109 protein-coding genes (1 of these 109 running past the window's edge) are annotated in these 114,165 nt (G+C 60.1%); 52 read left to right on the top strand and 57 right to left on the bottom strand.

All coding sequences use genetic code 11. The features are described from left to right. The first annotated feature begins 381 nt into the window (after positions 1–381). Positions 382–1,275, top strand: a complete 894-nt coding sequence (locus tag AC07XZ_RS11955; protein ID WP_085744948.1) for a sensor histidine kinase — start codon at positions 382–384, stop codon at positions 1,273–1,275. Next, positions 1,272–1,931, top strand: a complete 660-nt coding sequence (locus AC07XZ_RS11950; RefSeq protein WP_102686450.1) for a response regulator — start codon at positions 1,272–1,274, stop codon at positions 1,929–1,931. The genes AC07XZ_RS11955 and AC07XZ_RS11950 overlap by 4 nt, the downstream gene beginning before the upstream one ends. On the opposite strand, the gene yegS is transcribed toward AC07XZ_RS11950, so the two are convergent. Next, entirely contained in the window at positions 1,915–2,832 is a 918-nt protein-coding gene (gene yegS, locus AC07XZ_RS11945; protein WP_102686451.1) for a lipid kinase YegS, read from the bottom strand. The two genes, AC07XZ_RS11950 and yegS, sit on opposite strands and share 17 nt — an antisense overlap. Before the next feature lie 314 nt (positions 2,833–3,146). Between yegS and AC07XZ_RS11940 the strand changes: the two genes are divergently transcribed. Then, positions 3,147–3,455, top strand: coding sequence for a hypothetical protein (locus AC07XZ_RS11940; RefSeq protein ID WP_173892738.1), 309 nt, complete (start codon positions 3,147–3,149; stop codon positions 3,453–3,455). 56 nt (positions 3,456–3,511) lie between these two features. Here AC07XZ_RS11940 and AC07XZ_RS11935 read toward each other — a convergent pair whose 3' ends face one another. Together AC07XZ_RS11935 and moaB are read right to left on the bottom strand one after the other, a co-directional pair. Then, positions 3,512–4,738, bottom strand: a complete 1,227-nt coding sequence (locus AC07XZ_RS11935; protein WP_102686452.1) for a molybdopterin molybdotransferase MoeA — start codon at positions 4,736–4,738, stop codon at positions 3,512–3,514. Continuing rightward, positions 4,722–5,261 (bottom strand): molybdenum cofactor biosynthesis protein B, encoded by a 540-nt coding sequence (moaB, locus tag AC07XZ_RS11930; protein WP_085744951.1) that lies wholly within the window; start codon positions 5,259–5,261, stop codon positions 4,722–4,724. The genes AC07XZ_RS11935 and moaB overlap by 17 nt, the downstream gene beginning before the upstream one ends. Positions 5,262–5,342: 81 nt before the next feature. Between moaB and mobA the strand changes: the two genes are divergently transcribed. Together mobA and AC07XZ_RS11920 are read left to right on the top strand one after the other, a co-directional pair. After that, positions 5,343–5,945, top strand: a complete 603-nt coding sequence (gene mobA, locus AC07XZ_RS11925) for a molybdenum cofactor guanylyltransferase MobA (RefSeq protein ID WP_085744952.1) — start codon at positions 5,343–5,345, stop codon at positions 5,943–5,945. A gap of 78 nt (positions 5,946–6,023) precedes the next feature. Beyond that, positions 6,024–6,245 (top strand): YgdI/YgdR family lipoprotein, encoded by a 222-nt coding sequence (locus AC07XZ_RS11920; RefSeq protein ID WP_039770418.1) that lies wholly within the window; start codon positions 6,024–6,026, stop codon positions 6,243–6,245. 83 nt (positions 6,246–6,328) lie between these two features. On the opposite strand, the gene AC07XZ_RS11915 is transcribed toward AC07XZ_RS11920, so the two are convergent. The 3 genes from AC07XZ_RS11915 to AC07XZ_RS11905 all read right to left on the bottom strand — a co-directional run bounded on the left by AC07XZ_RS11915 (position 6,329) and on the right by AC07XZ_RS11905 (position 8,009). Beyond that, positions 6,329–7,222 carry a pseudouridine synthase gene (locus tag AC07XZ_RS11915; RefSeq protein ID WP_102686453.1) on the bottom strand — a complete coding sequence of 298 codons (894 nt, stop codon included), beginning with the start codon at positions 7,220–7,222 and terminating at the stop codon, positions 6,329–6,331. A gap of 68 nt (positions 7,223–7,290) precedes the next feature. Then, positions 7,291–7,608, bottom strand: a complete 318-nt coding sequence (locus AC07XZ_RS11910) for a hypothetical protein (protein WP_064598282.1) — start codon at positions 7,606–7,608, stop codon at positions 7,291–7,293. A gap of 164 nt (positions 7,609–7,772) precedes the next feature. After that, positions 7,773–8,009, bottom strand: coding sequence for a glutaredoxin family protein (locus AC07XZ_RS11905; protein ID WP_007955734.1), 237 nt, complete (start codon positions 8,007–8,009; stop codon positions 7,773–7,775). A gap of 190 nt (positions 8,010–8,199) precedes the next feature. Between AC07XZ_RS11905 and AC07XZ_RS11900 the strand changes: the two genes are divergently transcribed. Further along, on the top strand, positions 8,200–9,912 hold the full coding sequence (locus AC07XZ_RS11900) for a cation:proton antiporter (RefSeq protein WP_102686454.1): 1,713 nt from the start codon (positions 8,200–8,202) through the stop codon (positions 9,910–9,912). On the opposite strand, the gene AC07XZ_RS11895 is transcribed toward AC07XZ_RS11900, so the two are convergent. After that, positions 9,909–11,117 (bottom strand): ammonium transporter, encoded by a 1,209-nt coding sequence (locus AC07XZ_RS11895; protein WP_102686455.1) that lies wholly within the window; start codon positions 11,115–11,117, stop codon positions 9,909–9,911. The two genes, AC07XZ_RS11900 and AC07XZ_RS11895, sit on opposite strands and share 4 nt — an antisense overlap. A gap of 318 nt (positions 11,118–11,435) precedes the next feature. Between AC07XZ_RS11895 and AC07XZ_RS11890 the strand changes: the two genes are divergently transcribed. The 8 genes from AC07XZ_RS11890 (at position 11,436) to AC07XZ_RS11855 (ending at position 22,738) form a co-directional block, all read left to right on the top strand. Further along, complete coding sequence (locus AC07XZ_RS11890) at positions 11,436–11,750, top strand: ElaB/YgaM/YqjD family protein (protein ID WP_085744956.1); 315 nt, start codon at positions 11,436–11,438, stop codon at positions 11,748–11,750. Between the two features lie 2 nt (positions 11,751–11,752). Further along, positions 11,753–12,139 carry a phage holin family protein gene (locus AC07XZ_RS11885; protein ID WP_085744957.1) on the top strand — a complete coding sequence of 129 codons (387 nt, stop codon included), beginning with the start codon at positions 11,753–11,755 and terminating at the stop codon, positions 12,137–12,139. Next, entirely contained in the window at positions 12,136–12,474 is a 339-nt protein-coding gene (locus AC07XZ_RS11880; protein ID WP_085744958.1) for a hypothetical protein, read from the top strand. Before AC07XZ_RS11885 ends, AC07XZ_RS11880 begins: the two co-directional genes overlap by 4 nt. A 124-nt stretch (positions 12,475–12,598) precedes the next feature. Beyond that, positions 12,599–13,762 carry an EAL domain-containing protein gene (locus tag AC07XZ_RS11875; RefSeq protein ID WP_085744959.1) on the top strand — a complete coding sequence of 388 codons (1,164 nt, stop codon included), beginning with the start codon at positions 12,599–12,601 and terminating at the stop codon, positions 13,760–13,762. Between the two features lie 68 nt (positions 13,763–13,830). After that, positions 13,831–15,159 (top strand): deoxyguanosinetriphosphate triphosphohydrolase, encoded by a 1,329-nt coding sequence (locus AC07XZ_RS11870; RefSeq protein WP_085744960.1) that lies wholly within the window; start codon positions 13,831–13,833, stop codon positions 15,157–15,159. A 308-nt stretch (positions 15,160–15,467) separates the two neighbouring features. Further along, positions 15,468–16,094, top strand: a complete 627-nt coding sequence (locus AC07XZ_RS11865; RefSeq protein ID WP_007955724.1) for a response regulator transcription factor — start codon at positions 15,468–15,470, stop codon at positions 16,092–16,094. A gap of 8 nt (positions 16,095–16,102) precedes the next feature. Then, positions 16,103–19,747, top strand: a complete 3,645-nt coding sequence (locus AC07XZ_RS11860; protein WP_085744961.1) for a transporter substrate-binding domain-containing protein — start codon at positions 16,103–16,105, stop codon at positions 19,745–19,747. 48 nt (positions 19,748–19,795) lie between these two features. After that, positions 19,796–22,738 (top strand): HD domain-containing phosphohydrolase, encoded by a 2,943-nt coding sequence (locus AC07XZ_RS11855; protein ID WP_102686456.1) that lies wholly within the window; start codon positions 19,796–19,798, stop codon positions 22,736–22,738. Here AC07XZ_RS11855 and AC07XZ_RS11850 read toward each other — a convergent pair whose 3' ends face one another. Continuing rightward, positions 22,739–23,221, bottom strand: coding sequence for a GAF domain-containing protein (locus tag AC07XZ_RS11850; RefSeq protein ID WP_011335287.1), 483 nt, complete (start codon positions 23,219–23,221; stop codon positions 22,739–22,741). Then, positions 23,218–24,108 (bottom strand): ATP-binding protein, encoded by an 891-nt coding sequence (locus tag AC07XZ_RS11845; RefSeq protein ID WP_007955716.1) that lies wholly within the window; start codon positions 24,106–24,108, stop codon positions 23,218–23,220. The genes AC07XZ_RS11850 and AC07XZ_RS11845 overlap by 4 nt, the downstream gene beginning before the upstream one ends. Before the next feature lie 124 nt (positions 24,109–24,232). Between AC07XZ_RS11845 and AC07XZ_RS11840 the strand changes: the two genes are divergently transcribed. Further along, positions 24,233–26,596 carry a hybrid sensor histidine kinase/response regulator gene (locus AC07XZ_RS11840; RefSeq protein ID WP_371857315.1) on the top strand — a complete coding sequence of 788 codons (2,364 nt, stop codon included), beginning with the start codon at positions 24,233–24,235 and terminating at the stop codon, positions 26,594–26,596. Here the strand turns inward: AC07XZ_RS11840 and AC07XZ_RS11835 are convergent. From AC07XZ_RS11835 to msrB, 3 genes are all read right to left on the bottom strand, one after another. Next, the gene (locus tag AC07XZ_RS11835; protein ID WP_085744964.1) at positions 26,580–27,041 is read right to left on the bottom strand and encodes a MarR family winged helix-turn-helix transcriptional regulator; all 462 of its coding nucleotides are present in this window, start codon (positions 27,039–27,041) and stop codon (positions 26,580–26,582) included. The genes AC07XZ_RS11840 and AC07XZ_RS11835 overlap by 17 nt on opposite strands. Then, positions 27,038–27,523: a glutathione peroxidase gene (locus AC07XZ_RS11830; protein ID WP_085607138.1), complete on the bottom strand. Its 486-nt coding sequence runs from the start codon at positions 27,521–27,523 to the stop codon at positions 27,038–27,040. Before AC07XZ_RS11830 ends, AC07XZ_RS11835 begins: the two co-directional genes overlap by 4 nt. A 102-nt stretch (positions 27,524–27,625) precedes the next feature. Continuing rightward, entirely contained in the window at positions 27,626–28,021 is a 396-nt protein-coding gene (gene msrB / locus AC07XZ_RS11825; protein ID WP_064383288.1) for a peptide-methionine (R)-S-oxide reductase MsrB, read from the bottom strand. 225 nt (positions 28,022–28,246) lie between these two features. Between msrB and AC07XZ_RS11820 the strand changes: the two genes are divergently transcribed. Then, the gene (locus AC07XZ_RS11820; RefSeq protein WP_007955711.1) at positions 28,247–29,458 is read left to right on the top strand and encodes a pyridoxal phosphate-dependent aminotransferase; all 1,212 of its coding nucleotides are present in this window, start codon (positions 28,247–28,249) and stop codon (positions 29,456–29,458) included. A 303-nt stretch (positions 29,459–29,761) separates the two neighbouring features. Beyond that, positions 29,762–30,649, top strand: a complete 888-nt coding sequence (gene htpX / locus AC07XZ_RS11815; RefSeq protein ID WP_007955710.1) for a protease HtpX — start codon at positions 29,762–29,764, stop codon at positions 30,647–30,649. Positions 30,650–30,708: 59 nt separating this feature from the next. Here htpX and AC07XZ_RS11810 read toward each other — a convergent pair whose 3' ends face one another. Beyond that, positions 30,709–31,362, bottom strand: a complete 654-nt coding sequence (locus AC07XZ_RS11810; protein ID WP_085744965.1) for a thiopurine S-methyltransferase — start codon at positions 31,360–31,362, stop codon at positions 30,709–30,711. Positions 31,363–31,464: 102 nt separating this feature from the next. Here AC07XZ_RS11810 and AC07XZ_RS11805 point away from each other — a divergent pair, with 102 nt between their 5' ends. Next, the gene (locus AC07XZ_RS11805) at positions 31,465–32,232 is read left to right on the top strand and encodes a DODA-type extradiol aromatic ring-opening family dioxygenase (protein WP_085744966.1); all 768 of its coding nucleotides are present in this window, start codon (positions 31,465–31,467) and stop codon (positions 32,230–32,232) included. 77 nt (positions 32,233–32,309) lie between these two features. On the opposite strand, the gene AC07XZ_RS11800 is transcribed toward AC07XZ_RS11805, so the two are convergent. Next, the gene (locus tag AC07XZ_RS11800; RefSeq protein WP_085744967.1) at positions 32,310–33,983 is read right to left on the bottom strand and encodes a DEAD/DEAH box helicase; all 1,674 of its coding nucleotides are present in this window, start codon (positions 33,981–33,983) and stop codon (positions 32,310–32,312) included. 422 nt (positions 33,984–34,405) lie between these two features. On the opposite strand from AC07XZ_RS11800, the gene AC07XZ_RS11795 reads away from it, so the two are divergent. Beyond that, on the top strand, positions 34,406–35,197 hold the full coding sequence (locus tag AC07XZ_RS11795; RefSeq protein ID WP_085744968.1) for a crotonase/enoyl-CoA hydratase family protein: 792 nt from the start codon (positions 34,406–34,408) through the stop codon (positions 35,195–35,197). A gap of 3 nt (positions 35,198–35,200) precedes the next feature. Here AC07XZ_RS11795 and AC07XZ_RS11790 read toward each other — a convergent pair whose 3' ends face one another. Next, a complete protein-coding gene (locus tag AC07XZ_RS11790) occupies positions 35,201–35,956 on the bottom strand; it encodes a spermidine synthase (protein WP_007955705.1) in 756 nt (251 codons plus the stop codon). Between the two features lie 150 nt (positions 35,957–36,106). On the opposite strand from AC07XZ_RS11790, the gene AC07XZ_RS11785 reads away from it, so the two are divergent. Then, entirely contained in the window at positions 36,107–37,453 is a 1,347-nt protein-coding gene (locus AC07XZ_RS11785; protein ID WP_007955704.1) for a class II 3-deoxy-7-phosphoheptulonate synthase, read from the top strand. Here AC07XZ_RS11785 and AC07XZ_RS11780 read toward each other — a convergent pair. Both AC07XZ_RS11780 and AC07XZ_RS11775 read right to left on the bottom strand, forming a co-directional pair. Continuing rightward, complete coding sequence (locus AC07XZ_RS11780; RefSeq protein ID WP_102686457.1) at positions 37,450–38,697, bottom strand: winged helix-turn-helix domain-containing protein; 1,248 nt, start codon at positions 38,695–38,697, stop codon at positions 37,450–37,452. The genes AC07XZ_RS11785 and AC07XZ_RS11780 overlap by 4 nt on opposite strands. A gap of 64 nt (positions 38,698–38,761) precedes the next feature. After that, a complete protein-coding gene (locus AC07XZ_RS11775) occupies positions 38,762–38,977 on the bottom strand; it encodes a DUF1127 domain-containing protein (RefSeq protein ID WP_085744970.1) in 216 nt (71 codons plus the stop codon). Positions 38,978–39,074: 97 nt separating this feature from the next. Between AC07XZ_RS11775 and AC07XZ_RS11770 the strand changes: the two genes are divergently transcribed. Then, positions 39,075–39,929, top strand: a complete 855-nt coding sequence (locus AC07XZ_RS11770; RefSeq protein WP_007955701.1) for a LysR substrate-binding domain-containing protein — start codon at positions 39,075–39,077, stop codon at positions 39,927–39,929. Here AC07XZ_RS11770 and AC07XZ_RS11765 read toward each other — a convergent pair. Further along, a complete protein-coding gene (locus AC07XZ_RS11765) occupies positions 39,919–40,668 on the bottom strand; it encodes a sulfite exporter TauE/SafE family protein (RefSeq protein WP_102686458.1) in 750 nt (249 codons plus the stop codon). The genes AC07XZ_RS11770 and AC07XZ_RS11765 overlap by 11 nt on opposite strands. Positions 40,669–40,780: 112 nt before the next feature. On the opposite strand from AC07XZ_RS11765, the gene AC07XZ_RS11760 reads away from it, so the two are divergent. The 4 genes from AC07XZ_RS11760 to AC07XZ_RS11745 all read left to right on the top strand — a co-directional run bounded on the left by AC07XZ_RS11760 (position 40,781) and on the right by AC07XZ_RS11745 (position 44,025). Further along, the gene (locus AC07XZ_RS11760; RefSeq protein ID WP_011335300.1) at positions 40,781–41,737 is read left to right on the top strand and encodes a LysR family transcriptional regulator; all 957 of its coding nucleotides are present in this window, start codon (positions 40,781–40,783) and stop codon (positions 41,735–41,737) included. Positions 41,738–41,820: 83 nt separating this feature from the next. Continuing rightward, positions 41,821–42,285, top strand: a complete 465-nt coding sequence (locus AC07XZ_RS11755; RefSeq protein WP_085744972.1) for a MarR family winged helix-turn-helix transcriptional regulator — start codon at positions 41,821–41,823, stop codon at positions 42,283–42,285. A gap of 273 nt (positions 42,286–42,558) precedes the next feature. Then, a complete protein-coding gene (locus AC07XZ_RS11750; protein WP_034155242.1) occupies positions 42,559–42,978 on the top strand; it encodes an organic hydroperoxide resistance protein in 420 nt (139 codons plus the stop codon). 33 nt (positions 42,979–43,011) lie between these two features. Next, a complete protein-coding gene (locus tag AC07XZ_RS11745; RefSeq protein WP_085647565.1) occupies positions 43,012–44,025 on the top strand; it encodes an alpha/beta hydrolase in 1,014 nt (337 codons plus the stop codon). A 65-nt stretch (positions 44,026–44,090) separates the two neighbouring features. On the opposite strand, the gene AC07XZ_RS11740 is transcribed toward AC07XZ_RS11745, so the two are convergent. Both AC07XZ_RS11740 and earP read right to left on the bottom strand, forming a co-directional pair. Next, the gene (locus AC07XZ_RS11740) at positions 44,091–44,660 is read right to left on the bottom strand and encodes an elongation factor P (RefSeq protein WP_007955690.1); all 570 of its coding nucleotides are present in this window, start codon (positions 44,658–44,660) and stop codon (positions 44,091–44,093) included. Between the two features lie 48 nt (positions 44,661–44,708). Next, complete coding sequence (earP, locus tag AC07XZ_RS11735) at positions 44,709–45,851, bottom strand: elongation factor P maturation arginine rhamnosyltransferase EarP (protein WP_102686459.1); 1,143 nt, start codon at positions 45,849–45,851, stop codon at positions 44,709–44,711. Between the two features lie 124 nt (positions 45,852–45,975). On the opposite strand from earP, the gene AC07XZ_RS11730 reads away from it, so the two are divergent. Both AC07XZ_RS11730 and AC07XZ_RS11725 read left to right on the top strand, forming a co-directional pair. Continuing rightward, positions 45,976–46,383 (top strand): hypothetical protein, encoded by a 408-nt coding sequence (locus AC07XZ_RS11730; protein ID WP_039770468.1) that lies wholly within the window; start codon positions 45,976–45,978, stop codon positions 46,381–46,383. 2 nt (positions 46,384–46,385) lie between these two features. After that, positions 46,386–46,868, top strand: a complete 483-nt coding sequence (locus tag AC07XZ_RS11725) for a GreA/GreB family elongation factor (protein ID WP_085744974.1) — start codon at positions 46,386–46,388, stop codon at positions 46,866–46,868. Between the two features lie 8 nt (positions 46,869–46,876). On the opposite strand, the gene cysB is transcribed toward AC07XZ_RS11725, so the two are convergent. The 5 genes from cysB to AC07XZ_RS11700 form a co-directional block, all read right to left on the bottom strand. Next, on the bottom strand, positions 46,877–47,851 hold the full coding sequence (cysB, locus tag AC07XZ_RS11720; protein WP_007955684.1) for an HTH-type transcriptional regulator CysB: 975 nt from the start codon (positions 47,849–47,851) through the stop codon (positions 46,877–46,879). Between the two features lie 113 nt (positions 47,852–47,964). Next, on the bottom strand, positions 47,965–48,468 hold the full coding sequence (locus AC07XZ_RS11715) for a universal stress protein (protein ID WP_007955683.1): 504 nt from the start codon (positions 48,466–48,468) through the stop codon (positions 47,965–47,967). 98 nt (positions 48,469–48,566) lie between these two features. Next, positions 48,567–49,472: a 5'-nucleotidase gene (locus AC07XZ_RS11710; protein WP_007955682.1), complete on the bottom strand. Its 906-nt coding sequence runs from the start codon at positions 49,470–49,472 to the stop codon at positions 48,567–48,569. A 23-nt stretch (positions 49,473–49,495) separates the two neighbouring features. Continuing rightward, positions 49,496–50,452 (bottom strand): putative 2-dehydropantoate 2-reductase, encoded by a 957-nt coding sequence (locus tag AC07XZ_RS11705; RefSeq protein WP_173892740.1) that lies wholly within the window; start codon positions 50,450–50,452, stop codon positions 49,496–49,498. Further along, positions 50,449–50,835: a thioredoxin family protein gene (locus AC07XZ_RS11700; protein ID WP_085744977.1), complete on the bottom strand. Its 387-nt coding sequence runs from the start codon at positions 50,833–50,835 to the stop codon at positions 50,449–50,451. Before AC07XZ_RS11700 ends, AC07XZ_RS11705 begins: the two co-directional genes overlap by 4 nt. On the opposite strand from AC07XZ_RS11700, the gene AC07XZ_RS11695 reads away from it, so the two are divergent. Together AC07XZ_RS11695 and AC07XZ_RS11690 are read left to right on the top strand one after the other, a co-directional pair. Beyond that, positions 50,834–51,262, top strand: coding sequence for a PilZ domain-containing protein (locus tag AC07XZ_RS11695; protein WP_007955677.1), 429 nt, complete (start codon positions 50,834–50,836; stop codon positions 51,260–51,262). The two genes, AC07XZ_RS11700 and AC07XZ_RS11695, sit on opposite strands and share 2 nt — an antisense overlap. 145 nt (positions 51,263–51,407) lie before the next feature. Then, a complete protein-coding gene (locus AC07XZ_RS11690) occupies positions 51,408–52,484 on the top strand; it encodes a 3-deoxy-7-phosphoheptulonate synthase (protein WP_011335309.1) in 1,077 nt (358 codons plus the stop codon). A 67-nt stretch (positions 52,485–52,551) separates the two neighbouring features. Here AC07XZ_RS11690 and AC07XZ_RS11685 read toward each other — a convergent pair whose 3' ends face one another. Further along, positions 52,552–52,833 carry a GNAT family N-acetyltransferase gene (locus tag AC07XZ_RS11685; RefSeq protein ID WP_007955658.1) on the bottom strand — a complete coding sequence of 94 codons (282 nt, stop codon included), beginning with the start codon at positions 52,831–52,833 and terminating at the stop codon, positions 52,552–52,554. Positions 52,834–53,472: 639 nt separating this feature from the next. Here AC07XZ_RS11685 and oprI point away from each other — a divergent pair. Beyond that, entirely contained in the window at positions 53,473–53,724 is a 252-nt protein-coding gene (gene oprI, locus AC07XZ_RS11680; protein ID WP_003183784.1) for an outer membrane lipoprotei OprI, read from the top strand. A 123-nt stretch (positions 53,725–53,847) separates the two neighbouring features. On the opposite strand, the gene AC07XZ_RS11675 is transcribed toward oprI, so the two are convergent. The 3 genes from AC07XZ_RS11675 to AC07XZ_RS11665 all read right to left on the bottom strand — a co-directional run bounded on the left by AC07XZ_RS11675 (position 53,848) and on the right by AC07XZ_RS11665 (position 55,926). Continuing rightward, positions 53,848–54,819 carry a L,D-transpeptidase family protein gene (locus AC07XZ_RS11675; RefSeq protein WP_102686461.1) on the bottom strand — a complete coding sequence of 324 codons (972 nt, stop codon included), beginning with the start codon at positions 54,817–54,819 and terminating at the stop codon, positions 53,848–53,850. A 150-nt stretch (positions 54,820–54,969) separates the two neighbouring features. Further along, positions 54,970–55,263: a hypothetical protein gene (locus tag AC07XZ_RS11670; RefSeq protein ID WP_007955656.1), complete on the bottom strand. Its 294-nt coding sequence runs from the start codon at positions 55,261–55,263 to the stop codon at positions 54,970–54,972. A 57-nt stretch (positions 55,264–55,320) separates the two neighbouring features. Further along, positions 55,321–55,926 carry an arylesterase gene (locus AC07XZ_RS11665; protein WP_007955652.1) on the bottom strand — a complete coding sequence of 202 codons (606 nt, stop codon included), beginning with the start codon at positions 55,924–55,926 and terminating at the stop codon, positions 55,321–55,323. A gap of 10 nt (positions 55,927–55,936) precedes the next feature. Here AC07XZ_RS11665 and AC07XZ_RS11660 point away from each other — a divergent pair, with 10 nt between their 5' ends. From AC07XZ_RS11660 to greB, 3 genes are read left to right on the top strand one after another with little or no spacing between them, the layout of a single operon-like run. Further along, complete coding sequence (locus AC07XZ_RS11660) at positions 55,937–56,620, top strand: ABC transporter ATP-binding protein (RefSeq protein WP_102686462.1); 684 nt, start codon at positions 55,937–55,939, stop codon at positions 56,618–56,620. Next, positions 56,620–59,124: an ABC transporter permease gene (locus AC07XZ_RS11655; RefSeq protein WP_102686463.1), complete on the top strand. Its 2,505-nt coding sequence runs from the start codon at positions 56,620–56,622 to the stop codon at positions 59,122–59,124. Before AC07XZ_RS11660 ends, AC07XZ_RS11655 begins: the two co-directional genes overlap by 1 nt. A 34-nt stretch (positions 59,125–59,158) precedes the next feature. Continuing rightward, entirely contained in the window at positions 59,159–59,656 is a 498-nt protein-coding gene (gene greB / locus AC07XZ_RS11650; protein ID WP_039770483.1) for a transcription elongation factor GreB, read from the top strand. 3 nt (positions 59,657–59,659) lie between these two features. Here greB and AC07XZ_RS11645 read toward each other — a convergent pair whose 3' ends face one another. The 3 genes from AC07XZ_RS11645 to AC07XZ_RS11635 form a co-directional block, all read right to left on the bottom strand. Then, entirely contained in the window at positions 59,660–59,968 is a 309-nt protein-coding gene (locus AC07XZ_RS11645) for a hypothetical protein (protein ID WP_085607170.1), read from the bottom strand. 250 nt (positions 59,969–60,218) lie between these two features. Further along, on the bottom strand, positions 60,219–60,653 hold the full coding sequence (locus tag AC07XZ_RS11640) for a DoxX family protein (RefSeq protein WP_007950955.1): 435 nt from the start codon (positions 60,651–60,653) through the stop codon (positions 60,219–60,221). Between the two features lie 107 nt (positions 60,654–60,760). Continuing rightward, positions 60,761–62,182, bottom strand: coding sequence for an MltF family protein (locus AC07XZ_RS11635; RefSeq protein ID WP_102686464.1), 1,422 nt, complete (start codon positions 62,180–62,182; stop codon positions 60,761–60,763). Positions 62,183–62,418: 236 nt separating this feature from the next. On the opposite strand from AC07XZ_RS11635, the gene AC07XZ_RS11630 reads away from it, so the two are divergent. From AC07XZ_RS11630 to AC07XZ_RS11620, 3 genes are all read left to right on the top strand, one after another. Next, a complete protein-coding gene (locus AC07XZ_RS11630) occupies positions 62,419–63,225 on the top strand; it encodes a TatD family hydrolase (RefSeq protein ID WP_102686465.1) in 807 nt (268 codons plus the stop codon). A 108-nt stretch (positions 63,226–63,333) separates the two neighbouring features. Further along, positions 63,334–64,815, top strand: coding sequence for a methyl-accepting chemotaxis protein (locus AC07XZ_RS11625; protein WP_102686466.1), 1,482 nt, complete (start codon positions 63,334–63,336; stop codon positions 64,813–64,815). Positions 64,816–65,026: 211 nt separating this feature from the next. Then, entirely contained in the window at positions 65,027–65,392 is a 366-nt protein-coding gene (locus tag AC07XZ_RS11620; RefSeq protein WP_085612198.1) for an Mpo1-like protein, read from the top strand. Between the two features lies 1 nt (position 65,393). On the opposite strand, the gene AC07XZ_RS11615 is transcribed toward AC07XZ_RS11620, so the two are convergent. The 3 genes from AC07XZ_RS11615 to AC07XZ_RS11605 all read right to left on the bottom strand — a co-directional run bounded on the left by AC07XZ_RS11615 (position 65,394) and on the right by AC07XZ_RS11605 (position 67,433). Beyond that, entirely contained in the window at positions 65,394–66,188 is a 795-nt protein-coding gene (locus AC07XZ_RS11615; protein WP_102686467.1) for an acyl-CoA thioesterase, read from the bottom strand. A gap of 121 nt (positions 66,189–66,309) precedes the next feature. Further along, on the bottom strand, positions 66,310–67,077 hold the full coding sequence (locus AC07XZ_RS11610) for a CHAD domain-containing protein (protein ID WP_102686468.1): 768 nt from the start codon (positions 67,075–67,077) through the stop codon (positions 66,310–66,312). A 77-nt stretch (positions 67,078–67,154) separates the two neighbouring features. Continuing rightward, on the bottom strand, positions 67,155–67,433 hold the full coding sequence (locus tag AC07XZ_RS11605) for a hypothetical protein (RefSeq protein WP_007950948.1): 279 nt from the start codon (positions 67,431–67,433) through the stop codon (positions 67,155–67,157). A 217-nt stretch (positions 67,434–67,650) separates the two neighbouring features. Between AC07XZ_RS11605 and AC07XZ_RS11600 the strand changes: the two genes are divergently transcribed. Then, positions 67,651–68,688, top strand: coding sequence for a patatin-like phospholipase family protein (locus tag AC07XZ_RS11600; RefSeq protein ID WP_085607182.1), 1,038 nt, complete (start codon positions 67,651–67,653; stop codon positions 68,686–68,688). Here the strand turns inward: AC07XZ_RS11600 and AC07XZ_RS11595 are convergent. From AC07XZ_RS11595 to kdpF, 6 genes are read right to left on the bottom strand one after another with little or no spacing between them, the layout of a single operon-like run. Next, positions 68,685–69,383, bottom strand: coding sequence for a response regulator (locus AC07XZ_RS11595; RefSeq protein WP_039770498.1), 699 nt, complete (start codon positions 69,381–69,383; stop codon positions 68,685–68,687). The genes AC07XZ_RS11600 and AC07XZ_RS11595 overlap by 4 nt on opposite strands. Positions 69,384–69,431: 48 nt before the next feature. Beyond that, the gene (locus tag AC07XZ_RS11590; RefSeq protein ID WP_102686469.1) at positions 69,432–72,083 is read right to left on the bottom strand and encodes a DUF4118 domain-containing protein; all 2,652 of its coding nucleotides are present in this window, start codon (positions 72,081–72,083) and stop codon (positions 69,432–69,434) included. A 34-nt stretch (positions 72,084–72,117) separates the two neighbouring features. Continuing rightward, positions 72,118–72,663 (bottom strand): potassium-transporting ATPase subunit KdpC, encoded by a 546-nt coding sequence (kdpC, locus tag AC07XZ_RS11585; protein ID WP_085744987.1) that lies wholly within the window; start codon positions 72,661–72,663, stop codon positions 72,118–72,120. Between the two features lie 57 nt (positions 72,664–72,720). After that, positions 72,721–74,787 carry a potassium-transporting ATPase subunit KdpB gene (gene kdpB, locus AC07XZ_RS11580; protein ID WP_102686470.1) on the bottom strand — a complete coding sequence of 689 codons (2,067 nt, stop codon included), beginning with the start codon at positions 74,785–74,787 and terminating at the stop codon, positions 72,721–72,723. 10 nt (positions 74,788–74,797) lie between these two features. Continuing rightward, the gene (gene kdpA, locus AC07XZ_RS11575; RefSeq protein WP_039770510.1) at positions 74,798–76,492 is read right to left on the bottom strand and encodes a potassium-transporting ATPase subunit KdpA; all 1,695 of its coding nucleotides are present in this window, start codon (positions 76,490–76,492) and stop codon (positions 74,798–74,800) included. Between the two features lie 8 nt (positions 76,493–76,500). Continuing rightward, complete coding sequence (gene kdpF, locus AC07XZ_RS11570; protein WP_007950940.1) at positions 76,501–76,590, bottom strand: K(+)-transporting ATPase subunit F; 90 nt, start codon at positions 76,588–76,590, stop codon at positions 76,501–76,503. Between the two features lie 417 nt (positions 76,591–77,007). Between kdpF and eat the strand changes: the two genes are divergently transcribed. Together eat and AC07XZ_RS11560 are read left to right on the top strand one after the other, a co-directional pair. Further along, a complete protein-coding gene (gene eat / locus AC07XZ_RS11565; protein WP_085607188.1) occupies positions 77,008–78,372 on the top strand; it encodes an ethanolamine permease in 1,365 nt (454 codons plus the stop codon). A 119-nt stretch (positions 78,373–78,491) separates the two neighbouring features. Beyond that, positions 78,492–78,659 carry a DUF2897 family protein gene (locus tag AC07XZ_RS11560; RefSeq protein WP_007950938.1) on the top strand — a complete coding sequence of 56 codons (168 nt, stop codon included), beginning with the start codon at positions 78,492–78,494 and terminating at the stop codon, positions 78,657–78,659. A gap of 45 nt (positions 78,660–78,704) precedes the next feature. Here the strand turns inward: AC07XZ_RS11560 and AC07XZ_RS11555 are convergent, their stop codons facing one another. Next, positions 78,705–79,556 carry an urea carboxylase-associated family protein gene (locus AC07XZ_RS11555; RefSeq protein WP_102686471.1) on the bottom strand — a complete coding sequence of 284 codons (852 nt, stop codon included), beginning with the start codon at positions 79,554–79,556 and terminating at the stop codon, positions 78,705–78,707. Between the two features lie 176 nt (positions 79,557–79,732). Between AC07XZ_RS11555 and AC07XZ_RS11550 the strand changes: the two genes are divergently transcribed. Beyond that, positions 79,733–80,290 (top strand): TetR/AcrR family transcriptional regulator, encoded by a 558-nt coding sequence (locus AC07XZ_RS11550; RefSeq protein WP_102686472.1) that lies wholly within the window; start codon positions 79,733–79,735, stop codon positions 80,288–80,290. On the opposite strand, the gene fabF is transcribed toward AC07XZ_RS11550, so the two are convergent. The 4 genes from fabF to AC07XZ_RS11530 form a co-directional block, all read right to left on the bottom strand. Continuing rightward, positions 80,287–81,561 carry a beta-ketoacyl-ACP synthase II gene (fabF, locus tag AC07XZ_RS11545; protein ID WP_102719537.1) on the bottom strand — a complete coding sequence of 425 codons (1,275 nt, stop codon included), beginning with the start codon at positions 81,559–81,561 and terminating at the stop codon, positions 80,287–80,289. The two genes, AC07XZ_RS11550 and fabF, sit on opposite strands and share 4 nt — an antisense overlap. Before the next feature lie 32 nt (positions 81,562–81,593). Next, positions 81,594–82,388, bottom strand: a complete 795-nt coding sequence (locus tag AC07XZ_RS11540; RefSeq protein ID WP_085744991.1) for an SDR family NAD(P)-dependent oxidoreductase — start codon at positions 82,386–82,388, stop codon at positions 81,594–81,596. A 217-nt stretch (positions 82,389–82,605) separates the two neighbouring features. Next, positions 82,606–82,941: a ComEA family DNA-binding protein gene (locus tag AC07XZ_RS11535; protein ID WP_102686474.1), complete on the bottom strand. Its 336-nt coding sequence runs from the start codon at positions 82,939–82,941 to the stop codon at positions 82,606–82,608. 113 nt (positions 82,942–83,054) lie between these two features. Further along, positions 83,055–85,049, bottom strand: coding sequence for a polysaccharide biosynthesis protein (locus AC07XZ_RS11530; RefSeq protein WP_085744993.1), 1,995 nt, complete (start codon positions 85,047–85,049; stop codon positions 83,055–83,057). 1,079 nt (positions 85,050–86,128) lie between these two features. On the opposite strand from AC07XZ_RS11530, the gene wecB reads away from it, so the two are divergent. From wecB to AC07XZ_RS11480, 10 genes are all read left to right on the top strand, one after another. Beyond that, positions 86,129–87,256 carry a non-hydrolyzing UDP-N-acetylglucosamine 2-epimerase gene (gene wecB / locus AC07XZ_RS11525; RefSeq protein WP_102686476.1) on the top strand — a complete coding sequence of 376 codons (1,128 nt, stop codon included), beginning with the start codon at positions 86,129–86,131 and terminating at the stop codon, positions 87,254–87,256. 9 nt (positions 87,257–87,265) lie between these two features. Continuing rightward, positions 87,266–88,531, top strand: a complete 1,266-nt coding sequence (gene wecC / locus AC07XZ_RS11520) for a UDP-N-acetyl-D-mannosamine dehydrogenase (RefSeq protein WP_085744996.1) — start codon at positions 87,266–87,268, stop codon at positions 88,529–88,531. Between the two features lie 133 nt (positions 88,532–88,664). Further along, positions 88,665–89,909 (top strand): hypothetical protein, encoded by a 1,245-nt coding sequence (locus AC07XZ_RS11515; protein WP_085744997.1) that lies wholly within the window; start codon positions 88,665–88,667, stop codon positions 89,907–89,909. A 2-nt stretch (positions 89,910–89,911) separates the two neighbouring features. After that, positions 89,912–90,391, top strand: coding sequence for a serine O-acetyltransferase (locus AC07XZ_RS11510; protein WP_085744998.1), 480 nt, complete (start codon positions 89,912–89,914; stop codon positions 90,389–90,391). A gap of 2 nt (positions 90,392–90,393) precedes the next feature. Continuing rightward, positions 90,394–92,016 carry an O-antigen ligase family protein gene (locus AC07XZ_RS11505; protein WP_102686477.1) on the top strand — a complete coding sequence of 541 codons (1,623 nt, stop codon included), beginning with the start codon at positions 90,394–90,396 and terminating at the stop codon, positions 92,014–92,016. After that, positions 92,016–93,854, top strand: coding sequence for an asparagine synthase (glutamine-hydrolyzing) (gene asnB, locus AC07XZ_RS11500; RefSeq protein WP_102686478.1), 1,839 nt, complete (start codon positions 92,016–92,018; stop codon positions 93,852–93,854). The genes AC07XZ_RS11505 and asnB overlap by 1 nt, the downstream gene beginning before the upstream one ends. A gap of 51 nt (positions 93,855–93,905) precedes the next feature. Beyond that, entirely contained in the window at positions 93,906–95,555 is a 1,650-nt protein-coding gene (locus tag AC07XZ_RS11495; RefSeq protein WP_102686479.1) for a heparinase II/III family protein, read from the top strand. A 7-nt stretch (positions 95,556–95,562) separates the two neighbouring features. After that, positions 95,563–96,741, top strand: a complete 1,179-nt coding sequence (locus tag AC07XZ_RS11490) for a glycosyltransferase family 4 protein (RefSeq protein ID WP_085745002.1) — start codon at positions 95,563–95,565, stop codon at positions 96,739–96,741. A gap of 2 nt (positions 96,742–96,743) precedes the next feature. After that, positions 96,744–97,703, top strand: a complete 960-nt coding sequence (locus AC07XZ_RS11485) for a UDP-glucose 4-epimerase family protein (RefSeq protein WP_085745003.1) — start codon at positions 96,744–96,746, stop codon at positions 97,701–97,703. Beyond that, a complete protein-coding gene (locus tag AC07XZ_RS11480) occupies positions 97,700–98,710 on the top strand; it encodes an MraY family glycosyltransferase (RefSeq protein WP_085745004.1) in 1,011 nt (336 codons plus the stop codon). Before AC07XZ_RS11485 ends, AC07XZ_RS11480 begins: the two co-directional genes overlap by 4 nt. Before the next feature lie 89 nt (positions 98,711–98,799). On the opposite strand, the gene AC07XZ_RS11475 is transcribed toward AC07XZ_RS11480, so the two are convergent. From AC07XZ_RS11475 to mtnA, 11 genes are all read right to left on the bottom strand, one after another. Then, complete coding sequence (locus tag AC07XZ_RS11475; RefSeq protein ID WP_085745005.1) at positions 98,800–99,039, bottom strand: LapA family protein; 240 nt, start codon at positions 99,037–99,039, stop codon at positions 98,800–98,802. 24 nt (positions 99,040–99,063) lie between these two features. Beyond that, positions 99,064–99,354, bottom strand: a complete 291-nt coding sequence (ihfB, locus tag AC07XZ_RS11470; protein WP_085745006.1) for an integration host factor subunit beta — start codon at positions 99,352–99,354, stop codon at positions 99,064–99,066. A gap of 151 nt (positions 99,355–99,505) precedes the next feature. Next, positions 99,506–99,784 carry a hypothetical protein gene (locus AC07XZ_RS11465; protein ID WP_085745007.1) on the bottom strand — a complete coding sequence of 93 codons (279 nt, stop codon included), beginning with the start codon at positions 99,782–99,784 and terminating at the stop codon, positions 99,506–99,508. Positions 99,785–99,987: 203 nt separating this feature from the next. Further along, entirely contained in the window at positions 99,988–101,673 is a 1,686-nt protein-coding gene (gene rpsA / locus AC07XZ_RS11460) for a 30S ribosomal protein S1 (RefSeq protein WP_007950918.1), read from the bottom strand. A gap of 120 nt (positions 101,674–101,793) precedes the next feature. Continuing rightward, positions 101,794–102,483 carry a (d)CMP kinase gene (gene cmk, locus AC07XZ_RS11455; protein ID WP_085647507.1) on the bottom strand — a complete coding sequence of 230 codons (690 nt, stop codon included), beginning with the start codon at positions 102,481–102,483 and terminating at the stop codon, positions 101,794–101,796. Continuing rightward, positions 102,480–104,687 (bottom strand): bifunctional prephenate dehydrogenase/3-phosphoshikimate 1-carboxyvinyltransferase, encoded by a 2,208-nt coding sequence (locus tag AC07XZ_RS11450; RefSeq protein ID WP_240868636.1) that lies wholly within the window; start codon positions 104,685–104,687, stop codon positions 102,480–102,482. The genes cmk and AC07XZ_RS11450 overlap by 4 nt, the downstream gene beginning before the upstream one ends. Before the next feature lie 28 nt (positions 104,688–104,715). Continuing rightward, positions 104,716–105,828 carry a histidinol-phosphate transaminase gene (gene hisC, locus AC07XZ_RS11445; RefSeq protein WP_102686481.1) on the bottom strand — a complete coding sequence of 371 codons (1,113 nt, stop codon included), beginning with the start codon at positions 105,826–105,828 and terminating at the stop codon, positions 104,716–104,718. A gap of 12 nt (positions 105,829–105,840) precedes the next feature. Next, a complete protein-coding gene (pheA, locus tag AC07XZ_RS11440; RefSeq protein ID WP_007950913.1) occupies positions 105,841–106,935 on the bottom strand; it encodes a prephenate dehydratase in 1,095 nt (364 codons plus the stop codon). Continuing rightward, positions 106,935–108,020: a 3-phosphoserine/phosphohydroxythreonine transaminase gene (gene serC, locus AC07XZ_RS11435; protein WP_085745010.1), complete on the bottom strand. Its 1,086-nt coding sequence runs from the start codon at positions 108,018–108,020 to the stop codon at positions 106,935–106,937. The genes pheA and serC overlap by 1 nt, the downstream gene beginning before the upstream one ends. Before the next feature lie 64 nt (positions 108,021–108,084). After that, on the bottom strand, positions 108,085–110,748 hold the full coding sequence (gene gyrA, locus AC07XZ_RS11430) for a DNA gyrase subunit A (RefSeq protein WP_085745011.1): 2,664 nt from the start codon (positions 110,746–110,748) through the stop codon (positions 108,085–108,087). Between the two features lie 423 nt (positions 110,749–111,171). Further along, positions 111,172–112,248: an S-methyl-5-thioribose-1-phosphate isomerase gene (mtnA, locus tag AC07XZ_RS11425; RefSeq protein WP_007950910.1), complete on the bottom strand. Its 1,077-nt coding sequence runs from the start codon at positions 112,246–112,248 to the stop codon at positions 111,172–111,174. A 108-nt stretch (positions 112,249–112,356) separates the two neighbouring features. On the opposite strand from mtnA, the gene AC07XZ_RS11420 reads away from it, so the two are divergent. Together AC07XZ_RS11420 and ubiG are read left to right on the top strand one after the other, a co-directional pair. After that, positions 112,357–113,691 carry a TRZ/ATZ family hydrolase gene (locus tag AC07XZ_RS11420; protein ID WP_007950908.1) on the top strand — a complete coding sequence of 445 codons (1,335 nt, stop codon included), beginning with the start codon at positions 112,357–112,359 and terminating at the stop codon, positions 113,689–113,691. Positions 113,692–113,749: 58 nt separating this feature from the next. Next, on the top strand, positions 113,750–114,165 hold the 5' portion of the coding sequence (gene ubiG / locus AC07XZ_RS11415; RefSeq protein ID WP_007950906.1) for a bifunctional 2-polyprenyl-6-hydroxyphenol methylase/3-demethylubiquinol 3-O-methyltransferase UbiG. 283 nt of this gene lie beyond the right edge of the window; the window shows 416 of its 699 coding nt (coding positions 1–416); the start codon lies at positions 113,750–113,752; its stop codon lies off the right edge, out of view.

Genomic DNA, 114,165 nt, shown 5'->3' with positions numbered 1-114,165 from the left:
TTACGTGCGATGAATGCAGACTATCCTCTGCGGATGTCAGGGTTTTCCTGTGTAAAAGAAAACTTGTGGTGCATCGATATCGAGTCGGGTACTTCAACTTTTCCATTATGGAACCCTCGTCCAACATGGCCTGTTTCCTGACTCTTTGGACATATAGCGCAAACGCGACCAACGGTATGTTAAGTGGTATTATGCCGCCCGTTAGTTGTTTCAGTTAATGGCATTGTGACTTCTATGAGCAGTCTCCACCGAAGTTGGCGCTCAATTATCGATCACTGAACCGTTTTGAAATCAACAACCTGAATGACAGTTTTCCAGACAGAGACCGCCAGCCCTTCTGACCGGTCTGCCCGCAGCGAACATCCATTGGCTCCATCCGCTATGTACGCCAGCCTCAAGTCAATCACCACATGGCCTCCCTCCCGAGAAAATGCCCGCAGGTTCACACTCCTGCTGTGCACGGCTTCGGCCTTGGGCAGTCTGTTGAGCTATGGCATCTCTGCGCCGTTGTCGCTCGGCCTGCTGCTGATCAACGTGGCGGCTGCCGGTTGCGTCTGGACCCAACATCGTCTGTCGCGCAAATCCATCAAGTTCCAGCCTCAGGAACTCGCCGACCGTTTGCTGGAAGTCCAGGAAAACGAGCGCCATCGCCTGAGCCGTGAACTGCATGACGATATCGGCCAACTGCTGACCGCCGCCAAGCTGCAAAGCGAATGGCTCAAGCGTCGCTTGCCCGCGGACATGCAGGAACACTGTTCAGTACTTTGCGAGACGCTCGAAGAAACCCTTAACAAGGTTCGCGACGTTTCGGCCATTCTCAACCCGCGGCAACTGACCAGCCTTGGTCTGGAAGCGAGCTTGCGTGCGCACCTGCTCAAGGTACTGGCCAATACTTCGGTGCACTGGAGTCTGGACTGCCAGCAGCGCCTGAACGGAATCCCCGAAGAAATGGCCGTGGCCGCCTTTCGTATCACTCAGGAAGCGGTGACCAACATCCTTCGCCATGCGCAGGCCAAAAACCTGTTGATCCGCGTGCAACGCCTGCCGCAGGGCCTGACCCTGCTGATCAGCGATGATGGCCTGGGCTTTTCCCCGGCAGCGAATCCGGGTCGCGAAGGACAGCGGGGCATGGCCGGGATGGCCGAACGGATCGAGCAACTGGGCGGCACACTGAGCGTGACCAGCGAGCCGGGCAAAGGTACTCAAATCGAAGCACTATTCCCCTGGGCGCCCCGTGCACTCGAGCGGGCCAGTACGAATAAGGTTATGCGTTGACTTGTAACTTACTTCTGGTGGATGACCACTCGCTGATCAGGGCCGGCGTGCGCGCCCTGGTGCTGGATCTTCCCGGTTATGCGGTCATCGGCGAGGCCAATGATGGCTCGCAGCTGCTCGAGATGGTCGAGCTGCTGTCTCCCGATATCGTATTGCTGGACATTTCCATGAAGGAAACCGGCGGCCTGGAAGCCTTGCAGCGGCTCAGACGGGTACGCCCGCACGCCAAAGTGCTGATCCTGTCGATGCACACCGACCCCGCGCTCATCATGCAGGCGCTGGAGTCCGGTGCGCACGGTTACCTGCTCAAGGACACCACGGCCACCGAGCTCGAACATGCACTGGAAGCACTGCGCAACAACGAGCGCTACCTGAGTCCTGCCATCGCCCATACCGTGATCAATCAGGCGCTGACCCGCAATCTGAAGCAGCAGCCGGAAGTCGCCGAGTCGCACAACCTGACGGCACGCCAGCTGGAAATCCTGCGTTTGATCGTGCGCGGCAAGTCCACGCGAGAAATCGCCAATGGCCTGGGCTTGAGCATCAAGACGGTCGAAACCCACCGGTCGCAGATCATGAAACGCCTGCAGATCTACGATGTGGCGGGCCTGGTGCTGTTCGCCGTGCGAGAACAGATCATCAGTCTGGACGACTGACCCGGGGCGTTGCGCCCAACAGCGGCGAGTCCTTGGGCAAATGCAAACGCAACGCCCCCGGGCGCGCCGCAAACCGCAGGCTGTCGCCCTCCAGCGGCTCACCGTCGAGATTGATGCAAAGCCCTTCGGCAACCTTGATTTCAACCCACGGCAAACGGGTACGCACGAACATGTTATCGATGCCAAATCCGTCGCTGAGCAGATTTTTCAGCGTGCCGACCAGCTCCTGTGGCGCTGGCAGAATGCTGATATCCAGAAGACCGTCGTCCACCAACGCTTCCGGGCACAACACATGCCCGCCGCCCGCCTGACGACCGTTGCCGATCCCCAGCGCCAGCAGCTCGCCACGCCAGTGAAAATCCGGACCCTGCAATTCGCCATAAGCGGCATGCAACTCACTGAACCGCGATAAACCGGTGAACAGATAGGCCGCGCCGCCCAGCACTTTTTTCAGATCTTCCGACGTGTTGGCGGTCACCTGGCTGCCGAACCCGCCGGTGGCCATGTTCAGGAAAATCTGCCCGCCGACCTCGCCCAGATCAATGTCATGGGCGGGTGCCTCAAGCAATTCGAGCGCCTCGGCCGGCTCCAGCGGAATGGCCGCCGCGCGGGAAAAATCGTTGGCGGTTCCCAGCGGCAACAGCACCAGGCTGGCCTTGCCCGGCTGCGCCGCCATTGCTTCGGCGATATCGCGCAGGGTGCCATCTCCGCCACCGGCAATGATCTGACTGTATCCCGCCGCCAGCGCCTCCTCCACCAGTCGCTGGGCATCGCCGGCCTCCCAGGTCAGGCGCACAGCCAGTTCCCAGCCCTGCTTGCGTTTGTTCTCGACAGCGGCACGAACCGCCTCGTTGAGTGCCTGCTTGCCATGCAGAATCAACAATGCCTTGCGTTCACTCATTGCTGTTACTCCCGGAATTGAATCAGTACGGGACATCTTGACCACCAACGCAGGTAAAAAAGTCACACGCCTTCTGATTAATTCCTGAGGCTCACACTGATCGTCCTACATGCCGGTACATTTTCGTACAGAACGTAAGGAATCGGCTCAATTGACCCAGCCCGGTCCTTGGTACAACGTGTGTCGGCGTCAGCAATCTTCAATTCAATTACACAAGGATGTGCATGTAATGAGTGCATACAGTTTCAGGTCTTACGAAAATTTGCATTCCGGCATTTGCCGACAGAACCCCATCGCATCAGGCGGGTGTTTCCATGCAAAGCCATGAAGCAAGATTATCCGTGAGTCCGGTTGCCTCTCTCTCCGAAAGTCGCGCCAGTCTTAAAGACGAATTCAAATGCAGCGCCAGAAGTACTGGAGAAAACGAAATGGAACCGCGCGTCACCGAGCTGGAAACTCACCTCAAGTACATTCGACGTGACATGGACGAAGTCAGAGGAGACGTCAAAGCCATCAAACATCGTCTTGCCTATTCGGCAGGCGCGACAGCGATGGTGCTCGGACTGTTGGGCTGGATTGCCAACAGCCGGTTCGATCAGCTCGTCACACTGCTCAGCCGTTGAACGGCTGAAAGGCACGCATCGTTTTGCGACGATGCCTGCCTTTCAAATGCCTGCAATCAACCGAGAAGCTCGCTGAGTGGAATGAATGGCACCTGGTCACCCTTGGCCAGGACTCGGCCTTCCTGCACCTCCACCAGACCCTCGGCCCAGGCAGCGCTGCGCAGAACGCCCGAACTCTGGTTGCGGTAGATAATCGCTTGCCCCTGCTCCAGACGTCCGCGCAGAAATTCACGGCGGTTACCGGCCTGAGGCCAGACAAATCCTGCGGGCACCGAAAACTTCAGCGGCTCGACATCCTGCACGCCCTGGCGACGCAACAGATAAGGTCGGGTCAACAAAGCAAAGGTCACCAGTGTCGAGGCCGGATTACCCGGTAACCCAATCACCGGGACACCGCGAAAATGCCCGACCGTCAGCGGCTTGCCGGGTTTGATCGCCAGCTTCCAGAGTGTCAGTTCGCCCTCTTCCCTCAATGCGATTCCGAGGAAATCCGCTTCCCCTACCGATACGCCACCGGTCGACAGGATCAGGTCTACATCCTGGAGCTCCCCAAGTCGCGTACGGGTGGTGGGCAAGTCATCAGGAAGAATACCGGCATCCACCACTTCACATCCCAGGCGCTGCAACCAGCTGCACAACAACACCCGGTTACTGTTGTAGATCTGTCCCGGCCCCAGTGTCGTGCCCGGCTCGACCAACTCGTCCCCCGTGGACAGCACCGCCACACGGACCTGGCGAATCACCTCGAGCCCAGCGCAACCCAGTGACGCGGCCAACCCCTGCTCGATCGGACCGAGCCGGGTTCCGGCAGGCAAGACCAGCTCGCCAACAGTCGTTTCCTGGCCTCGCGGGCGAATGTTTTGCCCGGTCACCATCGTCTCGATGAAACTCACACGTTCGTCGGCATGAATCTCGGCGTTTTCCTGCATCTCGACACAGTCGGCACCGGCAGGCACCGGCGCGCCGGTAAAGATCCGCGCACAGGTGCCTGGTTCCAAAGGCTTGGGCGCCTGTCCGGCGAAGATCTTCTGACTGACCGGCAACGGTTCGCCGGTCCAGTCGGCCAGATTCAACGCGTAACCGTCCATGGCGCTGTTCGGCCACGGCGGCAGATCCAGTGTCGAAATCAGATCCTGCGCCAGCACCCGCCCCTGAACATGCGCCAGTGGCAAAAACTCACTCTCGACAATCCGCGAGCTCTCGGCCATTTCCAGCAATCGCGCGAATGCCTCTTCGACGGGCATCAGGCTGCCGGTCTTGCCCGGCTTACCCACGGGATTCACAAGGCGCCGCCTGTTTCAAATGAGTGACGAAATTGCACGGGCGGTGGCGTGAGTCCAGTTGCTCGGCGAGGATGCCATCCCAACCGGTGCGCACTGCGTTGGTCGAACCTGGCAGGCAGCAGACCAGCGTGCCATTGGCCAGTCCCGCCAAAGCCCGGGATTGCACGGTGGAGGTGCCGATGTCGGCCACCGAGATCTGGCGGAACAGCTCACCAAAGCCATCGACCTGTTTGTCCAGCAGGCAAGCGACCGCTTCCGGAGTGCTGTCACGGCCAGTAAAACCGGTGCCTCCGGTGATCAGCACGACTTGCACGACGTCTTCGGCAATCCAGTGGGCGACTTGCGCACGGATCTTGTACAGGTCATCTTTGAGCAGCACTCGCTGCGCCAGATAATGGCCGGCGGCCGTCAGCCGGTCGACGAAGACCTGGCCGGAGGTATCGGTTTCCAGGGTTCGGGTATCGCTGACCGTCAACACCGCGATATTAAGCGGCACGAAAGGTACATCAGCCTTGGCTTTCATAGGCTCGTCCAGTTGTAGAAGAAACAGCCCGGTGTTATATCACAGCGCCCCCTTTTTTCGCCGCCCCTGCAGAGAGCTGCCATGACTTCGAACTCGCCACTACCACCCTGCTCCATTCTGTTGCTGGCAGGTGGACGCGGCCAGCGGATGGGCGGCCAGGACAAGGGACTTGTGGAATGGCACGGTGAACCACTGATCGCACATCTGCATCGCAAGGTTCGGCCGTTGACGGATGACCTGATCATCTCCTGCAACCGCAATCGTGAACGCTATGCGCCGTTCGCCGACCAATTGGTAAGCGATGACGAGGAGGACTTTCCCGGACCATTGGCCGGTATACGCGCCGGCTTGAAAGCCGCGCGCCACACCCACCTGCTGGTTCTGCCCTGTGATGTTCCGCGCATCGATATTGCGCTTCTGCACAGCATGCGCGAGGCGGCCAGTCTGAATTCTGAAAAACCTTTAATGTTGCGCCATGACGATCACTGGGAACCGCTACTTTGCGTGATCCCGGTGGCACTCCTGCCGGCATTCGAAAACGCCTGGAGCGCAGGAGAACGCAGCCCCGGCCGAGTGATGCGCAATCTTGATGCCCAGGCCCTGGTTTGCCCTGACAACGATCCACGCCTGGCCAATCTCAACACCCCTGAACTGTTGAGTTCGCACAACACTGTGTCAGACTGACAGCATTCAAGGAACTTGCACGCCTTGTATACGTCTCAAGCTCAGTAACCAAAAGAATTTCCCTTCGGAGACACACTCATGACTCAACGGACCCTCGCCACTTTCATGCTCGCACTGGGCCTCGCCACCCTCGCCGGTTGCGCTTCGCCAACAGTGATCACCTTGAATGACGGTCGCGAAATCCAGGCTGTCGACGCCCCTAAGTATGATGAAGATTCGGGCTTCTACGAGTTCGAACAACTGGACGGCAAGCACACTCGCATCAACAAGGATCAGGTCCGCACAGTCAAAGAGCTGTAAGTCTTCAGTTCGACAGCGGATACAGAAAAGCCCGCAATATGCGGGCTTTTTCGTGTCTGGCAGAAAAGGGTCGATACCCGGAATCACCAGTCCAGCGTGATTCGGCTTTCAAATTCGCGCACCTGCCCCGTGACCGGATCGATGAATCGCAATCCCTGCGCCAGCAGTTTGAGCGGATTGGCGTAGTCATCTTCAACGTCCTTGAGCACTTCAGGGTAGAACGGATCATTGCAGATGCTCGCCCCCAGCGCCGTCATGTGCACCCGTAGCTGATGCTTCTTGCCAGTTACCGGGTACAGGCCGTAGCGCCAGAGTTCGCCGTTCTTTTCACGAACCTCCACCGCCGTTTCAGTGTTACTCACACCCGGCCCTTCCTGCATGCGGAAAAACGGTTCGCCGTCGACCATGCGACTCTTGTGCACCAACGGAAAGTCCAACTCGGGCAGCGCGGCCGCAATGGCTTCATAGCGTTTTTCGATCTGCCGAGTCGGGAACAGTGACTGATACGCCGACCGCGTTTGTGGGTTGGCCGAAAAAATCACCAGCCCGGCCGTGTGCCGGTCAATCCGGTGCAGCGGCACCAGATGGGGATTGTCCAGGCGCCGGATCAATCGGCGAAGCAACGTCTGTTCCACGTACTCGCCTGCCGGGGTCACCGGCAGGAAATGCGGCTTGTCCGCCACCACCAGATGGTCATCCGCATACAGGATCGACTCGACCACCGGGATCGGCTTTTCATCCGGCACTTCACGGAAATAGTGAATGCGCAGCCCTTCCTTGTAGGGCAAGTCCAACGCAATCGGCTGACCCTGACCGTCGAGCACCCGGCCCCGGGCGATCCGATCCAGCCATTGATCGCGCCCGATGGCATTGAAATGCTCACACAGGCAGTCGAGCACTGTCCGCCAGCTACCGGGGGGCAGATACAGCGTGCTGGCCTGATTCTGTGCGGCGGAAAACGTTGATGTGCTGGACATACGAAAACTCTAACCTTCAAAGCAGAGCGGCATTATCCAACACCGGGCGCAGCAGACCTAGCGCGGAATCAGGCGGGGATCGATTTGAGCGCTGCTGCCTCGGTGAATTCCTTCAGCCAGCGAAGTACATCAACGGCTTCCCAGCGACCTGGGTCATACAAGGCGTACAAAAGCCCCTGATAACCGACCACATCCAGTTGCTTGTGATAGCCGGCGCGCTGGAACAACGCCTCGATCTCGGCAAAGCAGGTGTTGAAATGCAGCTTGTTGAAGGGAGTCTTGCCTTCCGTGACCAGACCGTCCAGGCGCAATTCGTGGACGGCCTCGCGCACCACGTCAACCGACATCCCGTTCACGCTGCTTTTCAACTGTTCGACATTGACCACGGTGGCTCCCTCTGACATCCAGTTTGCCCTGACAAATGCCCGAAAACGGCAAGGCAGGCCAACCCAATTACTGTATGCACATACAGTAACCGAATAACCCGAAAAGTGCCAAGCCGTGATTAGCGAAGGTGACGAACGCCATCAACGCAAACGAGAAAAAGTCATTAACGCAGGAATGCCACCACCTGATCGGCGCTGAACGGCCACCCCAGTTCCGCGCCGGTATCGACCCTGCGCAAGACCGGGATCCGCAGGCTGTAAGCCTCGAACCATGATTCATCGTCAGCAATATCCACCAGCTCCACCAGCAGACCATGCTCGACAAAAGGCATCAGTTCGGCCTCCGCGACTTCACACAAATGGCACCCCAGGGTGCCGAACAACTGGCATTCAGGAAGCATGTGCGCTCAACCCCAAAAATCGAGTGATCATTCTAGGCCTGCCCGCAAAGCCCGTCGACCCACCCACCGGGTTCGATCCCGTCCCTTGTAAAACCCTGATGTAAATCAGCCCACAAAATCGCCATTTACGCGATGCTCCGGTGTTTTTTACCTCTACGCTTGAAGAGCCTGACCTGTCCCGGAGTGCCTTGTGTTTGCCAATCTGCTGATCATTCTGGCGTCGTCCCTGGTGATGATTGCCCTGTTCCGTCGCCTGCGCCTGCCGCCTGTGCTGGGCTACCTGTGCGTGGGCTTGATGGTCGGGCCTAAGGCATTCGACTGGATCAATGAAAGCGAACATCTGCCGGATCTTGCCGAACTGGGCGTGGTGTTTCTGCTGTTTTCCCTGGGGCTGGAGTTCTCGCTGTCGAAAATGATTGCCCTGCGCCAGGTGGTTTTCCGACTGGGCAGCCAGCAGGTGCTGATCACCACATTCCTGCTGGGAGGCGTGCTGATGCTGTTGGGCATGCCTGCTACACCGGCCTTGCTGCTGGGCGCTGGCCTGTCGTTGTCATCCACTGCAATCGTAACCAAAGAGCTGGGCAGTCTCGGCGAAATCTTCAGCAGCCATGGCCAGAACGCGGTGGGTGTCCTGTTGTTCCAGGACGTGGTGGCCGTGTTGCTGCTAACGCTGGTGCCGGTGTTCGCCGGCAGCAGTGATCAGGCCTGGTACTGGGCGTTGCCCCTGACCTTGTTGAAGACCGTCTTGCTGTTCTTCGGTTTGTTGCTGGCCAGCCGCTGGCTACTGCCCCGCCTGTTTCAGGAAGTCGCGGCGTCCCGCTCAGCAGAGTTGTTCGTGCTGCTGGCACTGGTGATCGTGTTGCTGACGGCCTGGCTGACCCACCTGCTGGGCCTGTCTCCGGCCCTCGGCGCGTTCCTCGCGGGCATGCTGCTGGGCGAGAGCCATTACCGGCATCAGATCGAGGCCGATATCCGGCCGTTTCGCGACATTCTGCTGGGACTGTTTTTCGTCAGCATCGGCATGCTGATCGACCTGCAACTGTTCGCCAGCCACAGCCTGCTGATTATCGGGATGACCCTGGGTTTGCTGGTGATCAAAGGCCTGGTGGTGGCGCTATTGGTGAAATGGCGCGGCAGCGACAGTGAAACGGCCTGGCGCAGCGGTCTCGCCCTCGCCCAGGGCGGTGAATTCTGCTTCGCCCTGATGGCGCAGATGCAGCAGAGCCGGTTGCTCCCCGCCGAGATCGGCGCCCTGCTGCTCGCCGCCACCTTCTGCTCGATGCTGCTGACGCCCCTGCTGTTACGCGCCGCACCGCGAATCGCCGCCGCCCTGCACCGCAAACCCAATCAGGAAGCGCAGATCGAGGAAATCAGCGCCCTCAATGCCGGGTTCGACGGGCATGTGGTGATCTGTGGCTACGGCCGTGTCGGTCAGTCGATCGGACGCTTCATGCGCAATGCCGGGCAATCCTACGTCGCGCTGGACAACGATCCGGTGCGGATTCAGGAAGCCGCCACCGCCGAACGCGACGTCCACTACGGCGATTCAACCCGCGGCGATCTGTTGATCGCCGTTGGTTTGCTGCGCGCCAGATTGCTGGTGATTGCCGTGGATCAGGCCGATGTGGCCTTGCGGGTTCTCAAGGAGGCCCGACGCCTCAACCCGACAGTGCCGATCCTGGTGCGCACCCGGGACGACAGCCAGTCGGCCGAGTTGAAAGCAGCCGGCGCCAGCGAAGTGGTGCCGGAACTGCTGGAGTCGAGCCTGATGCTCGGTTCCCATGCACTGATCCTGCTGGGGTTTCCTGCGCACCGGGTGCAGGAGAAAGTCGATCAGGTGCGCATCGATCGTTATCGCCTGCTTCACGGCTTTTACCCCGGAGCCGACGATGAGGAGATCTAGTCCTGGCTCACCGCGCCGATCTTGTGCAGCGACAGGTCGGCGCCGTAGTACTCCTGTTCCTGGCTCAGGCGCAGACCATGCAGTGCCTTGATCGAACCATAGACGGCGAAACCGCCGATCAGCGCCACTGCCACACCAAGGGCGGTGCCGATCAACTGGCTGGTCAGGCTGACGCCGCCGAGTCCGCCCAGCGCGGTCGAGCCGAAGATCCCGCAGGCAATGCCGCCCCACACGCCACACAGACCGTGCAAGGGCCAGACACCCAGCACGTCATCGATGCGCCATTTGACCTGCGCCGCCGTGAAGCACCAGACAAACAGGGCGCCGGCAATTGCGCCAGTCACCAGCGCGCCGACCGGGTGCATCAGGTCGGAACCGGCACACACCGCCACCAGCCCGGCCAGCGGACCGTTGTGCAGGAAGCCCGGATCGTTGCGCCCGACGATCAACGCCGCCACCGTGCCGCCGACCATCGCCATCAGCGAGTTGACTGCCACCAGTCCGCTGACCCCTTGCAGGGTCTGCGCGCTCATTACGTTGAAGCCAAACCAGCCGACGATCAGGATCCACGAACCCAACGCCAGAAAAGGAATGCTCGACGGCGCGAACGCCACCAGCCTGCCATCGCGATAGCGCCCGTTACGCGGCCCGAGCAGCAACACCGCCGCCAGCGCCAGCCAGCCGCCCATGGCATGCACTACCACCGAACCCGCGAAGTCATGGAAAGGGGCACCGAACTGCGCGGTCAGCCAGGCTTGCAGACCGTAGTTGCCGTTCCAGATCATGCCTTCGAAAAACGGGTAGATGAACGCTACGATCAGCGCCGTGGCGCACAGTTGCGGCACAAACCGCGCCCGTTCCGCGATACCGCCGGAGATGATTGCCGGGATCGCCGCCGCAAAGGTCAGCAGGAAGAAAAACTTCACCAGCCCATAACCATGATCGGCACTGAGCACCGCCGCCGGCTGCAGGAAGGTCACCCCGTACGAAAGCCAGTAGCCTATAAAGAAATAGGCCAGGGTCGACACCGCAAAGTCGCTGAGAATTTTCGACAGGGCGTTGACCTGGTTTTTCTGGCGAACCGTTCCGACCTCCAGAAACGCGAAACCGGCGTGCATGGCAAGTACCATGACCGCACCGATCAGAATGAACAACGTGTTGGAACTGTGAACCAGCGTGTCCACAGCGCTTTGCAGATTTTCCATGAGGAGGCAGACCCAAGGCAGAAAAAGGCACCAAAGCGGTTCATGCGCGCATTTCATGCACCAAGTTGCGACTGCACGATCACTGATCCGGTGGTTCGGTGAACCGCTTTGGCGCACAAGGTCGATGGGCTGACATGAACCTTCATCATCCGGGCCTTGCTCTGCCCGGCTTCGCGCCCGGCAACAGCGCACTGCCACCGATCGACGCACCACGACACAGCAAAAGTTGTACCAGCCATTTGCACTGAACCTTCACACTTGGCTCATACTCGAACGCTTCAGAACACCGCTTCAGAACGCCACTTACGGAGATCCCTCATGGCCAGCATCAAGGCAAAGACTGCTCAAGAAATCCTGATGAACGACTTCCAGACTCTGGTCAGCGACACTGAGCGGTTGCTGGAACACACCGCCACGCTGGCCGGTGATCAGGCTGACGAGCTGCGCGAACAGATCCACGAAAGCCTGCTTCGCGCGCGGGAAACCCTGAAGCTGACCGAAGAAACCCTACGCGAGCGCGGTCAGGCGGCGGTCACCGCCACCGAGGATTACGTGTCGGCCAACCCTTGGCAATCGGTGGGCATCGCCGCCGGCGTCGGCTTTCTGATCGGCCTGCTGGCCACGCGGCGCTGATCATGTCGATCGGTGAATCCGGCCCGAATGCGGGCACCGCCTCTTCCACGCGTCGCCTGGGGGCTGCCGTTCTCGGTCTGCTGCACAGCCACGTCGAACTGTTCGGCATCGAACTGCAGGAACAGAAATCACGCACCGTCAGCCTGTTGCTGTTCGCCGGTCTGGCGCTGGTGTTTGCGCTGCTGTTGCTGGTCGGCCTGTCGACGCTTGTCCTGATCGTGTTCTGGGACACGTATCGCCTGGCCGCAATTATTGGTCTGTGCGTGTTCTACACCTTGGCGGCAATCTTTTGCGCGCTGCGTCTCAAAGCCGCGATCTTCGATGAATCCTCGCCCTTCCACGGCACGCTGGAAGAACTGGCCAATGATCGGGAGCGCCTGCTGCCATGAGCCTGCCTGAACTTCCGCACAACAGCTCACGCCGGGAAATGCGCAAGGCACTGATCCGCCTGCGCATGGAAATGCATCGACAGGAGATCCGCCATGAAACCGGCCAGGTCTTGCAACCTCTGCATCGTATGCGTGGCATGACGCAGAACCTGCAGGGCGGTTTCGGCATCAAGCACGCGCCGTTGTGGGGCGTGGCGGCTGTGACGCTGCTGGGTTTCATCACGGGTAAAGGGGCCAAAAGCGGTGGCGTCGGCGGCTTGACCCGACTGATCCGCCTGGGCACCAGCCTCGCTCCGCTGATCAAGCTGGTCATGCAGAGTTCAAGCAAGCGCTGATCCCCACGCATCTGGCTGCATTCTTGCAACACCGGCGGGATTGAATCTCTTATCCGGAGATTCAATCCCGCTTGCCTATCCGGCCGGCAAAATCTGATCAGAACAAGAACGACAAGGAGGCCCCGTGATCGACGGGCAACCGCTCGCCTGCTTTCAACCTTTCATCGATACCGCCACCGGACGCATTGCAGGCGTCGAGGCACTGGGTCGTCTGCGCCAGGCCGATGGCCAACTGGCATCGGTCGGACCGCTGTTCGCCGACCCGCGCACCCCGGCCATCGCGCTGCGCCGAATGGACCGGCAGATTCGCGACAACGCGCTGAGTCGACTGCACGAGGCGCCGCCGGACTGGTTTCTCAGCCTGAACATGTCACCGCGCTGGATCAGCCGCTTGCGTGCCGACCAAGCACTGCCCAGCCTGAAGCAACTCGCGCGGCACGGTATCGACCCGCAACGGATTGTTTTCGAGATCACTGAACTGGGCGGTAACAGCCAGCGCCTGACCGAAGTCGTGGCGCGCTATCGCGATGCCGGCGCCCGGATTGCCATCGATGATTTCGGCGCGGGGTATTCACAGCTTGATCGCGTGCTGGCGCTGCAACCGGACATTCTCAAACTCGACATGCGCCTGTTCCAGGCCGCCGCACTTGGCGGACCGAGCAGTGACGTGGTCAAGGCCCTCGCGCAAATGGCCGAAAAGACCGGCTGCTGGATCATCGCAGAAGGCGTGGAAACCGCAGCGCAACTGAATTTTGCGCTGGAGTGCGGATCGCGTTACGTGCAGGGATTTCTGTTCGCCCGGGCGCAGGAGGCGCTTTTCGGTACCAATGACTTCGTGGAGCGCTTTGCCGAGCTGCGCCAGTCTTACGTGCGTCAGAAGCTGGCCGAGCGCAGCAAACTGATGTTCATGCGCCAGCAGCTCAGCGAACTCATGACCATCCTGCAAACCTGGGCCCAGGCCCGCGCTCCGCTCAGTGCACTGCCACAGCTCGACGCGTTCCCCTGGCTGCTGCGCTTTTACCAATGCGACCGTCACGGCACTCAGCTGACGCCGAACCTGGAATGGCGACAGAGCGGCTGGGTGGCCGACAACCGCTACCTGGGCCACAACTGGTCGTGGCGCCCGTACTTCTATCACCTGCTGGCCGAAGGCTGGGAAGAACGGCGCCTGACTCTTTCCAACACCTATCGCGACGCCACCAGCAACCAGTATTGCCTGACCGCCGGACAGTTTTTCGATAACGGCGAGCGCCTGCTGCTGATCGACATTGATGCGGCGGGCTTGTAGTTGCGCTTGCAGATGCCAGCCTGAACCGGGAAGCTAGGGAATCAGTCACCAGACGGAGAGAATCAGCCTTGGATTGGCATACCCTGCTCAACCGCGAACGTCTCGGCAAACCGTTGCACAGCCCGCAGGAACTTGGCCGCAGCCCGTTCCATAAAGATCATGACCGCATCATCTTCTCCGGCGCCTTCCGCCGCCTGGGGCGCAAGACCCAGGTGCATCCGGTGTCGAGCAACGACCATATTCATACGCGCCTGACCCACTCGCTGGAAGTCAGTTGCGTCGGCCGCTCGCTGGGCATGCGTGTCGGCGAGACCCTGCGCCGCGCCCTGCCTGAATGGTGCGAGCCGAGCGATCTGGGCATGGTGGTCCAGTCGGCCTGCCTGGCGCACGACATCGGCAACCCGCCGTTCGGCCATTCCGGCGAAGACGCGATCCGTCACTGGTTCCAGCAGGCTGCCGGGCGTGGCTGGCTGGATGCGATGAGCGACGCCGAGCGCGGTGACTTCCTGAACTTCGAAGGCAATGCGCAGGGCTTCCGGGTCCTCACGCAACTGGAGTATCACCAGTTCGACGGCGGCACCCGGCTGACCTACGCCACCCTCGGCACTTACCTGAAGTACCCGTGGACCGCCCGTCACGCCGACTCCCTCGGCTACAAAAAGCACAAGTTCGGTTGCTACCAAAGCGAGTTGCCGTTGCTGGAGCAGATCGCCCACAAGCTGGGTCTGCCACAACTGGAAGAGCAGCGTTGGGCGCGCCATCCGCTGGTGTATCTGATGGAGGCGGCGGACGATATCTGCTACGCCTTGATCGATCTGGAAGATGGCCTGGAAATGGAGCTGCTGGAATACGCCGAAGTCGAGTCGCTGCTGCTCGGCCTGGTCGGCGATGATCTGCCGGAAACCTATCGCCAGCTCGGTCCCCAGGATTCGCGCCGGCGCAAACTGGCGATCCTGCGCGGCAAGGCCATCGAGCACCTGACCAACGCCGCTGCCCGGGCATTCGTCGAACAACAGGACGCGCTGCTGGCCGGTACGCTGCCGGGGGATCTGGTGGAACACATGCACGGACCGGCCAAACGCTGTGTGTTGAACGCCAAGGACATCGCCCGCAAGAAAATCTTCCAGGACAAGCGCAAGACCCTGCATGAGATCGGCGCCTACACGACCCTGGAGATTCTGCTCAACGCCTTCTGCGGTGCTGCCCTGGAACAGCACAACGGCCGCACGCCGTCGTTCAAGAGCCGCCGGATTCTCGATCTGCTGGGCAATAATGCGCCGAACCCGCACGGCCCGCTGCATGCATCGTTCCTGCGCATGATCGACTTCATCGCCGGCATGACCGACAGCTACGCCAGTGACATGGCACTGGAAATGACCGGACGTTCCAGCCATTGACGCCTGCTTCCCGACCGATCTGCAATGGATTGGTCGGGAGGGCCGAAGATAATGTCTTAAATAAACAAAGAACAATCATCGAATGTCTTTTCCCGATAAACTTTCTCTGCGCACTTAAACTTATATCAAGCCCCGTCACTGGACATCTCACGCATCTACCTACGGCAAACCTAGTTAACACGTAGTCTGATTCCTCTTTATTTGTAGGACTTATCCTAGATTGCCGCTAACACTCCGTCAGTTCATGCGACCGCTCATTCATCTGAGCTAAGGTGCGCCCTTTATTCGCGCTCGTATGGGATTTGATTATGAACTCCGTTTTTATTGTCGACGATCACCCGGTCATCCGCCTCGCCGTTCGAATGCTGCTGGAGCATGAAGGTTATAAAGTCGTCGGAGAAACCGATAACGGTGTCGATGCCATGCAGATGGTTCGCGAATGCATGCCCGACCTGATCATTCTCGACATCAGCATTCCCAAACTCGACGGTCTGGAGGTCTTGGCCCGCTTCAACTCCATGAGTTCGCCGTTCAAGACCCTGGTGCTGACCGCACAATGCCCGACCCTGTTCGGCATTCGCTGCATGCAGTCAGGTGCGTCGGGGTATGTATGCAAACAGGAAGACCTGAGTGAACTGGTCAGTGCAATCAAAGCCGTACTGTCCGGTTATAACTACTTTCCCAGCCAGGCCTTGAATCCGGTTCGTCACGATGATGTGCGCTATGTAGAACTTGAACTTTTCAAGTCCGTCAATGATCGGGAACTCATGGTCCTGCAACTATTTGCCCAAGGCCGCACCAACAAGGAAATTGCCAAAGGCATGTTTCTCAGCAATAAAACCGTCAGCACTTATAAAAAACGCCTGATGCAAAAACTCAAAGCCAAGTCCCTTGTAGAACTTATCGAAATGGCCAAACGTAACGCACTCGTGTGAGAGCCAACATGCCCAGTCGCTTAAAGAGTTTTCTGATTGCATTGAGTGCATGCCTGAGTCTCAGCGCGCCTGTCACAGTTGCATCGTCAACCTTCCAGGACCTTGCCCTGCTCGCGCGTTCGACCGACAGATCAATTCCGGTCCTGTTCGAGCCATCGCAAGAGGCGTGGCTGCACACTCGCAATGAGTTGATTCTGGGAGCATCCGCTCCGGACTACCCCCCTTTCGACATGACAACCAGCGGACACGACTACGAAGGTTTCACAGCGGACTACGCCGGGCTGGTGGGACAGGCGACGGGGCTACCGGTCAAGGTCAGGCGCTTCGCCTCGCGCGAGGCCGCGATCCGCGCATTGATCGAGGGCAGCATCGACATGCTCGGTACGTCCAACGGGTTCGAAGCGGAGAACGCCAACATCATGCTGTCCAGGCCCTACGCAGTCGATCAACCGGTCCTGGTCACACGCGAAGGCGAAACCCGCTCTCTGACCGAAGGCCTGGCCAGTCTGCGGCTGAGCATGCTCTATCACTACCTGCCGCTGGAGGAGGTCAAGGCGATGTATCCCAAAGCCCTCATCACCTCCTATCCGTCCTACCAGAACGCGATCAATGCCGTCGCGTTCGATCAGGCGGACGTGTTTCTCGGCGACACCATCTCCACTCACTACATGATCAGCAAGGGCTATCTGAACAACATCCGCATGGCCAACTTCGGCAAGCACGAAGCCCACGGCTTCAGCTTCGCCGTGCATCGCAACAATACGCAATTGACCGGCATCATCGACGCGGTGCTCAAGGCGGTTCCGGGCAGCGAGCGCGAAAACATCGCCAAACGCTGGAGTGTCGGCAGCGACACACTGCTCACCGACCAGAAGTTGCAACTGACCAAGCGTGAAGAACAATGGCTGAAAAGGAATCCGGTGGTAAGTGTCGTCGTCAACGAGGCCTTCGCACCGCTGACGTTCTTCGACAGTGATGGCAACTTTCGCGGCATCAGTGCCGACCTGCTCGAGCTTATTCGCCTGCGCACCGGTCTGCGATTCGAGATACGCCGCAGTCGCAGCGATGCCGAGATGATCAGGCAGATTGAAAATCACCAGGCCGACCTGATTGCCGCCCTGCTACCCACCGCTCAGCGCGAGGAAACCCTGACCTTCAGCCGTCCCTACTTGGAAAACTCCTACGTTCTGTTGACCCGAAAAGCGGCCGACAGCCCGACGCACCTGGGCCAGCTCAAACGCAAACGTCTGGCGATCGCGCAGGGCAATCCGATGATCGAATACCTGCGCACCGAATTTCCACGTATCCAGCTGATCGAAACGCCGGACACCTTCAGCGCCGTAGCGTTGCTCGACGAAGGCCAGGTCGAGGGCGCAGTGAACTCGCTGGTCATCGCCAACTACTTCATCTCCTCCCGCATTTTCGAACAGCCACTGCAGATCACCACCACCATCGGCACACGTCAGGCGGCGTTCTCGCTGGCAACTGCCAGGGACAGCACGGAACTGGGCTCGATCATCGACAAGACCCTGATGAGCATTACCCCCGAAGAACTGGGCATCATCAATGGCCGCTGGCGGGGTTACTCAAGTGTTTCGCAAGGCACCTGGCGTCAATACCAGCGTTTTTTCTATCAGGCGATCGGCGGGGCCTGCCTGCTGTTGCTGCTGTCGCTGTTCTGGAATGCCTACATGCGCCGCCAGATCAATCAACGCAAGGCAGCCGAACGGGCGTTGAACGACCAGCTGGAGTTCATGGGTTCACTGGTCAACGGCACGCCCCATCCAATCTATGTGCGTGACCGACAGGGACTTCTGCAAAGCTGCAATGACAGCTATCTCCATGCGTTCAATGCCCGGCGTGAAGACGTCATCGGCAAAAGCGTGATGCAGGGTGCATTGAATAATGCTTTCGAGGCACAGACTTTTCAGGCCGACTACCAGCGGGTGGTGGCCGAGGGCAGGCCGCTGGTGCTCGACCGGCCGCTGCAGATCGGCAACCGGCGCCTGACGATCTATCACTGGATCCTGCCGTACCGGGACTCCAGTGGTGAAGTGCGGGGGATCATCGGCGGCTGGATCGACATCAGTGAGCGTCGCGAGCTGCTCGACGAACTGCGCTCGGCCAAGGAACGGGCGGACGATGCCAATCGCGCCAAAAGTACGTTCCTGGCGACCATGAGCCACGAGATCCGCACCCCGATGAACGCAGTGATCGGCATGCTCGAATTGACGCTCAAGCGCATGGATCAGGCTCACCCGGATCGCTCCGGAATCGAAACGGCCTACCATTCGGCCAAGGATCTGCTGGGCCTGATCGGCGACATACTGGACATTGCCCGCATCGAATCCGGGCGATTGAGCCTGCACCCCGAGCGAATCAACCTGATTGATACCATAGGCTCAGTGGTCAGGATCTTCGAAGGCCTCGCCCGACAGAAACAGCTCTCACTGGAAGTTAGCGTCACTCCTGCCGAATTGAATGTCGATGTGCACCTCGACCCCCTGCGCTTCAAGCAAGTGCTGTCGAACCTGATCAGCAATGCCATCAAGTTCACCGAAGAAGGACACATCAGGATCACGCTGGATGTTCTACCCACGAATGATCCCGAACGCTCGATGGTGCAGTTGACCGTACAGGACAGCGGCATCGGGATCACGACGCAGGATCAGTCGCGTCTGTTCGAACCCTTTGCCCAGGCCGGTAATGGCGGACAGAGAACCGTCAGCGGTGCAGGACTGGGATTGGTCATCAGCCGTAACCTGTGCGAGATGATGGGTGGAAAACTGCGGTTGAGCAGCCTGCCCGGAGTCGGCACCCAGGTCAGTCTGTCGCTGCCACTGACGATTTTTCCAGCGAGAGTGACAAAAGCTGAGGACGAGCCGCAGATTCACGCGTCTCTCACCCCGCTGACGGTTCTGGTGGTCGATGACCATCCGGCCAACCGGTTGCTGATGTGCCAGCAGCTGGAATACCTCGGCCATCGTTTCTGTATCGCCGAAGACGGCCTGCGCGGACTGGAAGAATGGAAGAGCGGTGAGTTTGATCTGGTCATCGCCGATTGCAACATGCCCGTCATGAACGGCTACGAGCTGACCCGCGCGATTCGTCAGCACGAAAAGCTGACCCACCGCCCGGCTTGCACCGTGTTGGGGTTCACCGCCAATGCCCAGCCCGAAGAGATCCTGCGCTGCAAGCAGGCAGGCATGAACGAATGCCTGTTCAAACCCCTGAGCCTCAACAGCCTGAGCCAATGGGTCAACAGCGTTCAGCCGCTGTTCCGCGCGCCGGCGTTCAACCTGCAGGGGCTCACACTGCTGACCGGCGGCAACCCTTCCCAGACTCACCGCCTGCTGGCAGAACTGCTCAACAGCAGCCGCGTTGACCGACAGGAATTGCAGGCACTGTCCCTTACTCGAGATCCCCCTGCGCTGGCCGTCATCGCCCACAAGATCAAGGGCGCGGCCCGCATTGCCCAGGCCTCGCGCCTGATCGACAGCTGCGATGCGCTTGAGCAGGCGTGCCTGCAAGCGCTGCCGGGGGATGAGATCGAGCGTCGCTGTCAGGCCAGCCGTCTCGCCATCCTGGAACTGGAGCAGGCACTGGAACAGCAACTCGCCCGGATCCACCAGAGCAAAGTGACCGGGGCTTAACTATGCTTGGACGCTGAGCAGTGTGCTTACCTATACGGAGAGTCCGCAATGCCCAGCCCACTGCGCCCGGAACAACGCCGGTTTCCGCTGCATGTGCACATCAGCGTCATGTTCACTTTTCTGCTGTTGCTCACCGGGGTGGTGCTGGGTCTGTTCAACTATCGGCAGACCACGCAGATCATCCTGTCGAGCAGCGAAAAACTGTTCAACCGCATCGAACAGGATGTGCGCCTTGATCTGCAGGCCACTTATGAACCGATTCGACACCTGCTGAGCCTGCTGGCGGAGACCCCCGCCGCCCGCTCTTCCGGCCTCGAACCGCGTCTGGCGCTGCTCAAGCCGTTCAGCCAGTCACTGACGGACAACCCGGACCTGGCCTCGCTGTACCTGGGTTATGGCAACGGCGATTTTTTCATGGTCCGTCCTTTGCGCACACCCGCGCTGAAAACCCTGCTCAAGGCACCCGACGCCGCGGCATTTCAGGTCTGGAGCATCGAACACGACGCCAGCGGTCAGGCGCATTCGCAGTCGCTGTTCTTCGACCAGGCCCTGTCCCCGGTCGGCCGGCAGGACAATCCCGACGATCCTTATGATCCCCGCAGCCGGGCGTGGTACATCAACGCACGGCAGCAGACCGAACAGATCACCACCGAACCCTACGTCTTTTTCTCCACCCACAACGTCGGCACAACACTGGCCCGGCGCAGCGGTGATGACGCGGTAATCGGCGCCGACCTGACCCTCGACGCACTCTCCGCAACCCTGATCAAACACGTGGTGACACCGGCCACGGAAATCGTCCTGTTCGACGCCGATGGCAACGCCGTGGCCTACCCCGACAGCAGCCGGCTGATCGTCGATGACCGTACGGCGCGTCTGGCCAAGGCAGCCGACTTGAGCCCCGCCCTTGGCGCCTTGTTGTCCGGCCATCAGGGCAACCGACTCAAGGCCGACGGTCGGCTATGGATCGTTGCCCGCAGCCAGTTGCAGGAAGGCGGGCCGAAAGGTTTGCAGATGGCGTTGCTGGTGCCGGAGGACGAGTTGCTGGTCGATGCCTATCGCATGCGCTGGCAAGGCGCGCTGATCACCTTGGCCACCCTGCTGTTGTGCCTGCCGCTCGGGTGGCTGATCTCGCGAATTCTGGTCAAGCCGCTGCATGCGCTGGTCAAGGAAGCCGATGCGATCCGCAGCTTCGATTTCAATTTTCCCGTGACCCGTCGATCACCGGTGCTGGAGGTCGACCAGCTGAGTCTGTCGATGGCCCGCATGAAGGACACCCTGGCCAGCTTCTTTCGGATCACCGACAGCCTGACTGCTGAAACCCGCTTCGAACCGCTGCTGCAACGGGCGCTGTTCGAGACCGTGCAGATCGCCCAGGCTCAGGCGGGCCTGATTTATCTGCGCGAAAACGACGGCAATCGCATGGAGCCCTACGGGCTGGTGGTCGATGGCGCTTCCCAAGCCCTGGCCGCGTTCGATATTCAGGGGCGCAATCTTGACGCCACTCAAAGCCCCGAATGGTTCCGGCAACTGGCGAACGCCAACACGGTGGTGAGCAATCTGGGCTTCGAACAGGCCACCGATCTGCAGAAAGTGCTGCTGGCCATGGCGTCGCCGAGGGTGCATCTGATCGGTATCCGTTTGCATAACCGGCACAACGAAACCGTCGGCCTGTTGGTACTGCTGATCAATGACAGCGGCACGGCGAGTGATCTGGAAAAGCTCCGGCCCGACCGCATCGCCTTCCTGCAAGCAGTGTCCGGGGCAGCCGCGGTGAGTATCGAAAGTCAGCGCCTGCAAGCCCGGCAGAAGCAACTGCTGGATGCGTTCATTCAACTGCTGGCCGGCGCGATCGATGCCAAGAGCCCTTATACCGGCGGGCATTGCCAGCGTGTGCCGGAGCTGACCCTGATGCTCGCCCACGCCGCCGCGGCCAGTCAGGCACCGGAATTCAGCGATTACCAGCCGAACGAAGACGAATGGGAGGCCCTGCACATCGCCGCATGGCTGCACGATTGCGGCAAGGTCACGACCCCGGAATACGTGGTCGACAAAGCCACCAAACTGGAAACCCTGAACGATCGCCTGCATGAAATCCGCACCCGCTTCGAAGTGCTCAAGCGCGATGCCTGGGTCAGCTACTGGCAAGCCCTGGCCATGGGCGGCGAAGAGCGGCAACTGGCCGAGCTGCGCGACGCAACCCTGACAGCACTGGATGATGATTTTGCATTCGTCGCCCACTGCAATCTGGGCAGTGAAGCGATGGCCGAGGCCGACCTGCAACGCCTGCAAGGCATCGCGAAACGCCCATGGACGCGCACGCTGGATGATCGGCTGGGCCTGTCATGGGAAGAGAACCGGCGTCAGTCACGCACCCCGGCACCGACCTTGCCGGCCACCGAACCGTTGCTGGCAGACAAGCCGGAGCATCTGCTGGAGCGCGCCGAAGGTGAGTTGATTCCGGAGGACAATCCGTGGGGCTTCAAGCTCGACGTGCCGCCCTATAAATACAATCGCGGCGAGCTGTACAACCTGAGCATCCCCCGGGGCACCCTGACCCGCGAAGAACGCTACATCATCAACCACCACATGGTGCAGACGATCCTGATGCTCAGCCACCTGCCCTTCCCCGGGCATCTGAACAGCGTGGCGGAAATCGCCGGCGGGCATCACGAAAAGATGGACGGCACCGGTTATCCCAAGCGCCTGAAACGCGAAGACATGAGCCTGCCGGCGCGCATGATGGCGATTGCCGATATTTTCGAAGCCCTGACCGCCGCCGACCGCCCGTACAAAAAGGCCAAGTCCCTCAGTGAAGCGCTGGGGATCATGGCCACCATGTGCCGCGAGGCGCACATCGATGCGGAGTTGTTCGGGCTGTTCATCCGCGATGGCGTGTACTTGCAGTACGCCACGCGGTTTCTCGATCCACGGCAGATCGATGCCGTGGACCCGGCGGCCGTGCTGCTCAAGGCAGGCCTGTCGGCGTGATCAGCAGTCGGTCAGGCGCAGGAAGATCGCCGCCAGTTGTTCGATCCCGGCCTGATCGTCGGCACCGAAACGCGCGAGCTTCGGACTGTCGAGGTCGAGCACGCCGATCAGACGGCCGTCCTTGACCAACGGCACGACCAGTTCGCTGTTCGACGCACTGTCGCAGGCGATATGGCCGGGGAACGCGTGAACGTCTTCAACCCGTTGCGTTTGCAAGCTGGCAGCCGCCGCGCCGCACACACCGCGTCCGAACGGAATGCGCACGCAGGCGATCTGGCCCTGGAACGGACCGAGCACCAGCTCTTCGTTGCGATTGAGGTAGAAACCGGCCCAGTTCAGGTCATCGAGCTGGTTGAACAGAAACGCCGAAAACTGCGCGGCGTTGGCGATGAAATCGCGCTCGTCCGCCAGCAGCGATTCCAGTTGCGCGGCCAACATGCCATAGCCTTCGAGGCCCTGGCCGCTCTGTTGCAAATCAATCATGCCTTGTGCTCCAACAATTTCAGTCCCACCCAGTAACGGGCGAATTGGTACGCGCAACGTCCGTTGCGGTTGCCACGGCCGGTTGCCCAGCGCACGGCGAGAATGTCCAGCTGTTCGTCGCGCTCCCAGCTCAGGCCGGCCTTGGCGGCCAACTGGCCGATCCAGTGCTCGACGACGTTGAGGAAATGTTCCTGGGTAAACGGATAGAACGACAGCCACAGGCCGAAACGATCCGACAGCGCGATCTTGTCTTCTACCGCCTCGCTCGGATGCAGCTCGCCATCGACGCGCTTCCAGTTTTCGTTGTCGCTTTCCTTTTCCGGCACCAGATGACGACGGTTGGAAGTGGCGTACAGCAACACGTTGTCAGGTGCCTGTTCGAGCGAGCCGTCCAGCACGCTTTTCAGCACGCGGTAGTCGCCTTCACCGGACTCGAACGACAAGTCGTCGCAGAACAGCACAAAGCGTTGCGGCAGCTTGGCGATCTGCTCCACCACCCGTGGCAGGTCCGCCAGGTGATCGCGCTCGATTTCGATCAAACGCAAACCGGCCTTGGCGTGTTCAGCCAACAGCGCCCGCACCAGCGACGATTTACCGGTACCGCGCGAACCCCACAGCAGCGCGTGGTTGGCCGGCATGCCGTCGAGAAATTGCTGAGTGTTGCGGCCCAGTTGCTCCAGCTGGCGGTCGACGCCGATCAGGTCCGACAAGCGCATGTCGAGGCTAACTTCCAGCGGCAGCAGATAACCGCTGCGACCGTCACGCTGCCAGCGTGCGGCGAGGCAGGTGCCCCAGTCGATGACCGGGCGTGGAGCCGGCAGCAGTGGTTCGATCCGCGCCAGAACCGACTCGGCGCGCTCAAGAAAAGCATTCAATCGGGAATCCACGTCTTCTCCTCGGGCTCGTTCACAGTGATGATGGCGGTGCAGCGACGACACACAGCGTTCGAAACCAGTCCCGGCCCTTGTTACAAGGCGCTTCGGGAACCCCGGAATCCATGCATGATCGACTATGCTTGAGCAGCGAAGGGAAACGGAAGTGGTTCAACACCCCATGGATATCAAATTCACCCACCGGCTGTCGTACAAACAGGCCCGGCTTACCGTGCTGGTCGGGTTCATTCTGGGCACGCTGCTCAGCCTGCTGCAAATCGGCATCGATTATGCCAGTGAAGACGCGTCCATCAACCGTGAAATCCTGTCTTTGCTGGAAATCAGCCACAACCCGGCCTCGCGCATCGCCTATAACATCGATGCCGAACTGGCGCAGGAACTGACCCTGGGCCTGCTGCGCTCGCCGGCGATCATTTCCGCACAACTGACCGACAACAATCAGACGGTGCTGGCCAACGTCAAACGCCCGGAGCTGCAAAGCGGCTACCGGATGATCAGCGACTTCCTGTTCGGCGCCAAACGCCAGTTCGAAGACCGCCTCTACCTCGATCACCTGCCCAACGAATCCCTCGGCACCTTGAAACTGGAAGTCGACACCTACGCGTTCGGCAGCCGCTTCCTGCGCCGGGCCGAGGTCACGCTGCTCAACGGGTTTGCCCGCAGCCTGATTCTCACCGGGATTCTGCTCGCGCTGTTCTACGTGATGCTGACCAAACCGCTGGTGCGGGTGATCCGCGAACTCAGCGGCCGCGACCCGCGCAGCGCCGAGCCGACGACCCTGGAATGTCCGGGCGGGCACGCCAACGACGAGATCGGCGTGCTGGTCAAGGTTGCCAACCAGCAGTTCGAAAACATCGCCACCGAAATCCAGCAGCGGCGCAATGCGGAAAACCGCCTCACCGACTACCTCGCGCAACTCGAAGACATCGTGTCGGCGCGTACCGCCGAGCTCAAGGCGATCAACGCGCGGCTCAGCCAGTCCAACCAGGAACTGGAAGTGGCCCGCAGCACGGCACTGGACATGGCCGAGGCACGCTCGGCGTTTCTCGCCAACATGAGCCACGAGATCCGCACCCCGCTCAACGGCCTGCTGGGGATGATCGCCCTGTCGCTCGACGGCCCGCTCAACGCCGAACAACAGCAACAACTGTCGATCGCCCACGACTCGGGCAAGGTATTGGTGGAGCTGCTCAACGATATTCTCGACCTGTCGAAATTCGATGCCGGGCAACTGGAGCTCGAACACATTCCATTCGATCTTGGCTCGCTGATCGAAGACACCGCCAACCTGCTGTCGCAGAACGCGGCGCCGAGTGTCGAACTGACCTGCCTGATCGATCCGTACTTTCCGGCGCTGGTGCTCGGCGATCCGACCCGGGTCAGGCAGATCGTCAGCAACCTGTTGTCCAACGCCCTGAAATTCACCCGCTTCGGTCGGGTCGATGTGCGCTTGTCCACCTGGAAAGACGGCGTCCGGATCGAAGTCTGCGACACCGGTATCGGCATCGCCCAGGAAGCGCAGGTGAAGATTTTCCAGCCGTTCACCCAGGCGGGTGCCGGCATCACCCGCCAGTACGGCGGCACCGGGTTGGGCCTGGCACTGACCTACAACCTGTGCGAAGCCATGCAGGGGCGCCTGACCATCAGTTCCGAAGTGGGTTTCGGTAGTCAGTTCTGCGCCGAACTGCCACTGCCCTGCCACACCCGAGCGGTGATTCCGCCACCGTTGCACGGCAAGGTGCTGGCAATCACCAACGCGGTCAGCGGGCTGGCGGAACTGCTGGAAAGTCTGCTGCCGGTCTGGGGACTGACCTACGAGCAGCGAACCCTCGACGACCCGCTGCTCGGTCTGTCCCCCGACGTCATCATCACCGACTGCCCGGAATGCCTGTTCGGCCTGCGCCCGGCGATGACGGCACCGATTCTGCTGGTGACTGCCTACGGCAGTTTCATGCCGGGTGAAGAAGCCGCCGCCCTCGCCCCGTTGCAGCAGCAGGCGCGACCGCTGGCTCGCAACGCGCTGTATCAGAATCTGCGCCGGACGCTGTTGCCGGATCTCACCACCATCGACCGCGCACGCCTCGAAAGCGTGCCGTCGCAGCGGCGCGGTCGGGTGCTGCTGGTGGAGGACAACCCGGTCAACCAGTTGGTGGCCAAGGGCATGCTGGGCAAACTCGGTTGCGACGTTGTAGTCGCCGCCCATGGCGTGGAAGCGCTGGATCAGCTGGAACACGACGAATTCGATCTGGTGCTGATGGACTGCAACATGCCGGTGATGGACGGCTACGAAGCCAGCCGCCAGATCCGTCAGAGCGGGCGCTGGCCGCATCTGCCGATTGTCGCCCTGACCGCCAACGCCATGTCCGAGGAGCGCGAACGTTGCCGGGCAGCGGGCATGAGCGACTATCTGGCCAAGCCGTTCCGTCGGGAAGAACTGGCGGCGCTGCTGGACCAGTGGATTCCGACTACGACAGTGCTTTGATCTGCCCCAGCAAGTGATCGAGACCGTCGCGCAAGTCATTGAGCCGGTCCAGATCCACCCCGCTGTCGCACAACAGCCGCGCCTTCAACGGCCCGACCTGTTCACGCAGCGCCTGCCCCTGCGGCGTGAGGCTCAGATGAACCTCGCGTTCGTCCCGGGCCGAGCGCTGACGCTGGACCAGTTGCAGTTGCTCCAGACGTTTGAGCAGCGGCGTCAGCGTGCCGGAATCCAGTGCCAGACGTTCACCCAGCGCCTTGACCGTCGGCTGCTCCGGCGCGGATTGCTGCCACTCCCACAACACCAGCATCGCCAGGTATTGCGGGTAGGTCAGGCCAAGCTGATCGAGCATCGGTTTGTAGGCACGGATCACCGCCCGCGATGCGGCATACAACTTGAAGCACAGCTGACTGTCGAGCTTCAGCGAATCGGCGGACAGGCTGTTCATTTGAGCAGGGCTTCGATCTCGCGGCTCAGATCCTGCGGCTTGGTGGCCGGGGCGAAGCGCTTGACCAACTGGCCGTCCTTGCCGATCAGGAACTTGGTGAAATTCCACTTGATGCCCTGAGAGCCCAGCACGCCTGGCGCGCGTTTCTTCAACTGCACGAACAGTGGATGCGCGCCGTTACCATTGACTTCGATCTTCTTGAACAGCGGGAAGCTGACACCGTAGTTCAGCTCGCAGAACTCGCTGATGGCGCCCTCGTTGCCCGGCTCCTGCTTGCCGAACTGATTGCACGGGAAGCCCAGCACCACCAGGCCCTGATCCTTGTAGGTCTGCCACAGTTCTTCAAGGCCTTTGTACTGCGGCGTGAAACCGCATTTGCTGGCGGTGTTGACCACCAGCACTGCCTTGCCGGCGAAATCGGCGAGGGTCTTCTGCTCGCCTTTGATGGTGGTGCACGGAATGTTCAGCAGGTTATCGCTCATGGTGCGCACTCTTGAAAAATGGGTAGACGGCAAAAATAGCGAGCAATTGAATTGTGTGCAATTTAATTATTCGAAAGGCGACCCATGGATCGCCCGTATCGGTTACTCGCGCGGCACCAGGTCCAGGCACACCGAGTTGATGCAGTAACGCAGGCCGGTCGGCGGCGGACCGTCAGGGAATACGTGGCCCAGGTGCGCATCGCACTTGGCGCATTTCACTTCGGTGCGGATCATGCCGTGGCTGGTGTCACGGATTTCGGTCATGGCGCTCTCGCCGATCGGCGCGTAGAAGCTTGGCCAGCCGCAACCGGAATCGAATTTGGTCTTGGAATCAAACAATGGCTCGTTGCAGCAGACGCAGTGATAGACACCGTCAGTCTTGGTGGCGTTGTATTTACCGGAGAACGGTCGCTCGGTAGCACTGAGACGGCACACGTTGTATTGCTCGGGGTCGAGCATCGCCCGCCATTCTTCCAGGGTCTTTTCAATCTTTTCCATCATCACACCTCAGCGGCTGAAAAAGCCCGATCTGTACCTTTTCCACGGATCGGGCGGCACGTATGATTGCGCCTCGTCACACGCCAGTCTGGCAGCGGGTTCCTGCGCATTCAAACGGATTATTGGAAACCGCCGCTCGAGACACTTGCCTGTGTGAAGACGCAGGATTCCCAGCACGGTTGTCCACCCGCCGCCTGGATCGTTCATTTTCGGGATCACATCGCCATGCAGTTCAGCAAATCGAACAAGCTCGCCAACGTCTGCTACGACATTCGCGGCCCGGTGCTCAAGCACGCCAAACGCCTGGAAGAGGAAGGCCATCGCATCCTCAAGCTGAACATCGGCAACCCGGCGCCCTTTGGTTTCGAAGCGCCGGACGAAATTCTTCAGGATGTGATCCGCAACCTGCCGACCGCCCAGGGCTACAGCGATTCCAAAGGCCTGTTCAGCGCGCGCAAGGCGGTGATGCAGTACTACCAGCAGAAGCAGGTCGAAGGTGTCGGCATCGAAGATATCTACCTGGGCAACGGCGTGTCCGAGCTGATCGTGATGTCGCTGCAGGCGCTGCTCAACAACGGCGACGAAGTGCTGGTGCCGGCGCCGGACTACCCGCTGTGGACCGCAGCCGTGAGTCTGGCCGGCGGTAACGCGGTGCATTACCTGTGCGACGAGGGTGCCGACTGGTTCCCGGACCTGGCCGACATCAAGGCCAAGATCACACCGAACACCAAGGCGATGGTGATCATCAACCCGAACAACCCGACCGGCGCGGTGTATTCGAAGGAAGTGCTGCTGGGCATGCTCGAGCTGGCCCGCCAGCACAACCTGGTGGTGTTCTCCGACGAAATCTACGACAAGATCCTCTACGACGACGCCGTGCACATCTGCACCGCTTCGCTGGCCCCGGACCTGCTGTGCCTGACCTTCAACGGTCTGTCCAAGTCGTATCGCGTGGCGGGTTTCCGTTCCGGCTGGATCGCCATTTCCGGGCCGAAACACAACGCTCACAGCTACATCGAAGGCATCGACATGCTGGCCAACATGCGTCTGTGCGCCAACGTGCCGAGCCAGCATGCAATTCAGACCGCACTCGGCGGCTACCAGAGCATCAACGATCTGGTGCTGCCACAAGGTCGCCTGCTGGAACAGCGCAACCGTACCTGGGAATTGCTCAACGACATTCCCGGCGTGAGCTGCGTGAAGCCGATGGGCGCACTGTACGCGTTCCCGAAGATCGACCCGAAAGTCTGCCCGATCCACAACGACGAGAAATTCGTGCTCGATCTGCTGCTCTCCGAGAAGCTGCTGGTGGTGCAAGGTACGGCATTCAACTGGCCGTGGCCTGACCACTTCCGCGTGGTCACCCTGCCGCGGGTCGATGACCTGGACATGGCCATCGGTCGTATCGGCAACTTCCTCAAGTCCTACCGCCAGTAACCGGCGCTCAGTGCGCAACGGCCCGAACGTTGCGCACTGTCTGATTCAGCAACACTTCTGCTCCGCCCCTCCTCCAGCACCTTCTACACTTGCGACTCATACGAATCATGCGTGCCTGACGCAATGAGACCGGGTGCCGTGTGCCTGTCATCCATACCGGATTCAGCAGTGGGAAATATCCTATGCCCGACAAATCCGGTGTAGGACACAGTTTGAAATAGTCACTCGGTTGAATCGCCAGGTGCCGCACCTTATATACCCCGCAGTACGCTACATCTTTAGCTTGAGGAGATTTCTACAACCATGATGCGCATCCTGCTGTTTTTGGCCACTAACCTGGCGGTCGTGCTGATAGCCAGCATCACCCTGAGCCTTTTCGGCTTCAACGGGTTCATGGCGGCCAACGGGGTTGATCTCAACCTCAGTCAGCTGCTGGTTTTCTGTGCAGTCTTTGGTTTCGCCGGGTCCCTGTTCTCGCTGTTCATCTCCAAGTGGATGGCGAAGATGAGCACCAGCACCCAGATCATCACCCAGCCACGCACCCGCCACGAACAATGGCTGCTGCAAACCGTCGAGCAACTGTCCCGGGAAGCCGGGATCAAGATGCCCGAGGTGGGGATTTTCCCGGCCTATGAAGCCAACGCCTTCGCCACCGGCTGGAACAAGAACGACGCACTGGTCGCAGTCAGCCAGGGTTTGCTTGAGCGTTTCAAGGAAGATGAAGTGCGGGCCGTGCTGGCTCACGAGATCGGTCACGTGGCCAATGGCGACATGGTCACCCTGGCGCTGATCCAGGGCGTGGTGAACACCTTCGTGATGTTCTTCGCGCGAATCATCGGCAACTTCGTCGACAAGGTGATCTTCAAGAACGAAGAAGGCCAAGGCATGGCCTACTACATCGCGACCATCTTCGCCGAGCTGGTGCTGGGCATTCTGGCCAGCGCCATCGTGATGTGGTTCTCGCGTAAACGCGAGTTCCGTGCCGACGATGCAGGTGCCCGCCTGGCCGGTACCGGCGCGATGATCAACGCCTTGCAACGCCTGCGCGCCGAACAAGGCCTGCCGGTGCACATGCCGGACACCCTGAACGCCTTTGGCATCAACGGTGGCATCAAGCAAGGGTTCGCCCGCATGTTCATGAGCCACCCGCCGCTGGAAGAGCGTATCGACGCCCTGCGTCGTCGCGGCTGATCAAACCGGCGCACCAACGAAAAGGCCCGCAGTGATGCGGGCCTTTTTTTGCCTGTCGATTACGCCCCGGAAATCCGGTAGACCCGCTCTTCCAGCCGAGTTACGCCGGCCTGCACGAACTTCCAGCTTTCACCCAGCACATCCTGCTCCTCCAGCATCTCGACACGCCAGACACTGCCCAGCAAACGCTGCACTTCGGCATCGTCTACGGAAAATGGCGGCCCGGGCATCTGCGACTGGTCATAATCCAGCGTCACCAACAGCCCTCGGCATGTCGGCAAAAGACCCTGCAAGTGCGCCGCATAACGCTCGCGCATCGCTTGCGGCAAGGCAATCACTGCCGCCCGGTCGTACAACGCGGTGCAGCCCGCCACGTCAGCCGCCGTCAGCGAGAAGAAATCCCCGCACCACAACTCGATCGACCCGGCGCGATAAACCTTGAAGTCGCCCTGCTCGCTCACCTGCGCCTGCAATTGCTGCTCAAGAAAGAAGTCTTCCACGGCCTTTTCCGACAGCTCGACGCCGAGCACCTGATGACCACGGCCGGCAAGCCACAGCAGATCCAGGCTTTTACCGCACAACGGCACCAACACACGCGCCTGCGACGGGATGGCCAGATCAGGCCAGTGCCGCTGCAAATAAGGGTTCACCTCAGGCTGGTGAAAGCCGATCTGGTTCGATTCCCACTTCTTGTGCCAAAACTCCGGCTGCATGCATCCTCCTAAGAATTCGATCAAAAGACGTTAAAACTTATATTGGAATTAGATCAATGAACTGACTGAAGATGGGTCATCTTAACGCTCAGGAACCCTTCCATGTTTCCCAGCCTGTTTATCTCTCACGGCTCGCCCATGCTGGCGCTGGAGCCCGGTGCCAGTGGCCCGGCCCTGGCGCGGCTGGCAGCCGAACTGCCACGCCCGAAAGCCATCGTCATCGTTTCCGCCCATTGGGAAAGCCATGAGCTGCTGGTCAGCAGCCACGCGCAACCGGAAACCTGGCACGACTTCGGCGGTTTCCCCCGCGCGCTGTATGAAGTGCAGTATCCGGCACCGGGCAATCCGCAAATGGCCCGCGAGGTTGCCGATCTGCTGACCGCCAACAACCTGCCGGCGCGTCTCGACCCGCAACGACCGTTCGATCACGGCGTGTGGGTGCCGCTCTCGCTGATGTACCCGCAAGCCGACATCCCGGTGGTTCAGGTTTCCCTGCCCAGCCGTGGCGGCCCGGCGTTGCAGAACCGCGTCGGTCAAGCGCTGGCCAGTCTGCGCGAACAGGGCATTCTGTTGATCGGCTCCGGCAGCATCACCCACAACCTGCGGGAACTGGACTGGCACGCCGGCCCGGAAAGCGTCGAGCCATGGGCCCGGGATTTCCGCGACTGGATTGTCGACAAGCTCGCCGCCAACGACGAAGCCGCCCTGCACGATTACCGCCAGCAGGCACCGAACGCCGTGCGCAGCCATCCGAGTGACGAGCATCTGCTGCCGCTGTACTTTGCCCGCGGCGCTGGCGGCGACTTCAGCATTGCCCATCAAGGTTTCACCATGGGCGCACTGGGCATGGACATCTACCGCTTCGGCTGATGCCCAAATCGCAGGCAAAAAAAATCCCCGAACCAGTCGGGGATTTTTTATGTTCGATCAATCAGCCCAGAGGCGGATCAATCTTCGCGGTAGCGACGCAGTTTCAGCTGCTTGCCGGCAACGCGAGTGTCCTTCAGTTTGGTCAGGAGCTTGTCCAGACCATCTTCCGGCAGCTCGACGAGGCTGAAGCTGTCACGCACCTGGATGCGACCGATGGCTTCACGTGCCAGACCACCTTCGTTGAGGATGGCGCCCAGCAGGTTTTTCGCCGCGATACCGTCACGCGCGCCCAGCGCGGTACGGCAACGGGCACGGCCTTCGCCCAAAGGCATTGGCGCACGACGCTCGCGGTCACCACGTTCCGGACGATCACCGGAACGCTCAGGACGGTCGCCACGCGGTGCGCTGTTCGGCACCAGTGGACGTTCCTTCTCGATCGCTGCCAGGTTCAGCGCCTGACCATTGGTGGCCTTGCGCAGCAGAGCGGCAGCCAGGGCACGCGGGGTGCAACCGATGTCGGCGGTCAGGCGATCCAGCAGATCACCGTGAGTCGATTCGGCGTCAGCCACCAGCGGCGACAGGCTGTTGGTCAGTTTCTTGATGCGGGCATCGAGAACGGCCTGGGCGTCCGGCAGACGCACTTCGGCAACTTTCTGACCGGTCACACGCTCGATCACTTGCAGCATGCGGCGCTCACGCGGAGTCACCAGCAGCAGCGCGCGGCCTTCGCGACCGGCACGGCCGGTACGGCCGATACGGTGCACGTAGGATTCCGGATCGTACGGCATGTCCACGTTGAAAACGTGGGTGATGCGCGGAACGTCCAGACCACGGGCGGCAACGTCGGTCGCTACAACGATGTCCAGACGGCCATCTTTCAGCGAGTCGATGACGCGCTCACGCTGGTTCTGGGCGATGTCGCCGTTCAACGCGGCGGCTTTGTAGCCTTTGGCGTCGAGGGCGCTGGCCAGATCCAGGGTCGCTTGCTTGGTGCGCACGAACATGATCAGAGCGTCGAAATCTTCCACTTCCAGCAAGCTGAGAACGGCAGAAGTCTTCTGGTCAGCGTGAACCAACAGGTGAGCCTGTTCGATCGCGGTAACGGTCTGGGTCTTGCTCTGGATCTTCACGTGCTTTGGATCGCGCAGGTGACGCTCGGCGATGGCACGGATCGATTGCGGCAGGGTCGCCGAGAACAATACGGTCTGACGGGTTTCCGGCATGGCCTTGAAGATGACTTCGAGGTCGTCCATGAAGCCCAGTTTGAGCATTTCGTCTGCTTCGTCGAGAACCAGGTGGTTCACGGTCTGCAGTACTTTTTCGTCGCGACGCAGGTGGTCGCACAGACGGCCCGGAGTGGCGACAACGATCTGTGCGCCATTACGGATTGCTTTCAATTGTGGGCCCATCGGCGCGCCGCCGTAGACAGCCACAACAGTCACGCCCGGCATTTGCTTGGCGTAGGTTTCGAAAGCGGTTGCAACTTGTAGCGCCAACTCACGAGTTGGGGCCAGGATCAGAGCTTGCGGCTCGCGCTTGGACGGATCGATGCGGTGCAGGATAGGCAGGGCAAAGGCAGCGGTTTTACCGGTACCGGTTTGCGCCTGACCAATCATATCGTGACCGGCGAGGATGATCGGGATCGACTGCTGCTGAATGGCCGAAGGCTCTTCATAGCCGGTAGCGACTACTGCAGCGACAATATTGGGATGAAGTTCAAGAGCGGCGAAGCCGCCGATTTCCTGGGTCATGGGTCTGCCTCTAAGTGCATCCGCAAAGACCCATGCTCCAAAGCTGCACATGCCGTGTTGAGACTCAAGAGTCGCCCTGGCAGCTTTGTCGGCGGGGATTTGCGAAAACGAATGAATGAAAAAGAATCGTCAAGGAAGAGCCCGCAGTGCGGACGTGCAGCCGAAGCTGACTTCGGGGAATTGCGCTACCTAAACGCGGCCCGGTTAAAGGCCGGCGCGCACTATACCGGAATTTGCCCAAAAAGGGAGCTTTTTTTATCGGCGAAATACAGTTGTCACCGCTGTGTAACGGGGTTTTGCGGATAATCGGGCAAAGGTCTATTTTTCAAAGACCCCGGCCCTGCGGGCGATGGCGCTTAAACGATTCACCGACGTGCGGCATCTGGTCGCTGCACCTTTTCTTCCCCTGCGAGGAAACACCCATGAATCAGCCCTGCCCCGGCCGCGTGAGCCGTGCGCGCCACGGTCACGTGCATTTGATCGGCCTGGACCGCGCCGCCAAGCGCAATGCCTTCGACCTCGACCTGCTCAACGACCTGGCCCTGGCCTACGGTGAATTCGAGGCCGACAGCGACGCACGGGTGGCGGTGCTGTTCGGGCATGGCGAGCATTTCACCGCCGGGCTCGATCTGGTCAACGCCAGTTCCGCCCTCGCCCAGGGCTGGCAGGTGCCGCCCGGTGGTTGCGATCCATGGGGCGTGTTCGTCGGGCCACGGGTCAGCAAACCGGTGATCGTCGCGGCGCAGGGTTATTGCCTGACCATCGGCATCGAATTGATGCTCGCCGCCGACATCAACCTGTGCGCGAGCAACACTCGGTTCGCCCAGATGGAAGTGCAGCGCGGGATCTTTCCGTTCGGCGGCGCGACGTTACGCTTTCATCAGGTCGCCGGCTGGGGCAATGCGATGCGCTGGCTGCTGACCGGCGACGAGTTTGATGCCCATGATGCGTTGCGCCTGGGTCTGGTGCAGGAAGTCATGGCCAGCGAAGACTTGCTGCCACGCGCCATCGAATTGGCCGAGCGAATCGCCCGACAGGCGCCGTTGGGCGTGCAGGCGACGCTGATGTCGGCGCGTCAGGCGCGCTATGAAGGTGAAACTGCGGCGGCTAAGAGCTTGCCGCCGCTGGTGAAGAAGTTGCTGGCCACTGAAGACGCCAAGGAAGGTGTGCGCTCGCTGGTGGAGCGCAGGCCCGGCGTTTTCAAAGGCCTTTGAAGATCAGGTCGCCGGACGGATGCAGTTGATCAACGTCTGCAACGAGTAACCCAGCTTCGGCGCCAGCGCTTCAGCCCGGGCGGTCAGCGCCTGCATGTCCAGCACCTGATCAAGATCCGCCGGCACGATCAGAATGACGTTGCCCTCCTTCACCGGCAGTTCCCAGTAATGCCGGTGATAGAGGCCACGCAGCAGCGCCGCGCCCAACGGTTTGCCGTCATCAGTGGCCCATTGGTTGATCACCAGCCAGCCGCCAGGATTCAGACGCTTCTGACAGTCACCGAGGAAATTCCACGCAAGGTGCCCGGCGCCGGGGCCGACATCGGTGTACAGATCAACGAAGATCAGATCCGCCGGCTCAGCCGTCGGCAGCAGTTCGAGGGCATCGCCGACGCGGATGTACAGCCGTGGATCGTCATCCAGCCCGAGGTATTCGATGGCCAGACGCGGTACGTCCGGGCGCAGCTCGATGGCTTCGACATCTTCCAGCGGCAGGAACTTGAGGCAGGCCTGGGTCAACGTCCCCGCGCCCAGCCCGAGGAACAGCGCACTCTCCGGTTGCTCATGGCACAGCGCGCCGATCAGCATCGCCCGGGTGTAGTCGTACTCCAGCCAGCTCGGGTCGGCGGTAAACACGCAGCTTTGCTCGATCGCATCGCCGAACTCCAGAAAGCGGTAGTCGGCCACTTCCAGCACGCGAATCACGCCGAACTCATCCTGTACCTCGGCGAGCAACAGCTCGACGCGCTCCTCAGTCATTTCGTCTCCTGGTGGTCACCGGGCGCGGTGACGCGATGGCACCGCTATGGTGCCGTGGCAAAGCGGCGATTGTCGGCGAAGCGGCGGGAGCAGGTCACGCACTAATTGCTGCTAACATGGCCGTCCGTGCGTAGAACCTTAGAGACCGTGATGAGCCAACCCTGGAGCCCTGACAGCTGGCGCGCCCTGCCGATCCAGCAACAACCCCAATACCCCGACGCCGCGCATCTGCGCCAGGTCGAGCAGACGCTGGCCAGCTACCCGCCGCTGGTGTTTGCCGGCGAAGCACGCGAGCTGCGTCGTCAGTTTGCCGAAGTCACCCAGGGCCGGGCGTTCCTGCTGCAGGGCGGCGACTGCGCGGAAAGCTTCGCCGAGTTCTCCGCCGCGAAGATCCGCGACACCTTTAAAGTGTTGCTGCAGATGGCAATCGTCATGACCTTCGCTGCCGGCTGCCCGGTGGTCAAGGTCGGGCGCATGGCCGGCCAGTTCGCCAAGCCGCGCTCGGCCAACGACGAGACCATCGACGGCGTGACCTTGCCGGCCTACAGGGGTGACATCGTCAACGGCATCGGTTTCGACTCGGCCAGCCGCGTACCGGATCCGGAGCGTCTGCTGCAGTCCTATCACCAGTCCACCGCCACCCTCAACCTGCTGCGCGCCTTCGCCCAGGGCGGTTTTGCCGACCTGCATCAGGTGCACAAGTGGAACCTCGATTTCATCGCCAACTCGGCGCTGGCCGAGAAGTACAGCCACCTCGCCGATCGCATCGATGAGACCTTGGCGTTCATGCGTGCCTGCGGCATGGACAGCTCGCCGCAATTGCGCGAAACCAGTTTCTTCACCGCCCACGAAGCGCTGCTGCTGAACTACGAAGAAGCCTTCGTGCGCCGCGACAGCCTGACCAACGATTACTACGATTGCTCGGCGCACATGCTGTGGATCGGCGACCGCACCCGTCAGCTCGACGGCGCCCACGTCGAATTCCTGCGCGGGGTGAACAACCCGATCGGGGTGAAAGTCGGCCCGAGCATGAACCCCGACGACCTGATCCGCCTGATCGACGTGCTCAACCCGGACAACGATCCGGGCCGCCTCAACCTGATCGCACGGATGGGTGCGAACAAGGTCGGCGATCACCTGCCGGCGCTGATCCGCGCGGTGCAGCGCGAAGGCAAGCAGGTGCTGTGGAGTTCCGACCCGATGCACGGCAACACCATCAAGGCCAGCAGCGGCTACAAGACCCGCGACTTCGCGCAGATTCTTGGCGAGGTGAAGCAGTTCTTCCAGGTTCACGAAGCGGAGGGCAGCTACGCCGGCGGTATCCACATCGAAATGACCGGGCAGAACGTTACCGAGTGCATCGGTGGCGCGCGGCCAATCACTGAAGATGGCTTGTCGGATCGCTATCACACTCACTGCGACCCACGGATGAATGCCGATCAGTCGCTGGAACTGGCGTTCTTGATTGCCGAGACGCTGAAACAGGTCAAACGCTAAATCGCGATGACGTTGGCTCGGTCGTTTTCGACTTGAGCCAACGCCACCCGCAATCGCCCCGCACTTTCCCGCTGACAATTGAGCTGCACGTGCTCAAGCCCCAACCAGTCCGCCATGCGCCGCAGGTTCAGCGCCAGCGCCAGCATCCCCGCCTCGTCCAGCCCCGTTTCTTCCTCGTGCACCGCATGCACGGCCAGTCGCCCCGCCGCTCGTTCGGCGCGCAGGTCAACCCGCGCGGCAATCCGTTCGTTGTGCAGGAACGGCAACACGTAATAGCCGTAGACCCGTTTGTCCTGCGGCGTGTAAATCTCCAGCCGATAGCGGAAATCGAACAGCCGCTCGGTCCGGCTGCGCTCCCAGATCAGGGAGTCGAACGGCGACAGCAATGCACTGGCCTCGACCTTGCGCGGGATTTTCGGCTCGGGCAGACAATAAGCAATCTGGCGCCAACCGGCGACTTCGCAGGTCAGCAGTTGCCCGTCCTCGACCAGTTCGGCCAGACGAGGGCGGGCATCAGAGGGATTCAGGCGGAAGTAATCACGCAGGTCTTTTTCCGTGCCGACACCCAGCGCCTGCGCTGCATGCAATAACAAACCGCGCTGCGCCTCGGCCTCATCGGGCAATGGCCGTTGCAGCACGGAAGCCGGAATCACCCGCTCGGGCAAGTCATACAAACGCTCGAAACCACGGCGTCCGGCGACGGTGACTTCGCCAGCGGCAAACAGCCATTCCAAGGCGTGCTTTTCCGCGCTCCAGTCCCACCATGGCCCGGCCTTTTCCTCGCGGGTCGACAGGCTGCCGGCGCCCAGTGCGCCCTGCTTTTCGACCGACGCCAGCACCCGGCGAATGGTGTCCTGCTGCTCGCGACCGAACCGCGCCAGTTGCTGATAGATGTCTTCACCACGTCTGGCCCGCTGCATGCGCCAGCCCATCAGCGGGTACATCGACAGCGGCAGCAACGACGCCTCATGGCCCCAGTATTCGAACAGCGAACGACGACGCCCCGAACTCCAGGCAGCCTGGTCGAGCAAGTCAGCAGAGTAGGAACCAAGACGGGAGAACAGCGGCAGGTAGTGCGAGCGCACCACGGCATTGACGGAGTCGATCTGCAACAGGCCGAGGCGTTCGATCAGCCGGTTGACGTGCATCGCCTTGACAGCCGGCGGCTGGCGCCCGTGAAACCCTTGGGCAGCCAGTGCCAGACGTCGAGCCTGTTTAAGGGAAAAGGACAATGTCGCGGGCATGTGTTCCTCCATGTCTGCTCGCAACCTACCTCACCTGAAAGTGGTTTGTGTAGCAATGGCCTCATCATTTATGCATCGGATCATCCCAGAACGGCCGCACCGACTCATGTTCGACATCGGCACGGCTGACCCCGATGTCCTTCAACGCTTCGTCGCTCAGACTGGCAAGCAACTCGCGTTCGCGGTGAAGTTCGTACCAGCGACTAAACTTGTGCAGCAAATCGGTAATCAGATGGACCGGCACTCTGTCATCGCTCACATAGACTTTTTGACCTTTCATCGTGTTGCCCTCCTTTAGGGATGGCTCAAGTCTCGCGCCGGCGCTACGATCAATCCAACGAATGTTTCTGATGGCATGCATCACGGAGATTCATCAATTGTCGGCATATCCCAGTATCGATACCGATGTCCTGCGCACCTTTGTCGCGATTGCCGATCAGGGCGGTTTTACCCGTGCCGGCGAAATGGTCAACCGCACCCAATCGGCGGTGAGCATGCAGATGAAGCGTCTGGAAGAGGACGTGTTGCAGCGCCAGTTGTTCGAGCGCGACGGGCGTCAGGTGCGCCTCACCGCCGAAGGCCAGGTGTTGCTCGGCTACGCGCGGCGCATCCTGAAACTGCACAGCGAAGTGTTCAATACCCTGCGCGAGCCGCACATGGTCGGCACGGTGCGGATCGGTACGCCGGACGATTACGTGATGCGGTTTCTGCCGGGGATCCTGTCGCGCTTCGCCCAGTTCTATCCTTTGATCCAGATCGAAGTGCATTGCGAGTCGACCAAACAATTGCTGCAGCGCACGGATCTGGATCTGTCGATCGTCACCCGCGAGCCGGGCAACGAGATTGGCCAGTTGCTGCGCAAGGAGCGTTTCGTCTGGGCCGAGGCGCAGAATTTCAGTGCCCACGAGCAGACGCCGTTGCCGCTGGCGATGTTCAACAGTGATTGCTTCTGCCGCCTGTGGGCGTGCAATGCGCTGGACGCGATGGGCCGCGAATACCGGATCGCCTACAACAGCACCAGCCTGTCGGCGCTGATGGCAGTGGTGAGCGCGGGTCTGGCGATCACCGCGCAACTGGAAAGCCTGATCACCCCGGATCTGCGCATTCTCGGCGCCGCCGAAGATCTGCCGCTGTTGCCCGAGGCCAGCATCATGCTGATCCGCAACCTCAACAATCCCTCGCCGATCACCGAATGCCTGGCCGAGCACATCGTCGAAGGCTTCAAACTTTAAAGGCGAGCATCACCGCGCACAGCACCAGGAACCCGCAGAACAGCCCGCGCAGGAGTTTTTCCGGCATCGCGTGGGCCACTTTCACGCCCCAGCTGATGCTGGCCAGACCGCCAATGGCCAGCGGCAGGCCGATCATCCAGTCCACTTCGTGGTGCACCGCGTACGTCACCAGCGTGACGCCGGTGCTCGGCAACGCCAGCGCCAGCGACAGGCCTTGGGCAACCACCTGAGTGGTGCCGAACAGGCTGGTCAGCACCGGCGTCGCCACCACCGCCCCACCGACACCGAACAAGCCGCCCATGGTGCCCGACGCCGCGCCGAGCACGCCCAGCCACGGCCATGAATAACGCATCTCGGAAGTCGCTGCCGGACGCGCGCCAAACATGCGCACCAGGTTGTAGGCCGACAACGCCACGAGGAACGCGACAAAGCCGATGCGCATGGTTTGCGCGTCGATGCCCACGGCCCAGATCGAGCCGATCCACGCGAAACAGAATCCCATCACCGCCAACGGCATTGCATGCCGGAGCTCAATGCGATTGCGCTGATGATAACGCCACAGCGCCAGCATCACGTTCGGCACCACCATCACCAGCGCCGTGCCTTGGGCGATCTGCTGATCGAGCCCGAACCACACGCCCAGCAGCGGAATGGCGATCAAGCCACCACCGATGCCGAAGATCCCACCCAGCGTGCCGAGGGCGGCGCCAAACAACAGGTACAGCAAAAACTCGATCACAGCAGAATTCCTCAAACGTCAGGCGACTCATCCTACGCAGTCGACGCTGGCACGGAAACGCACAGCAACGCACAATGGCTGTGCCAAATCCGCATAGGCACTGAACTGATTCATGAATCCCAATCAATTGACCGAACAACTCGGGCTGTTTCTCGATGTGCTGGAAAGTGGCAGTTTCTCCGCCGCCTCACGCCGACATCCGCTGACGCCGTCCGCCGTTGCCCGGCGTATCGACAGTCTGGAAAGCGCTGTCGGCAGCCAGTTGTTCATCCGCAGCACTCACGCGGTGCGCGCCACGCCGGCGGGTCTGGCGTTTGCCGAACGGGCGCGACGGATCGTTGCCGAGCTGCAACTGGCCCGGGCGGAAGCGGTGTCCCTGAGCAGCGCGCCGGAGGGTCTGATTCGGGTGGATGCGCCGGCGGCATTCGGGCGCCGGCATCTGGCGCCAGTGATTGCCGATTTTCTGGTGCTGTATCCGGGGCTCGACGTGCAGCTGCATCTGATCGACAGCTTCGTGGACATGGACGGTTCGAACCTGGGCAAGGTCGATCTGGTATTGCGCGCCGGGCAGATGGCCGACACCCGGCTGGTCGCCACACCGTTGGCGAGCATGGTGCGCATCGCCTGCGCCAGCCCCGATTATCTCAAGCGCCGAGGCGTGCCGAGCGAGCCAGCGCAATTGAGTGAACATGACGGTCTGGATTGGGACGGTCTTGCCCCGCCCTTCGCCTGGCGCTTCGAACAGGACGGGCAGATGCAATTGCATCGTCCGGCGCGGGTGCGCATGAGCGCCAACAACGCCGAGGCGCTGGTTTGCGGTGCGCTCGCGGGACTCGGGATCGCGCATCTGCCGACCTGGCTGGCCAGCGAATACCTGCTGCGCGGCGAGTTGCTGCCGCTGTTCTGTGAAAACGGCCTGCCAAAACCGGAGAGCACCGGCATCTACGCGCTGCGGCTGGAGCAACAGGCCAGCTCCCGCAGTCGCTTGCTGCTGGAATACCTCAAGACCCGGTTCAGCCCCGTGCCGCCGTGGGATCTGGCCCTGCAGCGGGAACTGGGCCGGCACTGACCGATTCGCCACCGGGCACAATTGTCTGGCGCATTAAAGATTCGAGCGCTAGATTCAACTGCATCACCGTTCAAGGCACTGACATGACCACCGACCGCGACACCTCCGATCACTGCGAAGAGCTGCTGCTCGACAATCAGGCCTGCTTCGCCCTGCATTCCACTTCGCTGATGATGACCAAGGTCTACAAGCCGCTGCTGCAAGCGCTTGGCCTGACGTATCCGCAATACCTGGCGATGATGGTGCTGTGGGAGAAGGATGGTTTAACCGTCGGAGAAATCAGCACGCGCCTGCTGACCGATCCGGGTTCGCTGACCCCGCTGCTCAAACGTCTGGAAGGTGAAGGCTTGCTCAGCCGAACCCGCAGCCGGGAAGATGAGCGCGTGGTGATCGTTGAACTGACGGCCCAAGGACACGCCTTGAAAGACAAGGCCCGAACCGTTCCGCAGTGCATTCTGGGGGCCAGCGGCTTCACCCTGGAACGTCTGCAAAATCTGCAAGCCGAGTTGCAGGCCTTGCGTGGTCATTTGCAGGACAGTCTCGCTTAAAACTCCCCCTTTCCTGTGGGCGCAGCCTTGCGCCTGCAGGCTAATCGCACCTTCCCCGCTGATCCCCGAAAATTTTTTTCCTCTCGTTTCACACTAAAAAAACCTTCTATATCAAAAGCTTGGGATCACGACCCTACCCGATCCAAGTGACCATTCGCGCGTTCTTCAAAAAATTTATCTTGCGCGCTAAATATTAGCGAAGTACATTTACTTCGCACCTAGTTAGCGCGCAAACAATTAGCGCAACGAACCACACTCAATGAGGCTCACACTATGCAAACTCTCTACACCGCAATCGCAACCTCCACTGGCGGCCGTGACGGTCGTGCGATCTCCAGCGACAACATCCTCGACGTCAAACTCGCCACCCCGAAAGAACTCGGCGGTGCCGGCGGCGCAGCTACCAACCCTGAGCAACTGTTCGCCGCCGGCTACTCGGCCTGCTTCATCGGTGCCCTGAAATTCGTCGCCAGCCAGACCAAACGCAAAATTCCGGACGACGCCTCGATCACCGCTCACGTCGGCATCGGCCAGATTCCTGGCGGTTTCGGTCTGGACATCGACCTGCACATCAGTCTGCCAGGCCTGGAACAGGCAGACGCACAAAGCCTGGTCGACGCTGCCCACCAGGTCTGCCCGTACTCCAACGCCACTCGCGGCAACGTTGATGTGCGTCTGCACGTCACCGTGTAATCACTGACACTCAGGCCCGTACAGGAAATGAACATGAACACTTTCAGCAAAGTCTTGACCGGTACCCTTCTCGCCCTGTCCATCCACAGCGCATTTGCCGGGGAGGTTGAACACAACACCCAGGCGTTTCTCGATGTGCTGAATGCCGGCACCGGCAAACCGATGGAACAGATGACGCCCAAGGATGCCCGCGCCGTGCTGACGGGCGCGCAGTCCGGGGTCAAACTGACGCTGCCCAAAGCGGACGTCAGCGAGAAGACCATCCAGGTCGATGGCCAACCGTTGAGCCTGACCATCGTCCGGCCGGCCGGGGTCAAGGGCGAGCTGCCGGTGTTCATGTTCTTCCACGGCGGCGGCTGGGTACTGGGGGATTTCCCGACCCACGAACGTCTGGTGCGGGATCTGGTGGTCGGCTCGGGTGCGGCGGCGGTGTTCGTCAACTACACCCCTTCGCCGGAAGCGCATTACCCGGTGGCGATCAACCAGGCTTACGCCGCGACCAAATGGGTGGCCGAACACGGTAAAGAGATCAACGTCGACGGCAAGCGTCTGGCGGTGGCGGGCAACAGCGTTGGCGGCAACATGGCGGCAGTCGTCGCCCTGATGGCCAAAGACAAAGGCACTCCGGCAATCAAATTCCAAGTGCTGCTGTGGCCGGTGACCGATGCCAATTTCGACACCGGTTCGTATAACCAGTACGCCGAGGGGCACTTCCTCACTCGCAACATGATGAAGTGGTTCTGGGACAACTACACCACCGACGCCAACCAGCGGAACGAGATCTACGCCTCGCCGCTGCGGGCCACCACCGCGCAATTGAAGGGTCTGCCGCCAGCGCTGGTGCAGACCGCCGGAGCCGACGTGCTGCGTGACGAAGGTGAAGCCTACGCCCGCAAACTCGACGAAGCCGGCGTGCCGGTGACCTCCGTGCGCTACAACGGCATGATCCACGACTACGGTTTGCTCAACGTGGTCAGCCAGGTGCCGGCGGTGCGTTCGGCGATGCTGCAGGCCTCGGAGGAGCTGAAACAGCACCTGAAGAAGTAATTTTCATCAGGCACAAAAAAGCCCGACTCAATGGTCGGGCTTTTTCTTTCCGCAAAAAGCAGTGCTTATTTGGCACGGCCTTTGTAGGAACCGCCTTCGCGGGTATCGATCTCGATCATGTCGCCGATTTCGATGAAGTCAGCAACCGACAGCTCGGTACCGTTCTTCAGTTTGGCAGGCTTCATCACCTTGCCGGAAGTGTCGCCGCGAGCGGAACCTTCGGTGTAGTCAACCTGACGCACGATGGTGGTCGGCAGCTCTACGGAAACCAGACGGCCTTCGAAGAATACGGCTTCGCAAACGTCGGTCATGCCTTCTTCCACGAATGGCAGAACGCTTTCGATGTCTTCGGCGTTCAGCTCGTACATGGTGTAGTCGGTGGTGTCCATGAACGTGTAGGAGTCACCGCTGATGAAGGACAGGGTCGCTTCTTTGCGATCCAGGATCACGTCGTCCAGTTTGTCGTCCGCACCGTAAACGGTTTCGGTCTTGTAACCGGTCAGCAGGTTCTTCAGCTTGGTCTTCATGATCGCGCTGTTACGGCCCGATTTGGTGAATTCAGCTTTCTGAACCAGCCAAGGATCGTTGTCGATACGGATCACGGTACCGGGTTTGAGTTCTTTACCAGTTTTCATTGCGAATATCCGAATTTGGATGGGATTTACAAAAATCTAGGCCGCGTATCATATCCAATTTCGGTAAAACTGTACCAGCGCCGTCGCAAGATCCTCCTGCAAGGCCTGTTCCAGACACCACGCGCGGGCATTTTCCTGCAGTTCGGGCCAGTGTTTGCGGGCCTCAAGCCAGTGGTCGCCGATAGGCTGCCCGGCACTCCAGGCACGCCAGAGACCGTTCATCGCCTCGGCGGCAACGGGCGAAAGACCTTTTGTGTAGAGCGCAAGGAAGGCGTCGAGCTTGTCGAGATGGATGTCTTCGTCCTGCTGATAGATGTGCCACAACATCGGCCGCCCCGCCCATTGCGCCCGGACAAACGAGTCCTCGCCGCGCACCGCGTTGAAATCGCAGCACCAGAGCAATTGATCGTATTGATCCTGCCGGACGAACGGCAGCACCTGCACGGTCAGCGCTTGACGAACATGCTTCGCCCCGACCGCCAGCGACTCGACCCCGAGCCAACTGGCGACATCGCCGAGAATCCGTCCTTCCGGCACCAGCAGATGAGTGGGCATCGAGTCAGCGGCGAGCACATCCAGCCAACTGGCGAGTCCCGCATTCTCGTAGGCAAACAGCGAAATCAGTTGCGCACCGGGCGCAGGAATGATCCCCAGACCTTGCAGGAATTGTCGCTGCGCCTCGGGGTCCTGCTGAAACTGCTGACGCCGCTCCAGCAAACCGCTTTCACGCAACAGGCCGCCGGTGCCCGGCTGGAATCCCGGAAAGAAAAAGTACTTCTGCACCGACTTGTATTTCACCGACGGCAGTCCGTGGCAACCGACCACCCAGTCTTCGGCGCTGAGATAGTCGAGGTTCATCCACAACGGCGGTTTTTCCCGAGCGGCCATGGCGTCCATGTAGACGCTCGGCAACTGGCAGGCAAACGCGGCGATCACCACCTCGGCCGCCTCCGCTTCCTGCCATTCGGTCGGCCAGTGCCGGACTTCGACGCCCTGCTGCCATTGCTGATCGAGGCCGATGTCGATTTCGGGGCAGATGCGCTCGAAGGCGCGCAGGTCATCGACCCACAGCCGCACCGTCATTGCCTGCTCGCTGACCAGTTGCCGGGCCAGACGCCAGGTCACGCCGATGTCGCCGTAGTTGTCGACGACCGTACAAAAAATGTCCCAGCGGGTTTTCGGTTGCGGCATTCAAGGCTCCCGTTGGCAAAAGCGCCGATTGTCCGCATAAATGTCTCCATGCAGAAGAGCCGACGGCAATTAATCTTCGTGCGACAATCGCCACTCGCCCGCATTCATCCGCCAGGAGGCAGCCATGCCCTATCGTCCCAACCCGCGTCGCCCCTTGCCTGTTCAGCTTAGCGCGCTGCAATTGACCGGCAGCATTGCCCTGGGTCTGTGGCTGGGTTTCCTGGCCATTGCACTGACTTGCTGGCTCGCCTCACTACTCTTCAGCCGTCAGTTGCAGCCAGTGGCGGAAGCGGTGCAACAACTGAGCAAGCCTCCGGTAGCCGCCCAGCCGCAGCCAGAACCTGAGCCACAAAACCGCCTGTTCGAACAGTACGAAGAAAACCTGCGCAAAAACGAGCAACAGGCACGTCTGGATCAAGCGCGTGGCAGCACACGTAATCTGTCGAATCCCAAATGCCAGTTCTGGCTACAACAGGATCAGACGGCCCCGAGCGAAAAAAGCCGCGCCAATGTCCTGCAATTCTGCGATTGATCATGAATAAACAGATTGTTCACCAACTGATTCTCGACAAGCTGCGCGTCGATCTCGACATCGCCGAGCGCGCGGCGCAAACCGCCTACGAAACCGCGACCCACGAAGAGAACATCGCCGAAAACAAGTACGACACCCTGGGTCTTGAGGCGTCGTACCTGGCGGCGGGCCAGGCGAAACGGGTCGAGGAAATTCGTCAGTCATTGGCGCTGTGCCAGAACCTGACGCTGCGCGCGTATGACGATCAGCGGGGGATTGAAATCGGCGCCCTGCTCGGTCTGGAAGACGAAAAGGGTCGTGAACAATGGCTGTTTCTGGCGCCGGATGCGGCAGGTTTGAAGGTCGACGTGGTGGGTCAGCCGATTACCGTCATCACCCCGCGCTCGCCGCTGGGCAAAAGCCTGCTGGGCAAATTCGAGGGTGACGAGGTAGAGATTCTGGTGGCAGGCACCCGGCAACAGTTTGCTGTCACCGAGGTGCTGTAGACAGGGGCTTAGTGAACCGGCAGTTCGACGCCTTCGAACAGTTCTTCCAGTTCCTGCTTGTTGTGGCACTGAATGGCCTTGGCCATGACTTCGCGGGTCAGGTGCGGCGCGAACTTCTCGATGAAGTCGCACATGAAGCCGCGCAGGAAAGTACCGCGACGGAAACCGATCTTGGTCACGCTGGACTCGAACAGTTCGCTGGCATCGAGCACCACCAGATCGTTATCCAGTTTGGTGTCGACCGCCATTTTCGCCACGATGCCAACGCCCAGGCCCAGACGCACGTAGGTTTTGATCACGTCGGCGTCGGCCGCGGTGAACACCACTTTCGGCGTCAGGCCGCGATGGCTGAAGGCTTCGTCGAGTTTCGAACGGCCGGTGAAACCGAACACGTAAGTCACGATCGGGTATTCGGCCAGCGCTTCGAGGGTCAGCTTCGGCAACTTGGTCAGCGGGTGGCCCTGAGGCACAACTACGCAACGGTTCCAGCGGTAGCACGGCATCATCACCAGATCGCCGAACAGCTCCAGCGCTTCGGTGGCGATGGCGAAATCGACGGTGCCGTCAGCGGCCATCTCGGCGATCTGCATCGGCGAACCCTGGTGCATGTGCAGCGCCACGTCCGGGTATTGCTTGATGAAATTGCTGATCACCGGCGGCAGCGCATAACGTGCCTGGGTGTGGGTGGTGGCGATCGACAGGGTGCCTTTCTTCTCGTTGGAGAATTCCTGGGCGATCTGCTTGATGCTTTCGACCTTGCGCAGAATCTCGCCGGCGGTGGTGATGATGCGCTCGCCGGCTGGGGTGACGCGGGTCAGGTGCTTGCCGCTGCGGGCGAACACTTCGACGCCCAGTTCGTCTTCCAGCAGGCGGATCTGTTTACTGATGCCCGGTTGCGAGGTGTAGAGGCTTTGGGCTGTAGCGGAAACGTTGAGGTCGTGGTGCGCCACTTCCCAGATGTAGCGCAATTGTTGAAGCTTCATATGAATCCCTCAAAGCAGGTAGACGCCACGGGCATCAGCGACGGTATATAACTATATTAATGGTTTGAAGAATAAATCTAGAACTTTTTTATCAAAGTGCCATTATTCCTGCCTCAGCGATCCTCCCGACGCCGACGCTCCACCAGCGGCACCAGATAAACCGGCACCTTGGACAATTGCAGCAGCCGGGCCGCCGTTCGCCCCAAAGGTGTTTCCGCCCCGACCCCGTGGCTGTGACTTCCTACGATCAGCAAATCGACGGAGAGTTTCTGTACCTGATCGAGAATCACCTGTGACGGATCGCCCTGCAGCACCCGCACCGCGCGTATCCGCTGCAAGTCCTGCTCGCCCTCGTCCCCCAGTTCTTCACGAAAACTGTCGAGCACCCGCTGCTCGATATTGGCGATGACGGTTTTCAGACCCTGACTGTGAAATTCGTTCAACGCCTGTTCGTCGAGATAGCTCTGCAACACCGATTCGGCAAACAGCCCCATGGGTTCCACCGCGTGCACCACGTACAGATCGGCATTGAACGTTCGCGCCATTGCCAGGGCATGCTGCATCACTAACGGTGCGTACAGACCGAGGTCAGTGGCATACAGCATCGAACGAATCATATGACCTCCTCGCGTGCCAACATGGCGGAGATTTGATTCAGCTTAGCAGTGCCTTGACGACTACGGCGTGCGACGCAACGTCTTGAACCACGTGGGCTTTAGACCGCCGGTTCGTTGCTGATGCCGTGGGGCACGTGACCGGTCGCCACGACTTCCCGGGCCAGCTCGCAGTGGCCGGCCTGATCGTCGAAAAACACGTCGGCGGCGAAGGCTTCGAGGAACGCCGATTTGGTCAGGCCACCGAGAAACAGCGACTCGTCCAGACGAATGTCCCACTCGCGCAGTGTGCGGATCACCCGCTCATGGGCCGGCGCCGAACGCGCAGTGACCAGCGCGGTGCGGATCGGGCACTCCTCATCGGAGAACTCGCGCTGCAACAGATTGAGCGCCGCGAGAAAGCCCTTGAATGGCCCGCCGCGCAACGGTTCGCGAGCGGATTCACGCTCCTTGGCCTGGAAGGCTTCGAGGCCACCGGATTGATAGACGCGCTCCGATTCGTCGGAAAACAGCACGGCGTCACCGTCGAAGGCGATGCGCAACTCATCGCTGGCCGCACGACTGGCGCCGCCGGACAGAATGGTCGCCGCCGCGAAACCGGCATCCAGCGCAGCGCGCACATCTTCGGCATGGGTGGAGAGAAACAGATCGCAACCAAAGGCCTTCAGATACGGATAAGGACTGCGCCCGCCGACGAACGCCGCGCGGGAAATCGCCAGGCCGTAATGACCAATGGAGTTGAAGACGCGCAGGCCGGTATCAGCACTGTTGCGCGACACCAGAATCACCTCGACCCGGGCGCGGCCGAGGCGACTGTTGAGGTTGAGCAGTTTTTCCACCAGCGGAAAGGCATCGCCCGGCGCGAGGATTTCGTCTTCGTGATCGATCTGATATTGACGGTATGCTTCGACGCCACTCGACTCATACACCTTGTGGCTTTCGCTCAGGTCGAACAGGGCACGGGACGAGATCGCCAGCACCAGTTTGTCATCGATGTTCTTGGCCATGCCTTTCCCCCAGTGCGACCGGTTTAAACGTTACGCCGGTCGATAAAGCTCAATGTGCGATACAACGATTCGATTCGCGGCAACTCGCAGCCTGCCGCTTTTGCCGCCGCCAAAGGACGAGCGTAGATCGCCTCGAGCTCCAGCGGTCGCTTGTGCAAAAAGTCGTGGTACATACTCGGCCAATAGTCGGGCATTTTCTCGGTCATCATGAACAGGTATTCGGCGTAACCGGGCGGCATGTCGTGACCGCAGGCCTTGGCGCCCTGCACCACTTCAGCCATCAGCGCCTGAATCAGTGCGCGGCTGTCAGTGTCGGCCATCAACGGCGTGGTGCCGGCACCGAGCAACACCGAAAGCCCGTTGTAGGGAATGTTCCAAACCAGTTTCTGCCAGCGCGCCTGATGCAGGTTCGGCATCGCCTGGGAATCGAGACCGGCGGCGCGGAACAGGCCGGCGCCCTCTCCGACGATTGCCATGCGCGCCGCATCATCCGGTGCCGGACCGCTGTGGTAACCGACGTTCACCGCCCCCAGCGCCTGATGGGTGATCTGCCCCGGCCCTTCGCGGTGGACGCAGATCAGGCACAAACCGCCCAGCAAATGCAGGGAGTCGGGCAACAACGCACGCAAGCTGTCTTCGACGTCGAGGCCGTTTTGCAGCACCAGCACTTTCGCGTCGGGTTTCGCCGCCTGAATGATCGACGGTGCCAGCCCGGCATTGCTGGTGGTCTTGGCGCCGACCAGCAGCCAGTCGCAGGGCGGCATGTCTTCTGCCGACGAATAGGCCTGCACCGGGTTCAGCGTCAAGGCGCCATGCACGGCGCTGTCCACCTGCAAGCCGCCCTCGGCGACTGCGGAAAATTCACTGCGCAACAGAAAGTGCACATCGAATCCGGCCCGGGCCAGCATCACCCCGTAAAACCCTCCGATGGCGCCGGTGCCGATAATCCCCACCACCGGTTTGTTCACTGCTCCCATCACGGCAACTCCTCTGCAATTCGACCCAGCGCCTGCGCCACGGCTGCGTTCAGCTCATCGACATTCAGGCGCGTGTGCACTGCCCCAAAGAACTCGCCGTCGCGCACCACAAACAGCGCCGGCAAATGAAAGACCTGATAACGCTCGACCAGTCCGCCGTTGTCGCCGGCATCGATCCAGCACACGCGATCGACGGCCAGATCGAGCCCCGGCAACACTTCGCGGGCATAGCGGCAACTGGCGCAGCCGACGCTGGTGAAAATCACCAGCGAAACGCCGTTCATCGCCAGCAGCCGTTGGTCGGCGTCAAAATCGGTCAGCTGCGATTCGACCACTATACTGGGGGAAACAATGTCAAATGGCCGACACAGGGAGTCTGTGCTCATGGGACGGTTTATTCCTCATCCGGATGATGTGCCCGTTGAACTGACCTTGCTCACACCGGAGTGTATTTCGCGTCAACGGCTGCACACTATCAGCCTCGGCGGCATCGCTTGCAATTACCACCGTGCCTGGCGCCATGGCACCGCCTTGCAGGTGCGCATGCCGACCATCAATGCCGATTTCGCCTATCCGGGCTATGTGGCCTGGTGCCTGCGTCGCAAAAAAGGTTATCTGGTCGGCATTGCATTCACTGATGAGCAGACGCTGTTCAGCGCGCGAATGGGTGAGCAGGTGTGTCAGATCGAGCGCTATTGCCGAATCAACGATGCCCACGATGACCTGCAGGATATCCAGGCGCGAGCCCTGCAATGGGTCGAACAACACGCCGAAGAGTTCTCCCACGACAGCGTTCGCAAGGCTTTCGCGTAACCATAGCTGGACTGAACAGTTACTTGCCCATTGTCTAGCAGGCGTCTAACGCGATAAGGTTCGGCTCCCCGACGCGCTTAAATCCGCTGTGCTCCGCCGCGCGGGGATCGCTGGCGGCCGGCACCCGTGACCTGACGAGTAAACGATGGCTGATTTACCGATCAACGACCTGAACGTCGCTTCCAACGAGACCCTGATCACTCCCGATCAGCTCAAGCGTGATATCCCTCTGAGCGACGCTGCCCTGCGCACCGTCACCAAGGGTCGCGAGGTCATCCGCAACATTCTCGATGGCACCGACCATCGTCTGTTCGTGGTGATCGGCCCCTGCTCGATCCACGACATCAAGGCTGCCCACGAATATGCCGATCGCCTGAAGGTGCTGGCGGCAGAAGTCTCGGACACCCTGTATCTGGTCATGCGCGTGTATTTCGAAAAGCCACGGACCACCGTCGGCTGGAAAGGCCTGATCAACGACCCGTACCTGGATGACTCGTTCAAGATCCAGGACGGTCTGCACATCGGTCGCCAGTTGCTGCTGGACCTGGCCGAGAAAGGCCTGCCGACCGCGACCGAAGCCCTCGACCCGATCTCCCCGCAGTATCTGCAGGACCTGATCAGCTGGTCGGCCATCGGCGCACGCACCACCGAATCCCAGACCCACCGAGAAATGGCTTCCGGCCTGTCCTCGGCGGTCGGTTTCAAGAACGGCACCGACGGCGGCCTGACCGTGGCGATCAACGCCTTGCAGTCGGTTTCCAGCCCGCACCGTTTCCTGGGTATCAATCAGGAAGGTGGCGTGTCGATCGTCACCACCAAGGGCAACGCCTACGGTCACGTGGTGCTGCGCGGTGGCAACGGCAAGCCGAACTACGATTCGGTCAGCGTCGCCCTGTGCGAGCAGGCGCTGAACAAGGCCAAGATCAAGCCGAACATCATGGTCGATTGCAGCCACGCCAACTCCAACAAGGATCCGGCCCTGCAACCGCTGGTGATGGAGAACGTCGCCAACCAGATTCTCGAAGGCAACCAGTCGATCATCGGCCTGATGGTCGAGAGTCACCTGAACTGGGGCTGCCAGGCGATCCCGAAAGACCTCGCCGACCTGCAATACGGCGTGTCGATCACCGATGCCTGCATCGACTGGTCCGCTACCGAAAACACCTTGCGCAGCATGCACGCCAAGCTCAAGGATGTCCTGCCGAAACGTCAGCGCGGCTGACAGCCGTTTCGCAGGCATAAAAAACGCCGGGCATTGCCCGGCGTTTTTGTGTGTGCGGTGAGGTCAGTCAGATCTTGGCGGTGCGCCGCTGGTGACGCTCCATGTAGCGCTCCACGTAGGAGCACGATGGAATGACCGTGTAGCCCATTTCATCGGCGTACTGCAACGCCCGTTCGGTCAGGGCTGCCGCGATGCCTCGGCCACGCAACGCGTTGGGCACGAAGGTGCGGTAGATATCCAGGGTCTGTTTCCCCAGATCCATATAGGTCAGGTAGGCACGATGACCGTCCACATTGGTCTCGAACTGATGACCAGCCTGGTCATGGTGGATGGACAACGCCTCGCTCATCACTACTCCTCGCGGGTCTCGAATTCTGACCCCTACCTTACCGATGTTTTCCCGGCGAAGGAACATCTACGCCACCCCGTGCCTGATGGACACCGAGAAGAACTGCACCGATCTCGCGCAACCCGAGCACGTATCAAATAGTAGGCACCATTGGCGAAAATGCTCAAGGTACGCTCGTCATCACGCAGATTGACGGGGGGCAGTTCCGGTGGACTCAGGGCGGGTTCGGGAGACAATCTTCCCGAGCCAAAAGGCTGAACATCGCCGGATGTTGAGACTTAAGACGAGCCCCCCGTTTTAAAGTCACCTCAACATGGACAAAGATATGCGAGGCGCTGCGCAAATTCGCAACAAAAGTGTGGACGAATCCATATAGACGCACTTTAGCCGTTACCTGCAAAACAGCGCACGACAACGGGAACTTTTTCTCAATAACTCGCTCATCTCGCGCCTTACAGCTGGATATTTTTTATACAGCCCAGTTAAAAGTTGCTCGAAAAAGAATCAACGCCTACAATTTTTTTTGCTTCTTGCCTCACGTCAGTTTACTTACTACAAGTAATGGGTAGTATGTACGCCGGCTATTTCCTCAATCGGAGGAGACAGCCACTTAATTGAAAGTCCTTGAAGGGGAACACGATGAACAACGTTCTGAAATTCTCTGCTCTGGCTCTGGCCGCAGTTCTGGCTACCGGTTGCAGCAGCGCATCGAAAGAAACCGAAGCACGTCTGACCGCTACTGAAGACGCAGCTGCTCGCTCCCAGGCTCGTGCAGACGAAGCTTACCGTAAAGCTGATGAAGCTCTGGCTGCTGCTCAAAAAGCACAACAGACTGCTGACGAAGCTAACGAGCGTGCTCTGCGCATGCTGGAAAAAGCTAGCCGCAAGTAATAGTCCTTCGGGATTGTTATCAAGCCGACCCATTTTTTGGGTCGGCTTTTTTGTGCCTGCAGTTTTCTGCGGGCAATAAAAAACCCGCCGCTGCGCAAGCCTCGGCGGGTTTTGTCTTTCAGCTTATTGCTGCAGGTCGATCGGTGCGCTAGAGACCATCGGCGCCGAGGTGCTCGGCGTGCCGATTTCGGTTGGCAGGCCATCTTCGGCCGCCACCACATCACGCACCACATCCCAGTCCATGCGCAGGTTGTTGGTGATGTCTTCACGCTTGAGCATCGCGTTGATCACGGCGGTGTGCTTGTCGACCACCGACGGGTTGCCCTTGTCGTCGATCGGCGTGTGCGCTTCCAGGTAGATCTTGCCGCCACTGCGACCGAACTTGTACGCGTCGTTGAGGATTCGTACCGAAGTCCCCACCGGCACCATGCCGGCCATTTCCAGCACGTTGTTGTTGAACATGCGGAAGCAGCCGTGGCTGGTGCGCATGCCGATGCCGAACTTCTTGTTCGAACCGTGGATCAGGTAGCCCGGCGTGCCCAGGGTGAACTTGAACGGCCCCAGCGGGTTGTCAGGACCGGCCGGCACCACGTTCGGCAGCGGATCACCGTCGGCAGCGTGCTCGGCCTTGATCGAGGCAGGCGGCGTCCAGGTCGGATTCGGCGTCTTGGCGGTGATCGTGGTGTGCGCGATCGGCGAGCCCCAGCCTTCACGGCCGATACCCAGCGGGAAGGTGTACACCACGTTCCGGCCTTTCGGGTAGTAGTAGAGGCGGTATTCGGCCAGGTTGATCACGATGCCTTCGCGCGGGCCCGGTGGCAGGATGAAGCGGGTCGGCAGGACCACTTCGGTGCCGGCGCCCGGCAACCAGGCATCGACGCCCGGGTTGGCCGCGACCATTTCCGAATAGCCCAGATCGTAGGTGGTGCCCAGATCGGCAAAGGTGTCTTCGTACTTGGCCTTGATCACCTGCACCTGGCCGATGATGTCTTCACCGGGTGGTGGCAGGGGAAACTCCAGTGCAGCAACGGGACCGGCCACACACAGGGCGGCAAGAGACAGGCAGCGGGTGACGGCAGGAAAACGCGGCAACATCCGGAGAATCCTTCGCAAGATCGACAAGGGTAATAAGAACGCGATTGTACACCGCGTCCAGAGAATTCGGGGAGATGCGCCGATGGGCTGGCAAACTCTTCATGATTGAAGCTGCCGCCCGCCCGGACTGCATTCGGAAGATGCCTGCGCTTAAAGCTCGAATCGCAACTCGGGCCAGATCGGCGAGGTGCCGCGCTTCTGCGATTCGAGGATCGCCCGGCACAGCGAACACAGGCGCTGATCCTGGAACACCCGACGATCCACGCTCGACCAGCGCGGTTGCGCCGGCAGCAGACTGCCGCACAGGGTTCGGTCAGCCGAGCCACCGAGCTCCAGTTGACGGGTCACCAGATGCACTCGCACTTCCTGGCAGGCGAACAGATCCAGCTGTTCGTCAGGCTCGATCAGTTGGTAGGCGAACAGGGACCAGGCAGAACGCGGCATCGGGGGCTCCAAATTAGGGGGCGCCACATTAGCCGAAAGCCTGCCGCTAGAAAAGCCTCATAACAGCGGTTTTAGCGTCGGCCAGACATTTTCCAGCAACTTGCCCTGAGCCCCCGCCGCCGGGTGCAGACCGTCGGCCTGCATCAGGTCCGGATGCCCGCCCACTCCGTCGAGGAAAAACGGCACCAGCGGGATTTTTTTCTCCTCGGCGAGCTTGCCGTAGACCTCGGCAAAGGCATCCGTGTAACGCTTGCCGTAGTTGGGTGGCAACTGCATGCCGAGCAACAACACCTTGGCACCGCTCTGGCGGGAGCTGTCGATCATCGAAGCAAGATTTTGTTGCAATTGCGTCGGCGGCATTCCGCGCAGGCCATCGTTGCCGCCCAATTCGAGGATCACCAGTTCCGGTTTGTGCTCTGCAAGCAGCGCAGGCAGCCGCGCCTGGCCTCCGGCACTGGTGTCGCCACTGATGGATGCATTGACCACTTTGTCGTCAAAACCTTCGGTCTTGAGCCGCTGTTCGAGCAACGACACCCACCCCAGCCGGGTATCCAGTCCGAAACCGGCGCTGATACTATCGCCAACGATCAGGACTGTACCCGCCGCTGCGTTCTGGGCCATGCACATCAAGGCCAGGCCAGCACTCAAAAACCACACACGCATCGGATTCTCCATGTGCGCAAGCATTCTCACCGCGAAGAACCTTAGCAAAGTGGTTCCCAGCGCGGAAGGTGAACTGACCATCCTGCACGAACTCAGCCTGGAACTGAACAAGGGCGACAGCCTGGCCATCGTCGGCGCGTCCGGTTCCGGCAAATCCACCCTGCTCGGTCTGCTTGCGGGCCTTGACCTGCCGAGCAGCGGCGAAGTAACGCTCGCCGGGCAAGGCCTGAGCAATCTCGACGAAGACCAGCGCGCGCGCATTCGCGCCGAACACGTAGGCTTCGTCTTTCAGTCGTTCCAGCTGCTGGACAGCCTCAACGCGCTGGAAAACGTCATGCTGCCGCTGGAGCTCGACGGCCGCAAAGACGCTCGAAGCCGCGCCACCGAATTGCTGCAACGGGTCGGCCTTGGCCAGCGCCTGACTCACTCGCCACGCCAGCTCTCCGGTGGTGAGCAGCAGCGCGTCGCGATTGCCCGGGCGTTCGCCGCCGAGCCGGACGTGCTGTTCGCCGACGAACCCACCGGCAACCTCGACAGCCACACCGGCGAGCGCATCAGCGACTTGCTGTTCGAATTGAACAAGGAACGCGGCACCACCCTGGTGCTGGTGACCCACGACGAACGCCTGGCCCATCGTTGCCGGCGTCTGATCCGTCTTGAAGCCGGCCTGTTGGTCGCCCCTCTGGAGCCTTGATGGCACGTCTGCCGCTGTTGCGTCTGTTCAGTCTCGCCCTGCGCCAACTGATGCGCGATGCCCGCGCCGGTGAACTGCGGGTACTGTTTTTCGCCTTGGTCGTGGCAGTCGCGGCGAGTACCGCGATCGGCTATTTCGGTGCCCGTCTCAACGGCGCGATGATGCTGCGCGCCACCGAGTTTTTAGGCGCCGACCTGTCGCTCGAAGGCAGTTCGCCGGCCCGGCTGGAACAGATCCGGAGCGGCACCGAGCTGCGTCTGGATCATGCGCAGGTGGTGGAGTTTTCCAGCGTCATCGCCACGGACAACGGCATTCAGCTCTCCAGCATCAAAGCGGTCGACCGCGCCTATCCGCTGCGCGGCGAGCTGAAAAGCGCTCTCGCCCCTTACGCGACAGAAGAAACGGGAGGCGAGCCGCAGCCCGGTGAAGCCTGGGTCGAAGCGCGCCTGCTGACGGCGCTGGACCTGAAGATCGGCGACAGCATCGACGTCGGCATGAAGACGTTGAAACTGACGCGAGTGCTGACCTACGAACCGGACCGCGCCGGCAACTTCTACAGCCTGACGCCACGGGTGCTGATCAACCTCGACGACCTCGCCGCGACCGGCGTGGTGCAACCCGGCAGCCGGGTGAGTTACCGCGAACTGTGGCGCGGAGAGCCGCAGGCGCTGGAAACCTATCGCCAGCTAATCAAACCGGGACTCGCCGCCAACCAGCGGATTCAGGATGCCCGGGATGGCAACCGGCAGATCGGCGGTGCACTGGGCAAGGCCGAACGCTATCTGAACATGGCCAGTCTGGTTGCCGTGCTTCTGGCCGGTGTCGCGGTGGCGCTATCGGCGAACCGCTTCGCCAGCCGGCGTTTCGATGCCAGCGCCCTGCTGCGTTGCCTGGGCTTGTCGCGCCGGGAAACCTTGGTGCTGTTCAGTCTGCAACTGACGGTGCTCGGCCTGCTCGCCAGCCTCAGCGGCGCCCTGCTCGGCTGGCTCGCGCAATTGGGATTGTTCGCGCTGCTGCATGATCTGCTACCGACCGACGTACCGCCGGGTGCCTTGTTGCCGGCACTGGCCGGAATCGGCACCGGGCTGGTGGCGCTGGCCGGTTTCGCCCTGCCACCGCTCGCCGCGCTGGGCCGCGTGCCGCCGCTGCGGGTATTGCGTCGGGACATGCTGCCGATTCCATCGAGCACCTGGATGGTCTATGGCGCGGCACTCGGCGCGCTCGGGTTGATCATGTGGCGCCTGAGTCTGGACCTGCTGCTGACGTTCGCCCTGCTCGGCGGCGGTGTGGTCGCCGCGCTGGTGCTCGGCGGCTTGCTGCTGTTGCTGCTGCAAAGCCTGCGTCGCCTGCTTGCGCGCGCGTCCTTGCCGTGGCGTCTCGGGCTGGGTCAGTTGTTGCGCCATCCTTTGGCGGCGGCTGGCCAGTCATTGGCCTTCGGGCTGATTCTGCTGTCCATGGCGTTGATTGCACTGCTGCGCGGTGAACTGCTCGACACCTGGCAAAACCAGTTGCCGAAGAACGCACCCAACTATTTCGCCCTGAACATCCTGCCGGCCGACAAACAGGCCTTCACCGATCACCTGATCAATGTCTCGGCCCAGGCCGCGCCGTTGTATCCGGTGGTACCGGGACGGCTGATCAGCATCAATGGCGAAGCGGTGCAGCAGATCGTCAGCAAGGATTCGGCCGGCGACCGCGCGATCCAGCGCGACCTGAGCCTGACCTGGGCGGCGGATCTGCCGGCGGGCAACAAGATCACCGCCGGTTCGTGGTGGACCGGGCAACCTTCGGATGACGTTCCGGGCGTTTCGGTGGAAGGCAAGGTGGCCGAGAGTCTCAAGCTCAAACTCGGCGATCACATGGTGTTCAGCGTCGGCGGGGTCAATCGCGAAGCGAAGGTCACCAGTTTGCGGGAGATCAACTGGGACAACTTCCAGCCGAACTTCTTCATGATCTTCCAGCCCGGCACCCTGAAGGATCTGCCGGCGACCTACCTGACAAGCTTCTATCTGGCACCCGGTCACGATCAGCAGATTGTCGAGCTGTCCCGAGCATTCCCGGCAGTGACCATCCTGCAGGTCGAAGCCTTGCTCGAACAGCTGCGCAGCATCCTTGCCCAGGTCACCCTGGCGGTGGAGTATGTGTTGTTGTTTGTGTTGGCGGCGGGGATGGCGGTGCTGTTTTCCGGTTTGCAGGCAACCCTGGATGAGCGCATTCGCCAGGGTGCGCTGTTGCGTGCGCTGGGGGCCGAGCGGCAGTTGCTGATCAAGGCGCGACGGATCGAGTTCGGCTTGCTCGGCGCGGTCAGCGGATTGCTCGCGGCGATCGGTTCGGAAGTGGTGAGTCTGGTGCTGTATCGCTTTGCCTTCGACCTGCCATGGCATCCCCATCCGTGGTTGCTGCTGTTGCCGTTGATCGGCGCGGCGCTGATCGGTGGCGCCGGGGTGTTCGGCACGCGGCGTGCGCTGAACGCCAGCCCGCTGACAGTGTTACGCGAGGGTTGATAGACTCCAGCCGTCTTAATCACAAGAAGTTGCCATGAGCCGTTATCGCCCTCCCCGCACCGCCGGCACCGCGCTGATCACCCCCGAAGGTGAAGCGCGGATGCGCGCCGAATTCCATGAGCTTTGGCACGTGCGCCGCCCGCAGGTGACGCAATCGGTCAGCGAAGCGGCGGCTCAGGGTGATCGTTCGGAAAATGCCGAGTACACCTACGGCAAGAAAATGCTGCGCGAGATCGACAGCCGCGTGCGTTTTCTCACCAAACGCCTTGAGGCGTTGAAAGTGGTCAGCGAAAAACCGAGTGATCCGAACAAGGTCTACTTCGGCGCCTGGGTGACCATCGAAGACGAGGACGGCAAACAATCGCGCTATCGCATCGTCGGCCCGGACGAACTGGACCTGAAACTCGGCCTGATCAGCATCGACTCACCGCTGGCCCGCGCCCTGATCGGCAAGGCGCTGGATGCTGAAGTGCGGGTACAGACGCCGACCGGCGAACAGTTCGTCTACATCGTGGCGATCGAATATCCCTGACGCTCAGCGCCGGGTGATCAGGCCTTGGCGTGCGACGCGGGTCAGTTGGCGAATCATTTCCGGCGCCTCTTCAAGGCTCGGGGCCTGAATGACGGCCAGATCGAAACTGTCATCGGCAAAACGCGCCAGCGACTCACCGTCTTCAACGAACTGGATCAGGAAGGCGGCAGGACCGCCGCTGCGGCGTGGCCAGCCATCGAGATAACGCAACAGCGTCGGCTGATGTTTGCCGCCAAGCAGGATTTTCGGATTGCGCTGGGTGATGTGTGCCGTGATCGGCGCGGGACGTGCTGGAGGGCGTAGTGCATTCATCGTGTCGTGTCTCTGCCTCAAAAGTCTGCATGGCAGGTGAGAGGCAACACCGAACCAGCGCTTTAGCGGTATTTCGAAGCCCTGTTCCGGCTTCTGACGGCAACTGAAGAATAGTCACCTGGCGCCCCGCAAGTAGCTGTTTAAATCGGCGCATGAGCGGCATCCTAGAGAACGTGACCGGCCAGTGTCAAGAATCAGCCGCAACAAAAAAGGCCCGCACAATGCGGGCCTTTTGCTTGAGCCAGAGCCTTCAACCGGCGATGGCGCGATCCACCGAGAGCTTGCCGGCGCCTTCGATCAGCACCGCGAGGCTACCGCCGAGCAGGGCCAGAGCGAACTCGTAACCGTTGTTGGCCATGAACAGACCGTTGCTGATGTGCACGGTGAAGATCGCCACCAGCGACAGGAAGGTCAGGCCCAGTGCCGCCGGGCGAACCAGCAGGCCGATGATCAGCGCCAGACCGGCGAAGAACTCGGTACCGCCGGCCAAGGTGGCCATCAGGTAACCCGGGGTCAGGCCGATGCTTTCCATGTATTGCGCAGTGCCCGCCAGGCCGTAGCCACCGAAGAGGCCGAAGAGTTTCTGCGAGCCGTGGGCGGCGAAGATCACGCCGACGGCAATGCGCAGAATGGTCAGACCGTAGCCGGCGCGGGTGAACAGAACCTTGTTGATCAGAGAGCTCATGTTGCGTTTCCTTGTTGTCAGAAGTGCTTGTTGGTTGGCCGCTATATTAATCAGTTATTTTCATGTTAAAAGCGCAAAAATTCCGCCATAACAATCAACTTTTTTGATCATTTGCGTGAAACCACTTTCTGCCCCCCGGGCTCCAACGACTCCCGCTCCCGGTCGAACGCCAAGTAATACTTGTTCACGCTATTAACATAGCTGACGGCGCCCATTCCCACCTGCTCCATGGCGATGCGCTCGACCTGAAAGAACCATTGGTTGGGATTCAGGCCGCGACGTCGTGCCTCGGCACGCATGCCCTGTACCCGCTCCGGGCCGATGTTGTACGCCGCCAAAGTGAACGCCATGCGCTCGCGCTCGTTGAGTTTCGGGCTGTTGAAGAACTTGCGGCGAATCATCGCCAGGTACTTGGCCCCGGCCTGCACATTCGCATCGAGATTCTGGATATTGTTGACGCCAACCCGCTGCGCCGCGGACGGGGTGATCTGCATCAGCCCGGTCGGCCCGCTGCCGCTGCGCGCGTTGGGCTGTAGCGCCGACTCCTTGAAGGCCAGCGCCGCCAGGTTGAGCCAGTCCATGTTTTGCGCTTCGGCGTGTTTCTGCAGGGTCGGTCGCAGTTTTTCCAGGCGCTGACGGTCAGCCTTGGCCAACGGATAGTGCACTTGATACAGACGGCGGTAGATCCGCAGGAACGCCGCATCTGCGTTCGATGGTTTTTTGTAGCCGGTCAGGAAGCGGTCGATGCTGGCACGCAACATCGACGCATCACGGCGCACGAACCAGTATTCCTCGCCCGGTTCGCTGATCATCACCTGACGGTCGAAACGCAGCTTGGGCAGGATCTTGCCCCACCGCTCGGCAATCGGTTGCTCGACGATAGTCAGGTGGAAGATCCCGCCCTGAACCATTTCCAGCACATCCTCGACCGCCAGCGTCGGATCGACCCATTCAATCTTGATCGGCGCCAGCTTGTGCAGCGCCAGTTTCTGGTTGAGCTGGCTGACCGCCTCCCCCGCCGCACTGCCGGTGGGCAGCGCCAGGGTTTTGCCGGCCAGTTGCTCGACCTTGGTGTAGCGCTTTTCACCCTTGATGCCGACCAGCACCAGCGGCACGTTGCTGGCGATCGGCTCGCTGCTGGCGACCGCGTGGCCGGGTTGCAACTCGAGCAGTTCGCCTGGCGCAACAAGATCGCCTTCGCCACGCTGCAGCGCGCCGAGCAATTGATCCTTGGCTTTGGGGATGATCTTGAGGGTGATTTCCTGGCCGTCGCGAGCGTGGCCATTGAGGTATTGCTCGAAGGCGCGCAGGCGGTGGTATTCGATGCCGATGGCCTGGCCCTGGACTTCGCCGGAGCTGTTGCGGCTCTGGTTGACCAGCACCCGCAACACGCGGCTGCTGCGGATTTCGGTCAGGTCGCGAACCTTGGCGGCCGGCACGGCTTGCAGCGGCCCGGGCAGCCGCGCGACCGCCGTCATCGGCAGCAGCAACGAACCACACAGCAGGAGCAAAACCGAGGGACGAACCATCCACTCTCCGGAAAGAATACGGGGCGTTTTCACCGCTGAGCGGTCGCAAAACACCGACGAAAACAGAGCGCCTGGAGCGCTGATAAAGTGCGAGAGACTGGCACAGTGATGGCAATCCTGCCAACCCGGCCTGCTACGCGGCCTCAACAGACAGCCATAAGCCGTTGTAGTTCTTGGCTTTTCTTATAAATCTACAGCTCTGATATGCTTTCCGGCCTTCGGCCCGAGGTAGCACCATGCAACTCATCGATATCGGCGTCAACCTGACCAACCCCAGTTTCGCCGACAAACACCAGGCCGTGCTCGACCGCGCCTACGCGGCCGGGGTCTGCCAACTGGTGCTGACCGGCACCAGCGTCGAGGGCAGCGAACAGGCGCTGGAGCTGTGCCGGCAACTGGATCCGGACGATCAGCGACTGTTTGCCACCGCCGGCATTCACCCGCATTCGGCCAGCGACTGGAATGCCGACAGCGCACGGCGTCTGCGCAGTCTGTTGCAGGAATCGAACGTGGTGGCGGTGGGCGAATGCGGGCTGGATTTCAACCGTGATTTTTCGCCGCGCCCGCAGCAGGAAAAAGTCCTCGAAGAACATCTGGCGCTGGCTGCCGAACTGCAATTGCCGGTGTTCCTGCACGAGCGTGATGCGAGCCAGCGACTGCTGGACATCCTCCGTGACTTCCGCGACCGCTTGCCCGCCGCCGTGGTGCATTGCTTCACCGGCGAGCAGAAAGCCCTGTTCAGCTACCTCGATCTGGATCTGCACATCGGCATCACCGGCTGGATCTGCGACGAGCGTCGCGGCACCCATTTGCATCCGCTGGTGAAGGAGATCAAGCGCGGTCGCCTGATGCTGGAAAGCGATGCACCGTACCTGCTGCCGCGCACGTTGCGGCCGAAGCCGAAAAACGGCCGCAACGAGCCGGCGTATCTGACCGAAGTGCTGCGTGAAGTGGCGTTGCATCGAGGCGAGACCGAAGCAGACTTGGCGGCCCACACCACCGCTTGCGCACGTGCTTTCTACGGTTTACCTACCCTGCCCTAGCCGAGGCCAATGCATCACTTGTTGATGCACATCAAGATCCGGACACCTGCGTAGCGGCACAATAATGGCACCTTGCCAAAACTGTTTCCGCTATCAGAGAAGACCTCCATGGGTGCCTGGCTTAGCAATATCTCGCTGAAATACAAATTCTGGGCGGTCAACGCGGTCGCCTTTGTCACCACCCTGTTGCTGGTGCTGTACGCCGTGCAGCTCGAACAACAGGCCCGCAGCCACGCCGCGCAAACCTCGGCCCAGGCCCAGGCACAATTGCTCAAGGCCTGGCCGGCCGGGCAGGCGCTGCCAAAATCCGAACAGGTGCTGACTTTCAAACGCGGTGAAGCGCCGCGCCTCAACGATCAGCCGCTGCTGGAGATCACCGACAGCGGCGGCTGGATCGAGATCAGTCACCTACCGTTGTTCGGCGAAAACCCGCTGCTCGGCGCCGAGGTTTTCAGCCGTGCCGATGGTCAGCAGGTCGCCGTGATTGCCTACGCCCCCAGCCTCAGCCAGGTGTTCAGCGAGCGCTTCGCCAACTACGCGGTGGCGGTGTTCATCCTGATGCTGGCGATGCTCGGCGCTTCACAATTGTTGATCCGCTTTCTGCTCAGTCAGCTCAATACGCTCAAGGACGTGATGCTGCACGTGGAGAAAACCGGCGACCTTGCCGCCCGGGTGCCGCTGGCCTGCAAGGATGAAGTCGGTCAGATGGCCAACGCGTTCAATGCGATGCAGGCCGGTTATCAGCGAGTAGTGACCACCGTGGCCAACACCGCGCGGCAACTCGACGTCGGTGCCGCGCGACTGGCGTCGAGCATGAACGAAGTACGTCACGGCATGCTCGGCCAGCAGAGCGAAACCGATCAGGCCGCCACGGCGATCAACGAAATGACCGCCACCGTCTACCACATCGCCCAGCACGCCGGCGCCACTCGCGACCTGTCGCAGACCGCCGACGGCCTGGCCGGCAGTGGCCAGCAAGTGGTGAGCCGGGTGCAGACTTCGATTGCCGGCCTGTCCAGCGGCGTGCAGCAGACCGCCGAGATGATCCAGCGTCTGGCCGAGGACAGCCAAAAGATCAACGGCGTGGTCAGCGTGATCCACAGCATCGCCGAACAGACCAATCTGCTGGCGCTCAACGCCGCCATCGAAGCGGCCCGTGCCGGGGAAATGGGTCGCGGGTTTGCGGTGGTCGCCGACGAGGTGCGCAACCTTGCCAAACGTGTGCAGACCTCCACCGATGAGATCACCACCATGGTCTCGGCGTTGCAGGCCGGCACCCGCGACGCGGTGGACTTCATGCAGGAAAGTTCGTACAAGGCCGATGACTGCGTGCAACAGGCGCAGGAGGCCGGCGAAGCACTGGCGGAAATCACCGGCGCGGTGGCGCAAATGCGCGAGAGCAACACGCAGATTGCGGTGGCGGCGGAGCAGCAAAGTCAGGTGGCCGAAGAGATGAACCGCGCGGTGGTGAGCATTCGTGATGTCACCGAGAACACCGTGCAGCAAACCGTGGATTCGGCAACCACCAGTAACGAGTTGGCGACGCTGGCCGGGGAGCTGAACAAGGCGATAGGTCAACTCAAGCTTTGAGGGCCTCATCGCCAGCAGGCTGGCCCACAGTGGATGAGTGAAGACTGTTCCTTTGTGGGAGCTGGCCTGCTGGCGATGCCGTCAGCTCCGGCAACATCGAACCGAGCGATGACGCCTATCACTTCAATAGCCAACCTTGATTCGCCGCCCTCGCTGCCCCGGCCTATTCTTCAACCATGTACCGAACGAACATGGATCGAGGAGCAGCAACATGGGCAAACGTCACCCCAACCTTCCCGCGTGGCAATGGCGCGCGTACCCGAACAACCATCAGCACCCGACCAATCTGGTGCTGCACCTGATTGCCGTGCCGCTGTTCATCGTCGCGTTTCTGTTGATCGTCTCGGGCGTGTTCAGCCTGAGTCTGGCCAGCGTGGCGATCGGCGTGATTGGCGTCATTGCGGCGCTGGGTCTGCAGCGTCACGGTCACAGCCTGGAGGCGCAAGCCTCCGAGCCGTTCAGTGATCGCAAGGACGCCGTCTCGCGTCTGCTGGTCGAGCAGTTCCTGACGTTTCCGCGGTTCTTCCTCAGTGGCGGCTGGTTTCGCGCCTGGCGTGAACGCCATCGCCGCCATTGAGTCAGGCGAAGATCGTCACCGTCTGCCGACTCATGGCAATCAGTTCACCCTTCGCGCTCCACAGCTTGGCGGCGACATGCCCGTAACCGTCAGCCGCATACTCGATGTCCGCCAGGTATTGGCAAAAATCCAGCGTACTCAAATCCCGTAACGGCTGAACGAATTCGATGGTCCAGGTCAGCGTGCTGCCCGGTGCCGGCTTCTTCAGATACGGCAACAGCGCGGGCGGCCAGGCATCGACCAGCGCCAGCAGGTGCGCTTCGTTGACCGGCTCTTCCTTCACATCCCCACGCAAACGCACCCAGCCGCCCATCAGCCGCGATTGATTGCCGGTGAACGGCATGCCGCCGACACTCCAGCGCATCGCCAGATGGCGCATGAACTCGGGGGTTACGCCCTTGATATACGGCAGTTCCTGGCAGTCATCCCAGTGTTTCATCTCCGGTGCCGGATAGGCTTCAACCGCCACTTCCGACGAGCGCGAAGCCCCGAAGCTGCCTTGCACCATCGTCACCACCTGACCGTTCTGCACAGCGCGCCCCAGCACCTGGCTGACCGCTTTGCCTTCGCGCAGTACTTCGACTTCAAAGCTCACCGGCACTTCGGGCTCGACCGGGCCGACGAAAGTGATCGCCAGCGAACGCACCGGCCGATCGGCAGGCACCTTGGTACGCATCACTTCAAATTGCAGCGCGGCCACCAATCCGCCAAAACTGGCCCGGCCCTGCCCCCACTCCGCCGGAATCGTGACCTCCGGTTGACGACGGACAGCATCGATCAGATCGCAAAAGCGCATGGAAACCTCGGACACGGAAAAGGGAATGACCGGATCTTAACCAGCGCGGCAGAGCGGCGCAGCGTCCATTCCGGTCAAAGAGACTGACAGATAAGACAGCGATGCTGCGCGCCAGCGGGTTTCAGGACTTGAAGCAGGCTGCGCTGAGTTTTTCCAGCACCCGGTCGGCCTTGATTTCGGCCTTGGCCATGGTCGCCTGCCAAGTGGCGACGCAGGGTTGCAGATCCGGCTCCAGCTCGGCGCGGGCCAGCCATTGCCAGCAATCGTGCCAGTCACCGAGAGCGCCTTGTGCGGATTTCAAACGAGGCAATGCGGCTTCGGGCAGACGATCAAGCTCGGGGTAGGCCTCGATGCCGTAGCGCACACGCTTGATCAGCAGGCGCAAGCGATGTCGGTCGTGGGCCGGGTCGTGCAGCGCCACGTCGAGGTTTTTCCATTGTTTACCCAGACGTTTTTCGATGCGTTTGTCCAGGCGCTTGAGCAATCCCTGGCGCTGGGACGCGCGCAGAAAACGCGGAAAGGCGTCGAGGATCATCAGCAGCGACGCCACTTCGGCGCTGGCCGCCAGCGTCGGGTACGCCTCGGCCATCTGCGCCATGCGGCGCTGCGCGGCTTCGGGCTGATCGTGTTTGATCAGCCAGGCTGCCAACACCTCGCGATCGCGCCACGGCGTGGTCAGTTGCCCGACGCTGGCCGCCGCGCTTTCCAGTTGCTCGACACCGGGCAAGCCGCGCAACGGTCGCAGCAGACTGCGCAAGCGCCGCACGGTGGTGCGCAGATCGTGCAGTGCTTCAGGGTCGGTTCGAGCGGTCAAACGGGCCTGACAGCCCAGCAGCCTGACTTCCAGGCTCAAGACATGAGCCACCAACCGATCGACCAACGCAGACATTACTTGCTCCTGAATTCAATGGCGCTGCATGAGTGTGCACCTGCGCAAGGAACCTGCCCTTGCGCCACGTCAGCAGCTTAGCGCCCGGCGCGGGATTCGCGAATGTAGAAACGTGCCTTTTCGGCTTTCTTGGTGCAGCCTTCAAACCCTTCGAATTGCTGCTGGGTCTTGGCCGCCGTCAACAGCGACAACGCCTTGGAATAGCTGACGGTGCCGGCAAAACCTTCGGCCTTAGCCAGATCCAATTCATGCCACGCCGCGTCCAGCTGGCTGCCGCAGCTGTCGCGGTAAGCGGTCTTGCCGGCGCAACCGGCCAATGCCAGCGCCATCAACGGCACACAGATCCAGGCTTTCATCACTCACACCTCGAAGATTGGTCAACAGTCGTGCAGGTAAGACGGTGCGGCAGCGAAAAAGTGCCTTGCGTCCCGCATTTGCACCGCTCTGCAAAAGATAACGCCGACGGGTCATGAAGTATCGAAAAAACGACGCCATTGCCGCCCCGAGCGACCCCGGCGATTGAAGCCCGGCCCTCGATGGGTGCATTGTGCAACCTTGTCGGGAGGAAGTTTGATGAAAAAGCGTGTCGCACTGGTGCTGGGCTCCGGTGGCGCCCGGGGCTATGCCCATATCGGGGTCATTGAAGAGATCGAACGACGGGGCTATGACATCAGTTGTATTGCCGGCTGTTCCATGGGGGCCGTGGTCGGCGGGATCTACGCCGCCGGCAAGCTCGACGAGTACCGCAACTGGATCGAAAGCCTGGATTACCTCGACGTGTTGCGCCTGGTGGATGTGAGTTTCCGACTCGGTGCGATCCGTGGCGAAAAAGTCTTCGGCCAGATCCGCAAGATCGTCGGCGAGATCAACATCGAAGACCTGCGCATCCCCTACACCGCCGTAGCCGCCGACCTCACCAATCAACAGGAAATCTGGTTCCAGGAAGGCTGCCTGCATCAGGCGATGCGCGCCTCGGCGGCGATTCCCAGCCTGTTCACCCCGGTGATGCAAGGCAACCGGATGCTGGTGGACGGCGGCATTCTCAACCCGTTGCCGATCGTGCCGGTGGTGTCGAGCCATTGCGATCTGATCATCGCGGTCAATCTCAACTCGACCAACCAGCGCCATTACAAACTGCCGGTGATCCAGCGGCCCGCCGCGTTCCGCACGCGCTTCGACAGCCTGATCAATTCGTTGGGCTCGAAGATGCCGTTCCGCCGCAAACAGGCCGAGCAACTGCTGATGCTGGAACAGGAAGCGCTGCGTGCCGAAGCGGCGGACATCAATCCGTGGGTCGAAGGCGCCGAGCCGGAAACCCAGCAACCGGCCGCCGCCCCTGAGCGCGACGGCGCACCGAAATCCGCCACCGGATCATTCATCATCGATAACGTCGGGCCGGCGTCATTGCTCGACCTGATCAACCAGAGTTTCGAGGTGATGCAGACCTCGCTGGCGCAGTACAAGATCGCCGGGTATCCGCCGGACATCCTGATCAACGTGCCGAAACGGGTGTGCCGGTTCTTCGAGTTCTACAAGGCGCCGGAGCTGATCGCGCTGGGTCGCGAGATTGCCCGGGATACCCTTGACCGCTATGAGAGCGAGCAGAACTAAAGGCTGCTCTCACTCAACAAGCGATAACCGACGCCGGCCTCGGTCACGATGAACCGGGGCCGGGTCGGATCGTCTGCCAGCTTCTGCCGCAGATGCCCGACCACGATCCGCAGGTAGTGGCTGTCCTCGGTGTGAGTCGGGCCCCAGATATCCTTGAGCAATTGCTGCTGGGTGATCACCCGCCCCGGATGCCGCGCCAGTTGCGCCAGCACTGCGTATTCCTTGCGGGTCAGGGCGACTTCGACACCGTCGAGCAACACCCGGCGATACGCCAGGTCCACGGTCAGCGGGCCGAAATTCAACGCGGCCTGCTGCGCTTCGCCGGCCGGGGCCTGACGCAGCAACGCACGCACCCGAGCGAGAAATTCCTGAATGCCGAACGGCTTGGTCACGTAGTCATTGGCGCCGCCATCCAGCGCCTGGACTTTCTGCCCTTCACTGGCGCGCACCGACAGCACCAGCACCGGCGCCGTGGCCCATTCGCGAAACTCGCGCAGCACTTGCTGGCCGTCCATGTCCGGCAGGCCAAGGTCGAGCACCAGCAGATCCGGTTTGTTCAGCGCCGCCTGGGCCAGGCCCTCGGCGCCGGTGCCGGCCTCCAGCACTTTGTAGCCTTGGGAAGCGAGGCTTATACGCAGGAACTTGCGGATCTGCGGTTCGTCATCGATGACCAAAATGGTCGCGGTCTGGCTCATGAATTCACATCAACACAAAAGAGTGGCAAGAGAGTAGCGCAGCGCGGATCAGGCTTCACCGTCCATCCCCGGTTGCGTCTGCAAGGGCAGGTGCAGGGTGATGCAGGTGCCACGCCCGTCGATGCCGTCGCCGACACCGATCCGCCCGCCGTGGGCACCGACCATGCCCTGACAGATCGCCAGCCCCAGCCCCGTGCCCTGCCCGCCCCGATCACCCCGGGCGGCGGTGTAGAACATGTCGAAAATCTTCGCCCGCTCATCGACCGGAATCCCCGGCCCTTCGTCGCTGACCGAGAAAAACACTTCGCTGTCATCCGCCCCGGCGCGCAGTTGCAGACGGCCGTGGGATGGCGAGAAGCGTGCGGCGTTTTCCAGCACGTTGACCAGCGCCTGCTCGATCAACGCGGCATGCACGTACAACAGCGGCAACTCGGCCGGTACATCGGTGCTCACTTGCAACGACGACAACACCGCCCGCAAACGATTGAGCGCACTGCCGACGATGTCCGCTGGCGACACCCAGTCCCGCGCCAGCTTCAGGGCGCCGTGGCCGAGACGGGTCATGTCCAGCAGGTTCTGGATGTAACGATCGAGACGTTCGGCTTCATCGCGGGTGCCTTCGAGCAACTCGCGGCGATCCTCCAGCGGGATCGCTTCGCCGAGGGCCAGCAGGCTGTCGATGCTGCCGCGCATCGAGGTCAGCGGCGTGCGCAGATCGTGGGACACCGAGGCCAGTAAGGCGCTGCGCAGTTGTTCGGTTTCGCCGTGCAGGCGCGCGGCTTCCAGGTCATCGGCCAGTTGCGCACGGGCCAATGCTTGAGCCAAAGGCTGACTCAACGCGGTCAGCAAGCGACGGCGCTGGCCGCTCAGGGTCTGGCCCTCTTTGGCGCACACACCGAGCAACGCCAGCGGACCGTCTTCCACCGACAATGGCCACCACCACCAGCGGCCGAACGGCAACGTGCCGGTGCCCATGCCCGCCGGCTGATCGTGTTGCCACGCCCAGTCGGCGGCGGCGCGTTCGGATTCAGTGAATTGCAGCGGCCCGCCGGTTTCGACTTTCCAGCCGCCCTGCCCGTCGCGATTAAGCAGGCACAGTTGCAGATCGCTCCAGCCATTGAGGTGCTGGGCTGCGGCGCTGACCACGGCCTGACGGTCGGTGGCGGCGGTGAGTTTGCGCGACAGGTCGAGCAGTTCGGTGGTCTCTTCCTGGGTATCGCGCAGCGCCTGCAATTGCCGACGCTGACGCGCTGCTAAGTTGCCGGTGAGCGCCGCCATCAGCAGGAAGAACAGCAAGGTCAGCACGTCTTCTTCGCGCTGGATGCTGAAGGAGAAATTCGGCGGAATGAACAGAAAGTCATAGGTCAGAAACGACAGCGCCGCACAAGCCAGCGCCGGGCCGAGACTGCTGCGCACCGCCACCAGCAACACCGCCGCAAGAAACACCAGTGAGATGTTCGGCAGCGGCAGCACGCTGGACACCGCCCACGCCAGCGCACTGGCCAGAATTGTCGCCACCAGCGCCAGCGCATAGTCGAACCACACCAGCGTCGGCGCTACACGCGGGCGCGGTTGATGCTGTTCCTGATCACTGTCCAGCACGTTGATTTCCAGACCATGGGCCTGACGCAGCAAACGCGCCGCCAGCCCACCACCGAACAGACGCCTGCGCAGACGCCGCCGCGACTGGCCGACCAGCACCAGACTCGCCCGACGTTCCGCCGCATGCTGGATCAGGGTTTTCGCCACTTCACCGGCCCGCAGCAGGACCACTTCGCCGCCGAGGCGTTCGGCCAGTTGCTGGGCGCTTTGCAGGCGCAGGCGCGATTGCTCGTCACGCACGCTGCCGTTGTCGACGTGCACCAGACTCCACGGCAAATGTCGGCGCTGGGCAACGCGACTGGCGTGACGCACCAGCCGTTCCGCCTGGGCATCGCCATCGACGCCGACCAGCAAGCGCCCACGTACCGCCGGCGCGGCTTGACCGAGCTGGCGATAGCCTTGGGCGAGATCGTTATCGACCTGCGCGGCAGCGGTCTGCATCGCCAGTTCGCGCAGCGCGGTGAGGTTGGTCTGGGTAAAAAATGCATCGATCGCGGCGCGTGCCTGCTCCGGCACGTAGACCTTGCCTTCGCGCAGGCGCTCGAGCAGTTCGCGGGGTGGCAGGTCGATCAGCAGCAGTTCGTAGGCTTCCTGCAACACCCAGTCCGGCAGGGTTTCGCGCACTTGCACACCGGTGATGCCGCGCACCTGATCGTTGAGACTTTCGAGGTGCTGGACGTTGACCGTGGTGTACACGTCGATGCCGGCGGCGAGCAGTTCCTGAATGTCCTGCCAGCGTTTGGCGTGACGACTGCCGGGGGCGTTGCTGTGGGCGAGTTCATCGACCAGCACCAGTTTCGGCTTGGCGGCGAGCAGGCCGTCGAGGTCCATTTCTTCAAGCGTCACGCCGCGATATTCCGAGCGCACCAACGGCAATTGCGGCAGGCCACCGAGCAGCGCTTCGGTTTCGGCGCGGCCGTGGGTTTCGACCACGCCGGCAATGACTTTCACGCCTTGGCGCAACTGGGTATGGGCCGCCTGCAGCATTGCGTAAGTCTTGCCCACACCCGGCGCTGCGCCGAGAAAAACCTTGAGCCGGCCGCGTCCGTCGCGGGGCAGTTCTGCTAACAGCGCGTCGGCGCGGCCGGAGTCACTCATGCTTGAAGCTCTCTCTTCCTGATGTGATCGCGATTCACAGCTTTTCCAGCGCCATGTTCAGCGCCAGCACATTCACCACCGGCGGACCCACCAGAGGCTGTTCGATGTGCGCGTCGAGCAACTGCTGCAAGGTCGCCACCGGCAGATTGCGCGCTGCCGCAACACGCGCCAGTTGATAGGCAATCGCCGCCGGTGGCAAGTGCGGATCGAGGCCACTGCCGGAGGTGGTCACCAGCGCCAGCGGCACCGGGCCCTGGCCGGGCACCTGCAGTTTGTTGGCGTCATCGATCACCCGAGTGGCCAGCGCCGGATTGCTTGGCGACAGGTTGCTCGCACTGCTCGACACGGTGGCAAAGGCACCGGCTGATGGACGCGGATGGAACCAGGCATCGCCGACAAAATCCTGGGCGATCAGCGACGAGCCGCGCACCTTGCCTTCGGCGTCGCGCACCAGGCTGCCGTTGGCCTGCTCGGGGAAGGCGACTTGCGCGACGCCCGTGACTACCAGCGGATAGGCAACGCCGGTCATCAGGGTCATCAGCACCAGCAGGCTCAGGGCCGGACGTAACATTGTGGACATTTCAAAATCCTCGAATTCGTGCTTGAAGCGGTGTGCCCGGCACACCGCTGTTCAGGTTCAAACCAGATGCAACGCCGTCAGCAGCATGTCGATCGCCTTGATACCCACGAACGGCACCAGAATCCCGCCCAGGCCATAGATCAGCAGATTGCGACGCAGCAGCGCCGCCGCACTCGCCGCCTGCACCCGCACGCCGCGCAGGGCCAGCGGGATCAGCACCACGATGATCAGGGCGTTGAAAACGATGGCCGACAGGATCGCGCTCTGCGGGCTGCTCAACTGCATGATGTTCAGCACGCCGAGCTGCGGGTAGATCGCGGCAAACAGCGCCGGCAGGATCGCGAAGTACTTGGCCACGTCGTTGGCGATGGAGAAGGTCGTCAGCGCGCCACGGGTCACCAGCAATTCCTTGCCGATCTGCACCACGTCCAGCAGTTTGGTCGGGTCGCTGTCGAGGTCGACCATGTTGGCCGCTTCACGCGCGGCTTGTGTGCCGTCGTTCATCGCCATGCCGACGTCAGCCTGGGCCAGCGCCGGGGCGTCGTTGGCGCCGTCGCCGCACATCGCGACCAGACGACCGTCGTTCTGCTCGTGACGGATACGGGCGAGTTTTTTCTCCGGTGTGGCCTCGGCCAGCACGTCGTCGACGCCTGCTTCAGCGGCGATCGCGGCAGCGGTCAGCGGGTTGTCACCGGTAACCATCACCGTGCGAATCCCCAGTTTGCGCAGCTCGGCAAAACGCTCGCGGATGCCCGGCTTGACCACGTCTTTCAGGTGGATCGCACCGAGCAGTTTGCCGTCGGCGCAAACCAGCAACGGCGTGCCGCCGCTCTGGGCAATCTTGTCGATTTCCCGGGACAGCGCCGGGGCCAGATCCTTGCGTTGTTGACCGAGGAACGCCAACAGCGAATCCACCGCGCCCTTACGGAATACACGGCCCTGATAGTCGACACCGGACAAGCGGGTTTCCGCACTGAACGGCACGGCGGTCAGGGTTTCCGGCGAAGGTTCAGGCTGCGGATTGGAGCCGCGCAGGTACTCGACGATGGACTTGCCTTCAGCGGTTTCGTCAGCCAGCGAGGCGAACAGCGCGCCTTCGGCCAGTTCACGGGCGTTCACACCCGGCGCGGCATATACCGCACTGCAACGACGGTTACCGAAAGTGATGGTGCCGGTCTTGTCCAGCAGCAACACGTGCACGTCACCCGCCGCTTCCACCGCGCGACCGGACTTGGCGATCACGTTCAGGCGCACCAGACGATCCATCCCGGCGATACCGATCGCCGACAGCAGACCGCCGATGGTGGTCGGAATCAGCGTGACCAATAACGCCACCAGGAACACCAGCGGCAGGCTGCCGTTGGCGAAGTGGGCGAACGGCTGCAGGGTCACGACCACCAGCAGGAAGATCAGGGTCAGGCCGATCAGCAGGATGTCCAGCGCCACTTCGTTCGGGGTCTTCTGGCGTTTGGCACCTTCGACCAGCGCGATCATCCGGTCAAGGGTCGATTCACCGGGGTTGGCGGTGATCTTCACCAACAACCAGTCGGACACCAGCCGGGTGTTGCCAGTGACGGCGGAGCGGTCGCCGCCGGACTCGCGGATCACCGGAGCAGACTCACCAGTGATCGCCGCTTCGTTGACCGCCGCGATGCCTTCGATGACCTCGCCGTCACCGGGGATCATTTCCCGGGCTTCGACGCGCACCACATCGCCCTTGCGCAGACTGGTGGCCGGTACGACCTGGAAGCTGCCGTTGGCCAGTTTGCGTCGGGCGCTGAGGCCCTCGCTGCCGGCCTTGAGGCTGTCGGCGCGGGCCTTGCCGCGACCTTCGGCCAGCGCTTCGGCGAAGTTGGCGAACAGCACGGTGAACCACAGCCACAGGGCAATTTGCGCGGCAACGAAGGTCGGTACGCTGCTGTCGGGAATGAAGCACAGCACGGTGGTCAGGATCGCCGTCAGTTCGACCACCAGCATCACCGGCGAGCGTTGCAACTGGCGCGGGTCGAGCTTGACGAACGCTTGCACCAGCGCCGGACGCCACAGGGCGCTGATCGCGGTTTTCGGAGCTTCAGCCGACTTGGCAGCTGTCGCTGGTTTTGAAGCTGGAACATGCATATTCATGATGGATTCCTTAGAAGCCCATGCTCAGGTGTTCGGCAATCGGGCCGAGCGCCAGGGTCGGCAAGAAGGTCAGGCCGCCCACCAGCAAAATGGTCACGGTCAACAGGGTCACGAACAGCGGGCCGTGGGTCGGGAAGCTGTTCTGGCCGATCGGTGCGGTTTTCTTCATCGCCAGGCTGCCGGCCAGGGCCAGTACCGGGAGGATGTAACCGAAGCGACCGATCAACATGCCCAGGCCGAGCATCAGGTTGTGGAACGCGGTGTTGGCGCCGAAGCCGCCGAACGCCGAACCGTTGTTGGCACTGGCCGAGGTGTAGGCGTAGAGCAACTGACTGAAACCGTGCGGGCCGGGGTTGCTCACCGCCGCCACCGGGCCGGGCAGGCTCGCGGCAATCGCGCCGAGCACCAGTACGCCGACCGGCATCACCAGCAGGGTGACGACCAGCAGTTGCACTTCACGGGCCTGGAGTTTCTTGCCGAGGTATTCCGGGGTGCGGCCGATCATCAGGCCGGCGAGGAACACCGCGATCAGCACGTTCAGCAACATGCCGTAGAGCCCCGCGCCGACGCCACCGAAGATCACTTCGCCGACCATCATGTTGACCAGCGCGACCATGCCGCTGAGCGGGTTGAGGCTGTCATGCATGCCGTTGACCGAACCGTTCGACGCCGCGGTGGTGGTCACCGACCAGAGCACGGTGGCGGTGGTGCCGAAGCGCGCTTCCTTGCCTTCCAGCGGCGCGGTCTGCTCGACGGCGACATTGTTCAAGGCAGGGTTAGGTTGATACTCGGCCCACAGCGAAGTGGCGCCGCCGATGATGAACAGCGCGAGCATGCAGCCGATGATGGCGCGGCTCTGGCGCAGGTCCTTCACGTAGTGGCCGAAGGTGAAAACCAGCGCCACCGGGATCAGGATGATCGAGGCGACTTCGAACAGGTTGCTCCACGCGGTCGGGTTCTCGAACGGATGTGCCGAGTTGACGCCGAAGAAACCACCGCCGTTGGTGCCCAGTTGCTTGATCGCAATCTGGCTGGCGGCCGGGCCGAGCGGGATGACTTGGTCAACGCCCTGCATCGTCACAGCATTCACGTATTGCGCGAAGGTTTGCGGCACGCCCTGCCACACCAGATACAGCGCCAGCAGCAGGCACAGTGGCAGCAGGCCGTAGAGGGTGGCGCGGGTCATGTCGACCCAGAAGTTGCCGAGGGTCTTGGTGGATTTGCGCCCGATGCCACGGCACAGCGCGACCAACACGGCGAGGCCGGTGGCGGCGCTGACGAAGTTCTGCACGGTGAGCCCGACCATCTGGCTCAGGTAGCTGAGCGACGCTTCGCCGCTGTAGGCCTGCCAGTTGGTGTTGGTCATGAAACTGACGGCGGTGTTGAACGCGAGGGTCCACTCCTGGCCCGGCAGGTTTTGCGGGTTCAGCGGCAGGTGATCCTGAAACAGCAGGATCGCGAACAGCAGCAGGAAACCGGCGAGGTTGAACGCCAGCAGCGCCAGCGTGTACTTCTGCCAGCTCTGTTCATCCTGCGGGTTAACGCCGGCAATGCGGTAACAGCCGCGCTCGACCGGGCCGAGAATCGGCGTCAGCCAGGTGCGCTGACCCTCCATTACCTTGTAATAGAAGCGCCCGAGGAACGGCGCCGGCAGCAAGACCACCGCGAAGAAAGCGAGGATCAGCCAATAGTCATAACTGTGCATAGCCGCTCCTAAGTCCGATCCGCGCGCAACAGCGCAACCAACAGATAAATGAACAGCCCCACTGCCAATAGCAGTGACACCCCGTCCAGAACGCTCATGGAAGATCTCCGTGTTACGGCGTATTGCCGCGTGTGGAGGCATTGTCGGAAAGGAGGCTGTAAAGGAACGAGAGCGAGGGTGCGCGCGGGGCATAAAGAAAGCGTAAAGAGTGGGTTTACGCGGGCGTTACAGGTGAGTTTTGCGTCGTGTGGACGGGCCTCTTCGCGAGCAGGCTCGCTCCCACAATTTGAAATGCGCGCGTCCAGGCACCGCTGACACCTGTGGGAGCGGGCTTGCCCGCGAAGACGGCAGCACAGACAACATCGCACCCAACTGGCGCACAATTTTGTCGGCATTGCGCCGCGAACATCCCCGATACGACAGCTTTCAGCCCATTACGACCCGCCAATACAAAATGGCACGCCCACTGCACACGCCCTTCCCCGAGCTTTCCAAACCGTTCAGGGAGCAAACGCATGAACACACAACTCAAACCCACGCTGGGCACGTTGCACCTGTGGGGCATTGCTGTGGGGCTGGTGATTTCCGGGGAATATTTCGGCTGGAGTTATGGCTGGGGCGTCGCGGGAACACTGGGCTTTCTGGTGACCTCGTTCATGGTCGCGACCATGTACACCTGTTTCATCTTCAGCTTCACCGAGCTGACCACGGCGATCCCCCACGCGGGCGGGCCGTTTGCCTACAGTCGCCGGGCTTTCGGTGAAAAAGGCGGATTGATCGCCGGACTGGCGACGCTGATCGAATTCGTCTTCGCCCCGCCGGCGATTGCCTTGGCGATTGGCGCGTACCTGAACGTGCAGTTTCCGGCCCTCGACCCGAAACACGCGGCGGTCGGCGCGTACATCGTGTTCATGGGTCTGAACATTCTCGGTGTGAAACTGGCCGCGACTTTCGAGTTGATCGTCTGCGTCCTGGCCGTCGCCGAGTTGCTGGTGTTCATGGGCGTGGTCGCCCCGGCCTTCAGCTTCAGCAACTTCGCGCTCAATGGCTGGGCCGGCTCGGACATCTTCGGTGCACCGGCGATTGCCGGGATGTTCGCGGCGATTCCGTTCGCGATCTGGTTCTTCCTCGCCATCGAAGGCGCGGCCATGGCCGCGGAAGAAGCCAAGGATCCGAAACGCACGATTCCCAAGGCCTACATCAGCGGCATTCTGACCCTTGTATTGCTGGCGATGGGCGTGATGTTCTTCGCCGGAGGTGTCGGCGACTGGCGGACCCTGTCGAACATCAACGACCCGTTGCCACAAGCGATGAAAACCGTGGTCGGCGACAACTCCGGCTGGCTGCACATGCTGGTCTGGATCGGTCTGTTTGGGCTGGTGGCGAGTTTCCACGGGATCATTCTTGGCTACTCGCGGCAGTTCTTCGCCCTCGCCCGCGCCGGTTACCTGCCCGCTTCGCTGGCGAAACTGTCGCGCTTTCAAACCCCGCACCGCGCCATCATCGCCGGCGGCGTGATCGGCATCGCGGCGATCTACAGCGACGGCCTGATCAACCTCGGCGGCATGACCCTCACTGCCGCGATGATCACCATGGCGGTGTTCGGTGCGATCGTGATGTACATCATGAGCATGCTCAGCCTGTTCAAACTGCGTAAATCAGAACCGAATCTGGAACGCACCTTCCGCGCGCCGTGCTATCCGCTGATTCCATTGATCGCACTGGTGCTGGCCGTGGTGTGCCTGGTGGCGATGGCCTGGTTCAATGCGTTGATCGGGCTGATCTTCCTCGGCTTCATGGCGGTCGGTTTCGGCTACTTCCTGTTGACCGGCCAATTGCGCGCCAACGCCCCGGCAGACGCGATGCTCACCGGCCTGTAAACCGCGACGGGCATAACCGGCCTAGAATGGAACCACTGCGAATGCACTTCGCTCAAAGTGGTATGCAGCGTTGCACGGCGAAACCCTCGCCCGTCGACCTGCCTTTAAGGAGAGCCGTTATGCCCTGGTATGCCTGGTTGATTCTGGTCGTTGCAATCGGCTCGATCGTCGGCGGTCTGATGATGTTGCGTGACACCGCCAACAAGGTCGAACTGACCGATGAACAACGCAAGCGTGTCGCTGAACGCAATGCCGAAGCGGACATCAAGGACGCGCAGGACCGCTGAACGAAAAACCCCGCCTGAATCGGCGGGGTTTGTTTTTTGTAGCGATTATTTTTCCCACTCGGCCTTCGCGATGTGCAAGCCATGCAGGCCTTTGTACGCCGCGCGCTCCGGCTGGCTCCAGCCTTCGAGCAACTCATCGTCCAGACGATAGATTTCCACCCCGAGCGGGCGGCACACGGTCAGCGGATCCTGCGCGTCCGGCCCCCACATCGCCAAAAACAAGTCACCACCTGGACAGGTCGACAACGCGCACAGCAAGTCGATTTCGGCGAAGAACTCCAGATAATCGCCCTTCTGCGCCGGGCAGGCCTTCATGAAATACAGGTCATCGTGATTCAGGCCGGTGCACTGAAAGATGTTCAGCACGTCATGCACATCGAACTCGGTCAGACCGTGTGGAAGTACGGCGCGGGTCAGGTTGGAATGGCAGTGATGGTGGAAATCCTCGCCAGTGAGCATTTTGTTCACATAGGGATCGCAGCGCGTGCCGAGCAAATCGTGCAAGCGCCCTCCGTGCTCGTCGATGCCGTAGCCGGCCAGGCTGTCATCGGTGATGGTCACCAGCGGACGCAGAAAAGGCAGGTTCGACCACAACCGGTCATGAGTGCTGACATGCGCGCCCTGCAGTTGCCGGGTGCGCGCCGCCCACATCCGCTCGCGCGGATCGTGTGCGTTCCACACATTGAAATCGCCCACCTGGGGCCCGACCGGTGTGGTGACGCGAAACACATGCCCCGCCGGCACGTGCCAGGCGCGGCCGGTGCGGATCGGCACCTCGAATTGCTCGATCAGCGTGCGCCCGTCCTTGCGGTCGCGAATCCGTTCGTAGAAAGGTGTATTGACCTGTAACGCCGAGCCTTTGCTGACCTGATAGGCGGCTGGGTAGTCTTTGTACATGATTTCTCCTGCTCCTCAAGTGATGGCAACTTTGCAAGCTGCAACCACTATCCGTGCCAACCGTTGATGGCTGTTACGAACATGTCGGAGTCACCGACAGTTTTTTTAGAAGTAGAAGTACAGTCACCATTCAATTTGCATTGGTTAAGATGGCGCTCTTGTTGCGGAGAGTTTAAATGCGTTACTCGCAGGATCATAAAGCCCAGACCCATCAGCGCATCATCAAGGAAGCGTCCGAGCGGTTTCGCAAGGACGGCATTGGCGCGACTGGTCTGCAACCTTTGATGAAGGCGCTGGGCTTGACCCATGGCGGCTTTTATTCGCATTTCAAATCGAAGGACGAGTTGGTTGAAAAAGCCCTTCAAGCGGCTGGCGATCAGATTGCGGGCTTGTGCGAGGAGCTGTTCGCCCAGGAAAAACCACTGGAAGCCTTCATCGATACGTACCTCTCCGAATGGCACCAGACCTCACCTCATGAAGGTTGCCCGCTGTTGACCATTTCGTCGGAACTTGGACTGCGTGGCCAGCCGAGCCCGACCAGCGATGAAGTGCTCAAGGCGCGCCTGGACCAGGTCGAAGGCGCCCTTGAAGGCGAGAACGCCGCCGAGCGCAGCATCGTCATCATGGCGACGTTGGCCGGGGCGCTCCTGCTGTCACGCAGTGTCGCGAATCCTGAATTTGCGCAGCAGATCCTTGATGTCACCCGCGAACACCTCAAACGCTCGGAAGACTAAGCCTGCCAGCGCTTGAATAGCACACTGGCATTTACCCCGCCGAAACCGAACCCGTTGGACAACGCATACTCGATCGGCATCGACCGCGCCTGACCGTCGACGATGTCCACGCCTTCGCTCGCCGGATCGGGATTGTCCAGGTTGAGGGTCGGCGGAACGATTTGATCGCGGATCGCCAACAGCGTGAAGATTGCTTCCAGACCTCCCGCCGCGCCCAGTAAATGCCCCGTCGCGGATTTGGTCGAGGTCACGGCGATGGAGTTTTGCGTGCCAAACACCGACTTGATTGCAGCCAACTCACCGAGGTCGCCCACCGGCGTCGAAGTCGCATGCGCATTCAGATGCTGCACCTGATCCGGCGTGATACCGGCCTGGGCCAGCGCCAGTGTCATCGCCCGGCGAGCGCCGCTGCCATCTTCCGGCCCGGCGGTCAGGTGATAGGCATCGGCGCTGGTGCCGTAACCGACCAGCTCGACCAACGGCTGTGCGCCGCGAGCCAGTGCGTGCTCCAGCGACTCGATCACCAGCAGCCCGGCGCCCTCACCCATCACGAAACCATCCCTGCCGCTGTCGAACGGGCGTGAAGCGCGTTCAGGCGTGTCGTTGTAGCCGCTTGACAAGGCCCGCGCCGCCGCAAATCCGGCAAGACTCACGCGATCGATACAGGCTTCCGCACCGCCGCACACTGCAATGTCGGCCTCACCGGCACGAATCAGCCGCACCGCGTCACCAATCGCCTGCACGCCGGCGGCACACGCGGTGACCGGTGCACCAAGCGGCCCCTTGAGACCGTGCTGGATCGAAACATGCCCCGCCGCCAGGTTGACCAGAAACGAGGGAATGGTGAACGGCGACAAGCGTCGCGGGCCTCGGCTGTCAGTGGTGCGCACCGCATCGGCGATCGCGCCGAAGCCGCCGACACCGGAGCCGATGATGGTGGCCGTGCGCTCCTGAGCGTGGGGCTCGGTCGGGTGCCAGCCGGCCTGTTCAAGCGCCTGCCGGGCAGCCTCCATCGCGAACAGAATGAAACGGTCCATTTTCTTCTGCTCTTTGGGCGGCGTGGCGCGATCCGGATCGAAACCTGCTTCGGCGTCCTCCTCCATCGTCGGCACCACGCCGCCGACCCGGGTCGGCAGATCGGCAATCACCGCTTCCGGCAGGTTCCGCAATCCCGAACGCCCGGCCAGCAAGCGCTGCCAGACGACTTCGACGCCGCTTCCCAAGGGCGATACCAGGCCCATACCCGTGACAACTACTCGACGCTGATCCATATCGGGTTGACCTCTCGTGACTCAAAAGACCTTTACTTGTAACGGCTGGCCGCTGAACTGTGGGACAGATTGGGCGCCATCACATGACGGGCGGCAACGAAGGCTTGCCACTCGCCCGCATCGGGCAACGAAGGAATCGTGACGAGCTCGCCCTGATCCAGACCGGACAGCGCGGCATCGACCATCTCACCCGCCTCCATGACCATTTCCGCGGGAATGCCGCTGGCATCGAATCCGGAGCGTTCCCAGATTTCGGTGCGGGTCACACCGGGCAATACCGCTTGCACCTTGACCCCGGTGCCTTCCAGTTCCGCATTAAGCGTTTGGGTGAGGCTCAACACATAAGCCTTGCTGGCACTGTAGGTGGCATTGAAACGCTCAGGAAACAGGGCAACCACCGACGCAATGTTGATGATCGTGCCGCGCCCGGCGCGGGTGAACGCCGAGGCGGCTGCGGCTGCCAGCCGGGTCAGGGTCGTCACGTTCAACTGAATCAGTTTTTCCAGCTCGTCCGGGTCGGCGTTCGCCAGCAATCCGTTGACCGCTACCCCCGCATTGTTGACCAGCAGACTAATGCTGGAGTCGCTGCGCAGACGCTGCTCAAGCTTGAGCACTTCATCCTTTTGCGTCAGATCTGCCTTCAGGACTTCGACCTGTACGCCATGGGCGTCTCGCAGTTTGCTGGCCGCGGACTCCAGGCGCTCCTGATCGCGAGCCACCAGCAACAGATCAAAACCACGTGCCGCCAACCGCTCGGCATACACCGCACCAATGCCGGAAGAAGCGCCAGTGACCAGCGCCGTGCCTTGGGATTTCGGGGAATTCATGACGATACTCCTGGAATGCGTGAGGAATGAGCGACCGCTGAAAAGCAGAGGGCTTCAGTGGCTACTGAAATTATTATAGGCATAATCTTAAACCAATATGATAGCCGTAATTTTCTATTTTCCGACGGAAAGGCTGTCGCCCTCTTGCGACGCTTGAAGGAAGCGGGAAGCAAAAAGGGCCGGTCAATGACCGGCCCCTTGGCGTTGAACAATCAGCTTAGTTCACTTCCAGCTTGTCGCGATTGCGATCCAGGATCGCCTTGCCGATCCCCTTCACTTCCAGCAATTCATCCACGGACGCGAACGGCCCGTTTGTTTCACGATAAGCAACAATCGCTTTCGCCTTGGCCTCGCCCACGCCTGCCAGTTCCTTCTGCAGAGTGGCCGCATCGGCGTTGTTGAGATCGACCCTCAGGTTTTGCGACGTAGCATTGACGTCGATGACCGGCGGTGTTCCATCCACGTTCGGAGTTACTGCTGGCGCAGCAATTACGGCGATCGAGGTGCTGGTGAGAAGGGCAAATACCAGGGAGTAGAAAAAGCCGGTACGCATAGGTGACGCTCCATGAGATCAAGTTGGGAAAGCAGCTTTTCCGTAGCTGCTCTCCAAACCTAGGTCATCCCTGGCGCCTGTCAAAAATGCGTTCGTTACCAGATGTGAAACAATCAGGGTTCCAGACGGCGCTGCTGATAAATCCAATCGACGATTTCACCATCCGGAGAATAGCCACTGACCGTCTCACGCAGGAGCTGACGGACTCGCGAGTAGTCGTCCCGCTCGATCGCAACCAGCAACTGATTCAGTTTTTCCTTGAGCAGATCCCAGTCCAGATAGTCTTCGTTGGCAGTCATGATCATTGGATGAGAGGTCGCTGACACGTTGTCGCCGATCAGCAATTCTTCGTAGAGCTTTTCTCCCGGACGCAGGCCGGAAAACTCGATATCGATATCACCGTGCGGGTTTCTTTCCGAACGCACGCTGAGACCAGACAGGTGAATCATCTTCTCCGCCAGCTCAACGATCTTCACCGGCTCTCCCATGTCGAGGACGAAGACATCCCCCCCTTGCCCCATCGAACCCGCCTGGATGACCAATTGGGCAGCTTCAGGGATTGTCATGAAGTAGCGTGTGATCTTCGGGTGCGTAACGGTGAGCGGCCCACCCGACTTGATCTGCTTGTGAAAAAGCGGGATCACCGAACCGGAGGAGCCCAGTACGTTACCGAATCTCACCATGGTGAAACGGGTCTTGTTGACTTGAGACACGCACGCCTCATCACCGAACAGCACCGGGGCTTTCTCACGACTGAGTGCCTGCAGCGTCAGTTCCGCAAGGCGCTTGGTGCTCCCCATCACGTTGGTTGGGCGTACGGCCTTGTCTGTAGAGATGAGCACGAAATTGGCAACACCCGCCTGCAAGGCAGCCTGCGCGGTGTTCAGGGTGCCAATGGCGTTGTTCAACACGCCCTCGGCGATGTTGTGTTCGACCATCGGTACATGTTTGTAGGCTGCGGCATGGTAAACCGTATCGACATGCCAGGTTTTCATCACGTCGAGCAGCTTGTTTTCATCCCGGACGGAACCGAGGATCGGAAGCAGTTTCACAGACAGGGATTCGCGAGAGATCCTCTGCTCCAGCTCGGAAAGAATACTGTAGAGATTGAACTCGCTGTGTTCGAACAACAAAAGAGTGGTCGGCTGCAACTCAAGAATCTGACGGCACAGTTCAGAGCCGATTGATCCACCGGCGCCCGTTACCATGACGACCTGGCGAGTGATGCAGTGCTCCAGCAGATCATCCTGGGCGGGCACGGCATCGCGCCCCAGCAGATCCGCGATATCCACCTCCTGGATATCATCGACCTTGACGCGTCCGCTGGCCAAATCCATGAATCCCGGAACACTGCGAACGTGCAGGGGAAACTTTTCCAGATAACTGAGAATCTCACGACGCCGGCCGCGGTTGGCGGAAGGGATCGCCAACAGAATTTCCTGAGCGCCAGTCGTATCGATCATTTGCTGAATATGCTTGGGCTTGAAAACCTGCAAGCCTGCAATCACACGGCTGGCAATACTGCCATCGTCATCGATGAACGCTACCGGACGCATCGCACGCCCCATGCGCAAGGCAGCGACCAACTGGTTGCCTGCTGCGCCGGCGCCATAGACAGCGACCCGTGGCAAGCCATCGTCGATATTGGCAAATGGAACGTGTTGAGCCGCGACAAACCAGTCGCCGGAAAAATACTGTCGCATCGCAACGCGCAGGCCGCCGATCATCACAAGACTGAGCCACCAGTAATTGAAAATGATGGATCTGGGCACGATGGTTTGATGATTGCTGTACCAGTAGACCACTACGCCGAGAATAAGCGAGGAAAGCGTCACCGCTTTAACGATAGCGATCAGTGCGTCGTTACCGACATAACGCATGACCGCGCGATACATGCCGAATCGAATGAAGAGGGGAATAGCCACTACGGGGGCGCTGAAAAACAACCAGAGGTGCTGTTGAATGGGACTGTTGAGTTCGTCTATTCCCAGACGCACGACAAACGCCATCCACAGAGAAAGCCAGACCAGAAAAACATCGGCAATTACCTGCAAGACCCGCTTGCGTCGGCGAGGAAGGGCTAACAAAACTGCTCTGATATTATCCATAAACGTATCAAACACCCCTTCAAGCTCCTGAAACCGAGAAAAACTATTGCCCATAGACTCAAAATTGAAACGCTCAGATACACAATGCTTCGACCCCGAAGCTTTTGTCCTTCGCTCCTTGTATGGGTCTTTGTGTCGGCGTCATGATACCTAGGTTCTGGCAAAAATCCCTTTAAAACCCTCTGTCTGGATAAAAATGGCCTGCCGCTGATTGCCGACAGTCATAGGAGAAAATCAAAAACCGCCAGTCTTCGGCCAATGCATTGCATTGACTGCCAGGAGGTACCGATCGTCAGGTCGGCATCAGCCGCATGTCACTTCAAGGACGAGAGTGATCGATGCAACGTACCGAAACCGATACATTCGACGTCCCTTCATGGCTTCAGACCTCTTGAAGCCTGATGGACAGCAAAAACGAGAGACCGCGATCCGCAACGCCACAACCTTGGAAAGCGTCGCGCAAAGAAGGCTATAATCGGCGTCGCATTTACATGCGGCACGTTCGATACCGACTAACAGCGGCTTCCAGACGCGCTGATTCATTTCAATTCCCAAGACATGCACGGTTAACACAAACTGAGCGGTTGCCCCTGATGACAAAGATGTCTCTCGACAATGTCGATTACGCCAAAGGAATTACACAGGCTCCCTGCGAGCGACTACTCATGGGAAAAACGCGCTCGCGCGCTCATGAGGGCAAACTGCGCATGCTCTCGGGTCTCCTCCTGGACAAGCGTCCCGACGGTCGATCGACCACGCTGCTCAAGGCATGACTCTGCCCTGCGTGCAATAGCGGCTTCCTGGGTAACGATAAGATACGTCAGACAGTGCAAGATGCCGGAAACGAATCAATCCCGACCAGAAAGCCCATTACCCCTTGAGCGCAACATGTACAGATCATCAATAAACCCAATGAACCTATATAAGACCTGCGGGCTTCAGCATGCCGGTTGAATTACGCGTCATTAGGCTAAACCAAGGAAGAACGGCTCAGTGAGTTATCCAATCGTCCCTCTGCGGACAAGTGGTACGGCATGTACACGCGGTAAATTTCATTTATTTTCAATAGCGGTGTTGTGATGACTTTGAAAACGTTATGTGTGTTCGGCACGCGCCCTGAAGCGATCAAAATGGCTCCCCTGGCGCTGAGCCTTGCTGCCGACGAACGCTTCGAAGCCAAAGTGTGCGTGACCGGTCAGCATCGCCAGATGCTCGACCAGGTACTGGATCTGTTCGAGATCAAGCCTGACTTTGATCTGAACATCATGAAGCCGGGCCAGGATCTGACCGACGTCACCACGGCAATCCTGCAAGGCATGAAAAAGGTCTTTGCCGAATACAAGCCGGATATCGTTCTGGTACATGGCGATACGGCAACCACGTTTGCAACGACACTGGCGGCCTACTACCAGCAGATCCCGGTTGCTCATGTCGAGGCGGGGTTGCGTACCGGCAATCTCTATTCGCCCTGGCCGGAAGAGGCTAACCGCAAACTTACCGGCGCACTGGCAGCGGTCCACTTCGCTCCTACAGAGACCTCCAGACAAAACCTGCTCAAGGAAGGCGTAGCGGAAGCTTCGATTCACGTGACCGGGAACACGGTCATCGACGCCCTGCTGGACGTTGTTTCACGCGTCAGCAACACAGCCTCTCTGCAACAGGCTTTCCACGAGCAGTTTTCGTTCATCGGTGAAGGCAAGCGAGTAATCCTCGTCACCGGCCACCGCCGTGAAAGCTTCGGCGACGGCTTCGAGAACATCTGCAAGGCACTGGCCACTACCGCGAAAGCCTTTCCGGACGTCGAGATTGTCTACCCTGTGCATCTGAATCCGAATGTACGGGAGCCTGTGAATCGTCTTCTGGCAGGCATCGGAAACATCCACCTGATCGAGCCTCTGGAATACTTGCCGTTTGTCTGGCTGATGAATCGCTCTTACCTGATCCTCAGCGACTCGGGCGGCATTCAAGAGGAAGCCCCCTCGCTCGGCAAGCCGGTCCTGGTGATGCGTGATACAACGGAGCGCCCGGAAGCTGTTGAGGCAGGTACCGTAAAACTTGTCGGTACTGCCGTAGACGCAATTACAAGCAACTTGAGCCGCCTGCTGACTGACTCTGATGCCTACGAGCAGATGAGCTACGCTCACAATCCCTACGGTGATGGGAAGGCTTGTGCTCGCATTCTCGAAACTCTTTCCAAAATCCAATAAGGCCAACGTATGAGCTTTGAAACTGTTTCTGTGGTCGGTCTCGGCTACATTGGACTGCCAACGGCAGCCGTTTTCGCCGCCCGCAAGAAAAAGGTGATTGGCGTCGATGTAAACCCCCGCGCTGTCGAAACGATCAATCGCGGTGAAATCCATATCGTCGAACCAGACCTGGATATCGTCGTCCACGCAGCCGTGACCGAAGGTTTCCTGCGGGCCACCACCGTCGCCGAACCGGCAGATGCGTTCATGATCGCCGTTCCTACGCCTTTCAAAGGCGACTATGAGCCCGATCTTGCCTACATCGAATCCGCCAGCAAATCCATCGCTCCGGTTCTGAAGAAAGGCGATCTGGTCATTCTCGAGTCCACTTCTCCAGTGGGTGCGACCGAACAGATGTCCGCGTGGCTGGCAGAGGCCCGCCCGGACCTGACCTTCCCGCAAACCCATGGCGAAGAGTCCGACATTCGTATCGCACACTGCCCCGAGCGCGTTCTGCCGGGTCACGTACTGCGTGAACTGATCGAGAACGATCGCATCATTGGCGGCATGACATCGAAATGCTCCGCAGCTGCCGTGCAACTGTACAAAACTTTCGTTGAAGGCGAGTGCATCATCACGGACGCCCGCACCGCCGAAATGTGCAAACTGACCGAAAACAGCTTCCGTGACGTGAATATTGCATTTGCGAACGAGCTTTCGATCATATGCGACAAGCTGGGTATCAGCGTCTGGGAATTGATCCGTCTGGCCAATCACCACCCACGAGTGAACATTCTGCAACCCGGCCCGGGTGTCGGTGGCCACTGCATCGCCGTGGACCCATGGTTCATTGTCAGCAAGACTCCGGAGCAGGCGCGCCTGATCCGCACAGCTCGTGAAGTGAACGACAGCAAGCCGCAATGGGTGATCGACCAGGTCCAGCAAGCCATCGGCAAGCACCTGCAGGCAAACCCGGACAAGACGGCCAAGGACGTTACAGTCGCCTGCTTCGGATTGGCCTTCAAACCGGATATCGACGACCTGCGTGAAAGCCCGTCCAAGGCAATCACTTTGAAAATTGCCGATGCTCATCCGGGCAAGGTACTGGCCGTCGAACCCAATATCGATCAATTGCCTGCCAACATGGAAGGCAAAGTCACTCTCTGCGATATCGACAGCGCACTGGCTCAAGCAGATGTGATTGTTCTGCTTGTCGACCACAAGCAATTCAAGTCGATCCCGCAAAGCAGCCTGGCGCGTGCAGAGCGAGTCGATACGCGCGGTATCTGGAACTGACCACTTATCGAAACTGAGCGCAGGACCAGGTGTCTCCATGAGTCATCGGGTCCTGCGCACTTCGTTGCTTCGATGAAAACTCCGATGATCATGTGCTCGAATTAGTCATGATGAGATTGAAGAAGGTTGAGACATGGTCAATCTGCTGATTCAGGCGCTGACACTGATTAGTGGCCTGGTAGTAAACTTTGTTATTCCTGGTTTATATGGACTTGAAGCCTATGGCGAGTTCATCAAAGCCAACGTGCTGGTTTTTTTATTTCAGAAACTGCTGGACATCATCAACGAGCAACTTCTTGCAAGCGTTGAACCTGAACACATCCTTGTCACTTCCTTATTTATGGCAAGCCTGATCTTCCTGCTCTTCAGCGGACTAAGTCAGTTGACGGATCTGGGCAATCCCTTGCTGCTCAGCGTCATGCTGCTTAGTTCAGCCTGCCTGCTGTCACTTTTCGGACTGCGACTCTACCGCTGGATCGTCGGGTATCTGATTCTGTTTCTGGGGGTTTTCTTCGCCGCCCTGTTTGTCAGCCATCAGAACATCTGGCCGCTGAGCATCGTGGACATCCTGTGCCTGACCAACCTGATCCCTTGTCTGCTGGCACTGGTTGCGCTGTTTACTCACGGAGCAAAACTACCGCTTGGCAAGCAGCTGGGCTCAACGCTCTGGCAGGTCATTACCCTTCTGCCGCGCATGATCTCCATCACGCTGTTCTTCAACCTGTTCACCAACATACTACCTTACATACTCTCGAAGATCCTGCCGGTTCGTGAGCTGGGACTGTTTCGCGTGATTGTGTCGATCATTCAATCCGCAACCAGTCTTTTCCCCATCAACGTCAGGGCAGTATTTGTTTCGTTCATATCCGGAGGCCAGCGCCAGGAGCAATACCGGATCATCATGTCGATCGCCGTGATGTACTTCGCGCTCGTGGGGTTGTTCGGTTATTTCGTATCGTGGCTCTTTCCCAAATATTCGGGCTATCTGGCCCTGCTCCCCTGCTTGCCGGTTCTCTACTGGGCGGTGGTGACGGAGCGATATCTCATTGCCTCGGGATTTCACCGCAGGGTCATCGCGATAAACGTATCACTGGGTTGTATCGCTGTGGTCTGCATGGTCTTTTTCGTGCAGGGACTTGAGGCCGCAAAAGTATTCTATGCACTGGGGTTCTCCGCTTACCTGCTGACACTGCACCTGTTCTGTCGCCCCGGCATCCAGCTTCCGGTGATTTTCTGGGTGGCAATACTTTCCCCCCTTTCTATAGTCATGGCCAACGTCAGCCTGATCTGGGGCATTTTCTATATGTGCTCCCTGTTGATCATCGCAACCTGGACTCTCCGTCTGCGCCTGGCAGATTTCCGTAAATTGAGGTTTTGAGAATGAACGCAGTCACGCTTTATCGTATTGGACACTGGTTCTATCAACGAAAGATCCCGGTTATTCCGATGCTCATTCGAAATTTCATTTTCCTGATCTTCAATTCGTATGTCCCCGTTTCGGCAAGCATTGGCAAAGGCTCGATCTTCGCTTATGGCGCCATCGGCGTTGTGCTTCACGCAAACGCCAGGATCGGTAGCGGCTGCGTGCTGGGCCAGGGCATCACGATCGGTGCGGCGGAAGGCTTTGCATCCAGCGAAATAAACAAGTGCCCCGTGATTGGCGACAACTGCTATATCAGTGCAGGCGCAAGAATAATCGGCGACATCAAGATCGGGAACAACTGCCAGATTGGCGCGTCCGCCGTCGTACTGAAGGACGTACCAGACAACTCCGTGGTTGTTGGAATTCCCGCTCGAATTGTTGGCCAGACATCTGCTGATTTCAAAGCAATTCGTCCGCGGAAGATGGCCGGAGAATAATGATGAAAGAATCATATTTTAATAAAAACAGTTGCGCGATTGCTGCCGGCGCGGGCACTGCCATTCTTCTTTCACAAGATCCTGGCGCCGCGTTCTACATCGGTACCGCCGGCGTTCTTCTCCTTATTCTCATGGCACTGAAATCGCCTTGGCACGGTTTGCTGGCGCTCTTTCCAATGGCATTTGCCATGCGTCCGGCGCCACCCTCACTGGGCCTGCAGGAGCTATCATTTGCAGCATTGCTGGCCACCGTTTTTGCAGGCAGCCTGCTGCAGCTCCTGCGCACGTACACGTTAAAAGATGCACTGAAGGTATTCGCAGCTCCCCTGCTGGTCGGTCTCCTTATATTGGGCACCAACCTGGCAGTTGCCATGCACAATCACGTTCCCCTCACCGACTGGGTGAGGGGCGTCATTCCCTTCCTGTTCATCTACGCATTGATCCCTGTCTGCATATTGGTCAGTCAGGATCAAACGCGTATTCGCTGGGTAGGCGGCTCAGTAGCGACGCTGGTCTTTCTGACCGCCGGATATATCGTTTTTTACTACTTCTACCAAGGCATCTGGAGACCCTACTGGATCGACCCTGCAGACGCTCAGGCCATCAAGCTTACAAAAGAAGCCGCCTTGCACAATGCCAATGCTATCGGCCCCATGCGCGACCGTATAACCATGGTTCTGGCGCAAGCGACCGACAGTCTGCTGCCCGTGGGAATGGCGGCCGGATTTGTCACTTGCATCCTGTCGCGGCAAAAGCAGATCACCGCTGTCGGTGCCTTGATGTCTCTGCTTTGCATGACCGCCGTACTGATCACTTTCACCCGCAGCATGCTGTTGAGCGCACTGCTGGTGATGATGCTGTTTTCCGCTTTCGTTTTTGTGTTTCACGCCCAACTGCGAAAAAAATTGATGGTGAGCGCCACCGCTCTGGGCATCTGCGCGCTGCTGTTCATTTTCGCTACAGGCATGCAGCAGATCTGGCTCGGCAGGATGAGCCTGCTGATCGAGTCTGGCATAGAGACAATCGTTAACTGGAAGCCAAGTGAAGAATCAAAAGCCGGCGACGATGGCATGTTGCAACCCATCGTTCCAACAAAGGAAAATGCCGACTTCAACGTCTCTTCGCGCGTTGTAGAGTATGGCATTGCATGGGACATGTTTAAGTCGCACCCGGTAGCGGGTAACGGACTGGGCATCAAACACGAAATGCGCTGGGAAACATCCAGCGGGGAATCGTTTACCCAATGGGTCGCTTATATTCACAACTGGCCGCTCTATACCTTGATGGTCGGTGGCCTGCTGGGAATCATTACTTATGCGCTGGTCCTGCTGGGCCCGATTGTCCTTCGAGTGACCTCGCTCAGAGTCGAGCCAGCCCACTGGACGATACTGCGATCCGTGGTATTGACCATGGCCATCTACGGCTTGTTTTTCGCCGTTTTCCGCCTGATCACCTTCAACTTGCTGCTCGCTACAGCCTGGGGCCTGATTCTCACCCAAGCGCTCTCGCGAGCGCCGAAAGTTCAAAACGACAGGAAGAGTGTTGATACAGGCGAGGCTTCACCCTCACCGTCGTCGCCTGTGCAAAACACCGCCAATCAAGAAAATATGGAGCTCAAGGCATAATGTGTGGTTTAAGTTTCTTTTGTGTTAAGCAGTCCGCGTCCGACACCAACCTCCAGTTGGAAGCGAGTCTTGCCGTCACAAAACATCGTGGACCGGATGCCTCTGGAACATACTTCACTACCGTTGCGGACTTCCAGATAGGACTCGGTCACAACCGGCTGAGCATTCTGGATCTGACAGCCGCCGGCAGCCAGCCCATGCATGCCGGGAATGGCATCAGCATCATTTTCAACGGCGAAGTCTTCAACCATCACGAGTTGAGGGACGACCTCGTCAAGAAGGGTTATACCTTCAACGGCACGTCCGATACCGAAGTCATCCTGAAGCTGTATGTCGAATACAAGGAACAGGCATTCAAGCAACTGCAAGGAATGTTTTCGCTGGTCATTCTTGACGAGAATGCCAGGAAGTTCTTTCTGGTCAGAGATGTCGTGGGCATCAAGCCGGTTTATTACTATTCAAGCGCCAATGGTTTTTATGCCTGCTCGGAAATACGCGGTCTGAAAAGCTATCCAGAGGTTGTTGCTGAAATCGATAACGATGACGTGTTCGAGTTCTTCAACAATGGGTTCATCTACGAGCCCAACACCGGTTATAAGGCAATCAAGAAAGTACAGCCGGGAACCTATATCGAATTTGACCTGACCACCGGCGCCCGTACAACCGTACGCTACCAGGACATCATCAACTTCAATACTCAACGGTCCATTGCCGACACCATCGAGTCTGCGGTCACCCGTCAATTGGAAGCTGATGTTCCGGTAGGGGTGTTCTTCAGCGGCGGCGCCGACTCCAGCATTCTTGCGAACTACACAGGAGCTGCGGACCTGTTTTTCGCGAAATACGAAGAAACCGAAGACTCCGCGGTGGACATGAAGTTTTCTGCCGACATCGCCAAGCACTTGGGCAAAGAACTTAAAGTTACCGAAATTCTCGACGCGAACGACAATCCGTTTGAATCCATCGACTTCGTCGCCAAAAATACTGAAGAGCTAGTGTCGGATTATACGTTCTGGGCCACCTATCGACTGTCCGACGAGGCCAGGAAGAGCGGATATACCGTAATGCTCAGCGGAATGGGTGGCGACGAAGCGTTTGCCGGATACCCCCGATACAAGGTCCTCAAGCACCACAATCTGATCCGCGCGGTCTACCCGCTGCTCAAGTCGTTGCTGAAGCTCAATCTTTTCCCGAAAAAACTCGACAAGAAGTTCGAGCGACTCGTCTCGTACGCCCAGGAAAGTTATTGGCCGCTGGCGTATTCGCGGATGCTCGGCTATTTCTCAAAACAGGAACTCAGCAATTTCTTCTCCAACTACTCGACACTGGAAAACACGTACAAACAGCGCCTGGACAATGTGCTGAGCCAGTACAAAGGCGATGTGGACGATAAAGTGAAATGCGCACAGCATTTCGACATGACCGGGTTCCTGAGTCACAACCTGGGCGTTTCCGACAAGGCAAGCATGCTGGCAAGCATCGAACTCAGAGTGCCGTTGCTGGATGAGCGCGTCGTTGCCAACGGGTTCGCAACCTCCAGTGCCGATCTGTTGAAAGACGGCGCGCCTAAAGCACCGCTCAAGACGCTCTTGAAAAGCCTGCTCCCCTCCACGCTGGTCAACCGTCCGAAAACCGGGTTCAACCCTCCTCTGGACGGGATCATTCTGCGCCTGGGTGCGGAACGCCTGGCATCTGAATTCCAGCGAATCTATCAATTCCTCAATCGCGAGGAAGTTGAGCGGCTGATAAAGAGTCACTTTTCCGGTGCCGCCAATAACACCTACAAACTCTGGCAACTTCTGTATTTTGAACGCTGGCTCAAATTCAACTTCGCTTGAGTAGCTCGAAAATACATTACAACGAATCAACCATTTGAATCAGTGACTCATATGCGCAACGCACGGATAGCCCGGCTCACAAAGCTCTACCACACTGCCAAAGTGCTGCGACCGGAGCAGATTCTCTATCGAATCTACTATCGTTTTGCCAAGATCAAACCGTATGCCGCAACACCGGCGAGCAAGAACCCGTCCTTTGATCTGGCCAATCCACCTCGCTGGAATTCATCGCGCATAACCGAAGACGGGCAGTTCGACTTCATGGGCAGCAAGGCGGCCATCGAATGGCACAACGAGGCGCTGCCAAAGATCTGGCAATACAATCTGCATTATCTGGATCACCTGACCGCCCGCCAAGAACATGATTCATCCCTGTCGGAAACGGATCTGGTCAACAGCTGGATCACGGCCAACCCGCCGTTCGCCGGCTGTGGCTGGGAACCTTATACGCTGTCCCTCAGGATCGTTAACCTGGTCAAGTGGTTGCAAATGCAGCCGCATCTGGATCAGCGCTGGCTGGAAAGCCTGGCAGTGCAGACACACGCACTGTCACAACGGATTGAATATCACATCCTCGCAAATCACTTGTTCGTGAATGGCAAGGCGCTGGTTTTCGCGGGCAGCTTTCTGCAGACCGGGGAGGCCGGGAACTGGCTGAAAACCGGACTGAAGATTCTGGACAGAGAGGTGAAGGAGCAATTCCTGGCAGATGGGGCGCATTTCGAACTGTCGCCCATGTACCACGCCTCGTTGCTTTGGGACATGTGCGACCTGCTCAATCTGGCACTCAATGCCAATATCGACGCACTGAAAAGCCGTGCACCCGAGTGGCGCCGAGTGATCGAGCAAGGAATCATCTGGCTGCGCAGCATGCAGCATCCTGATGGCGAAATCCCCTTCTTCAATGATTGCGCCTTCGGCATTGCTCCTGCCCTGCGCGACATCGAAGGTTATGCCGCCTTGCTGGGTTGCCAGCCACCGGCAGACGCAGCGGACACTTCTTCGATCGGTGCCATTTGCCATGCCGAAAGCGGGTTTGCGCACATAGCGTTCGGTGAGGGCAGCAAAGCACTCTTGAACTTTGCACAAGTCGCTCCCGTTTATCAGCCCGGCCATACTCACGCAGATACGTTGAGCTTCGAGTTGAGCGTATTCGGGCAGCGAGTATTCGTTAACTCCGGCACATCGCAATACGGCGAGGACAGCGAGCGTCATCGTCAACGCAGTACCGCCGCTCATAACACCGTAGAGATCGATGGCGAAAACTCCTCGGAGGTCTGGGCCGGCTTCAGGGTCGCCCGCCGCGCCCGCGTCAGCCTGAGCACCTTCGAGAGCACCGGTGAATCCGTTCGCATCGTTTGCTCACATGACGGCTACCAGCGCCTGAAGGGCAAGAACCTTCACACGCGGGAGTGGAACGCCACCAGGAACACGCTACAGATCAACGATTCGGTAACGGGCGCCTTTGACAAGTCGATCGCAAGATTCCACCTGCACCCCGAGGCGTCAGTGACTCAGAATGACAACGGCCTGACAATCACCCTGGCTTCTGGAGAGACAGTCTCTGTCTCCATCTCGGGCGCGGCATGCATCAGCATTGCGAACACAACCTGGCACCCGGAGTTCGGCAAGTCCGTGGCGAACCAATGCATCGTTGTCGAACTATCGTCAGACACACTTATTACCCGCGTAACGTGGTGAGGCTTATTTGAAACTTTTAGTCCTGAGTTTTTATTATCAGCCGGATCTGTCCGCCGGCTCATTCCGCACCACGGCACTGGTAAAGGCATTGCTGGATAAATTGCCGGCTGATGCCCATATCGAACTGATCACGACACTGCCCAATCGCTACAGCTCATTCAGCAGCGAAGCGCCCGAGCTTGAAGAACATCCGCGCCTGACCATACGCCGTATCGCCCTGCCCGCTCACAAAAGCGGGATGGTCGATCAGGCAAAAGCGTTTCTGGTCTACGCCAGACATGTGCGCAACTTCGCTCGCGGCAAGCACTACGACCTTGTTTATGCAACGTCTTCACGCCTGATGACCGCAACACTTGGAGCCGTCATTGCCCGCAGCAAGAAAACACCACTGTACCTCGACATCCGTGACATTTTCGTGGACACCATCAAGGACGTTCTATCCGGGAAGATGGTGCGGTTCATCAAACCGATCCTCTCGTTGCTCGAACGCTTCACGATAAAGTCGGCGCGCAAAGTCAACCTGGTCTCAGCAGGCTTTCTTCCTTACTTCAAATCCAGATACCCGGACCAGAAGTATTCGCTGTTTACCAACGGTATCGATGACGAATTCCTCAACCTGCCGATTGTGAACACCGAAGACAACCAGGACCGCATTCTGGATGTGGTGTACGCAGGAAACTTCGGGGAAGGTCAGGGCCTTCACAACATCATCCCTCAACTGGCAAAACGCCTTGAAGGAAAGGTGCGATTCAAGGTAATCGGTGATGGCGGCCGACTGGCTGCATTGAAAGACGCCATCAATGCGTCCAAGTGCAACAATGTCGACCTGCTGAGCCCGGTCAAACGCGACGAACTGATCGGCGTCTACCAATCAGCGGACATATTGTTTCTGCACCTGAATGACTACGATGCATTTCGTAAAGTATTGCCGTCCAAGCTGTTCGAATATGCTGCCCTGGGAAAACCGATCTGGGCGGGCATTGCAGGCTACGCGGCAGAGTTTGTGACCGAGCACATCGAAAATGCATCGGTATTTGCACCTTGTGATGTCGATGCGGCGGTCGAATCCTTCGAAAGACTGACGATCTCCACGACCCCACGCGCGGCCTTTATCGATCGGTTCTCCAGAGCGAATATCATGCGCGACATGGCTGTAGATGTAATCTCCACATCGGAAGTTTCCTGATCATGCGAATTCTACTTACAGGCGCAACGGGCTTTGTGGGACGCGGCCTGACACCTCTGCTGCTGGAGCAGGGTCATGAGGTTACCGCTGCCGTTCGCAAAAACTCGAATGAGCTCGACTCCCGTGCAACTCAGGCGCTGATCAGCGATCTGTCCAGCGAGCAGAACTGGATGTCGGTGCTGAGCGGACATGATGTCGTCATCCATTCGGCTGCCCGCGTGCATGTCATGAGCGACGAGTCATCCGACCCTCTTGCCGAATACCGCAAGACCAATGTCGAGGGCACGTTGAATCTCGCCCGGCAATCGGCTGAAGCAGGCATCCGAAGATTCATCTTCATCAGCTCAGTGAAAGTCAACGGCGAGAGCACAACCCCAGGCAACCCTTACAGCGCTGAAAGCCAACCTGTGCCTCTTGATCCCTATGGGATTTCAAAACTTGAGGCCGAACAGGGACTACGTGCGCTTTCCACAGAAACCGGGATGGAAGTAGTCATCATCCGTCCCGTACTGGTTTATGGGCCAGGCGTACAGGCCAACTTTCTCAGCATGATGCGCTGGCTCCACAAAGGCGTGCCGCTGCCATTCGGCGCACTTCACAACCGCCGCAGCCTCGTCGCACTGGACAATCTCACTGACCTGATTGCGACTTGCGTAGTCCATCCTGCTGCTGCGAACCAGACTTTCATGGTCAGCGATGGCGAAGACCTATCGACTACCATGCTTCTTCGGCGCATGGGCGCTGCGTTGGGCAAACCTGTCCGAATGCTGCCAATCCCCGGCTGGGTACTTGAAACCGGGGCATCGATGCTGGGCAAGCAAGCCCTGGCCCAACGACTGTGCGGTTCACTTCAGGTAGATATTGAAAAAACACGTACCCTTTTGAACTGGACCCCGCCCGTCTCTGTCGATGAGGCGCTGCGTAAAACGGCTAAACACTTTCTGGACCTGCGAATCAAATGAATATGTGGTGGTTATTACCGGCTTGCGCCGTCGTTGCACTGTTTCTGACCGGAGCCCTACGGCAATATGCGCTGGCTAAAAGCCTTATAGACGTGCCCAACGCCCGAAGCTCCCACGCCGTCCCCACCCCAAGAGGTGGCGGCGTTGCGATCGTTGTGAGCTTTCTGGTCGCACTGATATTGGCGACAAGCATGGGTGCCATCACCTTGCCGACGATGTGGGCATTGATGGGGGCAGGTGTCGGCATCGCAGTACTGGGCTTTCTGGATGATCACGGCCATATCGTCGCCCGCTGGCGCTTGCTGGGTCATTTCATTGCAGCCATTTGGGCACTTTACTGGATAGGCGGCTTACCACCCCTGACGGTCTTCGGATTCGTATTTGACCTGGGTTGGGTTGGCAATGTATTGGCCGCGTTTTATCTGGTCTGGCTGCTGAACCTGTATAACTTCATGGATGGTATTGATGGCATTGCCAGCGTCGAGGCGATTTTTGTTTGCCTGGGTGCAACGTTGCTTTATTGGCTGACGGGCAATGGTGTATTGGCCCTCCTCCCGCTTCTGCTTGCCTTCGCAGTGTCCGGTTTTTTGTATTGGAACTTCCCGACAGCTCGCATCTTCATGGGGGACGCTGGTAGCGGCTTCCTCGGGATCACTCTGGGCGTCCTCTCCCTGCAGGCTGCCTGGGCCGCACCACAATTGCTGTGGAGCTGGCTGATTCTGCTGGGCGTGTTTATCGTCGATGCAACCTGGACTTTGTTCCGCCGGCTGCTACGGGGAGAAAAAGTCTACGAAGCTCACCGTAGCCATGCTTATCAATTCGCTTCTCGAAAATACAAAAAGCACCTGCCCGTCACGCTGGGCGTTGCCGCGATCAATCTTTGCTGGCTGTTGCCGATTGCGCTATTGGTGGCTAACGGTTACCTGGACGGTCTGCTGGGGGTTCTGATTGCTTATGTGCCATTAGCAGCGCTGGCAGTGAAGTTCAATGCTGGAGGCAAGGAATAAGCCAGTGGTGATTTAGTATTTTGTTGCAGAAACAATTGAGGGGAAGCCATGGCTTCCCCTCTTTATTCTGCTCAGGAAACTTAAAAAATCTAAATCGAAGGTTTGCGCCGAGCGCGTAGAGCACGACCCAATAACAGACGTAACAGAGGACCTATGATCATACCGACCAAGAGTGCCGCCAACATTACGACAGAAGCGGGTAAATGAGGTGCTTCCCAACCGAGAAACAGCAGGGATACTGTTTGCTGATTTTCAAGTACAAATGCCAGGATTACCAGAACCAGCAGCAGTAGAAATCCTCCCAAGAGGATTCGTTTGAGATTAGTCATAAACTGCTTCCCTGGTCATATCTACTATTCATCCTCTTCCTCATTCACTCGATCCCGAAGCTCTTTGCCTGGCTTGAAATGGGGAACGAACTTTCCGTCAAGACTGACAGACTGCCCTGTCTTCGGGTTGCGGCCGACTCGCGGCGCACGATAGTGCAAGGAGAAGCTGCCAAAGCCACGGATCTCGATACGATCACCTGTGGCAAGGCACTGGGACATTTGCTCAAGCATGGTCTTGATGGCCAGCTCAACATCCTTGGATGAGAGCAGCCCCTGATGGGTGACAATTCGTTCGATCAACTCCGACTTCGTCATATTTTTCCCTTCTTTTTCAAGCAGCTAGATCAGCGCTTGAAAGGTTTTAGCACGCCCGGAAGATTTTGAACAGCCCAGGGCTTGACATATCTTTCCGCTCGCCGAAACGCCCATTTTCAGGGCATCGGATCGCATGCACGCCAACGCTCACTCACCGACAAATCACCAGCATGGTTCGAGTGACATAGCCGGCAGGATTGAAACCAAAGGGAAACTCATCCTCATCCCGCGCATCATCAGATCGCGTGATCACCTTGTAACCCGCCCCCTTGCATTCCTTGGCTGCGCGCTTCTGACACCTCTCCCAGCCCGAACCCAAGCCGGAGCAGTCAACCTCGATACCGCTGACTCCGCGCACCGCATGAGTCTTGGCGCTAGTCGTACAGCCTGCCAACACCAACATACCCAACAAAACTATAAACTTGTTCATTCACATCCTTATGCCAGGCGACTGCCCGACTACTGCGATCTTCAGACTAAGCCTAGACGCGAATAGACGATTGATCCGATTAAAGAAACAGACCGCCCGGCAAAGGAAATGGTTTCACCCGTATAACCAGAGAGCGAGGCTTACCAAATCGCAGGCACAAAAAAGGGCGACCGAAGTCGCCCTTTTTAATGATCAGACAGAACTCAGTTCTGTTTGGCCATTGCTTGACGCAGCAGTGCCGCCATGGTGGTGTCAGCTGCTTCGCCTTCCGGAGCTGCTTTCAGGCTCTGGATGGCTTCTTTCTCTTCAGCATCGTCTTTCGATTTGATCGACAGCTGGATTACGCGGCTCTTACGATCAACGCTGATGATCTTGGCTTCTACTTGCTGGCCTTCTTTCAGAACGTTGCGCGCGTCTTCAACGCGGTCACGGCTGATTTCGGAGGCTTTCAGAGTCGCTTCGATATCGTCGGCCAGAACGATGATGGCGCCTTTGGCGTCAACTTCTTTCACGGTGCCAGTAACGATTGCGCCTTTGTCGTTAACCGAGACGTACTCGGAGAACGGATCGCTTTCCAGTTGCTTGATACCCAGGGAGATACGCTCACGCTCCGGGTCAACCGACAGGATAACGGTGTCCAGCTCGTCGCCCTTCTTGAAACGACGTACGGCTTCTTCGCCCACTTCGTTCCAGGAGATGTCGGACAGGTGAACCAGACCGTCGATGCCGCCGTCCAGACCAATGAAGATACCGAAATCGGTGATCGACTTGATGGTGCCGGAGATCTTGTCGCCCTTGTTGAACTGGCCAGAGAAGTCTTCCCATGGGTTCGACTTGCACTGCTTGATGCCCAGGGAGATACGACGACGCTCTTCGTCGATGTCCAGAACCATGACTTCCACTTCGTCGCCGACTTGTACGACTTTCGAAGGGTGGATGTTCTTGTTGGTCCAGTCCATTTCCGAAACGTGTACCAGACCTTCAACGCCTTCTTCCAGCTCAGCGAAGCAGCCGTAGTCGGTCAGGTTGGTTACACGAGCGGTAACGCGAGTGCTTTCTGGGTAACGGGCTTTGATAGCAACCCATGGATCTTCGCCCAGTTGCTTCAGGCCCAGGGAAACACGATTGCGCTCGCGATCGTACTTCAGAACCTTGACGTCGATCTCGTCGCCAACATTGACGATTTCGGAAGGGTGCTTGATACGCTTCCACGCCATGTCGGTGATGTGCAGCAGGCCGTCCACGCCACCCAGATCGACGAATGCGCCGTAATCGGTGAGGTTTTTGACGATACCTTTGACTTGCTGGCCTTCCTGCAGGGATTCCAGCAGAGCTTCACGCTCGGCGGAGTTCTCGGCTTCCAGGACGCTGCGACGGGAAACGACAACGTTGTTGCGCTTCTGGTCCAGCTTGATGACCTTGAATTCCAGCTCTTTGCCTTCCAGGTGCGTGGTGTCGCGCACTGGACGGACGTCAACCAGGGAACCTGGCAGGAACGCACGGATGCCGTTAACGTCGACAGTGAAGCCGCCTTTAACCTTACCGTTGATAACGCCCTTGACCACTTCCTCGGCTGCGAAGGCTGCTTCCAGAACGATCCAGCATTCAGCGCGCTTGGCTTTTTCACGGGACAGCTTGGTTTCGCCGAAACCGTCTTCAACCGAGTCCAGAGCAACGTGAACTTCGTCACCGACGTTGATGTTCAGTTCGCCAGCGTCGTTGTAGAACTGCTCCAGAGGGATCAGTGCTTCGGACTTCAGGCCAGCGTGAACGGTTACCCAGCGAGCTTGGTAATCGATATCAACGATAACACCGGTGATGATGGAGCCTGCCTGAAGGTTCAGGGTCTTTAGGCTTTCTTCAAAGAGTTCCGCAAAGCTTTCGCTCATTTTAATTCCTGTTGATTAGGGCGAAAAATACGCCCGTCTCCACATCCCAGACGATGCGGGTCAGTTTCATTTAAAGGAAGCCACCGCAGGACTATGACTGGTCCCCTGCGGCCTTCCTGGTCACCCGGCGATATCGCGAATGGCGATCTCGCTCATGATGCGTTCCAGCACCTGATCGATGGACAACTCCGTGGAATCCAGCTGTATGGCGTCGGCCGCCGGCTTTAGCGGGGCCACCGCTCGCTGGGTATCACGCTCGTCGCGCGCACGGATCTCATCTAGCAGACTCGACAGACTAACACCCTCGACTTTGCCCTTCAACTGCAAATATCGACGGCGCGCCCGCTCCTCGGCACTGGCGGTCAGGAAAATCTTCAAGGGCGCATTCGGAAATACCACCGTGCCCATGTCGCGACCATCGGCCACCAGCCCCGGCGACTCCTGAAAAGCACGCTGGCGCTGCAGCAGCGCCTCGCGCACGGCCGGCAATGCAGCCACCTGAGAAGCGCCGGAACCGACGCTTTCAGTGCGGATGACATCGCTGACTTCGTCACCTTCCAGAATGATGCGTTGCAGTTGACCGTCGGTCGCCGCGATGAACTGCACATCCAGATGAGCGGCCAGTTTCTTCAGCAGCTCTTCATTGGTCAGGTCAACACCATGGTTGTGCGCAGCAAACGCCAGCAGGCGATACAGCGCACCGGAATCCAGCAGGTTCCAGCCCAGACGCTTGGCCAGAATCCCGGCTACGGTGCCTTTGCCCGAGCCGCTTGGCCCATCGATGGTGATGACCGGAGCAATATTGTTCACGACTGAGCCTCTTGCGCCACACGAATGCCGACCTGTGCGCACAGCGCCAGGAAGTTCGGGAACGATGTCGCGACGTTGGCGCAGTCATGGATGCGGATCGGTGCCGTGGCGCGCAGCGAGGCCACGCTGAAAGCCATCGCGATACGGTGATCGCCATGACCATGCACTTCGCCGCCGCCGATCTGGCCGCCGTCGATGATGATGCCGTCCGGGGTCGGTTCGCACTTGACGCCCAGCGCCAGCAGACCGTCCGCCATGACCTGGATACGGTCCGACTCCTTGACCCGCAGCTCTTCGGCGCCGGTCAGCACGGTACGCCCTTCGGCACAGGCCGCGGCCACGAACAGCACCGGGAATTCGTCGATCGCCAGTGGAACCAGCGCTTCCGGAATCTCGATACCCTTGAGTTTAGCCGCTCGCACGCGCAGGTCGGCAACCGGCTCGCCACCCACTTCACGCTGGTTTTCCAGGGTGATGTCGGCGCCCATCAGGCGCAGAATGTCGATCACACCGGTGCGGGTCGGGTTGATGCCGACGTGTTCGAGCACCAGCTCCGAACCTTCGGCGATCGACGCGGCCACCAGGAAGAATGCCGACGACGAGATATCGCCCGGCACTTCGATGTGGGTCGCGGTCAGCTTGCCGCCGGACTCAACCGATGCCGTGGCACCGTTGACGCTCACCGGGTAGCCGAAGCCGCGCAGCATGCGCTCGGTGTGGTCACGGGTCGGAGCCGGCTCGGTGACGGTGGTCTTGCCTTCGGCGTACAGACCCGCCAACAGCAGGCAGGATTTAACCTGGGCACTGGCCATCGGCATGGTGTAGGTCAGGCCTTTGAGTTTGTGACCGCCACGAATGGTCATCGGTGGACGACCCTCGGCAGCGGTTTCGATCACGGCACCCATTTCCCGGAGCGGGTTGGCGACGCGATTCATCGGACGCTTGGACAGCGAAGCATCACCAGTCAGGGTGCTGTCGAAGTCCTGCGCGGCCAGCAGGCCGGACAGCAGGCGCATCGAAGTGCCGGAGTTGCCCAGATAGATCGGGCCCGGCGCAGGCTTCAGGCCATGCAGGCCGACACCGTGGATGGTCACGCGGCCGTGATGCGGGCCTTCGATGACCACGCCCATGTCGCGGAACGCCTGCAAGGTCGCCAGGGCGTCTTCGCCCTCGAGGAAGCCTTCGACTTCGGTGACGCCTTCAGCCAGAGAACCGAGCATGATCGAACGGTGGGAAATCGATTTGTCACCCGGTACGCGAATCCGACCGGACAGGCGGCCACCAGGTTGAGCCAGGAAAATCAGATCGTTGGAATTCATAGCGTCCACATAGGCCCTGCGGGCCAGGATTTTACTGAAATGCTCGCGGGCAACCCGGGCGCGCGTGAAGACGCCCAACAATTGGTGCCCATCCCCTGCATCGACCGCGTCGCGCAAGGCGTCGAGGTCGCTGCGAAATGTATCGAGTGTGCGCAGGACAGCCTCGCGATTGGCGAGAAAGATGTCATGCCACATGACCGGGTCGCTTCCGGCGATTCTTGTGAAATCACGGAAACCGCCCGCAGCGTAACGGAAGATCTCAAGGTTTTCATTGCGTTTGGCCAGCGAATCGACCAGACCGAAGGCCAGCAGGTGCGGCAGATGACTGGTCGCAGCCAGCACTTCATCGTGACGCTCGACCTGCATGTGCTCAACGTCGGCACCCAGCTCGCGCCACAAGCGATCAACCACCGCCAGGGCAGCCGGATCGGTCTGCTCCAGCGGGGTCAGAATGACTTTATGACGGCGGAACAGTTCCGAGTTGGAGGCTTCCACCCCGCTCTGCTCGGAACCGGCAATCGGATGGCCCGGCACGAAACGCGCCGGCATGCCGCCGAACGCTTCGGTCGCCGCGCGCACCACATTGCCCTTGGCGCTGCCGACATCCGTCAGGATCGCCTGCCCCAGATCCATACTGGCCAGACGGGCCAGCACTTTTTCCATGGCCAGGATCGGTACCGCCAACTGGATCACGTCCGCGCCCTGGCAAGCCGCTGCCAGATCATCTTCGCAGCGATCCACCACGCCCAACTCGACCGCCAGCTTGCGCGATTGCGGATCGAGATCGACCCCGACCACTTCGCGGCACACGCCGCTTTCACGCAAACCTTTGGCAAACGAACCACCGATCAACCCCAGACCGACCACCACCAGGCGCCCGATCATAGGTGCAGCAGATTGCAGCGCAGTGACATCACCCACGAGCCAGAACCTTGCGCAGCGCTTCGAGGAAGCGGCTGTTTTCCGCCGGCAGACCGATGGTCACCCGCAGATGGTTCGGCATGCCGTAGTTGGCGACCGGACGCACGATCACGCCTTCGCGCAGCAGGCCCTGGAACACCGGAGCCGCCACCTGACCAAGGTCGACGCAGATAAAGTTGCCCTTGGACGGAATCCAGCTCAGGCCCAGCTCGCGGAAACCCGCTTCCAGCTGTTGCATGCCGGATTCATTGAGCTGACGGCTCTGCGCCAGATACTCCTCGTCCTTCAGCACCGCACACGCCGCGGCCAAAGCCAGGCTGTTGACGTTGAATGGCTGGCGTACGCGATTCAGCACGTCTGCCACCACGGGTGTGGACAAGCCGTAGCCAACGCGCAGCGCCGCCAGACCGTAGGCCTTGGAGAAGGTGCGCGAGACCAGCAGGTTCGGATAAGCCGCGAGGAAATCCAGACCATCCGGCAGATCGCTGCCTTCGGCGTATTCGATGTAGGCCTCGTCCAGCACCACCAGCACATGTTCCGGCACGTCCTGCAGGAACTCGTCCAGCGCTTCGGCGCCGAACCAGGTGCCGGTCGGGTTGTTCGGGTTGGCGATGAACACGACGCGGGTGCTGGCGTCGATGGCCGCCAGCATCGCTGGCAGGTCATGACCCCAGTCCTTGGCCGGAACGACCTTGGCCTGAGCGCCGACCGCCTGGGTCGCGATCGGGTAGACCGCGAACGCGTGCTCGCTGAACACGGCATTCAGGCCCGGCGCCAGATAGGCGCGCGCCACCAGTTCAAGAATGTCGTTGGAGCCGTTGCCCAGGGTCACCTGGTTCAGCTCGACACGGCATTGCTCGGCCAGCAGGGATTTCAGGGCAAAACCGTTGCCGTCCGGATAACGGGTCAGCTCGTCCAGCGCTTCGCGGATCGCGGCCAGCGCTTTCGGGCTGGCGCCCAACGGGTTTTCGTTGCTCGCCAGCTTGACGATGCTTGCCGGATCCAGATCCAGCTCGCGCGCCAGTTCGTCCACGGGCTTGCCCGGTACGTAGGGCGAAAGTTGTTGCACGCCCGGCTGTGCCAGAGCGAGGAAGTTGCCACTCATTGCTACCACCCCTTAAAGAACTGCTTTCGGGTAGGAACCCAGCACCTTGAGTGCTACTGCTTCCTGACTGATCTTTTCCAGTACACCTTTGATCAGCGGATCACGGTGATGACCGACGAAGTCGATGAAGAACACGTAGGTCCATTTGCCGCTGCGCGACGGACGGGTTTCGATCCGGGTCAGGTCGATCCCGTTGTCATGGAACGGCACCAGCAGCTCATGGAGCGCGCCAGGCTTGTTGCTCATGGACACGATGATCGAAGTCTTGTCGTCGCCGGTCGGTGGCACTTCCTGGTTACCGATCATCAGGAAGCGCGTGGAGTTGTCCGGGCGATCTTCGATCTTCTCGGCCAGACGGGTCAGGCCATACAGCCCGGCCGCCATGTCGCCGGCGATCGCCGCCGAGTTCCACTCACCCTTGACCCGCTTGGCCGCTTCGGCGTTGCTGGACACCGCCACGCGCTCGACATTCGGGTAATGGGCGTCCAGCCATTTGCGGCACTGGGCCAGCGACTGAGCGTGGGAATAGATGCGGCTGATGCTGTCGGTCTTGGTGTTTTCACCGACCAACAGGTGGTGGTGAATGCGCAACTCGACTTCGCCGCAGATCACCATGTCATGTTCGAGGAAGCTGTCGAGGGTGTGGTTGACCGCGCCTTCGGTGGAGTTCTCCACCGGCACCACGCCAAAGTTCACCGCACCGGCCGCCACTTCACGGAACACTTCGTCGATCGCCGCCATCGGCTTGCTGATCACCGCGTGACCGAAGTGTTTCATGGCCGCCGCCTGGGTGAAGGTGCCTTCCGGACCGAGATATGCAACTTTCAGCGGGTTCTCGAGGGCCAGGCACGAAGACATGATTTCGCGGAACAAGCGCGCCATCTCTTCGTTGCCCAACGGCCCCTTGTTGCGTTCCATCACACGCTTGAGAACCTGCGCCTCACGCTCGGGACGATAGAACACTGGCTGCTCGCCTTCGGCCAGACTGGCCATCTTGACCCGGGCAACTTCTTCGGCGCAGCGCGCGCGATCGCTGATCAGCTGGAGGATCTTCTCGTCCAGGTTATCGATGCGAACGCGCAGCGCCTTGAGCTCCTGCTCGGACATCAGGAATGCTCCTTCTCGAATTCAGCCATGTAGCCAACCAGCGCTTCCACGGCGTCCAGACCCAGAGCGTTGTAGATCGAGGCACGCATGCCGCCAACCGAGCGATGGCCCTTGAGGTTGAGCAGGCCACGGGCGTCGGCGCCAGCCAGGAACGCCTTGTCCAGGCGCTCGTCAGCCAGACGGAACGGCACGTTCATCCACGAGCGGGCGTTGACGCTGATCGGGTTGGTATAGAAGTCACTGTTGTCGATGAAGCCGTACAGGCGATCTTTCTTCGCCTTATTGCGCTGCTCCATCGCGGCGACGCCACCCTGCTCCTTCAGCCACTCGAAGACGAGGCCCGAGAGGTACCAGGAATAGGTCGCCGGGGTGTTGTACATCGAGCCGTTATCGGCCGAGACCTTGTAGTCGAGCATGGTCGGGCACGAACTGCGGGCGCGGCCCAGCAGGTCTTCACGGACAATCACTACCACCAGACCGCTCGGGCCGATGTTCTTCTGCGCGCCGGCGTAGATCAGGCCGTACTGCGACACATCGATCGGACGCGAGAGGATATCGGAGGACATGTCGACCACCAGCGGAACGTCACCAGCCTCGGGAACCCAGTCGAACTGCAGGCCGCCGATGGTTTCGTTGGACGCATAGTGCAGATAGGCCGCACCCGGAGTCAGCTTCCACTCGTTCTGGCCAGGGATGGCCAGATAGTCATAAGGCTTGGCGCTGGCGGCAACATTGACGTTGCCGAAGCGACGCGCTTCCTCGATGGCTTTCTTCGACCAGATGCCGGTTTCGACATAGTCGGCAGTGCCGTTCTCGGGCAGCAGGTTCAGCGGAATCTCGGCGAACTGTTGGCTCGCACCGCCCTGCAGGAACAGCACTTTGTAATTGGAGGGGATGGACAGCAGGTCGCGCAGGTCTTGTTCGGCCTTCTCGGCGATGGCCACGTAGTCATCGCTGCGATGGCTCATTTCCATGACCGACAGACCCTTGCCGTGCCAGTCGAGCATCTCGGACTGGGCACGCAACAGGACAGCTTCAGGCAGCGCAGCGGGACCTGCGCAGAAGTTATAGGCTCGTTTGCTCACATCCACTCTCGCTATGCAATCACGGTAGCGGACAGAGCAAACACTCTGCCCTGCTACGATTTGGTTAGTCTTGCGACTCTTCTTCGTCTGCGGCGTCCGCCTGCAGGTTGTCGACCGCATCGTCCGGTTCGGCGCCGATCACGCCCTCTTCCAGTTCGACACCTTCTTCACCTTCAAGCTCTTCACCCTCGACTTCCGACGGCTCCTGGACCCGCTCCAGACCGACCAGGGTTTCATCCTTGGCCAGCTTGATCAGGGTCACGCCCTGGGTGTTACGACCCAGGCTGGAAACTTCGTCGACACGGGTACGCACCAGCGTGCCCTGGTCGGAAATCAGCATGATCTCCTCGCCATCAAGCACCTGAACCGCACCGACCAGACGGCCGTTACGCTCGTTGCTGACCATGGCGATCACGCCCTGGCCGCCACGTTTGTACTCAGGGAACTCGGTGATCGCGGTGCGTTTGCCGTAGCCACGCTCGGAAGCGGTGAGGATCTGGCTGCCTTCTTCCGGGATCAGCATCGAAATCAGCTTCTGCCCTTCCGGCAGACGCATGCCGCGCACACCGCGGGCGGTACGGCCCATGGCACGCACGTCGGATTCCTTGAAGCGGGTGACCTTGCCGCCGTCGGAGAACAGCATTACTTCACGCTCGCCATCGGTGATGGCCGCGGAGATCAGCACGTCACCTTCGTCCAGTTCCAGCGCGATCAGACCGACGCTGCGCTGACGGCTGAAGGATTCCAGCGGGGTCTTCTTCACGGTGCCGTTGGCGGTGGCCATGAAGATGTAGTGACCTTCGGTGTATTCCTCGACCGGCAGCATGGTGGTGATGTATTCACCGTCATCCAGCGGCAGCAGGTTGACCAACGGACGACCACGGGCGGCGCGGGACGCTTCAGGGATTTCGTAGGTTTTCAGCCAGTACACCTTGCCCTTGCTGGAGAACAGCAGCAGGGTGGTGTGGCTGTTGGCGACCAGCAGGTGAGCGATGTAGTCCTCATCCTTCACGCCAGTAGCCGATTTGCCTTTACCGCCACGACGCTGGGCCTGGTACGCAGCCAGCGGCTGGGTCTTGGCATAGCCACCGTGGGAGATGGTCACGACGCGCTCTTCTTCCGGGATCATGTCGCCCAGGGTCAGGTCGAGACGGGCATCGAGAATTTCGGTGCGGCGCACGTCGCCGTATTCGGCACGGATCACTTCCAGTTCTTCGCGGATCACTTCCATCAGGCGCACGGCGCTGTTGAGGATGCGGATCAGCTCGCCGATCTGGTTGAGGATCTCTTGATACTCGGCCAGCAGCTTTTCGTGCTCCAGACCGGTCAGACGGTGCAGACGCAGCTCCAGAATGGCTTGCGCCTGTTCCGGCGACAGGAAGTACTTGCCGTCGCGCAGCCCGTATTGCGGATCGAGGTTTTCCGGACGGCACGAATCGGCACCGGCACGTTCCACCATCGCCACCACAGCCGAGGATTCCCACGGCGTGCTGACCAGCGCTTCCTTGGCTTCCGACGGCGTCGGCGAAGCCTTGATCAGGGCGATCACCGGGTCGATGTTCGACAGGGCAACGGCCTGACCTTCGAGGATGTGACCGCGCTCGCGCGCCTTGCGCAGTTCGAACACGGTACGGCGGGTAACCACTTCGCGACGGTGACGGACGAAGGCTTCCAGCAGGTCCTTGAGGTTCAGGATCCGCGGACGGCCGTCGATCAGCGCAACGATGTTGATGCCGAATACCGATTGCAGCTGGGTCTGGGCGTAGAGGTTGTTGAGGATCACCTCAGGCACTTCGCCGCGACGCAGTTCGATCACGACGCGCATACCGTCCTTGTCGGACTCGTCGCGCAGTTCGGTGATGCCTTCGAGTTTCTTCTCTTTTACCAGCTCGGCGATCTTCTCGATCAGGCGTGCCTTGTTCAGCTGGTAAGGGAGTTCGGTGATGACGATCTGCTGACGGCCACCGACCTTGTCAATGTCTTCGATGATCGAACGGGCGCGCATGTAAATGCGGCCACGGCCGGTGCGGTAGGCTTCGATGATGCCGGCGCGACCGTTGATGATCGCGGCAGTCGGGAAGTCCGGACCGGGAATGTATTGCATCAGCTCATCGACGGTCAGCTCGGGGTTGTCGATGAGGGCCAGGCAACCGTCGATGACTTCACCGAGGTTGTGCGGCGGAATGTTGGTCGCCATGCCCACGGCGATACCACTGGAGCCGTTGACCAGCAGGTTCGGAACGCGGGTCGGCATGACCGCCGGGATCAGCTCGGTGCCGTCGTAGTTCGGCACCCAGTCCACGGTTTCCTTGTGCAGGTCGGCCAGCAGCTCGTGCGCCAGCTTGGTCATGCGCACTTCGGTGTATCGCATGGCCGCGGCGTTGTCGCCGTCCACCGAACCGAAGTTGCCCTGGCCGTCGACCAGCAGGTAACGCAGGGAGAAAGGCTGCGCCATGCGGACGATGGTGTCGTACACCGCGGTATCACCGTGCGGGTGATACTTACCGATCACGTCACCGACGACACGGGCAGATTTCTTGTACGGCTTGTTGAAGTCGTTGCCCAGCTCGCTCATCGCGAACAGCACGCGACGGTGCACGGGCTTCAAGCCATCGCGCGCATCCGGCAGTGCACGGCCGACGATCACGCTCATCGCGTAGTCGAGATAGGACTGTTTCAGCTCGTCTTCGATATTGACCGGGAGGATTTCTTTGGCCAGTTCGCCCATGAGAAGCCTGATTCCTTTTTCTGGTGAAACTTCGCCATATCCATAGGGGACGCACGAAGCTCGTCGATGCAGGCCGAGTGCCATGCGCCGACTTACGACAAATCGACAAGTTGACCCTGGATTTGCGCAGTGAAGACAACCCCGTGGGACTGCCTCGGAAAACGCCGGATGTTATCACAAGAGCCGCCACGCACCTATCCCCCAGATGCGCATGGAGCATAGTTAGATGACCGATGACAGGCTTAACGGGGACGAGAGAGGCTCAGAGCTTCCCTGAATGCAAAATTCGGGGCGAAATTGCGGATGTTTATTGACTTTCAAGGCCCCATCGCGAGCAGGCTCGCTCCCGCAAGGTTCTGTGGCGATCACAAAACCTGTGGGAGCGAGCCTGCTGCGAAGAGGACAACGCGGACATCAAGCCAATCAATGCAGGCGCTTGCGGCACATCAACTGCGCCATCTTCGCAGTGTCCGGGCGCTCGACGATGCCTTTTTCGGTGACGATCGCATCGATCAGGTCCGCCGGGGTCACGTCAAACACCGGGTTGAACGCTTCGACGTCAGCCCCGACACGTTTGCCGCCAACCTCCAGCAACTCGGCGCCGTCGCGCTCCTCGATCGGGATGTCGTCACCGCTGGCCAGATTCATGTCGATGGTCGAACTCGGCGCCACCACCATGAAACGCACGCCGTGGTGCATGGCGTTGACCGCCAGTTGATAGGTGCCGATCTTGTTCGCCACATCGCCGTTGGCGGTGATCCGGTCGGCGCCGACGATCACCCAGGTCACGCCTTTGGTTTTCATGATATGCGCGGCGGCAGAGTCAGCGTTCAGGGTCACCGGAATGCCTTCGTTGGCCAGCTCCCACGCGGTCAGACGCGAGCCTTGAAGCCACGGCCGGGTTTCGTCGGCGTAGACGCGCTCGACCATGCCCTCGATGAACGCCGCGCGAATCACCCCGAGCGCCGTCCCGAAACCGCCGGTGGCCAGGGCGCCGGTGTTGCAGTGAGTGAGAATTGCCTGAGCATTGCCCTGATGCTTGCGGATCAGGTCGACGCCGAGCTGGGCCATGGTCAGGTTGGCTTCACGATCGCTTTCATGAATCGCAATGGCTTCGGCTTCCAGCGCCGCCAGCGGATCGGCGTTTTCCTTCAAGCGGTCCAGCCGGTCGTGCATGCGGTTCAACGCCCAGAACAGGTTGACCGCTGTCGGACGGGAATCGGCCAGCAACATGAAATCCTCTTCCAGCGACGCATACCAGTCGCCACCTTCGGCAATCCGGGCACGGGCCGCCAACACGATGCCGTACGCGGCACTGATGCCGATGGCCGGCGCACCGCGCACCACCATCGAACGAATTGCCTCGGCCACGCCGGCGGCGCTGGTGTAGGCGATCCAGTTTTCCTCGAACGGCAAAACGCGCTGATCCAGCAGGTGGAGCGCGCCATCACGCCAATCGATGGCCTTTACTTTCTCCGCAGCCAACAGTCGATCGCGCATCCCTCACCCCGCACTCATGAACAAAAGCCGCCGATTATAGCGATCCCCCCGCGAAGACGCTCGGGTATACTTCGCCATCCTTTACAAAAGCACTGGAACCGACCCTCGATGCCGAAACCTGCCATTGCGCTCGACTTATTATTGCTGCCGACCTGGCTGGTACCCGTCGAACCTGCAGGCGTTGTGCTCAAGGAGCATGGCCTGGGCATCCGCGACGGTCGCATCGTGTTTATCGGCCCGCGTGCCGAAGCGCTGAAGTGTAACGCCGCCGAAGTCCGCGAACTGCCGGACGTTCTGCTCAGCCCCGGCCTGATCAACGCCCACGGCCATGCGGCCATGACCCTGTTCCGTGGCCTGGCCGACGATCTGCCGCTGATGACCTGGCTGGAAAACCACATCTGGCCGGCCGAGGGCAAATGGGTCGATGAAGATTTTGTGCGTGACGGCACCGATCTGGCCATCGCCGAGCAGATAAAAGGTGGCATCACCTGTTTCTCGGACATGTACTTCTTCCCGAAGGTTGCCAGCGAGCGCGTGCACAACAGCGGAATCCGCGCGCAGATCGCGATTCCGATCCTCGACTTCCCGATTCCGGGTGCCGCCAGCGCCGATGAAGCCATTCGTCAGGGCGTCGAACTGTTCGGCGACCTGAAGCATCACGAGCGCATCAAGATCACCTTCGGCCCTCATGCACCCTACACCGTGGGCGACGAGAACCTGGAAAAAATCCGCGTGATCGCCGAAGAGCTGGACGCGTCGATCCACATGCACGTCCACGAAACCGCGTTCGAAGTGCAGCAAGCGGTCGAACAGCGCGGCGAACGCCCGCTGGCCCGCCTCGGTCGCCTCGGTCTGCTCGGCCCGCGCTTCCAGGCCGTGCACATGACCCAGATCAGCGATGACGACCTGGCGTTGCTGGTAGAAAGCAACACCAGCGTGATCCACTGCCCGGAGTCGAACCTGAAACTGGCCAGCGGCTTCTGCCCGGTGGAGCGCCTGTGGCAGGCCGGAGTCAACGTGGCGGTCGGCACCGATGGCGCCGCGAGCAACAATGACCTGGACCTGCTGGGTGAAACCCGCACTGCCGCTCTGTTGGCCAAAGCCGTCGCCGGCTCAGCCACCGCGCTGGACGCCCACCGGGCGCTGCGCATGGCCACGCTGAACGGCGCGCGAGCCTTGGGGATCGAAGCCGAGACCGGCTCGCTGGAGCTCGGCAAGGCGGCCGACATCGTCGCCTTCGACCTGTCCGGCCTGGCGCAACAACCGGTCTATGACCCGGTCTCGCAGCTTATATACGCCACCGGTCGCGACTGCGTGAAACACCTGTGGGTTGCCGGCAAGCAGTTGCTCGACGACCGGCGCCTGACCCGACTGGACGAACAACAGCTCGGCGAAACCGCCCGGGCCTGGGGCCGACGCATCAGCGGCCACACCGAATCGTAAACACCCCGGGGCAAACTCCGGGGCTACAGCCCTTTTCAAGTTTTAGAGGATTGAAATCATGAGCAACGTCGACCACGCCGAAATCGCCAAATTCGAAGCCCTGGCCCATCGTTGGTGGGACCGCGAGAGCGAGTTCAAACCGCTGCACGACATCAACCCGCTGCGGGTCAACTGGATTGACGAACGCGTCAATCTGGCCGGCAAGAAGGTCCTCGACGTCGGTTGCGGCGGCGGCATCCTCAGTGAAGCCATGGCTCAGCGCGGCGCGACCGTGACCGGCATCGACATGGGCGAAGCGCCACTGGCGGTCGCGCAACTGCATCAGCTGGAATCCGGCGTGAACGTCGAATACCGGCAGATCACCGCCGAAGCCCTGGCCGAAGAAATGCCCGAGCAGTTCGACGTCGTCACCTGCCTGGAAATGCTCGAGCACGTACCGGACCCTTCCTCGGTGATCCGCGCCTGCTTCCGCAT

This window comes from Pseudomonas sp. GW458-11-26-14-LB4, assembly GCF_059423925.1.
The sequence above is the reverse complement of the archived record's forward strand: the minus strand, read 5'-3'. Positions and strand labels throughout refer to the sequence as shown.

Coding starts and splice junctions, on each gene's coding strand:
- AC07XZ_RS11955 (WP_085744948.1), top strand. CDS start 382: ATGTACGCCAGCCTCAAGTCAATCACCACATGGCCTCCCTCCCGAGAA.
- yegS (WP_102686451.1), bottom strand. CDS start 2,832: ATGAGTGAACGCAAGGCATTGTTGATTCTGCATGGCAAGCAGGCACTC.
- AC07XZ_RS11940 (WP_173892738.1), top strand. CDS start 3,147: ATGCAAAGCCATGAAGCAAGATTATCCGTGAGTCCGGTTGCCTCTCTC.
- moaB (WP_085744951.1), bottom strand. CDS start 5,261: ATGAAAGCCAAGGCTGATGTACCTTTCGTGCCGCTTAATATCGCGGTG.
- mobA (WP_085744952.1), top strand. CDS start 5,343: ATGACTTCGAACTCGCCACTACCACCCTGCTCCATTCTGTTGCTGGCA.
- AC07XZ_RS11920 (WP_039770418.1), top strand. CDS start 6,024: ATGACTCAACGGACCCTCGCCACTTTCATGCTCGCACTGGGCCTCGCC.
- AC07XZ_RS11915 (WP_102686453.1), bottom strand. CDS start 7,222: ATGTCCAGCACATCAACGTTTTCCGCCGCACAGAATCAGGCCAGCACG.
- AC07XZ_RS11905 (WP_007955734.1), bottom strand. CDS start 8,009: ATGCTTCCTGAATGCCAGTTGTTCGGCACCCTGGGGTGCCATTTGTGT.
- AC07XZ_RS11895 (WP_102686455.1), bottom strand. CDS start 11,117: ATGGAAAATCTGCAAAGCGCTGTGGACACGCTGGTTCACAGTTCCAAC.
- AC07XZ_RS11890 (WP_085744956.1), top strand. CDS start 11,436: ATGGCCAGCATCAAGGCAAAGACTGCTCAAGAAATCCTGATGAACGAC.
- AC07XZ_RS11885 (WP_085744957.1), top strand. CDS start 11,753: ATGTCGATCGGTGAATCCGGCCCGAATGCGGGCACCGCCTCTTCCACG.
- AC07XZ_RS11880 (WP_085744958.1), top strand. CDS start 12,136: ATGAGCCTGCCTGAACTTCCGCACAACAGCTCACGCCGGGAAATGCGC.
- AC07XZ_RS11865 (WP_007955724.1), top strand. CDS start 15,468: ATGAACTCCGTTTTTATTGTCGACGATCACCCGGTCATCCGCCTCGCC.
- AC07XZ_RS11860 (WP_085744961.1), top strand. CDS start 16,103: ATGCCCAGTCGCTTAAAGAGTTTTCTGATTGCATTGAGTGCATGCCTG.
- AC07XZ_RS11855 (WP_102686456.1), top strand. CDS start 19,796: ATGCCCAGCCCACTGCGCCCGGAACAACGCCGGTTTCCGCTGCATGTG.
- AC07XZ_RS11850 (WP_011335287.1), bottom strand. CDS start 23,221: ATGATTGATTTGCAACAGAGCGGCCAGGGCCTCGAAGGCTATGGCATG.
- AC07XZ_RS11840 (WP_371857315.1), top strand. CDS start 24,233: ATGCTTGAGCAGCGAAGGGAAACGGAAGTGGTTCAACACCCCATGGAT.
- AC07XZ_RS11835 (WP_085744964.1), bottom strand. CDS start 27,041: ATGAACAGCCTGTCCGCCGATTCGCTGAAGCTCGACAGTCAGCTGTGC.
- AC07XZ_RS11830 (WP_085607138.1), bottom strand. CDS start 27,523: ATGAGCGATAACCTGCTGAACATTCCGTGCACCACCATCAAAGGCGAG.
- msrB (WP_064383288.1), bottom strand. CDS start 28,021: ATGGAAAAGATTGAAAAGACCCTGGAAGAATGGCGGGCGATGCTCGAC.
- AC07XZ_RS11820 (WP_007955711.1), top strand. CDS start 28,247: ATGCAGTTCAGCAAATCGAACAAGCTCGCCAACGTCTGCTACGACATT.
- htpX (WP_007955710.1), top strand. CDS start 29,762: ATGATGCGCATCCTGCTGTTTTTGGCCACTAACCTGGCGGTCGTGCTG.
- AC07XZ_RS11810 (WP_085744965.1), bottom strand. CDS start 31,362: ATGCAGCCGGAGTTTTGGCACAAGAAGTGGGAATCGAACCAGATCGGC.
- AC07XZ_RS11805 (WP_085744966.1), top strand. CDS start 31,465: ATGTTTCCCAGCCTGTTTATCTCTCACGGCTCGCCCATGCTGGCGCTG.
- AC07XZ_RS11800 (WP_085744967.1), bottom strand. CDS start 33,983: ATGACCCAGGAAATCGGCGGCTTCGCCGCTCTTGAACTTCATCCCAAT.
- AC07XZ_RS11795 (WP_085744968.1), top strand. CDS start 34,406: ATGAATCAGCCCTGCCCCGGCCGCGTGAGCCGTGCGCGCCACGGTCAC.
- AC07XZ_RS11790 (WP_007955705.1), bottom strand. CDS start 35,956: ATGACTGAGGAGCGCGTCGAGCTGTTGCTCGCCGAGGTACAGGATGAG.
- AC07XZ_RS11785 (WP_007955704.1), top strand. CDS start 36,107: ATGAGCCAACCCTGGAGCCCTGACAGCTGGCGCGCCCTGCCGATCCAG.
- AC07XZ_RS11780 (WP_102686457.1), bottom strand. CDS start 38,697: ATGCCCGCGACATTGTCCTTTTCCCTTAAACAGGCTCGACGTCTGGCA.
- AC07XZ_RS11775 (WP_085744970.1), bottom strand. CDS start 38,977: ATGAAAGGTCAAAAAGTCTATGTGAGCGATGACAGAGTGCCGGTCCAT.
- AC07XZ_RS11760 (WP_011335300.1), top strand. CDS start 40,781: ATGAATCCCAATCAATTGACCGAACAACTCGGGCTGTTTCTCGATGTG.
- AC07XZ_RS11755 (WP_085744972.1), top strand. CDS start 41,821: ATGACCACCGACCGCGACACCTCCGATCACTGCGAAGAGCTGCTGCTC.
- AC07XZ_RS11750 (WP_034155242.1), top strand. CDS start 42,559: ATGCAAACTCTCTACACCGCAATCGCAACCTCCACTGGCGGCCGTGAC.
- AC07XZ_RS11745 (WP_085647565.1), top strand. CDS start 43,012: ATGAACACTTTCAGCAAAGTCTTGACCGGTACCCTTCTCGCCCTGTCC.
- AC07XZ_RS11740 (WP_007955690.1), bottom strand. CDS start 44,660: ATGAAAACTGGTAAAGAACTCAAACCCGGTACCGTGATCCGTATCGAC.
- earP (WP_102686459.1), bottom strand. CDS start 45,851: ATGCCGCAACCGAAAACCCGCTGGGACATTTTTTGTACGGTCGTCGAC.
- AC07XZ_RS11730 (WP_039770468.1), top strand. CDS start 45,976: ATGCCCTATCGTCCCAACCCGCGTCGCCCCTTGCCTGTTCAGCTTAGC.
- AC07XZ_RS11725 (WP_085744974.1), top strand. CDS start 46,386: ATGAATAAACAGATTGTTCACCAACTGATTCTCGACAAGCTGCGCGTC.
- cysB (WP_007955684.1), bottom strand. CDS start 47,851: ATGAAGCTTCAACAATTGCGCTACATCTGGGAAGTGGCGCACCACGAC.
- AC07XZ_RS11715 (WP_007955683.1), bottom strand. CDS start 48,468: ATGATTCGTTCGATGCTGTATGCCACTGACCTCGGTCTGTACGCACCG.
- AC07XZ_RS11710 (WP_007955682.1), bottom strand. CDS start 49,472: ATGGCCAAGAACATCGATGACAAACTGGTGCTGGCGATCTCGTCCCGT.
- AC07XZ_RS11695 (WP_007955677.1), top strand. CDS start 50,834: ATGGGACGGTTTATTCCTCATCCGGATGATGTGCCCGTTGAACTGACC.
- AC07XZ_RS11700 (WP_085744977.1), bottom strand. CDS start 50,835: ATGAGCACAGACTCCCTGTGTCGGCCATTTGACATTGTTTCCCCCAGT.
- AC07XZ_RS11690 (WP_011335309.1), top strand. CDS start 51,408: ATGGCTGATTTACCGATCAACGACCTGAACGTCGCTTCCAACGAGACC.
- AC07XZ_RS11685 (WP_007955658.1), bottom strand. CDS start 52,833: ATGAGCGAGGCGTTGTCCATCCACCATGACCAGGCTGGTCATCAGTTC.
- oprI (WP_003183784.1), top strand. CDS start 53,473: ATGAACAACGTTCTGAAATTCTCTGCTCTGGCTCTGGCCGCAGTTCTG.
- AC07XZ_RS11675 (WP_102686461.1), bottom strand. CDS start 54,819: ATGTTGCCGCGTTTTCCTGCCGTCACCCGCTGCCTGTCTCTTGCCGCC.
- AC07XZ_RS11670 (WP_007955656.1), bottom strand. CDS start 55,263: ATGCCGCGTTCTGCCTGGTCCCTGTTCGCCTACCAACTGATCGAGCCT.
- AC07XZ_RS11665 (WP_007955652.1), bottom strand. CDS start 55,926: ATGCGTGTGTGGTTTTTGAGTGCTGGCCTGGCCTTGATGTGCATGGCC.
- AC07XZ_RS11660 (WP_102686462.1), top strand. CDS start 55,937: ATGTGCGCAAGCATTCTCACCGCGAAGAACCTTAGCAAAGTGGTTCCC.
- AC07XZ_RS11655 (WP_102686463.1), top strand. CDS start 56,620: ATGGCACGTCTGCCGCTGTTGCGTCTGTTCAGTCTCGCCCTGCGCCAA.
- greB (WP_039770483.1), top strand. CDS start 59,159: ATGAGCCGTTATCGCCCTCCCCGCACCGCCGGCACCGCGCTGATCACC.
- AC07XZ_RS11645 (WP_085607170.1), bottom strand. CDS start 59,968: ATGAATGCACTACGCCCTCCAGCACGTCCCGCGCCGATCACGGCACAC.
- AC07XZ_RS11640 (WP_007950955.1), bottom strand. CDS start 60,653: ATGAGCTCTCTGATCAACAAGGTTCTGTTCACCCGCGCCGGCTACGGT.
- AC07XZ_RS11635 (WP_102686464.1), bottom strand. CDS start 62,182: ATGGTTCGTCCCTCGGTTTTGCTCCTGCTGTGTGGTTCGTTGCTGCTG.
- AC07XZ_RS11630 (WP_102686465.1), top strand. CDS start 62,419: ATGCAACTCATCGATATCGGCGTCAACCTGACCAACCCCAGTTTCGCC.
- AC07XZ_RS11625 (WP_102686466.1), top strand. CDS start 63,334: ATGGGTGCCTGGCTTAGCAATATCTCGCTGAAATACAAATTCTGGGCG.
- AC07XZ_RS11620 (WP_085612198.1), top strand. CDS start 65,027: ATGGGCAAACGTCACCCCAACCTTCCCGCGTGGCAATGGCGCGCGTAC.
- AC07XZ_RS11615 (WP_102686467.1), bottom strand. CDS start 66,188: ATGCGCTTTTGCGATCTGATCGATGCTGTCCGTCGTCAACCGGAGGTC.
- AC07XZ_RS11610 (WP_102686468.1), bottom strand. CDS start 67,077: ATGTCTGCGTTGGTCGATCGGTTGGTGGCTCATGTCTTGAGCCTGGAA.
- AC07XZ_RS11605 (WP_007950948.1), bottom strand. CDS start 67,433: ATGAAAGCCTGGATCTGTGTGCCGTTGATGGCGCTGGCATTGGCCGGT.
- AC07XZ_RS11600 (WP_085607182.1), top strand. CDS start 67,651: ATGAAAAAGCGTGTCGCACTGGTGCTGGGCTCCGGTGGCGCCCGGGGC.
- AC07XZ_RS11595 (WP_039770498.1), bottom strand. CDS start 69,383: ATGAGCCAGACCGCGACCATTTTGGTCATCGATGACGAACCGCAGATC.
- AC07XZ_RS11590 (WP_102686469.1), bottom strand. CDS start 72,083: ATGAGTGACTCCGGCCGCGCCGACGCGCTGTTAGCAGAACTGCCCCGC.
- kdpC (WP_085744987.1), bottom strand. CDS start 72,663: ATGTCCACAATGTTACGTCCGGCCCTGAGCCTGCTGGTGCTGATGACC.
- kdpB (WP_102686470.1), bottom strand. CDS start 74,787: ATGAATATGCATGTTCCAGCTTCAAAACCAGCGACAGCTGCCAAGTCG.
- kdpA (WP_039770510.1), bottom strand. CDS start 76,492: ATGCACAGTTATGACTATTGGCTGATCCTCGCTTTCTTCGCGGTGGTC.
- kdpF (WP_007950940.1), bottom strand. CDS start 76,590: ATGAGCGTTCTGGACGGGGTGTCACTGCTATTGGCAGTGGGGCTGTTC.
- eat (WP_085607188.1), top strand. CDS start 77,008: ATGAACACACAACTCAAACCCACGCTGGGCACGTTGCACCTGTGGGGC.
- AC07XZ_RS11560 (WP_007950938.1), top strand. CDS start 78,492: ATGCCCTGGTATGCCTGGTTGATTCTGGTCGTTGCAATCGGCTCGATC.
- AC07XZ_RS11555 (WP_102686471.1), bottom strand. CDS start 79,556: ATGTACAAAGACTACCCAGCCGCCTATCAGGTCAGCAAAGGCTCGGCG.
- AC07XZ_RS11550 (WP_102686472.1), top strand. CDS start 79,733: ATGCGTTACTCGCAGGATCATAAAGCCCAGACCCATCAGCGCATCATC.
- fabF (WP_102719537.1), bottom strand. CDS start 81,561: ATGGATCAGCGTCGAGTAGTTGTCACGGGTATGGGCCTGGTATCGCCC.
- AC07XZ_RS11540 (WP_085744991.1), bottom strand. CDS start 82,388: ATGAATTCCCCGAAATCCCAAGGCACGGCGCTGGTCACTGGCGCTTCT.
- AC07XZ_RS11535 (WP_102686474.1), bottom strand. CDS start 82,941: ATGCGTACCGGCTTTTTCTACTCCCTGGTATTTGCCCTTCTCACCAGC.
- AC07XZ_RS11530 (WP_085744993.1), bottom strand. CDS start 85,049: ATGGATAATATCAGAGCAGTTTTGTTAGCCCTTCCTCGCCGACGCAAG.
- wecB (WP_102686476.1), top strand. CDS start 86,129: ATGACTTTGAAAACGTTATGTGTGTTCGGCACGCGCCCTGAAGCGATC.
- wecC (WP_085744996.1), top strand. CDS start 87,266: ATGAGCTTTGAAACTGTTTCTGTGGTCGGTCTCGGCTACATTGGACTG.
- AC07XZ_RS11515 (WP_085744997.1), top strand. CDS start 88,665: ATGGTCAATCTGCTGATTCAGGCGCTGACACTGATTAGTGGCCTGGTA.
- AC07XZ_RS11510 (WP_085744998.1), top strand. CDS start 89,912: ATGAACGCAGTCACGCTTTATCGTATTGGACACTGGTTCTATCAACGA.
- AC07XZ_RS11505 (WP_102686477.1), top strand. CDS start 90,394: ATGAAAGAATCATATTTTAATAAAAACAGTTGCGCGATTGCTGCCGGC.
- asnB (WP_102686478.1), top strand. CDS start 92,016: ATGTGTGGTTTAAGTTTCTTTTGTGTTAAGCAGTCCGCGTCCGACACC.
- AC07XZ_RS11495 (WP_102686479.1), top strand. CDS start 93,906: ATGCGCAACGCACGGATAGCCCGGCTCACAAAGCTCTACCACACTGCC.
- AC07XZ_RS11485 (WP_085745003.1), top strand. CDS start 96,744: ATGCGAATTCTACTTACAGGCGCAACGGGCTTTGTGGGACGCGGCCTG.
- AC07XZ_RS11480 (WP_085745004.1), top strand. CDS start 97,700: ATGAATATGTGGTGGTTATTACCGGCTTGCGCCGTCGTTGCACTGTTT.
- AC07XZ_RS11475 (WP_085745005.1), bottom strand. CDS start 99,039: ATGACTAATCTCAAACGAATCCTCTTGGGAGGATTTCTACTGCTGCTG.
- ihfB (WP_085745006.1), bottom strand. CDS start 99,354: ATGACGAAGTCGGAGTTGATCGAACGAATTGTCACCCATCAGGGGCTG.
- AC07XZ_RS11465 (WP_085745007.1), bottom strand. CDS start 99,784: ATGAACAAGTTTATAGTTTTGTTGGGTATGTTGGTGTTGGCAGGCTGT.
- rpsA (WP_007950918.1), bottom strand. CDS start 101,673: ATGAGCGAAAGCTTTGCGGAACTCTTTGAAGAAAGCCTAAAGACCCTG.
- AC07XZ_RS11450 (WP_240868636.1), bottom strand. CDS start 104,687: ATGATCGGGCGCCTGGTGGTGGTCGGTCTGGGGTTGATCGGTGGTTCG.
- hisC (WP_102686481.1), bottom strand. CDS start 105,828: ATGAGTGGCAACTTCCTCGCTCTGGCACAGCCGGGCGTGCAACAACTT.
- pheA (WP_007950913.1), bottom strand. CDS start 106,935: ATGTCCGAGCAGGAGCTCAAGGCGCTGCGCGTTCGCATCGATAACCTG.
- gyrA (WP_085745011.1), bottom strand. CDS start 110,748: ATGGGCGAACTGGCCAAAGAAATCCTCCCGGTCAATATCGAAGACGAG.
- mtnA (WP_007950910.1), bottom strand. CDS start 112,248: ATGCGCGATCGACTGTTGGCTGCGGAGAAAGTAAAGGCCATCGATTGG.
- AC07XZ_RS11420 (WP_007950908.1), top strand. CDS start 112,357: ATGCCGAAACCTGCCATTGCGCTCGACTTATTATTGCTGCCGACCTGG.